Raw genomic sequence first — 115,343 nt, forward strand, 5'->3', positions numbered from 1 at the left:
AAATATAGTGACGTTTCATAAGCTTCTTGCATTAACCCATCATCAAGTAATGTATTTAATACCTTTAAACCTAAAGCTGTTCCCATTGATGAATGAGCAAACGTTGTCCCGTGATCTCCTGGTGAAAATACATCACATAACTTTTCACCTACAATAATTCCTCCTAGCGGTATCCCGCCTCCTGCTCCTTTACCAATTTGAATAATGTCCGGTGTGATATTAAAATTTTGATAAGCAAATAGTTTTCCCGTTCGACCCATACCACTTTGAACTTCATCAACGACAAGAAGTACATTATATTTTTCACATAAATTTTGAACACCATGCAAATATTTACTTGATAAAGGATAAATTCCCCCACTTCCTAAAACAGGCTCTAGCATAATCGCAATTGGTTTTTCTTTAATAATGGTCTCCTCTAATTGGTCTATATTCTCACGCTCTACTTCGTATACAGGAATAGATGTTTTAGGGAAATTTTGATATACCTTTTCTTGTCTCGTAAAATGTAGTGCCCCTAACGTCCTCCCGTGAAAACTATCTTTTAACACAACTACTCCGTCACGCTCTTCATTCGCAATAGATCTATATTTATCAATTAATTTTAATGTCGTTTCTGTCGCTTCCGTACCAGAGTTTGTAAAAAAGACTTTTCCGCTTTTTAAAGTACACTCTACTAATTTCTTTGCATACTCAATTGCAACTGGGTTTAAGAAATGAAACGGTAAATGCAACGATTTCACAACTTGCTCCATTGTCGTTTGTACAATTTTAGGATGATTGTATCCTAGTACATTTACTCCTACGCCAGAAAATAAATCTAAATACTCTTTACCATCTACATCATATAGTTTACATCCTTCTCCTCTTTCCATTGCAACCTCTGTCCGACAATATGTAGACATCATATATTCTTTATCTAATTGAAACCAATCCGACATGTTAAATTCCTCCTAGTTATTTTTCCTTTTTTAACGTTTATTCTCTATATAATCGTTTATAAATTAAGTTTTAAGATTGAAATTTTAATAGTGGTTTTCTTCCACATTTTTTATTAAAACGTGTGCTTTCTCTTCCCGATATTCATTTTTCCATAATTTCTTCTATTTCAACAGGTCCACTACATATGTGTTTTTTTCATCTAGCGGTATGTTACTGCTTTGAACTTTGTATGTCATACATAATCGAGACTATAAAATCATATTTAGTAACAATCGACGAAAAAATTTGGAGGCTATATCGATGAATGAAAAATATGATAAACATAGGAAAGAATTATTAGAAGAAGACTTTAATAAACATCGAGAACTTACTGAACCAGCTAAATTTCACTCTCAAACAGTTGGTTCACGTGGACCTGTACTAGAGCAAGATAGTGTACTGCATGAGTCATTACAACAATTTATTCATGAAAAAATTTTAGAAAGACCTGTTCATGTAAAAGGATTTGGTGCGTTCGGTTATTTTCAAACGATATATTCGATGTCTGAACATACTAAATTAAGTTTTTTACAAAATTCTAATGAGAAAGTTCCTGTTATGGTTCGATTTTCGTTAGCTGTTAGTACGAAAGGAACACCGGATACTGCTAGAAATGTACGCGGTTTTTCCACAAAATTTTATTCAAAAGAAGGCATTTTTGACCTTTTATGTAATCACATTCCTGTTTTTTCTGTCCGTGATCCAATGCGTTTCCCTGAAACGATTCAAGCATTATTGCCTTCACCTAAAAATAACTTAATAGACCCTAATAGATTTTGGAGTTTTGTCGCTAAAGCACCTGAATCTATTCATTTTGTTGTCCGTTTATACTCTAATAATGGTACGGCCAAAAGTCTTCGCCACATTCCAGGACATAGTGTTAATACATATGTATGGAGAAATGCGGAAGGTAATCGAAAGTATGTAAAGTATCATTGGTACCCATTTGAAGGTGTACAGTACATTACTAGTAAAGAAGCAATTAAATTAGCTGCTGAAAATCCTGATTATAGCGGGAAAGATTTATATGATGCTATTGAAAATGGTAAACCAGTGGAGTATGGTTTATACGTCCAGCTCATGGATCCGAAAGATGAAGCGCACCTTTCTTATGATCCTTTAGATGACACAAAAGTATGGGATGAACAGACGTATCCTCTCATACCAGTCGGGAAAATGGTATTAAATAAAAATCCTGAAAATTTTATGGAACAAGTAGAAAAGGTCGCATTCTCTCCTTCTAATTTACTGGATGGTGCAGAACTATCAGATGATAAAATGCTGCAAGGGCGCGCTAACATTTACAGTGATTCACAAAGAAGAAGAATTGGTCCAGAATTTCGCAAATTAACGATTAACCAGCAGCAAGATTGGACACCTGCTAATCAAATTACAACCGGTGAAGGAAGGTACGTTGAAGGTAAACTTGAAAGAACTTCTATAATGAAACAGGATGACTTTACGCAGGCTGGTGAATTTTATACGAAGTTACAGCCAATAGAAAAAGAACATCTCGCTGAAAACTTAGCTAGTGATTTGAAAGTTATATCCGATGATATTAGGGAGATCGTTTTGGGGTATTTCAATCAAGTATCAACTGATTTGAAAACAAGCATTGAGACAAAAATGAAAGAGCATTAAGAAGATTAAAACATGCTTTACGAATGAGAATTCAAATCTATATTAATTATTTTCTTGTCAAAATCCAATGAGGTTATTTAATTTGAAAATATAAAGCCAACATATCCCTGTTCTATAATTAGAACAGGGATATGTTGGCTTAGTTTAATGTTTAACATTACATACTTTATTTCGCTATAAAATGCGATAAGTAGCCTTTCAAAACAAACTATAGTAAACTATTTTACTTGTACCGTATAATTCCCTGTTCCACCACCATACTTATATACACTTAAGTAATATTTCCCTGGCTTTGCATTATAATTTCCAAGCAATTTGTTTCCATCACGTTTTGTTGCATAAGCTACATAATTATTTAAATCTGATTCAGAATATAATACCCAGTTCAGTCCAAGATTTTGTTCGTTCGTAACAGAAATTTGTAAATCTTTTTGATCCTTTACATCAATAACAAATTTATCCCCCTGATCTTGATCGCTCAAGGTTCCTCTTAACAAAATATTCAAAGATAGTGGGTTTGCTGTTTCAAATGAATTATTTGGTTCTTTTTCTACAGCCGTACCTTCTTCCGTATTCACTCCGCTAAACACAACATCATATTCAAATTGCCCAGCATTATTTACACGGTAATTTACAAAATAAGCAGTCAATGTTTTATATCCAGTCCACTCTTTTCCTGAAAGACGTTTCAACATATCATTTGTTGCTTCATTCATCACTTTCCAGTCCTCAACTTCTCCTTTAGCCACACTTCCTGTATATGTTCCCTGTAGTGTAAATGTATTAAAGAATTGTGATTTATTCTTTGTTACTTTCACATCTTTTAATTTCGCTTCATTCGTAATATCTGAAGTAACGTCCGAAAGCGATTTTGGATCATGTTGAGTTAAATATTCATCTGATACTTGTGGAATCGTATACTTATCGCGATTATCAATAAGCATTTGCATATAAGATTGATATTCTTCATTTAACTTATTATCTTTGCTTAATGTAGCACGGTATGCATCGTAACTTGAAACATCATTTGCGCGAATTAAATCATGTACTTTATCGAACATTTCTGGGCGCTTATTATACATATATGATTGCAGCGCAAACGAATAATTATAAAAATCCCACGTTCCATATTTCGCATTTAACGTTTGTGATGCTGTATAACGTTTTGCAGGATCATTAGATAACCCGCCAATTATACTTTTTCGCGGTACTACACTATCTAATCGAGTTGCACCTGCAAAGAACTCTGCATTCCCTTCTTCAAACCATGTTAAACGTTCATTTTGATACATTTCCCCTTGGCCCCATAATTCCTGAACTTCGTACCTTCCCTGTAAGTAGTGCGTAAATTCATGGCGGAACAATTCTTCCAGACTATAAATACTTTGCTCTGGTGTACGTTCATATGTAAAGAAAGTTCCTGTCCCTTCAATATAAATCCCACCATTATTCGTTTCATATCCGTACAGTTGACGATTAAATTGATACTCATCTGGGCTATTATAAATAACCATCGTTAACACATCATCAGCATGTCCACTTTCAAGTGGTTTATCGCTACCAACTGTACGATAAAATTGAGAACGCACCTCTTTTGCCGCCCAGTATAGACGTTTAATTTTCTCTTCGCTAACTTTATCCCCAGCTTTAAAGACAATTGCTCCATCATCAAACGTATACGTTTTCGGTAAATATTTCTTTTTACCTTCTTCTCGAATTTGATCTAAATTTACAGTTTTTCCATTCGCATCTATTCCTCCATAATTTGTAGTAATTTGTTCTGCCGCAACAAAGTATTGCTCTCCTAAATATGGGTAAATTCGCATTGCATCTGTAACAACTTGTTGTCCTTTTGTCGGCGTGCTATGAAGCTTGCCCAATCGGCCAGCATAATAAATTCCATTATTAATTAACCATCCGTTTTTATTTGTTACTGTACCAAGTAGTGCAAAACGATTTACTTCATTAATAAAGTTATCGATATTCCGAAACCACATCGTATCTTTTGGCTCTTTTCCAGTCGTGTACATATCCGTCTGAATATCAAAGTCAATTCCCTTCATCAACTCATATATAGCGTCTCCTTTTGTTCGGTCTTCAATGAAAGTTGCAAGATTATCGTTATATTGTTTAAAAATTTCACCTGCATATAAAACCGTTTCAACATCTGCTGATGCATTTCCAATTAATTTTCCATATGATGCAATTATTTTATTTTGTTCTGATGTACCAAGTTTGAAATTTGGATTTTTTGCAATTGTTTTTAAAGCTGGTAAACACTTATCATGGTAGCTACGCTCATTTAGTTTGCTTAATTCATCATGGTAAAAACCTAAATAAAATGCTGCACGTAGAGCTTCTACTAATGTTTCAATCCCTTTTGAATCATCTTTCGTATAAGCTTGTCCTTGTTCTGCTAGTTTATTAATAATTGCTTGCATTCGGCTATCATCTTGATAGAATTTAAGACTATCACTATTAAACTGAAATAATTCCGGAATTTGATACCATTTAATTGTCACAAGAAGATCAGTTAATTGTTTATTATTTAATTGATTTAACTCAGCCATTGAATACTTTTTTTCTTCAGCTAACGGTTTAATATTATCGGTTGGTGCTAGTGGGCGCTGTGATAAATCCGCTAATTTTAACCGTTTTGTAAAAGATGCATTTTCTTGTACTTTTGAAGGGTGCGCCAATTCATCAACAGATTTCTGTATTCCTACCGGCTCCATTTGTAATACGTTCTTCACATTTTGCTCTTTTGTCTCTGCTTGAATTTGCAAACCATTACATGTTATTGTCACTAATCCAACACCAAGAATCCACTTAGAAATTTTCGAATATTTAACCATCCCATTGCCCCCTAATAACTTAAAAGAAAATTCAGAATTTTAAATCCAAAAAAACCACTTATTTGTATGTATTTACAGTTCCGCTATAAATACAACTATGATTAATAATGCAATAGTAGCTTGTTTTATACTATTACGAGTACAGATTCCTTACATACAATCTCCCTTCCTTACATGTAATACAAGCAAAAACCGTGCCAATCATATTTCTTATGAATAGCCAACATTCTTTTATAAATACTGTAGAATAAAATATACATAGGTGGTTCGGTAATGTATAAATCATTTGACACAAAATCTAATGTTTATGAAGAACAAATTCATTGAATATTATAAGTTCATTAGCCAGTAAATAATCCCCAATTATTAAATCTCTCAAAAAAAGGTAAACAAACATATTCCATAAAGCTAATATGTTCGTTTACCTTTTTCTATTTCACATCAACAGCAAAATATCGTTGAATAAAAACAGTATGAATAAGTATTTTGTTATTCATTTCTCTTTTTCATATAATCTTTTTCACATTGCAACAGCTTGAATTTCACTTTTTTCCCTTTCATCTTTTTCGTTTTTATAACGAGCCATTCCCCTTTTTCAACGTCTAGTTTTAGGCGTTTCATTACATTGATATTATCTTTTTCTTTATAAAGTAAAAATGCTTCTTGTGCCCTCACAAATAAGCTGGGCTGTTCGCTAAATCCACCACTATCATAAATTTTAGTTAGCGAATTATAATAAGAATCATTTTCCTTTCCACCATACATCAAATGAGCAGCCTCCAGATCTCTTTTACTTACTTCCCAAAAACTATGTTCATCAATATTTAAATTAAATGTGGATTTAATGTCCTGTATTATATTCTTCACATGCTTTTCATCTCTAACTTTTCTTTCTTCGAGACAATCCGAAGATAATTCTGGTGCATCTGATTGGGAATGTACAACGTGTTGTATCGATACACACAGAATAAATACGCTTAAAATGTAAAATATTTTTTTCATATTTACATATCACCTCAAATGATTTAGATACTATATCATTTGAGGCTTACAATATTCTTATGCTAATAATGAGAAAGATCCTATAAAATTTTTATAGGATCTTTCCTTTTAATATTGCTTTATCAAATTCACGGGCGGGGCAACTACCTTACTACTTTTCACATCATATAATCCTATAGGTGTTACTCGTATAAAAGGCAAGTGCGTCGCAGAAAAGAATAAAATTGTAAATGCTGGATCATCATGCGCGTAGCCACGCTCTTGTAGTAATTTCACCATCTGTTTCTCTTCCTGTATTAATTCTCTCATTTTTAAATTAGACATAATCCCGAGCAATGGTAATGCTATTTCGTGTAACACTTCATTGTTTTCTGCTATGACCATTCCACCACCGAGCTCTTTTACTCTACGAAAAGCTGTGAGCATATCTTCTTTTCTTTTTCCGATAAGAATGATGTCACCTGTACCAGAATAAGAGCTAGCAAGCCCACCTAGTTCTTTCGCAAAACCTTTCACAGCTATATTCACTTGCCAACTGCCATCACGAGCAATCATCATAAAGAAACATTCATCATGATCTGTGGACAATTCATCACAGTCTATATTAATTTCACTAGTGTATGGTTTTGTAATAACGTTGTTTAATAAGTGTATCCCCGTTTTATTAGAGAAAATCATATCCTCTTTTTCTATTGACCAATCTAATAATAATGGAGTTACTTTATGTTTACTCCAGTCTATATGTAATGCTTCATGTGTATTTACACCGTCACGCTTCACCCATTTCCCCTTTGCAAGGACACTGATTGGTACTGGGTTTTCTTTACTTTCTAAAATATTGATATTAGCAATTCTACCTGTCGCAATCGAACCATGTACATGTTCCATATTATAATAGCGAGCAATATTATAACTTGCCATATCGTATGCATCTATTACTGGCACGCCTTGTTTTATCGCGGTAGAAATCATAACGTTTGTCATTCCATTCTCATAAAACGAAGGATGTGAGCCGTCTGTTGTAAAAAAGAATCTATCAAACTGCTTTACGCCTAGTTCCAACAATTCTTTCAGTAAAACTTCTAAATCTGGGCGGATTGAAGAATTTCTTAGGGAAACAGTGTAACCTTGCATAAGACGAGTGAAAACTTCCTGCCCTGTCATCGCTTCATGATCACAATCTGTACCTAACAGTTTTAACTTCGCTAAAGTCGTTTCAGATGCACCCGGAAAATGTCCTTCTACTTTCTTTTGCAATCGCTTCGTTTCCTGCACCCAAGTTAACATTTCATCATCGCCATGTAATAGTTTTGGCCATGCTGTTAGCTCGCCGCCTTGAAGAACCGCTTCATGCTGCAGCCACTCTATTATTTCTTCACGATTAAACAAAGATTCTCCGTTTTGCAATTCAGTCTGTCCATCAAAACGGCACCACCAATACATACTTGCTGGAATCTTATTGAATTCATCTAATAAACGAAATGCTTCTTCACGCTTTAATGTGAAAAATAAAGTTAAATTATCATTAATAAAAGTTGTTGTCCCAAACTGCATCGCATGATTCGCTAGCGTCTCTGGGTTATACAACTGATACGGATGTGCATGTGGTTCTATGTAACCGGGTACGACATACTTTCCTTCGCAATCAACAACTTCACACTCCGTTAATTGCTCTGGCAGCTGCTCCCCTACGTATACAATTCGATCATTATATATCCAAATGTTCGCTGTCATCCACTCGCGCATATAAGAATTTAAATATGTTGCATTCTTTAATAATATGTGTGTGCTTCTCTTACCATCTAGTACTTCAACATGTTCTCGTAATTGTTTATTACTCCATTTATAATGATTTTTCCCCATTGTATTCAACTCCAAATCAACTCATAATTATTTTGATTAAAACGAGTAATATTTAACTAACTAAAGTATTTTCCATTCATAACTCCCCTATTGGTGCCCCTATATCCTTCATTATATGTAAAAATTTAAAAAATAACAATTTTCAGAACTGTATACATACCTCTTTTATCCAAAATAAAAAGAATGTCATGTAACTGACATCCTTTTTTATTTTGTCGTAAGCATTAAGATTGATTTTCACTTTGGAATACACTTGATGTCATATCATAAATGCAACTACTGTCCATAGTTGCGAACTTAAAAAAGCACCTCTTTTAAATACAACTATAACAAAATTCTATTCATTTTCTTTTCATCTATTTATTAAATTCAATTTGCATCATTTTATTTAACTGCGGAACAATATCGACCCCACCTATTGAGTTAAGACTGATAGCTAATGTATGTTTGCCTCCAATTACTCCCCCAGCAAAAGTTGCAAATCCAGGAATTCCTCCTCCATGCCCCCAAACTGAAACACCGTTTGGAAGTTTAGTCTCATAGATTCCAAGACCGTATGCGTCACCAACCCCTTTGCCTTCTATAGGAACTGTAGTAAGCATTTCTTTTAGCTCGCGTTCCTTCAGTAACTTACCACCAAGTAAAGATGAAAAGAACTTATTTAAGTCATCCGCATTAGAAATCATATCTCCAGCTGCATTAGCTAAACTCGGATTATAATACGTAATATCTTTGAACTCGCCTGTTCCTTCCATTTTCACATATCCACGAGCATGATTCTTTCCTGGGATGACGGGTGAATTTCCTGGTAAAAACGTATTTGATAGATCCAAAGGTTCAATAATTCGCTTTTCGATTTCTTCCGCATAACTATTTCCAGTTATTTTTTCAATAAGCATTCCTAGTATTACGTATCCTGTGTTTGAATACAACCAATCTTTACCCGGCGAGAAATCTGGAGGCAGCGAAAGGCCTATTTTCACTATTTCTTCTGCTGTATACGTTTTTTTCGAATTCATTATGTCCGCGTCTTTTGACTTTAAGTATTCAGCGATACCACTCGTATGATTCAAAAGTTGTCGTATCGTAATTTGATTACCATCATACCCATTTCCTTGCACGAGACCCGGTAGCCACTTTTCAATTGGATCGTCAAGTTGTAAGCGATTTTCTCCTACTAATTGAAGCACAGTCGTCGCAGTAAACGTCTTCGTCACACTACCAATCCGAAAGCGATAATCCGAATTCACCGGTTTCTTTGTACTTAAGTCCGCCACGCCAGCAGTAAAACTACTAGTTTTTCCGTTGTTAGACGCCTTAGCTAATATTCCTACAGCACCAAGCTGTACTGTTTCCTGCATTACTTGTTTCCAGCCATTACGATTCTTTTGATCATGTACTTGTGACGAACTAGAAATATTTTGAGTTGACTCTGCAGTCACAGTAAAACCAGGTGTGAATAGAACCGTACCCGCTAATAAAACTGCAAAACTTGCTAACTTAATTGAATTACATTTTTTCATAAGGCTTTCTCTCCTCCATTAATATCGGATTGATTCAAGCTATACTTTCATCCTATATGATAAATCTCTCTTTTTTCTTATCCATTCCTTACGAAATACTTACGTTTAAATTTAAATACGGTAAACTGAGGAAGAGTTATGCATGCAAATAAAAAGAGAACATGTTTTCATTTTTTATGTAAACATGTTCTCTTAAACATTTAAAATTCTATATCAACTTTTCATCCTATTCTTTACACAACTAATTTATATTCCTTTTTACCAGCCCGCACTAGCATTCATACCATTTCCAATAATAGAAAGTAATAGCGGCCATAATACTGGTCCTAGTGTAAGAAATATATTTAGAAGTATGAGCATTCTATATCCAACGGTGAAATTGTGATTTTTACGATTAACAAATACTAAACTGATTAATGATATTATAGTTGTTAAAAATAATACTAACATTAGCAACCAATACCACACCATTAAACTAAGACTCCACGGTGTTAATAGCTCATGTATGATACAAAATGAGATTCCTAATACAGCAAAACTAAAACTAGTCACCGATGTTTTTATAAGCCATTTATTTATTTTTTTATCGTATGTATTTTTACAATATAAATCTATTAAAGTATATAAAGATAAATATGCCATTAATACACCTATCCAAGACAATAACCAGTCTCCGTCTCCTTTGAATAATACGTACAGTAACCAACACATACCTACTGCTGAAAAAACAAAGGAAATAAGTATGCTTTTTAATACCGATTTCATTACATTTTCACACCCTTAAAAAATCAAAAATTAATTATAATTTATAAAAATTAAGTATAGGTTAACATGTAATGAAGTATAAGTAAATAAAGTTAATTTTGTTTACCTATTTGAAGACGGTTTCATATAAGAAAATAATTCATGTCAATCAAATTTCCGTATAAAAATAGAAAAGGTGGATATTTATGTATCCACCTTCCCGTCTCCCTCTACCCACTTCATTATTTCTTCCACATCTAAATCCGTATACGTCTTTTCACCATAACGAACAGACTCATATAACGAGATAATATCTCTTGTTCTACAAATTCTTTTTAACCATTGTTGCATCGTTTCATAGGACCTTCTCTGTTCATGAAATGGTAATGTTCTTTCCCATTCAACTAACGTTTTTCTTATCTTATCTGTCGGTAACGGCCGTTCTAACTGATGAATGACTTTTTCATTCTTTATGCTTCTTACCGCAGTTTGCTTTGTGATCGATTCTTTCTCCTGTACTATTTCTGTTCTCGTCAATTTGTTCCTAATATACTTGTAGATGGCATATATAATTAATATTGCGATTATCACATAAAAAACTATAGTAATCCATACATTTGAAAGAACAGAAAGCACGTCACTCCATAGACTTTCTCTTTCGAAAGGTTGAAATTTTCTACCCGTTTTCGTTCTTATACCTGTATCTTTTACTTCTTCATATTCATCTTCATCTATTTTGGAATCATCAAAATTTTCACCTATACTAGTAAAGTCATAATTTCTTTCTGATATTGTCTTAGTCTTACTGAAAAAACGCTCTTTTACTATGTCTTGTACATACACAACACCTTGTGATAACGTTATCGCACTAATCGCAAAGAAAAGTATGATTAAAGTTCTTACACTCCATAACTTCACTTTCATATGCCGCTTTTTATTCCCCATGACATAAGCCCCTTCTTATTCTTTCATTACAATCCATTTATTCGTTCTACTGTATTTCTTTGGTGAAGTACCAATAATTAAAGGAACCGCATCCAGTTCCTTTCGACGAAAGCCTGCTGTGTAAAAGTAAGAAGAAGATATAGGCGTATCTTGGTCTGATATCGAGGCGAGTACCCTTAATACATTTTGCAAATGTTTCCGATTATCCCCATTTTTTATATGTAGCAAACCGTTATCTTTTACACTATTGATCCATACTTCAAACGAACAGTTTTGCATAAGAAGTTGTTTGCATATACCTGCTGTTAATTCAATTAGTTCCTCTATATCATTTCGCAAAAAAACACCACTTTTATTTTGCAAGTTAAGATAAATCGCGTATTTATCACATTGTGTTCGCTCATACTTTTTCGCAATTATCGTCCCTGTTTTCGCTGTTGCACTCCAGTGGATGGAACGAAAATCTTCATTTTCATAAGACTTTACTCCCATTACTTTCGTTTCATCATATAAGGGTGAAGACATCGCTTTTCGAAATCCTCGTGACCATTCTTGTAATTCAGGAACTTGTATTTCCGGAACAGCTGGTAAGACTAAATAAGAGGGCGTATCAACTTGTTTATATGTTATATGGTTCGTTATAAATCCAAAGAGATCAGTAATAACAATTTCAACTTCTTCCCATTTCGCGATGCCTCTTTTTAACGCTACAGCTTGCAAATCAAATGAAACTGACTCCCTTCCTTTTAAATTAAAATTCATATAATAATTTGAACCTGTACTATGATTTTTGTTTATTTCATCATGATTCCAAGTTAGCTTATTTTCACATTTAAATCTAAATACGATATTAAGAATAGGAAATATCGACTTGTTTGAAATTTTCATTTTGCACATATTCGTTTCACCTATAAAAACATTCGAATTCCCTTGACTGTATTCCCATTCAACACGAGATACTTTACGTATATATACATGCATAGCACCTATTAAAATTACATATAAAAATACGAGAGATAAAAACAGTAGATTACTTGAAAATACACTTAAAATAACGGCTACAACTGACATAACCCCCATTACGAAAGGCTCCGCTAAAGGTGTATACACAAGCTGTTGATTCATCGTACATTCTCCACTGGCACACTAATCGTATGAAGAATTTCTTTCATAATTTGTTCTTTCGTCGTTTTCATCTCTCCCTCAATCGTTAACGTTAAACGATGAGCACAAACTGATGCAGCGAGCGTCTTAATATCATCTGGCGTACAGTAATCTCTTTCATTTAATATTGCCCGTGCTTGAATTGCTCTCATAAATGCCAACGTTCCCCGAGGGCTTACACCAATTTCAATTAACTCATGGTTACGAGTTGCTTCAATAATTTCAAGGAGATAATCTTGCACATCATTCCCTACTAACACTTCTCTTGCACGCTTTTGCATCGTAATAATTTCTTTACTTGAAATAATAGAATGTAACGTTTCTAATGGATCATTCATTTGAAGCCGATTCATCATTTCCTTTTCAGCTTCTCTCTTAGGATAACCTTGGCGTATTGTGAGTAAAAACCGGTCTAACTGAGCATCTGGTAACGGAAATGTGCCAGCAGATTCGAGTGGATTTTGCGTTGCTATAACTAAAAAAGGTTCTGATAATGAATGTGTCTGTTTCGCAATTGTAACAGTACGCTCTTCCATAACCTCAAGTAACGAAGATTGTGTTCTCGGTACAGCTCGATTAATTTCATCCACTAATACGATATTTGCAAAAATAGGACCTAACCTCGTTTTAAAATCCGATTCCTTCACATCAAAATATTCAAGACCAATAACATCTCCAGGCAAAGTATCCGCTGTAAATTGTATTCTTTGAAATTTAGCGTCCACACTTTTAGCCAAACTTTTCGCTAATGTTGTTTTTCCTGTCCCAGGTACATCTTCTAATAAAATATGTCCCCTTGCTATTAGAGCAATGGCTGCTAGTTCTATCGATTCGTCTTTTCCTATAATAACCTTCGAAATATTATTAGTAATTTTCTTTAATGTACTCATATAGTAATCTACCACCTTTTAATTATCTAAAAATTAAGAATATAATTTTCCAAATTATAACATGTAATTCGAAGATGAAATAGAGTGAAAATAAATCTTTTATTTTTTCTTCATTGCACGCACAAAAGCACCTATTGTCGTATATTGACAATGAGGTGCTTAACTCAATCCAACAGCCTTCTTTCCCTCTAATTTTTAGTAACAATACATCCTTTTTTCTGCCACGCGTGCATTGTTTTGAATTAACTAGTAAAATGCATTCTAATATTACATATAATAAAAACCATTTCGATTTGTTCGTTATAGAACTTCCTCTACATCGACACTCTCAATCTTCACTTCATACATATTTGGGATGCTTGCTTCTTTTGGTACCCATGCATAATAATTTTGATCATTCTCTAACATAAATTGAACTAACTTTGTCTCTGATCCATTCCAGAAATTTTTAAGATTATCAATGTAGTCTTCTAAATCTTCTTTATAGTCCAATTGTAATATATAATCTCTTACCGTCAGGGCAAACACAATTAAACTTCCTAATAGATTTTTTTGCTCATTTTCTTCTTCATACTCTTGTGGTAAGAACCACACTTGACCTATTCCTATCGTTTTTTTGTATTTTTCATAAAAACTACAATCATTCATATTCTCATAATCATGTATTAATTCATTGACCAATGAATGCCATTTTGGCGGAATAATATTTTCCAATGCAGGATTATGTTCAATTCCTTCTACTATATCCTCGATTTCTTCTGTCTCATCTTCATAGTGATATTCACTTAGGTCTTTATGCTTAAATTTCATTTCATTTTTATAATGTGCCAAATCATATGGATAATGATTATTATCTTTTAAACTTGTATCATCAAGTCCGAGTATCTTTACTATTGCAGCTGTCTCAAAGCTCCAGTACCCCACATATCCAGGTTCTTTGTGCGCATTTTTCCATTCATAATCATAATGGCCTTTAAACCATTCTTTCTCCATGTACGTTTGTAATCTTTTAGATGCTTCTTTTTTATCTGTTTGTGCAAGTTCTATAATCTCTCTCGTTTTTGCATATGGATTTTCTTTATAATATCTGTTCGTCATGTTTGTGTATCCGATATCACTAGCGCATAAGAGGAAATCAATTACTGCGTCGTTCATATTTTCCTTCTCAACTAGTTTAGCTAAACTTACAAGATTCTTTTTCTCCGTCTCTAATAAAATCCCTAGAGATATCATCCAAATTAGATTTAAATATCCAACTTCTCTTTCCCCTATATGCCCCAAATCAATAAGAGCTTTGTCAAAATCTCCTTCTATTGTATGGATAGCTTCTCCTAGGGAATATTTTGCGTTAATATCCTCTAACTCATAATTAAAATTTAATAGATACCTTCCTTCTATAAGACTTTTATTATCTTTAGCCTTTCTTTGAATACCATTCCTTTCATCTTCTTCAAAACTTTTAATCTCCTCTCTATTTTCCTCAATAAACTCTTTATTATATTCTATTCCTTCTCTACATTTTTCTTCTATACATAAAGGATCTCTCATACTATTCAATTCCTCCTAGTTCCTTAAATTATGGCCATTCTCCAATTATGTCTCCCTTTGCATCTATTCTAAATGTTTTCACATTTCCACTACTATCAACCTTTGATAACACTCTCTCAACTTCCTGATCTTGTAATGCTTTCGTAATCTTTGATGCTAATTTTGCATCTCCATCAACTGCCTTCAATATTCTACTTTTTCGGGTCTTCGCACCATTCAACCAATCATTTGACATTTGTCGTCCATCTTTAGTTTTCCCCAATTGTGAACTACCAAACTTAGCTTCATCAATAACATATTTGATCTTTGATTCTGCATTTGCATTTTCGTATAATCCATCAATTCCTTTTACTATTTTATCATTTATGCCTGATGGTGCACTTTTTCCGACTGGCTTTAAATCAAATCCAGCTTCTTTTAAACTTTGATTATTCAATAAATTGTCACTAGATTTTATTTCACCATAATTCCCTTTTTGCTTATTTGTAGCTGTTTTTGCATCAAAATTATCTACATTTGTGTTTTTGTTACTGCTAGGTTTACCGTTAGCCGCACCCCCACCAGAAGACTGGATTTCTTGAATAGTATCCTTAGTATTTTGAATCGATTTATTCCAAACAAATCTACCATGTACAAAAAGACTTGCCCCAGTAGCTGTTGCTGCTATATCTAATGGAATAACAATTGGTGATGCTAACCCACCAGTTCCTACTTCTGCCACGATAGTTAAGAAATTAGATCCGCCTATGAGCGAGATACCTTCAAACATTTCTAGAATGGACCCGGCTATTTAATAATATTGCCCTGTTTTTTTTAATGTTTTTTGACATTGAAAAACAAACTATATACCTGCAATTGAAGCCTATGTGCATATTCTGTTAGCTTTAATTCATAAAAATAATTTCGATAAATTTATAGCTTACCTTTCAATTAAAAAAGCACTTATTGTCTCAAATAGACAACCAAGTGCTTTAAGTTCATATGTTTTTAAGTAGCATAAATTTGTAAATTTTTGCCCATTCCAAGTCTTTAATATTCGTCGTACAGTAAAATGTCATCTCGCCTAAGCTCGTAATTCTTTTTCTATTCTCTCATTGCACACAGTACTCCACGATGGTACAACCATCATGATCTATGAATTTCAAGAAAGTATCATTATATCCCATGGTTCTATACTTAAGCACACCAACTATTCCTTTAATTTAAGGATTTTCTATATAACTTTCTGCAATATCAATATCATTTGTCATTTCTAATTCTGGAAATTTTCCATCTAATTTTCTTAAGCAATTAATTAGTTCTTTACTTTGTATAATTTCTACTATATCTTCCAAAACTTCACTTATCCAATATAACTCTTCTTTACTACAGTTCTCTAAATATCTTATAGTATTTTCCTCATTTTCTGAGAGAACTTCTATTATTTCATTCCAACTTTTTTGTATCCCATAGTCATCATTCAAATTTAATTTTTTTCTTTCATTTAATATAACTTCCATTTTATTTGCTATATCCATATTAATCCTCCAAACTCTATCTACGGTTGTTTAGTCGCATCTGGAAAAATAGTCCCTATCTCTCCATTTGTTTTTATAACTCCAACCCTAACCCCATTATACTCTCTAAAAATAGCCACACCATTTTCTGTATTCGCAAATCCGGGCAATTCAGCAATCTTAGCACCTGCTGCTGTAATATCAGACTCTGTCCAGCTTTCTGGAAACCATGATTGATTGGAACCTGTTCTTTTTGCTTTCACCTTGTGTCCAGGCACATTACCTACCCTAACACCGTTTTCGTATACTTTATTTATATTATAATCTACATTATTTTTTTCCAAAAATTCAATATTACTTTGTCCATGTCCTCCACCCTTCATTTTTGAAATATCTCCTGTTTTAGGATGTGTTGTAAAGTCACCTACATTTGAATGTTTAATGCTACTTTCGGGTATATTAACCTTGTTAGCCCGACTAGTTCCATTACTGAATCCACCCGTACCCTTACTACCATCTTTAGACTTCGCAAACTTATAATAAGCTTCTATTAATTCGCCTTGAGGTATTTTGGTTACGATAGTTCCACCAATACTAGAGAATGCATAGGAAGCCTCTCTCTTAAATGATTGTAACATTTCAAGCGTAGGCTTCAATTCTTTTGCTAGTTTTACTGCATTAGCAAATGTACTTACTCCACTTGATGCTTTTGCTCCTTTTGTGATATGGCCTACTTTATTTAGTGCCCTATCGCCTAATATTGTGGTAGCTATTTGTGTTAATCCATAGGTAGTCAATTCTGTACGACTCTCTGCATCTCCCTCTATCATATCTCGTTTTATTTTATTTGAAAATGCATGCCACATATTTTTTGCAGTTTCATCCAAATGGAAAAGTGCATAGGTTACATTAATAAAAGTTCCTATGTCCATATTACTTAAAGCTATTGCGGACTCGATTTCATCACCAATAGCTTTCCCCGATCCTCTTTGAATAGCTTCCCACATCTTTTTCGCTGTTTCAAACGTGCCAACTATACTGTCTGTCGCATCGTCCCAAGCATTTCTAACCGGAGATTTCTTCTCAATTATGTTATTTGTTTCTATATCTTTAATTGACTGATCATTTTTTCGAGCTATTTCTTCTATAATCCCCTGAATCGAACTCACCCAATCCATATTCAACCCTTGTGTACTAAACGTACCACTCACAGGACTAAATCCTTTCCCACTTTGCACTTCAGCGAGTCCGGCTGTGATGCTAGCTGCTAATTGGAGAGCGGTGCTGTAGTTGTTGCTGGATGAATGATTGAATTCATATAAATGCTCTAGTTTTTCTTCCAGTTTTTTTCTCATTGCACCTAATACCGTTACAATTGCACCTACTCCGGGCATTGGTGTAAGTACTTCTATTGCTTCTATACTTGTAATCGATTGATTAATTCCCCTTATTTGTTCTCTTATTTCTTGTTCAATCACATCTGTCGAAGCAACTTTCGCTTGGAACTCATTTGGAAATGCTTCATTTTGGCGAATTAATTCTTCACATAAGCATATGATTCCTTGCGCTAATGGCCGAAATGTTTGGACAAGGTAGGCTTTTGCACTACTGTATGTTTGTCCTTGTAATACTGTGTCTATCGCAAATGCATCAATAGATTGAATGGCTTGTTCCATACTTTGAATCGTAGCATTACATATAGCGTTCATACTTTGAGTTTGACTTTGTACTTCTCCCAAATACATGTTTAAACTCATGTATTGGCCTCCCTTTGTAGTTGCTGCTGTTCATAGGAAAGGTCGTTTTCTTTCTCACTGAGATGCCGTTTTTCTTTAAGCAACGTCTCTTTTTCAATTTCTAATTCGAATGTAAGTTTTCTTTCATACTGTCCGATTTCTTGCCGCATATTCGTAAAAAGGTGAAACACTTCTTTGTCGCCGTGCCAAGTTTCTATTATTCGGTTAAATAAACGATTACTTCTATTTTTCCATTCATGAAAACTAGCCTCAGCTCGTTCTTGATTTTGCAGCGCGATTCGGTTTTCATTTTGTTCTTCAAATATAATTCGTAATTTTTGATTACATTGATTGATTCTCGTTTCAATTTCTTGACTCATCTTTTCTCCCTACCTTTTCCCCTTTACGTAGGTTGTTACATTATTGAAAAGTCTTTTGAAGTCCTGTATCCATTTTCTCAAATTCATTTGCTACGGAATGGATATTATCAATTGTTTGTTGAAAAGCAGTACAAAATTGTTTCGTGATCTGTAAATTTTGTTGATTTGCTTCTTGTGCTTTAAAGTTCACAGATAGTGTAGTACGCGTTGCTTTATTTATAGAACGACTAGTAGCACTTTGCATTCTATCTGAAGCAGTTCTCATTTTCGTTGCAAGTTGTGTTGCCGTATGCAAATTACTTTGAAATTCTCCCATTACTTACTCCCCTCTACCTTTTATTTACAAGAAAATTATACCACGGAAAAATATCCCAATAAACCGAATGTTCGAATTTAACATACAATTCACCACAGTTACTGAGGATACGAGCAACACTTATCAATCAACATAACTGAGTCCAAAATGGATTCTACTTATACAAAAAAGATGACTTCAGCCATATGATATGATCCCCTTATAGTAGACAGTTGAAAGAAAGTTACTTTACTGTTTATTATGGAGGGGATTTTTTATGGGGAAAATTAGAAGAACTTTTTCAATTGATTTTAAAATGAAAGCTATTGAATTGTACTCACATAGAGGAATTGGAAGCAAATTAATTGGAAAGGAATTAGGAGTTACATATTCAGTTATAGATAGATGGATTAAAAAATATGAAAATGAGGGGATTCTGGGCCTACAAGAAAAACGTGGAAGATCTAAACAAACAAATGAAGTCAGTCAAGACGCTAGAATACAACGATTAGAAGCGGAAAACGCATACTTAAAAAAGCTATTAGCTACGAAAAAGGAGATGAGGTCAACAAAAGTAAATCAGTAGAATACGAAGTCATTCATACCTTAAAACAGAACTTTTCAATTGTATTGCTTTGTGAAATTGCAGGTGTTTCAAGAAGTGGATATTATAAGTGGGAAAAAAGAATCAACGATCCCTCTGAAAAGATGAAAGAGGATCAATTTATCATGTCTAAAATAGTAGAATGCGAACGAGATCCAGATATAAATGGAAGCTATGGTTACCGAAGAATTTGTATATGGCTCAAAAAGTATTATGGTTTACAGATAAATCACAAAAGAGTATATCGTTTAATGAGGAAAATGGGGATACAAGCTAAGATTCGAAAGAAAAAGTGGAAGCATTTTGGTTTAAAAGAACAATGCGTCGTGTCGGAAAATCTGTTAAACAGAGAGTTTTCAACTACAAGACCAAATGAAAAATGGGTTACAGATATAACCTATCTTACCTTTAACAATAAGCGCATATATCTTTCCGTGATACTAGACCTTTACAATAACGAAGTTGTGGCCTACCAAATGAGCGAATACAACAATTTAAAATTAGTTACAGACACAGTCAATAAAGCCTTAAGAAAAAGAAAAGTCCACGAAACAGTATTACATAGCGACCGAGGTTATCAGTATACGTCAAAAAAATATAACCAATTACTTAAAAAGCACAAAATAACTGTGAGTATGTCTAGGAAGGGAAATTGTTACGATAATGCATGTATAGAGAGTTTTTTTAGTCATTTTAAGGCAGAATGCTTTTATAGACATACGTTTCATGAAAAAGCAGAAGTTTTTAAGGCTACTAAAAGATATATGGGCTATTACAATAACAAAAGATTTCAAAAAAGATTAAACAACCTTAGTCCTATTGAATTTGGAACTAAGGCTGCTTAATGAAAAGACACCTAATCTATTACTGTCTACTTGACAGGGGTAAGACCAATATGCTAAAGTCATCTTTTTCTACCTTATTATTTTACTAACTCTCCATTATAAGCTTTTATATCAAGAGGAGCAGTTAAAAATTGTGCTGCTTTACTAACGAAAGATGTGAAGTGTTCACTCGTATTATGGCTCGCAACTGCTGCTTCATCTTTCCATACTTCTACCATCGTATAAACATTTTCTTTTTCTGTATCTTTATATAAGTCATAAGATACATTTCCACTTTCTTCTCTTGAACCATGAAGTAATGGTTGAACTTCTTCTAAAAATGTTTGTTGTTTCGCTGGATCTACTTGAAATGTTGCGTGAATAATAATCATGGTGTTTCCCCTCTCATATTTCACTTATTTCTTTTGAAATTACTTCCACTCAGCAACTTTTTCAACTGGAAGACGTACTGATTGGTAACCACTGTCTGCAGCTTTTCCGATTGAAATTAACATAACTGGCACATAGCGTTCTTCATCTAATCCGAACGCTTCAGCGATTTGGTCTTTTTCAAAACCACCAATTGGACAAGTATCATAACCGTGAGCACGAGCTGCTAGCATAAATTGCATTGCTACAAGACCACCGTCAATTAATACTGTATCTTTCATTACTTCTGGTGTAACCATTGAGAAGTAAGCTGAAAGTTTTTTCATCTGGTCTTCTTTTACTTCTGCTGGCATGAAACCGCGCTCTACTGCTGTACCGTAAATTTCTTCTGCGTTATCAAAGTTGTTTAAATCACCAAATAAAGCGATCATTGCTGAAGATGTTTCTACTTGAGATTGATTGAATTTCGCAAGTGGCGCAAGTGTTGCTTTCGCTTCGTCACTTTCAATCACTACGAATCTCCATGGTTGCATATTTACTGAAGATGGTGCAAGTGTTGCTTCTGTAAGAATTTCTGTCATTTCTTCTTTGCTAATTTTCACTGAAGGGTCGTACTTACGAATTGAACGACGTCCTGTTAAAATTTCGTTAAAATCATTTATTTTTACTGAGTTAGTCATAGTTGTATTCTCCCTTTTTTATAATTCTTTTATATTTTCTTGAATGTGATTTAACATATTTAAAAGATTATCGCGTTCTTCCTCACTTAATCCTTTAAATGCAGATGCTGCAAAACGTTCTTTTTCCTCTTGAAACGCCTGAATTTTATTTCGTCCCTCTTCAGTAAGAGAAACTAACGTAATTCTGTTATCGTCTGGATTTTTACGTCTTACAATCATTCCGTTTGCTTCTAGTTGTTTTAAATGCCTCGTTATCGCAGCATTATCAATGTTCACTTCTTGCTGAAGTGCTTTTTGACTAATTTCACCTACTTCAAATAATTGAAGTATAAGCTCTAATCGAGACTGGCTCATACCCGTACACCCTTCAAATTTCGAACTTACTTCTTTATTTAGAAAGTGTAATTTATATAAAATAATCGCTTCTTTTGAGCATGAACTTGTCAAATTACCCCTCCTTTACAATCAAAATAAAAACATTTGATGTATCAATAGTTGATATGTCAATTAATATAATCTATATCGATTTAGAATGCAAGCATTTTGTTTTTATTTTATTTTTTCCAAATTAAGGCGCTTTGTCTCGTTACAAATAATGTTAATTGCACTATAATAGTAATAATTTAAATGACTGGAGAGTGATTGTAATGCGGCAATACACAAATAGAAATGAGGAAATGAAAATGGAAAATGAAATGAGGATATTCATAAATGACAACAATAAATATAGGGATTGTTGCGCACGTAGACGCTGGCAAGACGAGTTTGACTGAACGTATTCTTTATGAAACAAATGTGATTAAAGAAATTGGCCGAGTAGATAGTGGTAATACACAAACTGACTCAATGGAATTAGAAAGACAACGCGGAATTACGATTAAAGCATCTGTCGTTTCTTTCTTTATTGATGATGTAAAAGTAAATGTCATTGATACACCTGGACACGCTGATTTTATCGCTGAAGTGGAGCGATCATTCCGCGTTCTAGACGGTGCGATTTTAGTTATCTCTGCTGTTGAAGGTGTGCAAGCACAAACAAAAATTTTAATGCGAACATTACAGAAACTAAACATACCGACTATTTTATTCGTTAATAAAATTGATCGTAGTGGCGCAAACACTGAAAAAGTTATGAAACAAATAAAAGAGGTTCTTTCAAATGAAGCATTCCCCTTCTACTCTGTTCTAAACGAAGGAACGAAAGAAGCCCGGATCATTGAATACAAATCATATGACGATTGTATGGAACTGTTAGCACCATTTAATGAATCGTTACTTGAATCATATGTAAATAACGAAATAATACCGGACGCACTATTAAGAGAAAAAATAGAACAGCAAATACAGCAAGCAAATGTGTATCCAATCTTTTTCGGTTCAGCAATGACAGGTATAGGAGTAACTGAAATACTTGAAAAACTTCCGGCCCTAATGCCAGCTCTTACATCGGCACAAGAGGAACCATTATCCGGTGTTGTTTTTAAAATTGAACGTGAACCTTCTGGAGAAAAGGTTGCTTATATAAGAGTTTTTTCAGGTAGCTTACATGTTAGAAAATATGTTGATATACAACGCGATGAGTCTCTACCACATAAAGAAAAGATTAAAAAAATGTGTATGTTTCATAGCGGAAATGCTGTTCAATCTACTATCGTTCCTAGCGGAGAATTTTGCAAAGTGTGGGGACTGAATGATATAAAAATTGGTGATATTATCGGTGAACGTACGGATTATATAAAAGATATTCACTTTGCCGAACCACAAATGGAAGCAGCGATTGATGCGGTACCTAAAGAGCGAATTCATGATTTATACGCTGCACTTATGGAACTCTGTGAAGAAGATCCACTCATTAAAGTGTGGAAAGATGATGTTCATAATGAACTTTATATTCGCCTTTTCGGTGAAGTACAAAAAGAGGTTATCGAAACAACACTTTATGATAAATATAACTTACAGGTTACTTTCTCAAATACGCGAGTTGTATGTATTGAAAAGCCAATTGGCATTGGGAATTCCGTTGAAGTCATGGGTGAAAAAGCGAATCCATTTTACGCAACAATTGGTTTTAAAATTGAACGTGGTGAACTTAACTCTGGCATAACGTATAAATTAGGTGTTGAGCTTGGTTCATTGCCTTTAGCATTTCATAAAGCAATTGAAGATACAGTATTTCAAACGTTAAAACAAGGTTTATATGGTTGGGAAGTTACGGATGTTATGGTCACGTTAACACATACTGGTTATGCTAGTCCTGTTACAACAGCGAGTGACTTTAGAAATTTGACACCGATCGTATTAATGGATGCTTTAAAGCAAGCTGAAACATATGTATATGAACCAGTAAATAAGTTTGAATTAACTGTACCGGAGCAGGCAATTAGTACCGCAATGTATAAGCTCGCTGCCGTTCCAGCAACTTTTGCAGAGCCTATATTATATAATGATTCTTACCAATTAACAGGATCATTACCTGTTGCGAAAACAGAGAATTTTAAACGCATGCTTCATTCATTTACAGAAGGAGAAGGCATATTTACAACGAAGCCAGCTGGTTTCACAAAGCTTATGGCTCCCTTCCCTACTCGAAAACGTGTTGATTATAATCCGCTGAATCGTAAGGATTATTTACTTCATGTTTTGAAGGCTTATTAAAGTAAAAGAGGTGCAATTCGCACCTCTTTTGCATGTATTAATAGGTTAGTTTGTCCTAACAACTTCTTTAAGTTTTCCTATTATTTTCGCTATAGCCTCAATTGAATTCTCTGTTTCATATTCCCCAACATTTACAGAATGATTTGCATTTTTGACAACATCAATCGTTAAATTCGTTTTATATAACTGATCAATTTGATTTGCATTGTATTGGTGATCTTTATCCCCAATTACTAAAAGCCCTTCGTGACTACTATGTAAAATAGAATCAAAAATGGAATCAAAAGTTAGTAAAGGTGTAAGTACTATCATTTTTGACTGTAAAAAATCGTCTCTCCTCATTAAATCATTTGCAATCGGAATTGTTCCAAGTGACTTCCCTAAAAACATCGTCTCGTTGTACTGCTCATCTTTTAATACTTCATTTATTACCGGATTAATATCATCCATCATTACTTTCGTTACTTCTTCTATTGGTTTACTCATTACCTGTTCGTCGTAAGAATAATGAATATGTACAACATCAATTTTATGTTCAAGCATAAGCATCGTTGCGTAATAAAATAACGGCTTATCATAATTGTATCCTGAACCTGAAAACATAAAGCAAACCGTACTAGAACCTTTTTCGATATGTGTGTAACGAATTACTTTGTCATTTATATGTACCTCTTTTTTAGTCCCCTTCACCGTTTTCTCCTCCGAATACGTTTACTTTTGTAATACGATATGTTCTGTGTGAACTGATACATCCTTTACTTTCTCTTTTATAAATGCAGGCTGTAAGTTATATGTATGCAGTTCTTCTACTGGCACCCATCTAAACAAATACGTTCTACCCTCTTCTTCCAAAATATATTGATCCGCTCCATTCGCAGGTAACTCATGTAGCTCTACTTCATAATAAAAACTAATCTCATGAAACTTTCGCTCAGAAAGTGTAAAGAAATTTTCTACTGACCATATTAATCTTTTCCCTTTAATAGGAACGCCTAGTTCTTCTGCAAGTTCTCGTTTTAACGCATCTTCACTATTTTCTAGCATTTTCACTCTTCCGCCTGGTACATACCAATAGTCTTCCCCTTTGTTTTGAAGAATAAGTATTTTATTATCATGTTTACAAATTGCTCCAACGCGGTAATTAAAACATGTTTCCTCAACTTTAAACGTAAGATCCATCCGTAACGCCCCCTTATATAAATATCGAATTATTACAAAACAATTATGTAATTACTGTACAAATAAGGTTACTAAATTTATCCACTCCATTCAATGGTTTTTGAATTTTCTAAACTATTATTTTTCATCATTACAAGTGTATATACATATGTTACAATCATATTGCACACTAGAAAACATTATGGGGGTACGGATGGAAACGTTATTAATCCAGCAAACTGAGAAATCAAATAAGTTTTGGAAAATCGTTGTGAAAGAAAAAGACTATGTTGTGTTTTACGGAAAAATTGGCACAGCTGGCAGTGTGAAAGCGAAAGAGTTTGAAACAGAAGAAGAATGTATGAATGAAGCTAATAAACTAGTTGCTTCCAAACGTAAAAAAGGATATACAGACCCGTTACCTGGGGAAGATTACATAAAAGAAAAAACGATAACCGAAGAAGAATTTTGGGAGCTACTTCATCGTGCAAAAACGAAAGATGAGGACCAAGAAGAACAAATAGAATGGCTTACTTCTCACCTTGCTAAACGTACAGTACATGAAATTGTAGCTTTTGATACGCATATGCATCGCCTTTTGAAAGACTCCTATACCTCCCGTTTATGGGCAGCAGCCTATATTATTATGGGTGGCTGTTCAGATGATACTTTCGATTACTTCCGCGGATGGTTATTATATCAAGGAAAAGAGACATACGAAGCTTGTATTGAAGATCCAGAACGATTAATTCCTGTATTAGAAAATTTGAGTGAGTATGACGTCCCAGAAATAGAAGAACTTTCTTTATATTTCGGTTTCACTGTATATGCAGAAAAAACTGGTGACGAAGATGATACTTACTTTACACTTTACCATGTCTTATCTAATGAAGAATTCGACGATGTAGATTTTGAATTTGACTGGAATGAAGACGATGAAGAAGGTTTAAAAAAGATGTTTCCTAAGCTATGGGAACTGTATGGAGAAGAACCGTTTGAGTGGTAGATTAATTATTCGTGAAAAAATGCCTTGTTTCTTTAGTAACAAGGCATTTTTTTTGATACTATATTTAAATTATCATCTTTCCACTCTCCCACCACTCCATAAAAGTCTTTAAAGAAGGAGCAATCCACGATCTACTACCATTTTCATGGTTCCATACGTATATATCATCGCTTTGCACTATCCCATTCAAAATGGAATAGCCAAACAAATCACAATTTCCGTCATCAGCAAAAAAATAATAAACAGTCAAAAGGCATATATAAATCCTTAAAATCAACTATATTCAAAGAGCTCCTCTAAATTTATTGATACCATTTTTCTAACAATTCCTTTTCCCTTTCCCTTGAAATACCTGCTTTTAATTCCCATTCGTCCACACTCTTCATCCACTCATACACATCTGTAACTGTATGTTCTAACCTTCTAAAAGTAAGTCCTTCTTTAACAGCACTTTCAATACTAATTGAAAATCCACCTTTCCACGGCTTCGTTTCACCTTCTAATGAAAAAGTTTCTGGAAGCCATAAAGGCATCTCTGTCCAAGGCTGCACATTATGTTCACTCATAAATGATTCGTCTACCCAAACAAATTCAGCATCGCTATTCGTAACCTTTTTACACGTATTTAATAGCTCTTCCATCGTCAATTCATCATTCGGACCTGTTATATTAAATGTTCCTGCTTTATTATGTTCTGCCATATTTAGCCCCCATCTCGCGACATCTTTTATATCAACTAATTGCACGGGACGAATTTTTCTTCCTGGTACTAATACTTTCCCACCCTTTGCTACACGCCCGATCCAGTATGGAAGTCGATCTGTATAATCGAACATTCCTGAAAGAAGTCCTGCTCTTACGTGTAAAACACGCCCCGGCCAATACTTCTCTGCTTCTTTTTCGCATAATACTTTCAGCGCACCATAATGCTCATAAGGAGATATTTCACCATTCTCTACAGCCTTTATTTGCTCTTCCGTCGGTTCAGGTTGTAATATATAGTCTTCTTTTATGTCATGCGGAATCCAATCTTTATATACGGAAAGGCTTGAGATGAATATATAGTGTTCAATATTATCTTTAAGTACTTCTCCAACATTTCTAATGTGATGCGGAGAAAACCCACATGTATCCACAACAACATCCCATTTTCGATTTTCTAAACTTGATACATCACCATTTCTGTCACCGATCAGCTGCTCCACTTCAGGAAAAACTTCTTTGTTTGTTCCGCGGTTAAATAACGTAACTTCATGCCCTCTCTGTAAAGCCTCATCTACAAATGCTCTTCCTAAAAATCGTGTACCGCCTAGAATTAATATCTTCATAGTTCTCCCCCATTCGTGATTAATAACCCTTCCTAATGTTTAACGATTTTTTATTGAGGAAAGTTACGGGGAGCGTTTAAATTTTTCTACAAGCTCACCATTACTCTGTTAAAAGTATATACTCTTTGATTAATCTCCATCTATCATTTGCTTCTGGCACAACTTCAGAAGCCATCACCACCACCAATTCCTTCTCTGGAATACAACAAATCATATTCCCCCCATCACCCATTGCACAGTATGAAAAGATTCCATCTTCTTCTCGTAACCACCATAAGTAACCATATTGATTTGGGTTCATTTCTGTCGATTCTTTTATCCATGATTTTGATAGTATTTGTTTTCCATTATGAATACCTTCATTCAAATACATCTGTGCAAACTTCGCCATATCTCTAACCGTTAACGTTAGTCCCCAGCCGCCCGTCGAAATACCATTTGGATCGTGAACCCATCCTTTCACATCTTTTCCGAATAAGTCATCAAATCCAAATGCTTTCATATTGTAGTTTGGAATTTCTCTCATGCCGAGTGGCTGAAATAAGTATTCATTCGCAAATTCACGCGCATTTTTTCCTGTTGCGTTCGTTATGATCGCTGATAGTATATGAGCTCCTGCAGATGAATATTTAAAAGATCCAATTTCTCCGCCCTTTCCTATCCTATTTAACGTATATTGTATCCAATCTTGTTGTGTACATAGTTCTTCTAACGGTTCCTGCCAGTCTACGAATGGATGTGGAGCTGTCATCGTTAGAAGATGGCTTACTGTTACTTCAGATGAATTAACGTTATATTCCAGGAAAAATTCTATTACTCTTTGATCAACGCTTTTTATATAGCCCTTATCTATACATCTCCCAATTAGCGCAGAGATTATCGTTTTTGTGACTGACGCTATGTGAAATGCATCATCTGGACCGTAACCGTTATAATATTTTTCAAAAATAACATTACCTTTCTGCACTACTAACATACCATTCATATTTTCATATTCTTCTTTTATAATCTGATCTAACTTTTCAGCAGTTTTCATTATTCCTTCCCCTTTAACCTATAATTAAAAAGGTTCGATAGGTACATATATATCAACTATATGTTTATGCTTTGGATGCTGCTTTGGATCATTTTTATATACTTCAAAAGGATACGAATCTCTCGGTTTATATCCGCTATTTGGAAGCCACTCACCGTATATAAAGTCCCATGCTCCTTTATATTCATCTTGGCATATTTCAAAATGTCCTACTGCATACTTTCCAGAAGGTATTACCATTATTCCAACGTCGTTCGTTTCTACTGTGGATTCATCTGAAATTGTTACACATAGACTTGTTCTTAAATCATAGTCCTCAGTAAATTCATGATGATCGTGGTAAATGGTTAATACTTTCGTATCCTCAAATACATGATAGTTTTGCTTAGCTGCGTAATGAAATAATTTCTCTATCATTTTCGGAAAAGCTATAGTTAACTCTTCATATGTACCGATATGTCTTATGTATGCGACGTTTATATTGTCTGCTGTTACAATTTCAACATTTCCTCGAACCTTCTTACATTCATTGTATTGAGGAATTCCCCTTACGTCTTTGCAATTCTTGCTATTGTCGTTTCGATATTGAGACGGACTTACACCGTAATAATTTTTAAATGTTCGGGAGAAAACTGCTGAATCTGTGAATCCGAAGTGATACGCAATATCTGTAATCGTCATATCTGTCCGATATGTAAGTAGATGTGTTGCCCTTTCTAACTTCAATCGGTTTACATACCGTGATAATGACTCGTTTACTATCCCCTTAAAAATCCGATGAAAATGATACTTTGAAAATCCTGCTACATCCGCTAACTCTTCAATTGAAAGTGAATCATTTATGTTTGATTCTATATAATCTTGCACTTTATAAATGCGTCGTAAGTATTCATTTCTACTTTGTTTACTCTCCATACTTTTAGCTCCTCACAACAAAAAGAACCATCCTAGAATACTTTTAGGACGGCTTTCTATTCGTAATAGATTCTTCCATATTTTATTGTTAAATCGATATAATTTCACTATATTTTTTAAGCTGATGGTAATGTGGCGTTATCCTAATTTAATTTAAAGAAATAACTATTTTTTTATAGCCCTACGCAAGTTAATAATATTATTGGGATTTAGCTCCCATTGTCTCATAAGTTCTCTTTGTCTTGTTTTTAAGTCTTCAAATGGTTCTTCCACCATGTCGATTTTATTAAATTTCCCTTCGAAAACTAAAGCATTTTTTATCTTTTTATATCCACCAAAACCTAAGTCATCATTTAGTAACCAGACTACTCTCTGTATTTTTGCAAATAAAATACCACCTGTACACATTGGACACGGTTCCAACGTGCTATAAATAGTAAACCTCTCATTTTTTATTTTTGCATCAAACATTGCTTCCCCTGCATTGCGAATAGCGTCTAACTCTGCGTGAGCTGTTATGTCTTTTTCTGGATGCACTCTATTCCTTCCTCTTGCAATGACATTATTATTTCCATCAACAATAACTGCTCCTACTGGATATGTGTTTTCTTTTAATGCCTTTTCTGCTTCTTCCAATGCCATCTGTAAAAAATATCTATCCCTCTCAAAATTCATATAGATCCCTCTTTTTTAGATGAAATTATGTTATGGAAATTCCTTTCGACTATCATACTAGCTTCTATCAAGCTAACAAAGTCAGCTATTCTTTATGCAACGGATAACATTTTCATATACATTTAACTCAGTGGGTTTTGGTAAAGCTTATTTTTCTACACATTTTTCAAAAATAAAACTCTACTACCGCCATTCCCATCATAATTTGTATGTACCGATACACCTTCTATCTCATCATCTCCAGCTTCAATTTGAAAGCCAATCTCCCTATGAAACTGTATCGATTTTTTATTAACCGGTGACGTGATTGCTTTTATAACTTTACGATTGTTTGCACGAGCTACATCGAAGAAATAAGAATACAATGTCGATGCGATTCCTCTTCTTCTATACTTCGGATTTACTCCAATAAAATGAACGTACGCTTCCTCTTTATGCGTTTGTGAGAAGAATCCGCATAAGAAACCTAACGTTCCTCCCTCTTCTTCAATGATAAAACTCGTTTCCTGAAAATGGACGAAGAACAATTTTGGCAACATACTAGCCATATCTCTCCCGCCCCACCATTCATTTAATACGGAATGAATCTTTTCATAATCTTCCCCTTGGATGTTTCTTACTCGCATATGTTTCTCCCTCTCACTCACTTCATTTTTTCATAAATTTTAATGACTGTTTCTACTAAAAGGATGAATACCCATATCCCGCAAAATACAAGAATAGACTGGAATAAAGAACCTAGCATAACAATACTTATTAAACCTAATTCTGGGCCTGAAATGGACATTTCATCAAATCCTATATTATGTATAAATGGACCGGTTGAAAAAGCCATTAAAATAGATGCTATTAAATAAATCACACTCATTATTTTTAATATTTTTATAGAAAGATACGAAGTTTGTTCTTGCTCCACTTGTGATAATTCGATTTCACCGCTCGCAATACCTTTTTGTAAACAGTCCTCACATAGAAATTCTTCCTTAATTTTTTTACCACCGTGCAATGTACCTGTAATTTCTTTACAGCGCGAACACTTTCGATTTATCATTTTGTTATCACTCCAATCTCGTAAGATTATACTTATACAATTCTATTTTTACCTTATTATTCCTTTTGTGTATTTTATAGAGAGGTGACTTGTTTTATGATATCTAAACTTATTTTTGGTTATAAAAAGCCTACTGAGCAATATGTATTACGGCCTAGTTGTTATGCAATTATTTTTAACTCAACTTCTTCAAACATTGCTATTATCCAAAAAGGAGACCGTTATTTTTTACCTGGTGGCGGTATGGAAGGTACCGAAACAAAAGATGAATGCTTACATCGTGAACTACTAGAGGAATTAGGATGGGCAATTGAAATTCATCAATATATCGGTAATGCAATGCGATATTTTTATGCGGAAAAAGAAGATACTTATTATTTAAACGATGGGTTCTTTTATACTGCGAACATGGTGCAGACACAAACTGAAAACTGTGAGGAAGATCATGTTTTGCGGTGAATGTCTCCTTTACTTGCTGTAGAGCTTCTCATTCATGATCATCAAAAATGGGCTGTTGAACAAGCGCTTTTATTACAAAAACAAAAAGGATCTCCTTCTATATGAAAGAGATCCTTTTTATTGTTAACTTACTTTTTTCAAATTGAGAGCTGGCTTTTTGATTCCGCCTTTTTTTACAACATATAAACCGATGAAGATAATAAGCCCGCCAACTAGTTGCATCAAGTTAATTTGCTCTCCAATGGTTACTGCCGCAAAGATCACTGCAAACAATGGCACAAGATACATATAAACCATTACTTTCGTTGAACCTATTTGACTAATGCCAACATACCACATTGCAAGTCCGAAGATTGTCGCAAAGACGATTGAATATGCTAGTGAGCCCCAGCTTGGCGTATCTACTGGCCACGTTAATGTGTTTACGTTGAATAAACAGTATATAACGAGAGGTACAATTCCAATTAAAGTAGACCATGATGTGACCCTCATTGCGGAATATTTTGTAATAAGAGGTTGTGCTAAAATTGGGTACCATCCCCACGCAATTGCTGCGACTAATCCAATTATATTTCCGAGCCATGCATACTCGTAAGTAGCTCCTCCCGTATGCCCTGTTAACAACACGAATGCTGCACCAACAAAGGCCACTATTGAACCAATTTGTACTTTCATCGAAAAACGTTCTTGTTTGTGCAATACTGCTAATATTCCTGTAAAAATAGGTGACATCGCAATTAATAATGAGGCGTTCGTTGCTGAAGTATATTTCACGGATAGCATAAACATCGTTTGATACATTGTCGTACCAACGATACCGACTGCTACTATTCGTAGCCAATCTTTTCTTTCAATACGTAATGAGCGTTCCATCATAAAAGTAATAAGCAATAATACCGGTGATGCTACTAAAAATCGTAAGCTATTAAATTGAATGGATGACATAAATGCCACGCCATACTTTCCTATTGTATAATTTGCTCCCCATACTAATGCAACTGATACTAGGAGCCATTCCATTTGCCATCGTTTCATCCGAATCTCCCCTTCCCTATTTAGCATAGTAAAATTGGCTGGATATAACACCGTCCAATTGGCTGTTTTTTTCCCCAGCCAATTTGCTATACTTGATGTATATAAGAGATACGGAGGCGTTTTTTATGGAATGGAAACTAGATAGTGACAGTAAAATCCCTATTTATCAGCAAGTTGTTGACTTTATTGAAAAACGTATTACATATGGAGAACTTCCTCCAGGAAGCTTCCTCCCTTCAGAACGGAAATTAGCTACGCAGTTAAATGTAAACAGAAGTACAGTAACGACTGCTTATAATGAACTACGTGCTATGGGAATTGTAGAGAGTACGACTGGTAAAGGAACACGCGTGAGTACACATATGTGGGGTGTTTCTCCAACATTAACGCCGAACTGGAGAAATTTCGTAGAAGGTGGTACTTTTTTACCAAACTTACCACTACTTCGCCATATTCGGGCAGAAGTACAACAAAATGAAAATATTATTGATTTTGCAAACGGAGAGCTCGGTTGTAATCTTTATCCCCACGATCAACTACAAGCGATTTTACGTGAACAACCGTTAACGCATTCATTAAGTTACGATCATCCGCAAGGCTATCTCCCGCTAAGACAAGCGGTCGTAAAATATATGAAGGAATATTTAAAAGTTGAGGCGACTGAACAATCCATTATGATTACATCCGGCGCCCAGCAAGCACTTCACCTTATCGTACAATGCTTATTAAATCCCGGTGATGCAGTCGCTTTTGAAAGTCCTTCACACTGTTATTCCCTGCCTCTATTCCAATCAGCAGGTATTCGTATTTTCCCGTTACCTGTCGATGAACATGGGATTAACCCAGATGATGTACAGGAGTTATATAGAAAACACCGTATTAAAATGATCTTTTTAAATCCAAATTTCCAAAACCCTACGGGAACAATGCTTCATCCAAACCGTAGAAAAAAACTATTATCACTTTGCGCAGATTTACGAATTGCAATCGTTGAAGATGATCCATCTAGTTTGCTGACGCTAGAAAAGAAACAACCTTGTCCTACTTTAAAATCAATAGATGAAAATGGGACAGTCATTTATGTACATTCCTTATCTAAAATGATTGCACCAGGTTTACGAGTCGGCTGGCTTGTCGCCCCGCAGTCTGTAGTAGAAAGGTTATCCGACGCAAGACACCAAATGGAATTAGGTATGAGTATTTTCCCGCAGTGGCTTATGCAGCAATTTTTCGAAACTGTGCCATTTCAGTCGCATATCGTACCGTTACGAAAACAACTAGCAGAAAAAAGAGACGTTATCGTCCACGCTCTAAACGAGCAACTTCACGATAAAATCTCTTTTTCAAACCCGACCGGTGGAATATACATATGGGGAAAATTAAAAGAACCGATAAACGAAAAACAACTTATTATGCAAAGTTTAAAACAAGAAATTGCTTTTATGCCAGGTAGTATTTTCGGCGCAAAAGATGGTTATATACGTTTATCTTATGGAAAAGTGAATATTAATCAAATTGAGGAAGGTATTTCTCGTTTGCGGGAGGCTATTTTGGTTTGTGAAAAATAACGTGAGATAAAGCTTTCTCGTTTGACAAAAGAAAAATCTACCATTATTATCAACACGAACCTAGTTATAGGAGTGATAAAAATGAAAATTTACGTTGATGCAGATGCTTGTCCTGTAAAAGATGTAATTATTTTTGAAGCTACGAATGCAGAAATCCCTGTAACCCTCGTTACTAGCTTTTCTCATTATTCTAATGCTCAGCAACCAAAAGGTGTGGAAACAATATATGTTGATTCCGGAGCAGATGCTGCTGATTACCGAATTATGCAGTTAGCAAAAAAAGAAGATTTAATCGTAACACAAGATTACGGTCTTGCTTCGCTCGCTTTAGCAAAAGGCTGTATCGTACTACACCATAAAGGCTATAAGTATACGAATGATAACATTGAACAATTGTTACAAACACGATATTTAAGTGCAATGGTTCGAAAAAGTGGTAAACGTACAAAGGGACCGAAACCATTTACAGCAGAAGATAAAGAGAAATTTAGAGCGCTCTTTAAAAGTATGATCGCACTTTAAAAATGAATCGTCTATTTGCTAGGAAAACTTCGCAAAACAAAGAAAAGAATATCGTAATGAACATTCTCTTCTTGAGGTTTACCCGTTTAAAATGAAGGTAAATTATCTAAGTTATTTTCTTTTATTCCATCCGGTTCACTACGTATAATATCTCTGCCATACTTATGAAATACGTCCACATGAGCTAACTTCCCTGATTTCGCTTCATTAAGAGCAGTCATATAATCTAACTCTCTCCCGCTACTTGTTTTAAAAGCAATCAAATCACCTTCATCATTTTTACGAACAGCAACAATTTGTTCTGCTCCTGAAGTAACTTCCTGAGCTATTTCAAATTTAGCTTGCTCTTCTCCTTGATGTAAATAATCATTATACACTTTTTCAAAATCTTTTTTGTTCATTAAACTCACCTCCAACACATTTTATTATTATGGTTGGGAGGTGTTGGTTTTATGTAATTTGCTCTTAGAAAAACGTATTTTTAATACCTACGCAAACCCTTCAAAGTCTCCAATATATCATCTGTAAAGGCTGTGCTACCCTCTGTCTCTAAAACTCTAAAATATAAACTTCTTAAGAAAGCTCTAATATTTTGTACTAAAATATCATATTGAGGATGCGGGATGTCTTCAACAATTGCTATACTATGTAACCAGTTGCCCCACTCTTCTTCAGTTAAAAGATTTTGGTTACGTAACGACATAATTGGTGCTACTAATCTCTCATCCTCAAAGTGAATGTATACGTAGTCATGTAAGCGAACCTTCTGACGAACGGCAGCTAGTATTGCATATGAGAACTCACGATTTTGGATTGTACGTGCTAAAGCATCGAGTGCATCTGCTGCATGTGCAGTAGAGTGTGCCCATCCTTTTCCTTCTACGTAACCTCTTACATCTTCTTCTAAATATACATATTCCAGCACTTGTTCTGCCACACTGTACAGTTGTTCTTCGGATAACAACGGTTCTCTTTCATGAACAGATAAAATAAGTGGTGGAATTAATACAGAGAATGCACGTTTAAAGACAGAATCTGTTCCCTTTTCACCAATTTTATAAAATAAATAATCAGGACTAATTGCTTGTAGCATTAACCCTCGTAATTCTTTTTGTCTAAACACATCATTTGTAATCCATGTATGAAGCGTACTATAAATTAAATCATCACGTAATTCAGCATCTGGTGATCCGATATAATCCAGCATCCACTGCGCATATGGATATGCATCTACGTCTTCTGGTACAGCATAATTATTATTTTTAATTTGTAGTAGTTCTTCTTTTAGTTCTAGTACTTCATTCATTATATTTCTTGTCCCCTTTTTGCGTTTTTTATTGTCTTATCCCCTTTTATTTGCTTCATAAAATTAATTTAATTATAACAATAAACAAAAGGCTATACATATATTTCTGATTATGTATTACTCTCTTTCATGGAATATAACTTCTGGATTTCCTAAATCACTATTCTGAAATATAACATCCGCACACTCTTTCGGATTATGCTCATCTATATACATCTTACAGGCCGCATGATATCTGTTCAAAAACATCTTCTCTGCTTCTTCATAACTTCCAAAAGCTTCTGTCTCCCGCTTAGCACCACGTTTTCTCGCAATCTCAAAATCTGTATCTACAAAGATTTTGTAATCAAATAAATGTGCAACGTCTTTTTTCAATAGAAACGTTCCATCTACTATGAATATCATATTTTGTGTGGCCAATAGCGGCTCATTATGTACAGGCATATCCGTTATTAAGTTATGAGAAATCATTTCATATTGTAAATTCCTGTTAGGTCCTAAAGGTATTAATAATCTTTCTTTGAAAGCTGTATAATCGTGTGCATCTTCATAATACCCTCTTGCAGATTCTTTTCCTTTTGCATAGCGAATCACTCTTGGATTATGAAAATCATCAATGCTGGCGCGTGTTACTGTTAATCCACGTTTTTTTATTTCTTCCGCTAGTTCGTTTGCAAATGTTGTTTTTCCTGATGCTGTAATACCACTTACTCCAACTCTTGTTGGATAGGTTAAGTTTAGCTGTACAATATGATCTGCAATTTCTTTGATTCGTTGTTTTCGGTTCATGATATCTCCCTTTATAATTAGTTTACATAACATAATTATAAGTAACAATTCATGTCACTATTTGTCGGTAAATGGATATCCTTTGTCGAATCGTTGATATATCGAAAAAATCGTTGATATATTTTAAGTTATGATAGATATATTTGAAAAATCGTTGATATATTATTAGCTTACTTCCCCTTAAACCCTCGATATAAAGCAGTCCGTAATTCTTGTTTGTATTCTTCAATTTCTGGCATTTCGAGTTCTTCTGCTAGTCTGATAGCTAATTCAATATCATACGGTACTCGTACGAGTTGAATAGAAAAGCTTGCTGCTTCTTTTTCTTTGTAAGTTCCTTCAAATATTAAATAGGAAGCTTGTGTGATTTCAAGTGGGTTTCCTACGCTACCGGCGTTACATAATGTTTTCCCTCTGAAATTTTGAATGAACGCTTGGTGAACGTCACCGTAACAAACGACATCTGGTTTTCTTTCCCCTTCTATATTTTCCGTCAGATCACTATTTTCGAACATACTAATACGTTCTTCTCTTGAAGCGTGTGGTTGAATTCTTTCATACAAACTTCTCGGTGAAGCGTGAAACATACGAATGAGTTTGCCGCTCATAAAAAACTCGATTGAAAATGGTAAGCTTCTTAAATAGTCATTTTGTTCTTCCGATAATTGTTTTTGATGCCATTTTAATGCTTCAAATTCAGTTGGCTTTGTAATAAAATCATCCCAGTTTCCCATTACGACTACTTCACATTCTTTACGAATGATTTCAATTGCTTCACTGGAATGAGGTCCTTTTCCTACTAAATCTCCAAGACAAATAATGCGCTCGATTCCTCTTAATTTAATATCATTCAACACGGATTCTAATGCTTGAATATTACCGTGAATATCTGAAATTACTGCTATTTTATCCATATAGATTACTCCTTTATTTATTAAATTCGCTTGATTGATACCATTTTGGAATATAAGATGAAAAATGATTATGATCTTCTAAAATTCCATTTAATCTCTCCTTCATATCATCTACTAAATATGGTGTGCTTCGGTTTGTCCATACGATATCAGCCGGGAATATCATCGCTGCATATAATGAGTACAGTTTCCAAAAATGTAGATCAGGTTCTCCTCCGCAATAACCGTGAACTTGTCCAACCGCAAATGGTTTGCTTATTCTTGTAGTAAAAATCGCTACATTATAAAAATCGTGTATTGGATCGCCAAAATCATATCCACCAAAATCGATAACGATGAACTCCTTATTATGAATCAAACTATTTGCTGGATGGAAGTCATCATGTAAAAATCTTATTGGACGATTTTTCAATAAATCTTTATGATTTTCTACAAAGTTTAATACTGGCTTCAAATCCAGAAAATTCACCTCGTAATCTGTTAGTGCCTCTATGTATCTTTCGTATTTATTCCATCTAGATGTTTCCCATTTATTACTTGCACTTTCTCTTTCAATTGAGTGAATCCTCTTTAATACTTCCCCTGCTTTTCTTCCTGCATTATACTGTTCTTCCACCGATAACTTCGTTAAACCTTCTTCACCATTTATACCTTGGGTCCATTCAAATACTTGAACACATTTATTTAATTTCTCAAGTATTATGAAATGAATTAACTTGGGTGTTGGAATATGTAATGACTCTAATTGTTTCATATACGTATATTCTTCTTGTTTACGTTCAAAATGAACAGTATCACATACTTTTACAAAATAAGTTTCTTGATTCTTTAATTCAATTTTATACTTCTCTTCATGTGAAAAACCTTTTGAAATAGCTGTACACTTTGCAATACAAGGCCATTCTAGTATTCTCTCTATCTCTCTAAGCATTTCTTCCAAAGCATTCACCTCTATCAATATATGTACAAACTACCTAGCACTTCATGCTCTCGTTTATTTCCACCTTTAAACTCTACTGCAAATGGATATTCGCCATGATTCTTTATGTATTCTTGCACTAGGCCTTCTCCAACCGGTTCACAAAACTGTACTTGAATATCTCCAAACGATACACTTTGACAATCAGCATTCCATTTTTCATTTTTTACGACCGAACTTACAGTTAGCCCCATTACTTCTTCCCATTTCCGCACTGTTTCTCGAACGTTTTTCACTGCGTAATGAATCGTATCCAGTTGTTGTACTTTGTTTTTATGTTCAGTGATTGTTCCTATTTTCCGTAAATCATTTCTTCTTTCTTCGTCCGTTTCATTCCACTGTATAAAGAATGGTAATTTCGGTCCGCTCTCTTCTTGCTTAACGAATAACATTTTCCATTCTAAAAGTCGGCCATCTTTTCTCATGCGTTTCCCTTCAAATGGCCCTATCGTATGTAAGCCGTACTTATTAAAGTTAACTACTAGCTCCTCAATTGCATCTGTTCGGATTGCGATTTGTAGCATTCCTTCTCCATTTTGTAGTTTCACCACTGTTTCTTGTACTAATGGATTTTCTGCTTCTTTCGCTTTTTCTTCATGTTGAACTGCTAAAAATTCTATATATGATAAATCAAAATAACTTAAACTATTCCAAGTACCCCAAGTAATATGCTCTCCGCCTAGTGCAGTATGAAATCCCAGTTCCTGCATTTTTTTTGCCGCTTCCTCCGGTGTACTATGAACTGCGTGAACGAGATGATCAAATCGTAACATGTCTTTCTCCCCTTTCTCTCCATCCTTTTATTGTATATTTTATTTTTCTTTCATTCAATTCAAAAAACTCAAAAACCCAGTTGATTTATATGATTAATATGTATTATAATGAAACAAATTTCAATATTGCTGATTGGAAAAACCAAAGGCACTTTTCTCACACGGGAAAAGTGCCTTTTTCATTTATTATTACAGGGGGATTTTTTATGCAGAAATTAATTGTCTTTGCTATTATCGGATTTTTCGCTCAATTGATCGATGGAGCACTTGGAATGGCGTATGGGGTAACGTCTTCCTCTTTATTATTAATGTTTGGTATTGCACCAGCTGTTGCATCTGCATCAGTTCATTTAGCTGAAGTCGTCACAACTGCAGCTTCCGGCGCATCTCATATCAAATTTGGAAACGTTGATAAATATACAGTTTCCAGGCTTACATTACCTGGGGCAATCGGTGCATTTGTTGGGGCATGTTTTTTAAGTAATTTGCCTGGAGATGTAATTAAACCGTACATTTCCGTGTTTTTATTTACTTTAGGGGTTTATATTTTATTACGATTCATCATTCAAAAACAAATTGTCGCTTCAAATAAGCGTATGTCTGCAAAACAACTTGTGCCGCTTGGTTTATTCGCTGGATTCGTTGATTCAACTGGTGGCGGTGGTTGGGGGCCGATTACGACACCCATTCTTCTAGCAAGAGGAAATGAAGCTAGAAAAGTTATTGGATCTGTAGATACGAGTGAATTTCCTGTTTCACTCGCTGCAACAATCGGATTTTTCATTTCACTTGGCTGGGAACAAGTAAGCTGGGTTTGGGTATTTGCGTTAATGCTTGGCGGTATTGTCGCTGCACCAATTGCTGCATGGTTAGTTCGCATCGTTCCAGCACATTTACTTGGCGTATTAGTTGGCGGTCTTATTATCTTCACAAATATTCGTACACTGCTTACTACACTTAAAGTGGATCCAACTATTATTTCACTTTCTTACGTTGCAGTTGGTCTTGTCGTTATTATTTCTATTTTCATTGCTGTTCGAAATCATTCCAATCGGCCTAACGCATCAACGGCTGAGTATCCGAATGATCAGAAGCAAATGCTACCATAACTATAAAAATACCGCCCAATTTAGAGCGGTATTTTTTATTTTTTTATTTTTCTATTTTCCAATTAATCATCGTTTCTGTAGCATTTACTCTCTTCATATGTAACTTTTCTAAAACACGCATCGAACTATAATTATCTAGGAGTGTCTCTGCAATTATTGTTTCTACCTCTCCTGTTTTGAAAGCCCAATCGATTAGTCCTCTTACAGCTTCTGTTGCATAGCCCTGATTCCAATATTTCTCAATAAATCCATAACCGATTTCTACTGTTTGATTCTCATTTGGTTTCCCCTTAAACCCAATATCACCTAAAACGATATCATCTTCTTTCCGAAGAACATACCACGCCCCCCATGATAATAAAGCCGCATCTTGTTTTATATTCTCTACATGCCCCACAATATGCGGACCGCTATTATATCCTTGCTCGTTAGCGACTTGAATCCTCTCTTCTGTGCACGGCACTAGATAGAGCCTTTCTGTTTCTAATTTCATTTTGATTTCCCCTTTTTGCTTAAACGTTACTTTAATTATAACAAATAATATGACCTTATCATGAATGTCGAATTATATTTTTCTGAATTTTCTTTTAATTTAAAGGATTTTTCAATATTTTTTGCGAAACATTTGTATAACAATTTTTTCTTTGCTTATTGCTACATAATAGTTGGTTCGGGTGGAGTTTTGCAAGCGTTTCCTATACAATAACCGATATTTTTTGATTTTTTCCTACAAAATATCTTGCAATATATTCAGAAAGTCATTACAATTGCCATATATTAAAAATCTTAGCAATATAAATCCTCATCAATCCGATGAGGTAGAGGTTGCGACTTTTAATAGTAAAACGGACGAGACACAGAGAATGTCAGCTGACTCCGTTTGAAAGGAAAAGTTGCCGAAGTTTATATTTCTTCTCTGGAAATATGAGCTGGGGCTGTCTCCGAAAGGAACAGAACTGTCACGTTTACAAAATTACCGTGTAAATGTGGGGTGCTATCTTAACGGAAGGGTATGATGGGGTGGTTATTTGTGAAACGTTCCGCCAAATTCCTTTGGCGGTTTTTTGTATTTTTCTCCCCCGCTCCTTCCTAACCTACAAGAAAAGGAGTGTTGAACATGAATAGCGCAACAAATCAATCTACCTCTAAAACGCAAACTACACAAGGAAAAGGTGAATTAAGACGCGGTCTAAAATCAAGGCACCTTACGATGATTTCTCTCGGTGGTACAATTGGTACCGGACTATTTCTTGCCAGCGGTGGTGTCATCCATACAGCTGGACCTGGTGGCGCATTAATTGCATACGCCGCAATTGGAATTATGGTTTATTTTTTAATGACAAGCTTAGCTGAACTTGCAGCTTACATGCCTGTTACTGGATCTTTTAGCACGTATGCAACAAAATTTGTTGATCCATCACTTGGCTTTGCACTTGGATGGAACTATTGGTATAACTGGGCAATTACGATTGCTGCTGAACTAGCTGCTGTAACATTAATTATGAAATTTTGGTTCCCAGATACCCCTTCTCTTATTTGGAGCGGATTATGTTTAGCTATTATTTTCCTTTTAAACTACTTATCTGTTAAAGGGTTTGGTGAATCTGAATATTGGTTCGCACTTATTAAAGTAGTTACGATTATTATCTTTTTAATTGTTGGTTTCATGATGATTTTTGGAATTATGGGCGGCGAAACGGTTGGATTTAAAAACTTCACTGTTGCAGATGCACCATTTAACGGCGGTATCATGGCAATTATCGGTGTGTTTATGGCAGCTGGTTTCTCCTTCCAAGGTACTGAACTATTAGGAGTAGCTGCTGGTGAAACGTCTGATCCAGAACGTAATATTCCGAAAGCAATTCGTTCAATCTTTTGGCGTATTCTTTTATTCTATATCCTTGCGATTCTCGTTATCGGTTTATTAATTCCTTATACAACTGAAAGCCTTGCAGCAAGTGATGTTACAGTAAGTCCGTTTACACTTATTTTTGAAAAAGCGGGCGTTGCCTTTGCTGCTTCTGTTATGAACGCTGTTATTTTAACTGCTGTACTATCTGCTGGTAACTCTGGTATGTATGCATCAACTCGTATGCTTTGGGATTTAGCTCGCCAAGGAAAAGCACCAAAGTTTCTTGGTAAATTAGATAGCCGCGGTGTACCTGTTAACGCGTTAATTGTAACGTCAATTGTTGGTAGTATTGCTTTCATTGCTTCTTTATTCGGTGACGGTGTTGTATACATTTGGTTATTAAACGCATCTGGAATGTCTGGTTTTATCGCATGGGTCGGAATTGCAATTAGTCATTACCGTTTCCGTAAAGCATATATCGCACAAGGAAAAGATTTAAATGACTTACCATATAGAGCAAAATGGTTCCCATTTGGTCCAATCTTCGCATTTACACTTTGTATCATCGTAATTTTAGGACAAAACTACGGCGCATTTATGGGTGAATCAATCGATTGGAATGGCGTACTCGTTTCTTACATCGGTTTACCACTCTTCTTAGTACTATGGTTAGGATATAAATTTACGAAAAAAACAAAAGTGATTCCACTTGATAAATGTGAACTAAAATAAAGTGAAACGAGCAAACAAATTTGTTTGCTCGTTTTTTTGTTGCAAACCTCTTTGCTTCCCTATTGCTCCTGTTTTTGCAATAATAAAGGAAATATAAATAAAGGTTGGGATACTATGAACATTCGTATTACTGATGAAGCAAAAGCAGCTATACATAGATTAGAACGTGAAGACAAAAAGATCATTCGCATTAGAGGGACAATGACAAACTCTTGTAGTATTTTCGTTGATGTCGATTTAATTTTGGATACATATAACGCAGATGATGTTGTATATGAAGATGCAGAGCTTATCGTACAAATGGATTCATTCACGAAAGACTACACTGGTGATACAGTGAAGCTTGATTATAAGACGACTGGTTTTAGTATTACGACTCCGAGTGAGACGTTAGTTTATGGATTGTCGATTAAAAAATAAAAATTGCTTTTAACTGGCCACCGAGGTGAAAAAATGGGTAAATATGTTCCGTTAAAATTTTTATTTAATGAAGAATTAGCAGAAAAAATAGCTGATTCTATTTGTAAACACGATCCTTGTTTCTCTAAAAGCATCTTTGTAGATTCTGTAGCTTGTAAAGTTGAAAATTTAGAGTTAAAACAGCGTATTGAAGTAATTGCAAATGAATTACACAATGCTTTACAAAAAGATTTTAATGCCGCAATACATATATTACTGAAAACATTAGGACCAGAAAATACAACAGAAGTAGGCACATTTACAAATGGATATATGTACATGCCTGTTGCAAAATACGTTGAAAAATATGGACTTAACGATTTTAAAATCTCGTTTAATGCAATGTATGAAATAACGAAAAGGAATACTGCTGAATATGCCATTCGGCCCTTTCTTGAAACATACCATGAAGATACACTAAACATATTACAACAGTGGATTCATGACGAAAACAGCCACATTAGGAGATTAGTTTCTGAAGGTACAAGACCAAGGCTTCCTTGGGCTAAAAAAATAGGAGCTCTAAAAGGTGATTTTCAGTACAATTTACAACTTCTTGAACCATTAATAAATGACCCTTCTAAATATGTTCAAAAATCTGTAGCCAATCATATTAACGATATTACGAAAGAAGATAAAGAACTCGTTTTTCAGTGGTTACAGCAATTACGTGATAAACAGCATCCTATTAATCCTTGGATTATAAAACATGGGTTAAGAACGGTAATAAAAAGTGGTACTTTACCAAAAGATTTTTCTTTTTAATTATTTTAAACAAAACCGCTTATGCTTCAAAAATGAAGCATAAGCGGTTTTCCTTTTGAATACAGAAATAACAAACGTAAAAAGCACTTTAAATTTCTTCTTTATATCATTATTTTACTAGCTCTTCTATGTTATTACTTTCCTTAATTTTTTCGGATGATAGCCAGAGTGAATAACTTGTTCCATCCTTGTTCCTTAAAAATATGTTAAATTCCTTATTATATAGTTCTTCTTTAAGAATAGTGACTACCTTTCTCAAATCCTCTATTACATATGGATCATTTCTATATTTTATCTCACTGTCATTGAAAACTAATGTCAATTCATACTCTAGACAATTGCCGTCTTTCGGGTGTGGACAAGTAATATCCTCAATTACAAAACGATCATTTTGAATTTCATTTAACCTTACGCCTACTTTTGTTTCAGTTTGAATCAAATATGTCCAATAACCGCTTACTGTGTTTTTCATTGTTAAAAGAAGTTCTTCTTTCGTTATAGCTTTTTGCACATTTTGAAAAGGGAAACCTATAGATTTACCATTATGATCTTCAATTTCAATTTTTGTTATCTTTCTATTACTCTTCTGAATGAATTGGATTAGAGCATATAAACGATCTAATTCTTTTGATTCAAATTGACTGTAATCAATCTTGTCACTCGTTTTTAAAGTTAATAATAACGTATCCGTTGGTTTCTCCTCTATATCATCATCCACTATATATTGAAAAACATTTTTATTTTCAGGTTCCACGTAACCTAATTTTTTAATTTCTTCTAGCATTGGTTTAAATTTCTTATATTCCTCATATGTTTTTTTTCCGTATTGATATTCATCACCTTTTATTCTTGAGTATACTAAGCCATCAACCTCTACTCTAAATTGAATATTTTTATTGTTTTTCGCTTGAACAGTATGGTATGTATGCCCCATATTCCCTTCGTGTATAGCACCCCAATCTGTTACAATCACATCAATTCCGTGCTTTTTTTTCACATATTTTTTCACCTGATCTTCATCTTCATAATTACAACCACTTAAACATAAGAAACATAACAATAGTAACATTACATTTTTTATTCTTTTCATATAGCACCTTGCCCTCTTTTCACATAAACAAAATATTCCATATATAAAGAATACTAAATCGCTGAATGTTTTCAAAGAATTAAAATATTTTTACACTCAGTTTATATATTTTTTTCTTTTATTAATGGCTCTATTAAATTTTAATATTGATAATCGAATATAATAAAAGGAAACCTAAATTTAAGGTTTCCCCTTTTTACCAACAATTTAAATTTTAATAAATATTTTTTATCCAAGTAATAATTCGTAGTACCTGAACCGACTCAAACCAAGTAATGAAAAACAGGACAACAAAGAAAGAGATAAGTGATATGAATTTTAAGCTTCCATCTTCACGTCTAGCGATCGCTATAATACTCAGAACCACTCCAATTAAAAAAGTAATATACCCTAATAGGATAATAGGCTCAGAATAGCTATCTATTATCCTATTTAATCCAAATAATAATAGTCCAAAAGTCATCAAGGTTATTGAAAATACACTAAATTTTTTCATAATTCAACCTCCAATATAATTTTACTATTTTATGGAGAGAATAGTTTTTTATGCGTATGAATGAACAATTACACTATAAAAATAGATAACTCAATTTATTTTTTCATTAAACAACTGCCTTCTTCTATTCCTTCAAAGGATTTCCACTCAATTATCCCGAATATATAAATAACCATTCTCACAAGGAGCGAATTTATATGAATCTATTCGAACACGAAACGTAAAACCGCTTCTCTTTCATAAGAGGTCCTCCCTTTTTCTTTTCTCATCATATCATTTACTTACAAAATAGGAGGATACAATTATGAACCGTGATCCATTATTTTTAACTTTATTAGAAAGTGCTAATACAAATTTTAGCGGTTGGGATTTTCCTTTTATTTCAGAAACCGGTCGAATGAAGAGTGAGCCTTTATCGTGGTCATATGGCAGTACAGCTTTCCAGCTTATGCAGCATGCAGAATCAATGCTCGATATGGGGACTGGCGGCGGAGAGTTTTTATCTATGTTACAACCGTTCCCGTCAACTATTTATGCTACTGAGGGCTACGCTCCAAACGTGCCAATTGCTCGAAACAAATTAGAGCCTTTAGGAATTACTGTTTTAGAAGTAACTGATGATACTGCATTACCATTTCAAGATGGGCAGTTTGATTTAATTATAAATCAACATGAATCGTATGCTGCTTCTGAGGTAAACAGAATCCTTTCTCCAAGTGGCGTTTTTCTTACACAACAAGTTGGCGGTCTTGATTGCGCGGAACTTAATCAGCAGTTTGGCTCAACACTAAATAGTGAATTTGCAAGTTGGTCACTTGAAGCAGCATGTAGTGAGTTAGAGGAAAATGGATTTACTATTTTAGAAGCAAAGGAAGAATTCCCTTTCCAACGCTTTTATGATATTGGCGCTATCGTCTACTATTTAAAAGCGATTCCGTGGCAAATTCCTGATTTTACTGTCGAAAGGTATTATGAGGAGTTATATCGTATACATGAAATTATCTTACAAAAAAGATATTTTGATGTGAAGCAACATCGATTTATGATTAAGGCGATTCACAGCTAACAAAAAGGAGGCGGCAAAGCCACCTCCTTTTTGCTCCGTTTACGTATGTTCTCTACGCTTTCACCATAAGAAAAGTTATATCATACATATTACAATTCTGACCAATGAATTGTATTTCTGAAACATATAATAACTTCGCATATATAATGAGAACAAAAACGTGATTTTTCACAATCCTCTTCTATTGAGAAATGAGTTGTTTTTCATATCGCTTGTTCGCATCATCTTCTGTCAAAAATGCAGTTGTGTAATTAATAATATTCCGGTTATCGTACGTGAATATATGTTTTAACTTATTTTCTTCTGTTAATACTGTCGGTAAGTATTTTGGTAAATTGCTAACTACACCTCTATTATCACCATCTAATATCCAATCAATTTCTTTCCATTCTAATAATCCTTCAGCCGTACGAAATGGTGTATTCATCTGCATGCCATCTGGCAGATCAGCAACGAACACATACATTCCTTCACTAGCCTGGGGCTCATCTTTACCTTTAAAACCAACAGTCCCTTTATACGTTACACTTGAAAGTTCTATACCCGTTTCCTCAAATGTTTCTCTAATTATTCCTTCGTATGGCGTTTCATTCTCTTCTATTTTTCCTCCAACACCATTCCACATCCCCATATTCGGCTTTTTATTTCTATTTAATAGCAATATTTTATCACTTTTTCTAATAAAGCAAATTGTGTATTTGTACATACGATTATTTCCTTTCATTTTCCACATGAGTTATTTGGCTTATTTTCAAGTAAAAACACTCGCCTTACAATTCCTTACTACATAATATATAGTACAACTTTCATGCGTAAACACTTTACGTCAAACGAGAGAAGCCTTTTTAGAAAGGAGAATTTAAAATCGATACTATAAGCAATGAATTTCTAAAACAATATTACGATAGCCTTGTGTGGTTAAAAGATACACATTGGTTTGGAGTTCCAATCTGTAAACTTCCCTCTGATCTCTTTTTGTATCAAGAAATCATTTATGAATTAAAGCCCGATTTAATTATTGAATGCGGGACTTTTCACGGTGGTAGTGCACTGTATTTAGCTTCTATGTTAGATTTAATTGGAAAAGGTCACGTACTTACTATCGATATAACTCCGCAGCCAAATCGGCCATCACATAATCGGATTACGTATTTAACAGCATCTTCTGTTTCTGTGCAGGCCATCCAAACAATAGTAAGCATGCGCAAACCTGATGATGTGATTTTAGTTATTTTAGATTCTGATCATAGTAAAGAGCATGTATCCAAAGAACTCTTACTATATAAATCTATCGTCACTACTGGCAGTTATATAATTGTAGAAGATACCTCCATTAATGGAAATCCGCTTCTTCCCGATTGGGGTCCTGGCCCGATGGAAGCTGTGGATGAGTTTTTAACTAAAAATAATAACTTCATAATCGACGAGTCTAAACATAAATTTTTCATATCATTTAATCCAAAAGGTTTTTTAAAGAAAATAAAGTGAAACTTTAATAAGTGGGGTTTTGCTCATCCCCCCACTTATTCTATCATTTTCATTTTTGAAAATGGATAATATACAAATTCCACCTTGCCAATTATGTTATCTTCTTCAATATATCCTAAGCCATTGCGACTATCTCTACTTACTTCGCGGTTATCTCCCATTACAAATAACTTATTTGGCGGAATTTTTGTCTTTTGAAAGTTATAAAACACTTGTGTGTTGTTAAATAAATCTTTGTTCGTATATGGTTCTTCTTGTTTTTTATCGTTCACATATACCTTTCCGTTCGTTATGTTAATTACATCACCCGGAAGCCCTATTACACGTTTCACATAATATTTCGATTCATCCGCTTCCTTTATAATGACAATTTCTCCGTGTTGTAAATTAGAAAGACGTACTACCGCTTTATTTACAAATACGTAATCTTCTTCATATAAAGTCGGCTGCATCGATTCCCCTTCCACTTTACATAAAGTAAAAGAATGGTAGCCTATTACCATCACCAATATAAATAGTATGTACTTTCCCCAGCCTCTCTTAATTTCCTTTTTCATATCCATTCCCACCTTATAAAGCGCTTTTTAACTCAAAAAATATATCACTGCACAATATGTTTCCATGCAGTGATACTATTTTTATTGTGCTTTGTTCGGTTGTTCTACTGGAATTGAATTTGCATTTGATCTATTTGTTTTTAATTCAAAATACGCATCCAAAATCTCTTTACCAATGGCAGAATTAATTCCTGATTTATCATCATTCACCCACGGCACAACAACTGAAAAAGCTACTTCCGGATCAGCATCATATGGCGCATAACCGGCAAGAGTTAAATTATAACATTTTTTTCGGTTGTTGTTCTCATCTCTTCCAATATCACTTTCTCCACCATATACTGTCTCAGCTGTTCCTGTTTTTCCCGCTGGTTTATATGGTAAACCTTTAAACGTTCCGGTACCTGTTCCGTCAGCCTCTTGAAAAACTCTTCTAAATCCTTCTTTTACATGATTAATGTACGAAGTATCCATATCCACTCTATTTAATACAACTGGTTCAATCGACCGAACGACTTTTCCTACATCCTCTGGTCTATTCGGTTGCTCTCTAACTTCTTGTACAATTTGTGGTTTCATTCGGTAACCGCCATTTGCAATGGTTGAAATATATTGCGCAAGCTGAAGCGGCGTATATGTATCATACTGTCCAATCGCGTAATCAAGTAAAAATCCGGGTATGTTATCAGTTCTACCTATTTGACCGATTGATTCATTTGGCAGGTCAATACCAGTCGACACACCTAGGCCAAATTGTCTAAAATAGTAGCGCATTTTATTAAATGTTTCTTGTTTAATGTCCAATGGATTGTTTGGGACATAATTAATGCCTGCCATTTTTAAAGCTGTATTAAACATATAAACGTTCGATGACACTTGCAAAGCTCTTAAATCATCAATATCTCCAAATTCTTTCCACGATTTCTTCGGCTTAGAACTTCCTTTAAAATACATTGGCGCATCAAAGAAATGTGTATACGGCTTAATCGCTTCTGTTTGATATCCAGTTAATAAAGTAGCCCCTTTTACAGTTGACCCTAACTCATAAGAACTTGTCATCGTTCCTAATGCATAATCTTCTATTTGCATCCCGCCATCTTTATTTACAATTTTCTTTCCTGCCATTGATAAAATTTGACCGTTTTTCGGATTCATCATTACTACGAACGCACGATCCATCATCGGCTCTGCAGCATGAAAGGCTCGTAAATTCTTTTCAAGGCTTCCCTCTACTCTTTTCTGTAAATCCATATCGACTGTTAACATCAAGTTATTTCCACTTTTTCCTTCAGTCACTTTTTCTGTTCGAACAATCTTCCCTGTTTTATCCATAATATTTTTAGACTGTTCTTTCGTTCCATGTAGTGCATCTTCGTATTGTTTTTCGATGTAACTTTTACCAATACGGTCGTTTCGATTATAATCACGAACTAAATAATAATCTAATTGTTCTCTTGGCAACCCCTCATTTTCATTAGAAACGCTACCTAGTATAGAGCGCAGTATTTTATCATTTGGGTATTCACGTTCCCAATCTACTGTTGTATCTACCCCTGGTAAACTTGCCAACCTTTCACTAACGACAGCATATTCATTTTGACTTACATCTTTTTTAACGATTTGCGGCGTCATTTTATATCCCGCATTCATTTTGCTTTTAATTACTAATACTTCTATATCTTCCTTTGAAAGCTCATTTAATTCTTCTTGCGTAATTCTTTCCCGGCGCAGTTCTTCTACTTTTTTATCTAACTCTTTTCCTTCTATTTCTTGCTTTCTAAATTTACTCTCATCTTCTTTTGTTACTTTCGCCGCTGCCCGCTTTTCATTTAACTGCATCCAAAAATCTTTCTTATCTGTCTCTGTTAACTTATCCATGTCCTCTTGCGACATTTCAATTAGCTTAGCTAAATCTCTTGCTACTTGTAAAACTTCTTTCGAGTCTACTCCTCTCATTTTCGTATATGTAACGGTTCGTAATGGTTTATTATTTACAATAACGTGACCTTGCCGATCAAACATTTTCCCTCTAGGAACGGGAGTGCTTACCGTTACATCTTCCTTTTTATTTACTTCATTTCTATACGTTTCTCCATCAATGATTTGTACTTTACCTAATTGAATTATAATAGCTGAAAATAAAAGAAAGACAATAAAAAATAGTACATTTAACCGAAATGGAATATGAGTCTTTTTCTTTTTCGATTGTTTTTTCTGCTCCTTTTTCTGTCTCATTTCGCTCCCTCGCTTCATTCTATTAACATTTCTACGCAAAATCATTATGTATCAAATTTATTTATATGATATATATAGAATTTTATATTAATTATAAAAGAAATAAAAGATTTAATTTTCAGTTTTTTTCTTTTACATCCTATTTATTACCATTCCCTTAATGCAAAATAACATGAATATTATTCTAAAAGAAAAATGGGGCAAATTGATTTTTATAAATTATAGAGATGTTGTTACTACATTATCAAAATGTTTTCATATGGCTTAAAACAGCGATAACTCAAATAAAAAACTGAGGCAGATACCTCAGTTTTTTCGATAACTTATTTCATTGAAGATAACCCTTCAACAAACTCACCAATCTTATTTTGAAAAACAAAATCAAAGTTATATTCCTGCCCTGTTAACTCTTCATTTACTAAAATAGTTGTTGCTCCTACTTCCCTCTTTGCGATTTCCGGGAATGAAGCGACAGGTTGTACTTTTAATGACGTTCCCATAACGAGAAGTACACCTGTTTCATATAAACGTTTCATCGCATTTTGATATTGCGGCAGTGTATCTCCGTATAAAACAACATCTGGATTTAAAATAAAATTACACTTCTCACAGCGCGGTACTTCATGATTAATCATATACTGTAAATCATAGCCTGATTTACATTTTGGACAATGTGTTGTTTGAAGTGTTCCATGTAAATCAATGACATGCTTACTGCCACCTAATTGATGTAAACCGTCAATATTTTGCGTTAAAATCGTAATATCTTTCCCTTGTTCTTCTAGCTCAGCTAAAAAGCGATGGCCACGATTTGGTTTATATTGATGGAACGTATTAATTTGAAAGATTTCTTTATAATGCTTCCAAAATTCTTTCGGACTTCGGTTATAGTACCCTCTTGATAAGTACATCTCCACATTCGCATCAGCATACAATCCATTTGCTGAACGAAAATCTGGAATACCACTTTCCGTACTTGCACCAGCGCCTGTTAATACTGTAATTTTCTTCGCTTTTTCTAAAATTGAACGTACTTCTTCAAATTGTTGCACAAAAATCACCTCTATGTATTTTCCTATTCTTATTATACCAGTTGTTTACAGGAGGTGTTGTACAATTCATTTTACTTAATGCGTTGCGCCCCCAACCTCTACAATATCTACTTCAACTGTCGTCGTTACTTCGATTGCCAATTCTATCCCCTTACTAATAGTAGAAAGTGACATACTTGGTTGCCCTGGATAATTACTCGCTTGTTCTGGTAAAAACGGAATATGAATGAATCCGCCTTTTATTTTCTTATCATGTTTCTCTAATTCATGCATAAGTCCATAGAATAAGTGATTACAAACGAATGTGCCTGCCGTCTGTGAAACAGATGACGGTATGCCCTCTCCGCGAAGTTTTTTAACAATGGCTTTCATCGGAAGTGTAGACCAATACGCAATCGCTCCTTCTTCTACAACCGGTATATCTACCGGCTGATTCCCTTCATTGTCAGCGATTCTTGCATCATCAATATTAATTGCAACACGTTCTATCGTAATGTCTGGTCTGCCCCCAGCTTGTCCAATGCATATAATAATTTCCGGCGCTAGTTCTTCTATATACTCTTTTAATACGCTTATTGATTTATGAAATACAGTTGGTACTTGTTTGCTTATTATCTTGTATTCTCCAATTGTTTTTTCATGCAAACCTTTTGCGACTTCCCAAGCTGGATTAATGCTTTCTCCGCCGAACGGATCAAATCCTGTTAATAATACTATTTTCATAGCTTTCTCCTCCTAATTAGAAACGATATACGAGACCGTACATTATAAACATATTTATGATGAATATTGAAAGAGCAATTGGTACTTGTGCTTTAATAACTGCATTTTTATCCTTTAGTTCTAAAAGCATTGCTGGTACGATATTAAAATTTGCTGCCATTGGTGTAAGCAGCGTTCCGCAATATCCAGCAAACATACCGAGTGCTGCCATAATTGCTGGGTTTCCGCCGTGCATTTGAACTATTAAAGGTAAGCCAATTCCGCCAGTAATAACAGCAAACGCTGCGAATGCATTTCCCATTACGACTGTAAATAGCATCATGCCTAAACAGTACGCCATAACAGCAACGAACGGATACTCTGTCGGTAACACTTGTCCGACTAAGTCTGAAACAACTTGTCCAACGCCAGACTTCGCGAATATACCGCCAAGTGCTGCTAACATTTGTGGTAAAATTACAGCCCAGCCAACAGCTTGTAATAGTCTGCTTCCTTCTTGTACAGGCGTTGTTATTTTTGATTTGGTAATACGCATCGCCGCGACGAATGCGAGTAATGCACCAAGCGCTAATGCAACTAATGTTACTTTATCTGGATCAACAAGAGAGACATTTCCCCATTTAATTTTCCCTAACGTTAACGTACCGATAATTGTAAAAATAGGAATTAATAGTGCAGGCATAAAAATTTTATTTTTTAATTTCTCAGCATGTTTCACACGTTCTTGTACTGGTACTTCTTTTTCCTCTGATTTTGTCACTTTATTTAGCGAGGCTAAAACGACCATAGTGAGCACTATACAACCAACGTAAAACGAAGGAATTATATTTCCGAATAAAAATGTAACTGCAAACAATGCCCAAAATAAACTAGAACCGAATCTGTTTGGATGTTCACGATCGAATGCGATACGAACAGCGATAAAGGCAACGATTATCCCTAATACATAATAGATTGTATCCATTGTGATGATGTTCATATTAGATTACCTCCTTCTCCTCTTTTTCTTCTGCCTTCATTGTTTTCTCTATATATTTATCAAACCTTCTAAATCTAATCCAGCTTACAATAAGTGCAGATATTGCTGTCGGAATGCCCCAAAGTGCCATATCCCATACACCGACATGCATACCTACTGAATCGAAGAATCCTTTCATTAATAAAATAGCACCAGTTGCGATGAAAATATCTTCTCCGAAAAACCAAGCTGTATTTTCCGCAGCAGCTGCGTTTGCTTTAATCTTTTCTCTTAATTTTCCAGGAAGTTTACCGTATTTACCTTGCGCGGCCCCTTCTGCCATCGGTGCAACGAGCGGCCTTACTGTTTGCGCATGCCCACCAATATTAAGCCCTAGTGCTGCTGACGATTCTCTTATCGTAAAATATGACATTAATACTCTTCCAGTTGTTGCTCCTTTTGATTTCGTTATAAGTGCTTCGGCTCTTTCTTTTAAACCGTAACGCTCTAAAATTCCGATTACCGGTAAAGTTAATATAATTGGCATAGACATATATCTATTTTCTATGAAAAATTTACCGAACATGCTGATCACATCATAAAAACTTAATCCTGAAACCATACCAGTAACAATACCTGCAACCATAACTACTAAAAGTGTATTTAATCTAAATAAAAATCCCACTGCAACAAGTAGTATTCCGATTAATTTAATCATTTTTAGCACTTCCCCCTATTTTTTATTTCGGTGCACAAATAGAAACACCATTAAGTTTGAATGTTCTGTATATTTTCTCTGCAAATTGCACTGCTTTCTCCCCATCACCGTGTAAACAAATTGTTTGCGCCTGAACTGCTACTTTCTCTCCATTGACCGCATTTACATGGCCTTCTTTCACCATTTGAAGTACTTGCTTTATCGCTTCGTCTTCATCTTTTATAAGCGCATTTTCTTCTATACGACTCGTTAATGTACCATCTTGCTTATATGTACGATCCGCAAAAGCCTCTTGTACGAGAGTTACTTTGTATTTTTCTGCAGCCTGTATAAACGCCTCGCTATTTGCTAATCCGTAAAGCGATAGACTTGGATTTATATGATAAATTGCCTTTGCAATTGCATCTGCAATTTCCGGATTAGACGCCGCCATATTATATAAGGCACCGTGCGGCTTTACATGCTGCATTTTTCCGCCTGCCGCTTTTACAAATGCGTCTAATGCGCCTGTTTGATATAAAACATAATCGTATACTTCACTTGCTGAAACATTCATGTTTCTTCTACCAAATCCAATTAAATCAGGAAATCCAGGATGCGCCCCTATTGCTACGTTATGCTCCAAACCTTTTTCAACAGTTTGACGCATAACAGACGGATCACCTGCATGAAAACCGCAAGCAACGTTTATAGAGGAAACGAACGGAAGAATTTCATCATCATTCCCCATTTTATAAGCGCCAAAACTTTCTCCTAAATCACAATTCAAATCAATTGTAGTCATGATATTTCCCTCCTGCTCTCAGCTTCGTAAAGCGATGAATTTCTTTAATAGATTCCTATTTACTTCTTGTTCTATGTACAATTGTTCCGCTTCTTCAAGCGTAATTTTCTCAAAAGAAACATAGTCCCCCGGCTTTAGCTGGGCAAGAAGAGGTAAATCTACTGAAATGATATTTCCCATTCTCGGATAGCCACCTGTCGTTTGCCTATCTGCCATTAATATAATCGGCTGTCCACCATTAGGAACTTGAATGGTTCCAAATGTAACAGGACTCGATAAAATCTCTTTTTCTTCAATCCTATTTAAAACTTCTCCCTCAACCCTATAGCCCATACGGTCAGCATAATTAGATACCTTATACTCTTTCGTAAAAAATGCCTTTCTACTTTCTTCTGTAAATTGATCGTATTCAAAGTCAGCTATGACACGAAGCTTAGGATGTTTCTTATACTTTGGTAGTACACTGTTGCTAATTGCCCATTTCGTTTTTATACGCTCATCTTTTTGTAAGTCTTGAATGAAACGATTCGCCATTTCTGGTTGTGCACCAATTTGGAAGTAGTCACCCTTTTTCAGCATTCTTCCTTCTATACCACCAATCGCAGCACGTATGTACGTACTTTTGCTTCCCATTGTACGCTCAATATGTATTCCACCCGCAAAGGTCACATACGCTCTGCAACCACTTTTCACTTTTCCAAAACAAAGCATACTACCTTCTTCCGCTAAAATTGGACGCCATAACGGGATACGCTCTCCATTCAATAACGGTTCCATATCTGCTCCGCCAATCGCAAGTAAAGTCGTTTTCTTTATTAACAATTTAGGTCCCATAATCGTCATTTCGAGTCCCGCTTCATTCTCTTCATTACCAACTAACATATTGATCATCCGAAGCGCACTTTGATCCATTGCACCGCCAACGGGTACACCGTATTGTTGATAATGAGATCGCCCTAAATCTTGGACTGTTGTAAACATTCCCGCATGCAAAACTTCTACATCCATTCTTTAACCCCCTCAAGTGATACGTACTCTTCCTTCGTTATTGGAATAAATCGTAAATACATACCACTTTGAATATATGTTGGTATTTCTTCTTCCGGATTAAATAATGAAATAGGAGTTCGGCCGATAATATTCCATCCTCCTGGTGTTTCAAGCGGATATATACCTGTTTGATTTCCGCCAATACCTACTGAACCAGGAGAGATTTGTAACCGTGGTGTTTCTTTTCTAGGTGTTTCTAATTCTTTTGAAAGTCCTCCTAAATACGGAAATCCTGGTGTAAAACCTAGCATATATACAAAATATGTAGTTTCACTATGTATTCGAATCACATCTTCTACTTGTAAACCGTGATAATGCGCGACCTCTTCTAAATCAGGTCCATATTCTCCCCCGTAGCACACTGGTATAGAAATATGTTTCACATTCTGTTTTACTTCTTCTTTATAAGAATCACACAGTTCCTTTATATACTGGCGAACGTAATCATGTGACCTTTCACTTCTCTCATTTCCCTTCCATACTTCGTATACATTGTAGTAAACAGCTAATGAAGTAAACGACGGAACGCACTCTATCATTCCTGCAAACGGATGTTGCTGCAGTGCTTGAAATAACCGCTGTACTTTCTCATATATATCCATCTTAATTTCTTCACCAAATGTAACAATAATTGCTTGATCCCCTAACGCAGAAAATTTCATCCTACTCCCTCTTTCTATGCCAAAAAGCCGAGTTCTTTCGAAATACGATGCGCTGTTTCTTTCACCTTCGCAATAAAATATGAAATGTTACTTTCGCTGTACTCAATTGCTAATCCCGAAATACTAATGCCTGCTACAACCATTCCACCGCTCGCAAAAATAGGCGCTGCTATAGCTGCTGTATGATTTTCTAACTCAGAGTAGCTAATTGTGTAGCCTTCCTTTTTTGCCATTTGCAACACTTCTAACAATTGTTCCTTATCCACGATTGTTCCATCTGCAAACTGTTTTAAATTCACTTCCTCTATGTATCTCCGTTTCTCTTCCTCAGAGAAATACGATAGTAAAATTCTTGGACATGCACCAGCATAAAGCGGTGCTCTTCTTCCAACCGCCGTATACACGCGTACTGGCTGAACACCTTCCATCTTTTCAACATAAATTGCGTCATTACCATCTTGAATTATTAAATTAACTGCCTGTCCTAAACTATCTCTAAGTTCTTTCATATAAGGAATTGCTATATTTCTTACTGATAATCGTTGTGAAACAAGTTGACCGAACCGTAAAAATACGACCCCTAAACGATATTTCCCCTTTTCGTTTTTTTGTAAAAACTCCATCTCTTCCAACGAGCCAATTAAACGATAAACAGATGTTTTCGGCATATTTGTAAGCTGAACCATCTCAGTTAAACTTAGCTCTTCATGCTCATAAAACAACTCTAAAATATCCATTGTCTTAACTGCCGTTTTATTTATACTCATTCTATCTCCCTTTCGTTCCGAATTATGGAACTTAAATTCCGTTTTTCGAAACAAACATATAATTTAAAATTATAAAATATTCTTTCAATTCAATCAATAGATTTTAAGCAAATAAAAAAGTATGGAAGAATGCCTCTCCCATACTTCACCACACTTTATAACGCTCTTACTTGTTCCAACGGCCAGAAAACAGCTTGTCCTTTTCCGACGATTTCATCTTCTGAAATAAAGCCAAACATGCGACCATCCTTAGAAACTTCACGATTATCCCCTAAAACAAATACTTGGCCTTCTGGCACTTTCGTTTTCCCAGTGATTTGTTCTAACGTAAAGTCTGGAGTTAATACACGGCCTACTGCTTTTTCTTTAAACTGTTTTAAATATGGTTCTTCCATCGCTTTGCCGTTTACATATAAAACATCATTTTTATACTCAACTGTATCGCCTGGCAAACCAATTACTCGTTTTACTAAATCATATCCTTCTTTTCCGTGGAAGACGATAATATCAAAGCGATCTAATCCACTTATACTATAACCAATCTTATTCACGAGAACTCGTTCGTTATTTTTTAAAGTGGGCATCATTGATTCACCTTGCACTAAAGAAGGTGTAAATAAAACACCGCGAATAATAGCAATTAATACAAGGGTAAAACCTATCGTTTTAGCCCAAGAGAATAATTCTTTCTTCGTATTTTCCTTCATCGTTTCTCCTCTTTCTTAAGCACTTATTTTATTATTTCAACTAATTCTTGTACTAAATTAGGATCTATTTCAGAAAAACATGATTTCCCTTCTCTTACCGCTGTACCGACATGCGCCTGCTTGATTCCAGTTTCATCTAGCAATCGCTTTATATTTTCTTTCGTCACGCCAGCTCCAGCTACAAGCTGAATTTGACCATCACTTACCTTTTGCATTTCAGTAAGCACCGGAATATTCTCTACTATATTTCCTTGTCCACCTGAAGTTAGAACGTGAGTCACTTTATGAAACTTCTTTAAAGTGTTCATTGCTTCTACTGGATTTTCTATATCATCTATCGCACGGTGGTACGTTACATTTATTCCATCTACAACAGATAGTAAATCCGCTAATTTCTCTTCATCCACTTCATTTCGTTCGTTTAATACGCCTAACACTACACCAGCTGCTCCTAACTTCTGTGCAACTATAATATCTTCTTTCATCATTTCAATTTCTTCTTCCGTATATGTAAAAGACTTCGCATGCGGACGAATCATAACATGAATTGGTATACTTACCGCTTCTACCGCTTTTTTTATAAAAGCATAACTCGGTGTTAAACCACCTTCTGTATAAGATGAAATTAATTCAATCCGCTTGCCGCCAGCGCTTTCAATTCGTTTTACATCTTCTAAACATGTTGCAATAACCTCTAGCATGAGATGACCTCTTTTCGTGCTTTTTTCTTATTATAACATTAGTAAAAATAAGAAGCCTAGCTTTCTCCTTTAAAACTTAAAAAAGAAGAATGAAAAGAAAGATTTTTTTATTGGCAACAATTATTGGTAACATCCTATTATTCATGTACACTCCTACCATAATGAAAAAACCCGTCATTTTGACGGACTTTTCTAATTTCAAGCTTTTCTTTCCTCAGTTTTCATATCAATGCCTAATTGATCTTCCAATAACTTTACACCTTTCTTTGTAAGATGGACAGCTCGGTTCTTATCCGTTTTCGTAATCCATCCCTGTTCAAAAAGCAGTTTTGCAATTGCAGACCCTAACCAACCAGAAATATGGTAACGCCGTTCACTCCAATCAAGGCAAGGTTTTGCAAATACCCTCCTTTTTGTATCTGCCTCATCAACATTTATTCCAAAATTCAGAAACCATTCCTTACCTTGTTCCGTTACAATGTATTCTCCACCCTCTAAAATTATAAATTGCCTATCTAGTAATTTTTCAGTTATCTCTACACCGAGTTTACCTGCAAGATGATCATAACAAGTTCGAGCATAACGAATTTGTTTTAGTTGGCTTGATTGTTTTAAAGAGCGAACTTGAACTGTTGGTGCAATTGTCCCTAACTTTTCAAGCACTTCTGCAACTTCTTGATTAGCAAGTCGATAGTAACGATGTCTACCATGTTGTTCAACTGTAAGTAAATTCCCTTCTACTAATTTAGAAAGATGCGAACTAATTGTTGGATGTGACACTTTTGCCATATAAGCCAATTCACTAGCAGGTAGTGCCTGATTATTCATTAGACAATCTAAGATGATTGCTCTTGTAGGTTCAGCAATTAGTTTAGCTATATATGAGATATTCGGATATACATTCATATTTCGATGATACCCTAACTATTAAATTGATACAATTATTTTAAGTTTAATAGTAAAGGAGAATGTATTATGAATGCAATTGATCTTAGTATATTAAATTTAAAAGAAACGAGAAGGCGCTCAGAAAAATTATGGAATTCTCTTCCCGATAATTTTCTTAATTGGAAGCCTGATCCTGAGGCTATGTCCTTTGGTGAAATGATTCGTCACGTATGGAGCTCAACTTTTTACTATCATATGATTATAAAAAACAACGGTTCAATAAACGACATACGTACCCCGTATGATGACGAGCCAATTACTTGTGTAAAAAAAGAAATTGAATTGGCACAATCACACTTTACTGACTTCATAGAATATGTTCAATCAATAAGCATAGCCGAGCTAGATTCAAGACTTATTGATAGAAGTGATGTTGGCTATCAACGATATTTAGGTGATATGCTATTACGAATTGCCTATCATGATGCGGTCCATGCGGGTCAATTTTTACAATATTTGCGAATGGTTAACTTGGAAAGACCTTTAATTTGGGATTAAATACGAAAAATGTTTATACAGCCTCCAAACTGGCATTACAATAAGAATTTTTCAACAAGAAACAATCACAACACCATGATAATCATTTATATTAAAAACCTACATCTCCATTAAGTACTTCATACACATAAAAAGCACGGGTTTGATTACTAATCAAACCCGTGCTTTCAAAACAACTATAATATCCATAAACAATAAAATGTAAACTTCAAAAATCACGACCGAAACGCCGCATCCGCCAGCATAGACAGTGTTGCATCATCCATCGGTGGATTATGCAGTCCTGCTCTGACGTTTAAATAGTAACGGTGAAGCGGATTTTTTTCTGATAAACTTTTTGCTCCTACGATGCGCATTGATTTATCCACTATAGATATCGCCGCATTTGTTACGGAGTATTTCACTGCCGCTAATTCTGCTTGCAGTGACAGTTTATCTTCTGCCTCATCGTATTTTTTCGCAATTTGATATAAAAAGACGCGAGCTTGCATAAGCTCGAGTTCTAATTCTCCAACTAATCTTCTAACATTCGGTAATAAACTAATAGAATGGTTTAAACTATTTGGTTTGTATGATCCCGCAAACTGAACTGCATAATTTCTTGCTGATTGTGCAATTCCTAAATAACATGCTGGTATATGTAGCAACCAGCCAATACCCTTTTGTTTCACATTCCCGCCCTTTATATCTGTAAAAAAGCGACTTTCTATCTCTACATTTTGTAAGACAAGGTCGTGGCTAGCAGTCCCTCGCATTGCAACGCTATCCCACGTTTCTTCAATAGATACACCGAGTGTATTTCTTGGAATAACAAACTCACCAACTTCTTCACGGCCTTCCATACTTGCTGAAATAATAAAATAATCAAGTACTGGCGCCATCGTTGTAAAAGTTTTTCTTCCATTTATAACCCACTTCTCGCCTTGTTGAACCGCTATTGTTTCTGGTTTGCCACCACGCGTTGGACTCCCTGTTTTCGGTTCTGTTGCTGCCCTGTTAAAGAGCGCACCATTACGTACTTCTTCGCAAAACCATTTGAACATCTCATCATTCCAAGAGCGATTTTCCGCTAACTCTTTCACAATGCCAAGATGCCAGCCAATCGATAATGCAGTAGCTCCGCAGCCTTCCGCGATTTTCTCTTGAAATAAAACGAAGTCATATAAAGAAATCGCACTACCACCAAATTCCTTCGGTAACGTTAATTTCGTATATCCGATATCTTTCAAATCATTTATATTTTCATACGGAAATGATCCTAATTCACTTAGCTGATGCTCCCTTTCCATGAACTTCGGGATCAATTTATTTATTTTCTCAATAATTAAAGACTGTTCTTCTGTTTCAACAAATGAGAGTGCCATACTATAATCTCCTTTATGCTCGATTCATAAACCGTTCATTTTGTCATTATGATTATATGAAGCTACCTCTCTATTGTTTCACTATTCCGATAAAAATACAATGTTTTTGACTAATAAGAAAAGTTCCTATTTAAGGATAGATCCTTTTCTTATATTAGTCCCCCTTCAATGCTTTTAACGGCAAAGAGGTTACATATCCAATATACGAGAATAATTCTTTAAAGAAGAATGGTATTTCTGTATCTAACGTTTTATATGCTGATGTCGGCGTTGGTGAAGCATATGCTTCAATATTAATATGTTTTGCGATTCTCATTGCGCGTTTCATATGAAGTGGATCACTTACAATCGTGTATGTTTGTATGCCGTTCTCTATTCCAACTTGCTTCGCATTCTTTAAATTTTCTTCAGTGAAAAGGGATTTTGTTTCAATTAAAATATCTTCCTCTTTTACACCTTGTTTCATTGCATATACTCTTGCAGTACGTGCTTCCTCAAGTTCTGCCTCGAACTTTGTACCACCTGTAAAAATAATCTTTTTAATATTTCCGTTCTTATATAAAGAAATCGCATGATTAATTCTTTCTTTAAATACAGGAGATGGTTTTCCGTTCCATGAAGCTGCGCCTAGTACGATACCAGCATCCGTTTTCACGTCATCATTTGCTTTAAAACGATAACTCCAAATATCGTAAGCTGCATAACTTACATATAAAATAGCAGAACAAATCATTAGTAAAAATACTTGAAAGATTCGTCTTTTCTTACTCTTCTTATTTTCTTTCATTTGTAATTGCCTCCGTACATCATCCATACTTCTATAAAAAACATTTATATCAAATCGTTTTGTTTGAGTTTATTTAAAAGAAGGAACTTTACTTGTTATTTATGTATAAAAGGGTTTTCATTTAAAATTGAGGATTATCAATTCATTTTCATTTGCGGTTTTCATTACATTTTTTAAATTCATAAGTTTATTACCATACAACTACATTGTAACGAATTTTTTCTCAGAAGGGAACGATGAAACAAAAGGAATTAAAATAAAGTAGCATTTTGTAAGAAAAAAGGTATATTTTTCATGTCTCACGAACAATATACCTTTCAAAACACGAATTATAACTTTTCTTTATACAACTCTAATTTTTCTAACAATTGTTCTTTTATGCCTGGCCATTCACTCGAGATAATACTGTACACCACCGCATCTCTCACATAACCATTCGGTAATTTTCTTTCATTTCTAAGCACACCCTCTTTTACTGCGCCTAATCTTTCAATTGCTCGTTGGGCTTTTTCATTTCTTGCATCCGTCTTAATTTGTACCCTAAGCATATGCAGTTTTTCAAAAGCATACTGAAGAAGCATATACTTACACTCTGTATTTATACTCGTACGTTGCACACTCGGATGATACCACGTTTGCCCTAACTCAACTGTCTTATCTTCTACTGAAATATTATATAACCGTGTACTTCCTACAATCTTATTCGACTGTTGATCTACGACTATGAAAGGTATTTGAGTACCTCTTCCGTAACCCTTTATTGCTTTTTGAACGTATTGTTGCATATCTTGCACACTATCCATTTTAGAGATTAAATACGCCCAAATATCCCGATTTCCTTCTACAATCGAAAACAAAGTTTCGACATCAATATTATCCATTAACCGCAACTTTGCTCTTTCGTGAATAATTTCCATTTTTAAGCCCCCTTTGTTGTTACTATAACATATCATTAACATAGTTTTATTAATATATATTAATAAATTAGCGACATAAACATATAGTACATCTAAAAATAAAAAATACGATGCCTTTATTCAAGCATCGCACTTATAATTTCACACTACCTACGCTTTTACGATAAATATTCATTTACACAATTTAGTAAACGCCATATATTCAGAACTTACATTATAGTTCAAAGCAACAAATAAGCAATCGGCGTAATAATAAGCAACGTTAAAATCGTTCTCTGCACATATAAAATAATAAGTTCAGATACTTTTAACGGAATATCTGTTGATAATATACAAGGAATGGAAGCGGAGAAAAACAAAATAGATGATACGGAAACAACTGCAATAACAAACTTTGTCACAAGTGGTGCATTAACTACTAATAATGACGGTAAAAACATTTCTGCAATACCAACTGATGCGGCTTTAGCAGCTAAGTCTGCTTCTGGTAATTGTAATAGCCATGTAAACGGATAGAAAATATAACTGATCCAATCAAATATTGGCGTGAACTTCGCTAAGACGATACCAATTAATCCTACTGACATAATGGATGGTAAAATTCCCATTGTCATAATAAATCCGTCTTTTAAATTCACTGCAATATTTTTCATAATGCTCGGTGCAGACTTTGATACTTCTAACGCATCTTCCCAAGCACGTTCTAACATTTTCTCTTTATAAACAGGCTCTGGGAACCCTTCTTCTGTTACATATGTATCTGGTTTTCTACTAAGGGGCGGGATTCTTACGGTGATAGCAGTCACGATGAATGTTACAACAAGTGTAGTCCAAAAATAAACATTCCATAAATGCATAATATCTAATGTTTTTGCGATGATGATCATAAATGTAGCGGATACTGTAGAAAATCCTGTAGCGATAATCGCCGCTTCTTTTGTCGTATACTTTCCTTCTTTATACACGCGGTTCGTAATAAGGAGGGCAAGCGAATAACTTCCAACGAAGGATGCAACTGCATCGATTGCCGATCTCCCCGGCGTATTCCATAATGGCCTCATAATCGGACGACAAAATGTACCGATAAATTCAAGCAATCCATATCCGACTAATAACGCTAAAAACGCCGAGCCAATTGGAACGAGCAAACTTACTGATATGACTAGCTTCTCATACAAAAACGGCCCAATATCTGGCGCAAAGAACCAAGCTGGTCCTACTTTTAAACAATATAATATGCCAAAAACAACGCCAACTACTTTTAAAATAGAAAAACAAATGTCTACGATAGATGCATTCCATTTCTTCGTATAAAATGGATAAATCGCACCAATCGCCATAACAAATAATGCATAATAAAGTACTACGCCAGGAACCGAAGCCCTAATCCACGATACGATATGATCAATCATAATAGACGATGCACCGTTTATCGTAACAGGAACGAAAAACATAAACACCCCAACGAGACTAGCAAGTATAAACCGAAGAATAATCCCCTTCTCTCGCCCTGTCTTAATTACATTACTCTTTAATTCAATTTCACTCAAAATTCGACACCTCCCATTATCTAAATATTCCGTATAATTATATTATATTCCTTCTTTCCATTTCTACTATTTAATCATATGAAAAAGCCTATTTTAAAATAGGCTTTTCTATTACCTCTCATAATCATCCACAATCACTTGAATGAAACGATACGATTCTTCTGCTACTTTTTCATTACTATCCCTATTCGCATCATATGTAATTAACGCCTTCCAAAGTGCCCATCCTCTCGCTCTATTCCACGTTTCTTCATCCATGCGTAATACTTCTTTAAATACATTTCTACTATTTTCATCAAAAAACGTCCACGCCATCGCTGCATCACAAGCAGGATCTCCTACACCTAAAATACCAAAATCAATTACAGCACAAAGCTTTCCATCTTTAACGAGTAAATTCCCTGGCGCTACATCTCCATGAACCCAAACTGGCTTACAATCCCATGTTGAACTAAGTGCTACATTCCAAAGGTGCTTTAATAATGCCTCGTCAAAAACATCCTTATTATTTTCAATAGCAACTCTCGCCTCTTCATCATATACAGATATAAGTCCACCTCGGTAAAAATTATGTGTTCCAGCTAAAGGTCCGTTACTCGCATTAATAGATTGCAATTCTACTAAAAATGATCCTAAATCCGCTGCAAATACATTTAAATCACGAATGTTTTGTTTCGTAACTGTTTCCCCCTCTATCCACTTATTAATAGACCAAGGCAATGGATACGCTTCAGAAGGATTTCCTTTCGCAAGTGGGGTAGAAATCGGTAAAGAAAGCCCCTTACTTAATAGTGGTAACCACTTATTTTCTTTCTCTACTTGCGGTGCATATGCCACATCACTTGGCAATCTTACACTCATCTCATCCCCTAAGTGAAACGTCCTATTATCATGCCCACTAAACTTTACAGGTTTCACTTCTAAATGAGCCCATTCAGGAAACTGTTCCTGTATTAACTTTTCAACTAAACTTACGTTAATTGGATGCATTCACATTCTCCTTTTCTTTTGAAACTTACTAAGCCCATCCGTACTTCCAACATATTCAAAACCATTTTTCTTATAAAAATCATTTAACGTACGATTATGTCCAACGCAATCTAACTTCAAATACTCTTTGTCATGTTGCACATTCTCTTCTATCCACTGTAAAATCCATTCGCCTATTCCATTTCCCTTGTACTTCCGTTTCACCGCAAATCTATGAATATATAATGAATTAGAAACTTCCTCTTTACCAAAAATATATTCATCCCATTCATTTTGTTTAGGAGATACTGTAACTGTACCGATAATTTCGTCTTCTTTCGTAACCACATATGTATATTTCTCTCTTATACATTCTAGTATTTCAGCTGTAGCCTCTCCGCCTAAGAGATACTGCCACTGATCCACTTCTTTATGTTGTAGCCACTGTGCTACTTCTTTTAATAAAATGATAATACTATCACTTTCATTTTCAGTAGCAATTCGAATTGCATATTCTTTACTTATATTTCTCTCCATATTGCCGTTCCCCTTTCAAATTGCTACCATACTGACAAACGCGTTCTACCGTCGTTTTCGTCTGTAACATATTTCACATAAAATCCTTGTTTCCGTGCGTTTTCATACATTAATTCAATCGCTTTTTGATCTTTCGCATAAATTTGTATGTATTGAGCATCCACTGCTAATACGATTAGCTCACACTTACTTTCCTTAAACTCTTCATATGTTTCAATATCTATCGCTTTTTCTCCTTTAGGATATGCTTTTAAATCTGCAAAAATAAGATAATATATGTTGTCTTTAACTAACTTTTTCAATGCTAACCCTTCCACTACACTTGGTTCTTCTGGAAATAATGCCTCATCCAATTCACCACGTGCTATTAAGTAGGACTGCTCATCCCTCACTCGCCAATCAAATACAGTAATATCAATTGGCTTTAATACTTTCCAAAGTAAATTATCATATTCATCTAGAATATCTACTGTAATCCCTCTTTTCATATGCTTGCTCCTAACTTATTCATTTTCGTTTCATACATTATATATCAAATGTAATTACTATATTTTGTCGATACATATGTACATCATAAAAAACCGCTCTACTACTAGCGAAACGGTTTCCTTCTGCTTACATTTAAATATTTCATTCAATTGTTGCACTACGTTTTAAAATATTTTTTAATATATGCGCCACATCAGTCGTTCATTCTTAATGCTCACTTCGACTTCACGAAGTAATATAAAAACCATACTGCATGATTTTGTTCATCCGCAGCTATTCTCCGTAACAACTCTTTCAAATGTGCATCCGATGTCTCATCTGAAATTTCCAAATAAAAATCTACTGTTTTTTGTTCATCTTGTATAGCGAACTCTAATCCTTGTAAATACGTATTTGGGCAGTCTTCAGTAATTTGTGGTTTTGGCTGCCTACCAGTTAAGTTCGTATAAATTTGTACAAAGTGGTGGAAATGCTTTATTTCATCATTACGAATTTCAAGAATTTGTTTTTGTTCTACTTGATTTGGAGCCATATTCGCTAATTTTGCATAGCAGCTTATAGCGCTATACTCTCCATTTATAGCTTTTTCAATATCACTAATTAACTTATCATTCTGCCTATACCAATCATAATAATTCGAATTATACATCATATCCCCCCATACTTTCGCTTAACATTTTATGCATTTAGAAATAGTAGGAGCCTGTGTATATAACGGGACGGCTTTAGATTGAAAGAAAAGTTTGAGAAAAGGGTCTATTTTGTAAAGGAATTGATTATGCATAAAATAATACTATTATATACTGTGGCTATAAACTCTCGTGGGAGTTGGAAAATAAATTCGCGAATTAACGAGAGGTTCAACATGATGCGGTGCGAAGCTATTATGAGTTCAGTGACATAACTAGGAGGTTCCACTATGCCATCTTTATTTAAAACTATGAAGTTCCAGCTAAAAACCGAACGACTTGACCTGAGTATGTGGAAGAAATCCGATTCAGTTTGGATGAGAAAATTAATTGGCGAACGTGGTGTGGACATGCCGACCCTTGAATCCGTTCGTAACCGGCTTATTGAGATGCGCAAGAAGGCAGACGAAAATGGTATTTCCCTTCTCACTATTCGAAGGAGAGACGAAGGTGATTTCATCGGATACTGTGGCTTAATTATCGGTCGTTCCACACTTGAAGAGCCGGAGATTGCATACGAGTTGTTCCGCAGCGCTCATGGTAAAGGTTATGCGACTGAGGCGGCATCTGTTGTACTGAACGCGGCGATTGCTACTGGGCGCCAAAGACTTTGGTCGACTGTAGGTGCTTGGAATATCGCTTCCCTCCGGGTACTAGAAAAGATAGGATTTAAGCGTCATCACAGTACGTGGGATGATGAACGTGGTGAGATTGTTTGGAATGTACGCGACCTCTAGAAATCTCGACTTAATTCTAAACTCTACACTTTTCAACAATCCGGCATTTACATTGAGAAAAAATCAAAAACAAGCCGTTTCACTAATTAGTGAAACGGCTTGTTTTTAAGCGTTCAATTCTGTTTTATGCCCTTTTATTGCACTATGTTTGAATGCAGTTGCTAATATAGTAACCATACTTACTATACCAATCCAAACGAGTACAGTAACAGGTGTATTCCAGCTTAACCCTTTTCCGAAGAAGAAGATTTCTCTTAGGCCTTCAATCATAAATTTCATTGGTAACCATGGATAAACCCAGTCTTGATAAAACGGAGACAACATCTCAGGTGCTAATGATAATAACGGCGCCCCGAAGAATAGTAATAAAGCGAATAAACCGATTCCTTTTAGCCCAACTAATGAAAGTACCGCGGATATCATTAAGAAGAAACTAAAAGAAGTAATGGATAAGAATAGAGCTGTATCCGTGAAGTTCGAAATATTTAACTCTACCATCCCATCTGCAATCCATGTAAGACCAAACCCAATTACAAGTGTCGCAATGGCTCCTGTTACGATGTGTTTTACTTTTAACAGAAAGTTTTCTTTTCTTGAGCTTACTGGCATTTTACTAATCGCAATAAAAATAATCGCTGCGCTAGCTAAACTTGCAATCCATAACGGCTGGAATAATGATATTGGTGAATTACCGTTCGCACTATTTTTGCCGACCTCATTCACATTTTTCACGTTCTTTACAATAGGTGTTACTAATTTCTCAGCTTGATCTGTTGTTACAGTAGCTCCTTTTGCTTTCAACCCTTCTAATATTTGTGTACGAACAGTATTGTTCATATTATCAACAGTCGCCTGTAATATTTGCCCTGCCATAGTTGATGCAGCCGTATTCATTCCTTGATTAATATATATTTCTATCTCGGGTGAAGATGGTTGCGGTGTTCGTAATGACGCTTGTTTTGCGCTAAATTCTTTCGGAATGACTAACGCTGCATAGTACTCTTTATTATTTAACCCTTTTTGAACTGCTTCCTTATTTTTCACTTCTACCCACTTTACCGCAGGTTCTCCTCCATCTGATTTCGATGATTTTTTCACCGTATCAACAATTGTTTGCTCTATATTCATTTTAGCTTGATTTGGAATTTCTACACCTTGATCCTCATTTACAATTGCAATTGGCAAGTTTTTCGGCTGAGGTTGAACGGTTGGAAATAATGTTAATGAAAAAATAAAAACTACAAGTAAGGCAATAACTGGTGATAACCATAAAAGTTTATTTTTAAACATTTTCTTTTCTCCTCCTATCATTTGATTTATAATAACCAACAACGTGTTGTTTATTTATATTTTGAATTATATGTTCGAGTTGAACCTTATACAATAATCAAAAATCGTGAATGTGTCGGTTATCATACACATTCTTGAAATGTGTTGGCTAAAATTAAGGAGGGATATGCTTTGCGCGATAATAATTTAGATTTGCGTGTTGTTCGTACAAAAACTGCCATACGAAATGCATTGGTGGAGCTAATTGAAGAAAAAGGTTTTGACGCCATTACAGTGAAAGATATTACAACGAAAGCAAACATTAATCGCGGTACTTTCTATGCGCACTATCAAGATAAATTTGATTTAATGACAAAATGCCAAGAAGACATTATGTACGAGTTTTCTAACATTGCTAAACAGAAATTCCCGGAAGTTATTGCTGATCTTGGATCAAATCCTTCTCCAACAATGCCATTTATACTTATCACTTCTATTCTTGAATTTCTAAATGAAAATAGTGATTTTATGAGAGCTGTACTAAGTCCGAAAGGAGATTTATCTTTCCAAACAAAACTGAAAGACTTTATGTGGAAAACATTATTTGAAGATACGAATGGGGCTCTCATTAATAAGGAGAATTTACTTGTTCCAAGCAAATACTTAACTTCTTATATGGCATCTGCACATATAGGTGTCATCCAGCAATGGTTAAATAATGGACAAAAAGAAACACCTGAGGAGATTGCTCGTATTTTATCAACAATCGCCGTTCATGGACCTTTTTATGCGGCTGGTTTAAAGAAATGAGTTGTTGCAAAATAAAAGATCATCCACTATTTATAGCGGATGATCTTTTATTTCATTACAACACTTCAATATACCCTTCTGTTCCATGTACTCGTATTCGTTGCCCATCTTTTATTAATTTCGTAGCATTCTCTACCCCGACAACTGCTGGTAATCCATATTCACGTGCGATAACCGCTCCATGGGTCATCAGCCCGCCGACTTCAGTGACTAATCCTTTTATAGATACAAATAATGGTGTCCAGCCAGGGTCAGTAAACGCAGTAACTAATATATCTCCTTCTTCTAAATTCGCTTCTTCCATGTTTAAAATAACGCGAGCTCTTCCCTCAATCACTCCTGAAGAAACAGGCAGGCCTACAATCGCGTCAGCTGGAAGGTTTTCACGTTTATATTTACCTGTAATGATTTCTCCATCAGACGTCATTACACGCGGAGGCGTTAGTTTTTCATATAATTTATAATCATTTTTTTGTTTATGAATAATTTCGTAATCTAGTTTCTTCGTGCGAACAACTTCGTGAAGCTCTTCAAAAGTTAAATAGTAAATATCATCAACTTCATGAATAACACCGCTCTGCACAAGTTGCTCAGCTTCTTTCAATAACGCCTGCTTATATATGAAATAACGATTAATCATACCGTATTTTGGATATTCACGATAGCCAATAAAATTACGGATATTACGAATCATTCGCTTCGTTTCTTCTACTTTTTGTTTACTATCCGGCAAGTGCTGCAATCGGTCTAATAATTCTTCTTCTTTTTTTAAAGCTTCTTGCAGTCCTTCTTCAAACTTCCGCTTACTCGCACCATATTCAAAGTCTCTTATATTATTTAATATCATTGGGATAATGGTTGTTGGCTTCTCACTCCAGCGCGTTTTCGTAATGTCGATTTCTCCGCTACATCTCATTCCATATTTATTTAGGAAAGCAATGATTGTATCTCGAGCTTTTTCTCCGCCGTTATACTGAACAAGTTCATCTAAAAAGTTATCCTCTTCTACATGTTGTAAATACGCAATAACTTCTGGATACGGCCGAATCACATCAGCAACATCCATTAATGCTAGCCCCATTTCTGACGTAATATTATTTTGTACCGATTGAGAAAGCGCGTCTGCTACATTCTTTTCGCCTAGCCATTGCTCCATTTTTTCATTGATCCAAGCCGAAGCATTCATACCTGCCATAATGACCGCTATACTTTGCGGGTTAAATAATACTTTCTTTAATTGTTGAATGTCTTCTAAAATAAAATCAAGTACATCCACCCCTGATTTCGTTTGCATGTTTCGTTTTAACTCTTCGATTGATGCTTCACTATTCTTTATTAAATCTGTAACGATTGCTGGATCAATTTCGATTTCTGGTTGCGAACTTACTGGTGGCTTACTTTTACTAGCACTCTTTTCTTGTTCTTCATTCGGTAATAATTTAATAAAATGATCTCGCTCGATTATAGTCGTTAATGCATCTCTTACGAGTGGATCCGACTTCCCTAAAGTGTTTACTAAATAAGCTCTGCTAGCAGGTAAAGCTAATTGTTGCGTAGCATCTACAAACAGCCTTCCCCCCGCTTTGCGCATAGGAGCATTAGTCGTTAACAAGAAAAAGGATAACCCTAATGGTTTCATCGCATCGGTCATCATTTGTTGATGACCAACTGATATATACACATGGTTTCCCTCATCATTTTCTTCCGGAATTGGATATAAAGTCGTTATCGGACGACTTTGGACAATATAAAATGCATTATCAACTAAACACCATTCAATATCTTGCGGACAGCCAAAATAAGCTTCAATCTGCCTTCCAATCTGTGCGAGTTGTAATATTTGTTGGTCAGATAGTGTTTGAATTTTTTGCTGAACCGGATCATTCTGTTTCGTCTCAGTTCCGCCCTCTTTTAAAGCATAAATAGCTAATTTTTTAGTTGCAATCATCTTATCGATGATTTCGCCTTCTTTTACTTTATAATTATCGGCAGTGACGAGTCCCGATACTAATGCCTCGCCAAGTCCAAAACTGGCATCGATTGATAACACCTTCCGGTTAGAAGTAATCGGATCAGCGGTAAATAAAATTCCTGAAGCCTGCGGGAAAACCATTTTTTGAACAACAACACATATAGAAACTTGATTATGTTCAAAACCATTTTGCATACGGTACATGACTGCTCGCTCTGTAAATAAAGAAGCCCAGCACTTTTTTACATGCTGTAAAATTGCGTTTTCTCCGATAATATTTAAATACGTATCTTGTTGACCAGCAAACGAGGCATACGGTAAATCTTCAGCCGTCGCACTAGAGCGTACGGCATACGCATGTTCATTTCCAAAGCGTGAGAGATAATGAGCTACTGATTCCACTACATCAGAAGGGATTTGTACCGCCATAATGGCTTCTCTAATCTTCTTGCTGATTTCACCAATTCGAACTCGCTCTTCACGTTTCAACTTTGTTAGCTGTTGCAACAAAGTTTGAAGACCTTCATTTTGCTCGATGGCCTTTTCATATCCTGCCGTTGTAACACAAAAACCTTCTGGCACTTGTATCCCTTGCATGTTAGATAACGCCCCTAAATTCAAACCTTTTCCACCAACAAGTGAAAGCTGCATTTTTTCTATTTCTTGAAAATCGAGAACGAAAGAACTCATGTAACATCTCTCCTTACTATGCATATGTTCTTGATTGTAGCAGGAGTAAATACGAATAAACAGTCTATTTCGAACTTGATTTACATGATATAATTAAGTTAGGAAGAGATAATTATTTTTATTTCTCCCCCCTCTCATTCACTTCAATTACCAAAGCAATATTATTAAATAAAATTTGGTTCCTCCAACATTATATAAAAGTACAGAATAAGCATATTTATTGTATAAGTGAATATCTTATTGCAGGGGCAATCTTTATTTAGATGGAGGAGTCTGCATGGGATACTTTATTACTGTAGAGCCAGGTGTAAGAATAAATGTAGAAGATGTAAACCCCAAGGGAAATAAAACAATTGTATTTATACATGGATGGCCTTTAAACCATAAGCAGTTTGAATATCAATTTAATATTCTTCCTGCGATGGGATATCGATGTATAGGCATTGACTGGAGAGGCTACGGTGATTCCGATAAACCATTCAGTGGTTACAATTTCGATAGATTGGCAGATGATATACGTGTAGTAATTGAGACGTTACAGTTAAGAGATTTCACACTTGCAGGCCACTCCACAGGGGGAGCAATTTCCATTCGATATATGGCTCGACATCAAAGTTTTGGCGTATCCAAACTAGTCCTTATAGACGCTGCATCTCCTACCAGTGTTGAAAAAGAAGTGGCCAATAAGTTTATTACAGAAACACTTAATGATCGTCCTAAAATGCTGCAAGGTGTAACAGACCTCTTTTTCTTCCAGAAAATCACTGAACCATTCTCAGACTGGTTCTTTCAACTAGGATTACAGGCCGCTAGTTGGGCGACAGCCGCGATCATGACCTCATTAAGAGATGAAAATGTATACAATGACCTTAACAAAATATTTGTACCTACGTTAATTATTCATGGTATCCATGATAAAATCGTTCCCTTTACCAAAGGTCAAGAAACAAAAAAACTAATAGCAAACTCACAACTTGTACCATTTCAATACAGTGGTCATGGCCCATTTTGGGAAGAGCGTGATAAGTTTAACCAGCTATTAATACAATTTATTGGATAATAGAACACTCTAGATAACAGTACTTGAATTGAATAATGCATTTAAAAAGAACGTACATTTTAGACATATCTATTATATACGTTCTTTTAATTTTTCTATTTTTATTTACATGTGAAACACTTTTCAACGACTTCCCTAGCGTTCAACATGATACGAAGTAAAATAATTGAAATTATGGTAAATAAGAATCTTTCTTTTTTATCAAATATAATTTAGTATACTTATATTTAAAGAAATTATTAATGATAGATAAAGAAAGGAATATAGAGAGTGAAAAAATTATTTCAGACAAAAAAATTGTTAATATCAGTTCTAACATTAACCATAGTAGTCAGTCTTTATTTTGTTCTGCAATCCACTACTTCACTTGCAAAAGATATAGAAAATCAAGACAATCCAATTCAACTTGTAAGTGAACAACCAAATGTGGAGTTAAGAAAAACAGTTCCAAATCAGTTTAATGGTCAAGTAAGAAAAGTGGCATATCTTACATTTGATGACGGACCAGGAAAGTATACAGCCGAGCTTTTAGACATATTGAAACAACATAACGTTAAAGCAACATTTTTCTTAACTGGTAATCCTGTAAAAAAATATCCTGATTTAGTAAAACGGGAAAAAATCGAAGGACATTACGTTGGTATGCACAGCATGACACATGATTTCAAAAAATTATATACAAATGGTGACTATGTAAATGAAATGAAAGCAAACCAAAGTTTAATAGCTGACCTTATTGGTGAAAAACCACAATTAACAAGACCTCCATATGGTTCCATGCCTGGATTAAACGAAAAACTTCGTAATAAAGTTGTAGAAAATGACTTTAAAGTATGGGATTGGACAATTGACTCTTTAGATTGGAATTATAATAACGTGCCAGTAGACATTGCTTCCAAAAACATTGCTCAAAATGTACTTACTAATGCAAATAAGTCCCAAGAAGTTATATTAATGCACGACATTCATCCTCAAGCTATTGCAGCCGTATCAGCCATTATAATAGGATTGAAGGAAAAAGGGTATGAATTTGAGGCGTATCACGAAAGCAATCACTTCCCTTTAAATTTTTGGCAAGATCCACGCATTTAACTTTTAACGAAAATTATGTTGTATTTAAAAATGTTATAAAGACTCACTAGTACTCTAAGAAACTCTAAAAGCCTCTGACTTATTCATTCATACATTGCCAGGAGCTTTGTAATTTTTCTGGAGTTTTTTAATAGAACTAGTTTTCTAAATTTTAAGTATCATCCAACCACATTCACCTATTTTTTTAGCAATAGGTGAAATCTTCAAAATCTACTTTTATGTTGTTCGCCAATAATAAGCAAATAAAATCATCACGGCACCTAAAATAGCACAAATCATATACATAAATGAATATGAAGAAAAATCAGCTATTGGTCCCATTATAACACTACCTAGCGAAACACCTAAATCAGCCATGGCAATAAATAAACCAATTAACACATTACGACTCTTTTCAGGCAAGACAAACGTTAAATACGTTGTTAATGTAGGATAGAGAAGCGCCTGAGGTATGCCCATTAATATTGCACCCATATAGAAAAAAAATGCTCCACCCGTTATTGAAAAGCTTACACACTGTGCAGCTATTGCTAATATAAGCATAGTCCCCATAACAAAGGACGCATGCCATTTACCATCTGAAGGAATCTTTTTTCTTAAATAAAAACGAACGAAGACAACAGTAGCTGCTTGAATCATTAGATAAATTCCAGCATTACCACTTTTTAATTGTGTAGCGTATAGTGGTATAAAGGTTGTTATAGCTCCAAATACAATTGAAGAAACTAACATTAACACACTGCATTTAAATAAAATTGGATTTTTTACTAACTGTTTAAAAGATTTAAAGATACTTACTTCTTGCTCAGTACTATCTGAAACAGGGTGACTCTTTATTTTTTTCATTTTATCACTATAGCCAAACATCGCTGTAGAGATAGCAATCATTATTAGTACCACTATAAAATAATCCATTCCCCCAGCCTCCCAGATACTGTATGCCACTACGGGCCCAATAATCCCTGGCATGTTAGCAAATAAAGAGTAAAGTGAAATTCCCTGAGAGCGATCCTTATCTGGCAGTGCATCAATTATACCCATCTGTAATGCCATTGAGAAAAAAGCTGTTGAAACTCCTTGTAAAATACGTGCAATAAAAAATCCACTTAACCCTGTAACAGTATACAGTATTAAAGCAAAACCATTGAGAATGAGAATAATACGTAACACCTTTAACGGACCGTGCTTTTGAATAATATGACCTGCCCACGGGCGAAAGAACATAGTTGTAAATAAATATCCGCCCATAATCAAACCAATTGTTGTATTGTTTGCCCCTAATATTCCACCTTGTAGAGGAATAATAACGTTTAATATAGCATTCGCACTAAAATAAAGAAAAACTAATATATACAAGCGTAAAAAAGGCCAAGACATAGCTCCATTCACAATTTCTCCTCCTAATTCTATAACTTTGAATATCACAAGGCATTAATTTTAAAGTGTAAATATATTAATTAAATGTTTCTATCGTTAATAACGTTAAAACGTTACTACCATCTCTAGTAATTTCCTTGCATATTCTGACCGAACACCTTTTAATTGTTCAATCTCAGCTATTTCTTCAATCTGGCCATCCTTAAAGATTATAATTCTATCGCATATGTAGGCTGCAGCCTGAATATCATGAGTTATAAATATATAACTCATGTTATAAATCCTTCTCAATTTGTTTAATAAATCAAGTACTTGTTTTTGAACAGATACATCTAAAGAGCTAATTGCTTCATCTAATAAAATGCATTTTGGCTCTGTTGAAATAGCTCTTGCAATACATACCCTCTGAATCTCTCCTCCTGATAACTCATGCGGATATTTCTTTCTATACAATGGATTTAATCCAACTTGAATTAATAAACTATCAATTTTGCTATTGTATTCTTTTCGATTCTTTTTTTGAGTTTTTAATGGCTCCATAATGGCTTCTTCAACAGTAAAAAACGGATTAATGGAAGAAGTATAATCTTGAAAGACAGCGCTCACATTACCTAGATTTACTTTTCTGCTCTCCGCACGCTTCCCCTCAAATAAAACTGTTCCACGATCAGGTTTTTCTATTCCTAATATCAAACGTCCTAACGTTGATTTTCCACTGCCGCTTTCTCCGATAATACCGAGACATTCACCATTCTTACATTCAAAACTAACTTCTTTTAAGATTTTCTGTTTTTCTTTAGAAAATAATCCGCCTTTATTATAGGATTTATCAACGCGATTAACTTTCAACAATTAGAACTCCTCCCCACTATTTTCTTAAAATTATTACTTAGTGCTAATCTAGTAGCTACTAAATATCTTGTATATTCATGTTGCGCTTCTGAAAAGATAGTTTGGGTATTTCCCTTTTCAATGACTCTCCCATCTTTCATTACTAAAACGTTATCAGCAATTTTTTTTACAATCCCTAAGTCGTGGGAAACAAAGATCATTGAACACCCCATTCTTTCTTTTAATTTAATAAATTGTTCAATGACCTCAAATTGCGAAATTGTATCTAGTGCTGTAGTCGGTTCATCGGCAATAATAACATCAGGTTCTAATACTAATGCCAACGCAATCATAATTCTCTGTAACATCCCACCGGATAGCTGATGTGGATACTTATTCATAATCTCTATTGGATCTTTTAACATGACGCTTTCCATGGCATGTTTCATTTCTTTCTCTATTTTGCTATTATTCCACCCAAAATGTTGAGCAAGTGTCTCTCTTAAATGGGTACCAATTACACATGAAGGATCAAATGCCCCCATGCCATTTTGTAGAATCATACAAAGTTGTTTTCCCCGTTTCTTTCTCATCTCTTTCTCAGAAAAGCTATTTAAATTTTCTCCTTTAAATACAATATCTCCTGATTGGTGAATCCAAGATTTATTCAATCTCATAATTGAACGACAAGTTACAGACTTGCCACTGCCACTTTCTCCTACGATTGCCAAACAGCTTCCGTATTTTAAATGAAACGAGACATTATCAATAATTACTCTACCGGTGTTGTTGTCCCAAGTTCTCAAGTTTTTAACTTCTAACAGGTTCATAAATTTATTTTGCCACCTCTTTTTCTTTGAACTTATTTTCAAAAGTATTCCCGTTTTCTTGAGCATGATGATTAGAAGCTCTTAATGTCGGATCTAAAGCAACCTGGAGTGCATCCGATAAAAAATTAAAAGCCGTTACGACAATAATAATAGCTAAACCAGGTGCTAACATTAACTCTGGTTTTGAAAACATAATCTTTCTTGCCTCATTTAACATCATTCCCCATTCAGCATTTGGAGCTTGAACTCCTAAACCTAAGAATGAAAAACCAGATATTTGTAAAATCATTGAGCCAATAGAACTACTTGAAATAACTACTATATTAGGCACTGTAACAGGAACAATATGCTTACATATAATTTGTATATCACTTATACCCAATGCTTTAGCAAACTTCACATAGTTTAACTCCGAATACTGCATAACAAATGTTCTGATTACTCGAGCAAACCATGCCCATTTAATTAAAAGAAACGCAATTAATATATTCTTAAAGCCCACACCTAGAATCCCCACAACTGCCAATGCCATAACGTACCCTGGAAAAGAAAGCATAATATCACAAACCCTCATAATAAAAGCATCTACTCGCCCTCTAGAGTAACCGGCTATAAACCCTAAAATAGTTCCAATTAAAACAATTATTAATAGCACAACTAAAACCCATAGAATGCTAGGACGAATTCCATAAATCAATCTAGATAAAACACATCTACCTAAGTGATCATTACCCAGTAGATATTCCCACGATGGGCTTGCATACCGAAGATTCATATTTACTCCTTCAGGATCATGTGGTGCAAGTAAAGGTGCAAAAATACCAGCAACAATTGTCATAACAATGACTACTAAAGAAATAATAGCTAACTTATCTTTACTTAAAGCTTTTAATATTTTCATTTAGAGATCATTCCTTAATTTAGGATTCATTACAGCATTTATAATGTCAGAAAGCATATTAAACATCACAAAAGCTACTGCCAGTATGAGAACATACGCTTGAATAACCGGTAAATCTCTACTTAAAATAGCTTTAACACTCAGACTTCCTAACCCTGGCCATGCAAACACATTTTCTATCACTACCGTGCTTCCTAATATTATAGGTATAGACATACAAAATATCGAAGTGACAACTTGCAAAGAATTTCTTAAAACATGTATAGTAATTTGTCTCTCTGTTAAGCCGCAAGCTTTCCCATACAGTACGTAATCTTCATTTAAATTACTTAACACTGAGCTTCTAACAATTCGAAAGTAAATGCCTGCATAACTTATTGTAATAACAAGAACCGGAAGAAAATAACTTTTATATGAATCCATCCCGCTTGTTGGTAGAAAATCTAATTTCACGGAAAAATACCAAATCATAATAGCAGCAAGCAGGTATGGCGGCATTGCTGTTAGAAAAAATAAAATCCCTCTTATTGATTTATCAATTCCCCTGCCTTCTTTCATTGCACAGATAACTCCTAATACTATTGAAAAAATAATAATAGAAACAGATGACACTACGGTTAGTTTTAATGTATTAAGAAAAGCAGGTCCTAATAATGACCAAACTGGTTTTCCTGTAACGTATGAGTTCCCAAACTCTAATTGCAAGCAAGGAATGGTCCAATGTAAATATTGTTCTATTAATGGTTTATCCATACCTAAATTCTCTTTCGTTTGCGCAATTAATTCATTTGTTATTTCTGGAGTATCTTGCGCACGTAATACCACTTCTGCTGGATCTAAAGGGGAAAGATGAATGAAAAAAAACGTTGCCAATGAAATAACTAAAAGTACAGGAATCGATATTAATAGCCTTTTAATGATATAGCTTCCCATAGAAACTCTCCTTTGAATAAAAAATTAACCAATAAAAAGGGGGAATCCCCCTTTTTACTCCTATTTAAAGTTCATTCTTTCAAATGGTAACTCATATTGTGTTTGCTTAAATGAGATGCCTTTTAAGTTTTTAGGAGCAACTACAGTAACACGTCCATATGATATTGGAATAAAGACTGCTTCATCATGAACAGTTTTTAAAATATCCGCATACAATGATTTCTGTGCTTCCTCATTCGTAGATACCATAACCTCAGCAATTTTATTGTAAAGCTGGTCTGCCTCTGCAATACCACTTGTAGTGTGCAAATAAGAAGCATTGGAAGTAAAAGCAGCTATTGTACTTTGCGGATCATACGCCAGTCCCCATGTTTGATTAAATAATAAGTCATAGTCCCCAGTTGACCTTCTATTAGCGATTGAAGTTGATTCTTCACCAATAATTTTTAATTGCATACCTATACTTTTTAACGAACTTTGGATAAACTCAGCCTCTGCTTTTTGAGAAGGTGAATTACTATCATAATAAAGGTTCATTTCTAGTTTTTTACCGTCTTTCGTTCTAACGACAGCATCACCTTCCAATTTCCATCCAGCTTCTTTTAAAATTCCCTTTGCTCTTTCTAAGTCATAGCCACGCTTCTTCAATGGAACATTTGCGTAATTAACATTAGAAGAAAATAGCGTATGAGCTACCGTTTCCGTATTATTTAAAATATCCTTAGTAATTGTTTCTCTATCAATAGAGTACCAAATGGCCTCACGAATGGCCTTTTCACTTACTAGATTATCAGTTTTACTACTATTAGCCACAATCATCTTCGTATTCATTGCTTCACTTCTGGTAATTTGATATTTACCAGAATCAATCAATTGATTCATTGCCTCGATATCGATACTATCTGCACCTCTATCATCTGTGAAAGCAAAATTAACTTCTCCTTTTTGTAATGCTAAAAATGTTGTTTCCCCTGCTGGCAGAACTTTTGAAGTAATCTTCTTAATTTTAGGTGAGCCACCCCAATAGTTTTCATTCGCTTTAAAAGTTGCAGATTCATCAGTTTTATGTTGATCGAGAATATATGGACCTGTACCGTTATAGCCATTTACGCCACTTTTTGTGCCGCCATTAATAAAATTTTTAGGCGATATAAATACATAAGGTCTAGTCATAGATAATTCAACTAGCGTTGGATAATATGCTTCTGATAGTACTAATTCAATTGTATATTCATCTATCACATTACAAGCTACTATTTTTGTTGATAGTTTAATCCAAGAATGCTTTTGTGCATTATCTTGTACAGCATCAATATTTTTCTTCACTGCTTCTGCATTAAATGGTTCACCATCATGAAATTTCACATCTTTTCTTAGATGAAAAGTATATATTTTTCCATCTTTTGATATCTCCCATGATTTAGCAAGTAGAGGCTTAATGCCTTCTTTAGTATTTTCAACTAATGATTCATATAGCATGCCTTGAGCAGACATGGAACCTGTATATAAATGCGGATTCATATCATTAATATCTTTAGATACTGCATAAGTTAATGTGTTTTTGTCACTTGTTGAAATATCACTTTTCTTCCTGCTATCTGAGCTTTTTAACATTGCAAAGCAGGCAGCTAGAACGCATAAGAAAAGAAAAACTAGAGTCATGATTTTAAATCTTTTAGTCAACAAATTTTTTCCTCCTTTTGTTCTTCTTCATTTTGATATAATTTACTTCTGTTGTTTAATGATGTTAGCTGTTTCAAATATATTAAAGCATTAATTGAAAACAGTAATCATTACGATTTATACATTATAGTAAGATGAAGTTTATTCCGCTATTTTCTCTCTACTATCTTTTTCTTTTTCTATTTCACTACATATCATATTTATATCCTCATCGAAACTTTGAACATAATATGCATTCGATAATAATTTCCCTTTACAAGATTGAGCAATTTTTTCAATTTTATTCTCATAAATTTTAATAAATTTATCAATCGTTGGACAATGTACACCTAAATAATTTGCAATTCCTTGTATTATTTTAATACGATAATAGTCTTCCTTTGGCATTCTAGGAATATCCCAATACCCTAAACTGTTGACGAATATTTTTCCAAACGGAACAGCAGAAAAATCAAAATATCCCCCTTCCTTATCCGGCTCAGAAAAAGGATCAATTAATAGTGAAGTATAACGAATATATAATAAATATTCTTGATGGATGTTTTCTAAATGATTAAAGTTTTCAATATCTTGCCGAGATAGACTTTCCAGTCTTACTGGATAATTATCATCTGTCATAAATTGCAACAAATTAAGTCTTTTAATCTTCAGTTTTTCTAAAACATTCATTATTTCCTTCCATTGAGCCAACATATCACGTATTAAATATTGTGTAATTGGACCCTCAGGATAAATTTTATACACAAATTTTTGTACATCTAATTCTCCAAATATCGCACTTAAAGAAAAGTCATTCATAAATAATGGTGGATGAACATATAAAGAAATATTTCTCGTTTCCGCCTCAAATGGAGATTTCATGACTTCAAGAGTAATTTCTAATTGTTTATACACCTTACAGAGTATATCTATATTTTCAGATGGATACTCCGTCGATCCTATATAAATTTTTTTCTTAACTGCTGTTGTCAAAACATGATTAGAAGGGCTGCCTTGTATCCATCGTGTATCCCCATAATATGTAGAAAAACTAATAACTTCTGCTTCTGGATTAATACTGTTCATATAATTACTTATTAGGCTGTTTGAACCAAAAGTCGGAGAAATTAAAACAATACACCTTACTTGTTTCAAAAAAACTTGATCAATCTTCTTTATTACTTCAATATACGCATCCGCTGTTACAGAGAAAATTATGGTATCCCAATTACCTTTAATCGTTTCATATCCTTTAAAAACTTGATCGACGAAGCAAACACCTTCCATATTTCGATGTTTTTCATTTTGAATACTTACACGAACTAGATGATTACTTTGCTTAATAGTTGAAAAAACCTCCTCTGAACGAGCAGATTCTCTTCCAGCAATCCCCACATCACTATTCAATTGTTTTTTTAAAGTTACAGCAAGCTGAATCGCAGTAGGGCCAGTTCCTAATACTAAAACACGCTTAAAAGTATTCATAAAACCCTCCCTTTCTCGTAAGTACGTAAGTTATACCTTTCTATACAACTCAATATCAAACACATCATCCGGACGCAATATATCATCAATTTTATTCCATTTTTGTTTATCAACTTCCTTCGAAGGATAATTAAATAGAGACTTTAACTGATCACCATATCGTATAGCTACCACTACATTATCATTTGTTAACGTATGTAATTGCTCTAGTATGTTATATTTCTCTTTAACGGTTGAACTACAAATGATATGCGTCGCGTCTTTTGTAAAATCAAGATTTTCTACTGATACTTTTTCCAATCTAATATTTAATCCTGTACCTAGTCTTTCTACAACGCCTAATCCAAGTTCAATAGCTTCATCATCAATATCTATGCCAACAACCTCCGCTCCAGTCCTCTTAGCAATTAATAATGGTGTCATTGGAAATGAACCTGATCCTACTAGTAATACTTTTGAATTAGAAGTGATTTGAAAACTACCAAATTCCTTTGCAATACATGATTCAATATTCTTAAAATAATCTGTCATTTCAACAACCCCACTTAGCAGTTTCAATGCACGATATTTTTCCATAATAGCTACACAACGTGATGATTTTTCTCTTAAAGATACTATAAGTTGGTTCAAATCACAGTTTTCTTGTTGCTGCAATTTCTCCCACATTTCTTGATTCCTTGTGTTTACAATGAAGTTTGAGTACTCATCTATCAAGCTCTCTAACTCCAAATAATTATTGATGGTGTGATCATATTTCTCTGACAAAGTTTTAAACTTCTCTAAATAATCATTCAAAAACATCAAAAAGACATCCAAATCATTCATTCCTTTTTCTCTCCAATACAATGTAATAGTTAAACCGTTATAAAAGCTTTTCCTTGTGCTACTATCCCGACACCCCCTTCAATTTTAAGACTTGTTACCTCTTCTTTATGACATTTGGAAAAAACAGTAATAGTTCCACCAGGCTGTTTTACATGTGCAACCACCTCCTCTTGATTTTTCCAAGCTAAATAAGCTCCTAAAGTGGCAGTACCTGAACCGCATCCTCGTTCCCACACCATACTATTAAGGTGTGGAACATAGATTAGTGGTTCTAATTCATTAGAGTTTGATTTATACAATAGGATACCTATCAATTTAGTATCTAAAGTTAATGCCATTGATTTGGCTAATGTTTGGGCTTTCTTTCTCATCCCTCCACTTATTGCCTCTACTTCTATTACAACATGGATAGAATCATGATAATTTACCATAACAATGTCCAAATCATTTCCTTCATGCTTTATAGTTTTCTGTTCTATCTCTTTAGGAATAGGCATTGTAATTTGGCAATAATATTCCTCTAACTCTCTTCTCACCTGACACACTATGAGTTCGTCTGTTCCTGAAACTTCTAATAATACTTCTGTTAAATTGCTATGTTGCGGTACTTTTTTAGATGTTATAAAAGCCGCTAATGCCATACAGGCGTTCCCGCAAAACTCTCCCCCAGCCATTTGTAAGTGTGCATCTGCCTCATACCTTGTAGATTCCTCTATGAATCCTACTTGTTCTGCATACACGTTGTCATAAGACATAATTTTTGTTGCAATCATCTTATGTTCTGTAACTGGATGATTAGTATTTACAAGAATCGTCATATTTTGAGTTGGATTACATTTTATAAACTCTATCTCCTGAATCATCACAACTATCCTTTACAATGTTTTTTTATTTTCTTCGCCTGATGTAAAACGTAATTATTACGATTTACATTACATGAGATAGATTATATCATAACGTTTGATGGCGTCAATACAAATTTTATTCTTTTTAAACTATTTCTTTTTGGATTTAAAAGCAATACTTTATACGTATTCGTATTTTAGATTCAACTACATTTCAACTCCCATATAAATGTAACTGAAAAAATGTAATAACTCTATCCTTAAAAATCTATGCAAAATCACAAATACGATGCAAAAGCTAAATATGAAATAGCGCATACATGCAGTTGTAGTGTTAATACGTATGGGAGAACTTAAATGATAGATGTAAGGTATGGATATTTTCCCTACTTTTTTCTTTACTCTTTGTAAATGAAGTATAGTATATAAAATTTAACTATATAAACATCACATACACACGTTTATATAGGTACGATATATACCAATTAATCTGTATACGTACAATTCTCTTTTTTGGATATGGTGACCCGAATTAGTTTTTCGACATCTCCACTTGTTAATTTTTTATTTATCTTCTTTTAACTCATATCTTCATTGTTCATTAGGTTCAGGGGTTGCTTTTTTCATCTTTACTTTTCGAAAATCCTCTGTTTCCACGATTTCATTTCTAATTGATCTACTGTTAATCATAATTTTTTAAGTTAGAAACAAAACTCATCCCGTTATCCTTTTTGAAAATATTAATTTTAAATCCCTTTTAGATTTGAGATAATACTTTATGATTTAAGGATTTCTTTACGTACCTGAGAATGAGTACAAATAAACTGCTCAATCATTTGATTTAACTCTGTAGCCGCTTTAGTCGGTATTTGATGTTTTGCACCCGTAATAAATCTTAATTCATTACATGGTAATTCTTCATGTAGTAAGTTTGCATGACTATAAAAAGTTTTGTCATTTTGGCCATAAACCAATAACATAGGTAGATGAATGTTTTTAAGGCGATTCGTACAATTATAGTGCAAACTATAGCGATAATATTGTTCAATATTTTTTGCATTACCTTTCCGAGCTTCTCGAAACATTTTTTTAAATAATTTTTTTGTATTAGAATTCCCCCACGAAATAGCAAATGCTAAAAATGAAATTGCCCTTACTTTCGCCAATTGAACACCAAGAGAAATCTTGTTTTTCAAATACCCTTTACGCACTTCTGACATTCCACCTATTAGAATCCCTCCTAAACAAGTTTCAGGATATGTTAATAAAAATTCCAGGGCAACTGAGCTTCCTGTTGAATACCCACAAACAAAAGACTTTTTTATTTCCAAGTAATCCAGTAGACTCTTCATATCTTTAGCAATTAGTGAATATGTAATTGGCTGACTTGAACTCTGACTGTTGCCATGTCCTCTAACATCAAAAGTGATTACTTTAAAATTTCTAGATAATTCTTCTATCTGATATTCAAAATTTTCACAGGTAAGTGTAGGTGGGTGAATAAAAATAATGGGAGTCCCTTCTCCTTTTACTATGTAGTAAAGGCTACATCCCTCTACCTCTAACTTTGGCATGTATTGAATCACCTCAACAATGTATAATCTGTTAATTAAAGCTACTGATTTTATAAATATTCCACCCTTAATAATTTGTATAAAAAGAAAGAAATATACTCACTTCCTATTGTGTTAAAGGATTCAATATTCATTTCTCTCTTCGTAAAACATAAAATGTTCAAAAAAATTCATTTTAATTAGCGAAACATTTTAGACAGATATATACTCGTTTCACTAGCCACTTTTGGAATAAAGCTTTTAATACTTTTTATTCCTGCATAGCTCCCCTTAACTCGCTCATACTATAACTGTAACTTAAAATCACAAATTATTACTCAGTGCGCGTTAGCTTCCTTTTTACTACACGTAGTTAGTTGAACTTTGTTGCATAAATTGAAGCTTATTAAACACTCTACACTTCTAATAAATATTGAGTAATAGAATATTATGGGATTACGTAAGTAATATGAAAAAGGTGAGTAATATGAAAAAACTTCTAACTTTGTGTGCCTTATTTTTAATTTTAGCGGGATGTTCAGAAAAAACACCTTCTTTTAAAAAGGATGAATTACAAGTTAAACACAAAGAGAACAAATGGACTCAAAATACAACACATTCATTACCAGAAAATAAACCTTTACAACCATCCCCCACTTCAGTCACTAAAAAAACCATTTTAAATGTGCCGCTTATATCGCAAAAGCCAGAACTAAAATATGGATGCGAAGTTACAAGCTTAGCGATGGTACTACAGCATGCAGGCATTAAGGTTGATAAAATGGATTTAGCTAACGAGATAAAAAAAGATACTACCCCACTGTCTACAAATAAAAGTGGAGACATCATTCAATGGGGAGATCCTAAAGAAGGTTTCGTTGGAGATATAACTGGAAAAAATAAGGGATACGCCGTCCACGTTCAACCGTTACAAGAATTAATGGAACGTTACCTACCAAATCGTACAGTAAACTTAACAGGAAAACCTTTTAATACTGTGTTAACTCAAATTAGGCTCGGTAAACCTGTGGTAGTATGGACTACAGGAGATTATCGCCTTCCAGATAGATGGGAATCTTGGAAACATGATACAAAAAAAATTACAGCTCCCTTAGACTTACACGCTGTTGTTATTGTGGGATTGGAGGACAAATACATTTATATCAATGACCCATTAACTGTGAAAAAAGCACATAAAGTAAGTCAAGATACCTTCATTCAATCGTGGGAAGCTTTAGGGAAACAAGCTTTATCCTATCGCTAATGCAAATTTGCTAAATATATAATACTTCTACTAGATTCCTGTTTGTATACAACAAATATAAATTGATTTGATGATAAATACATTTCATCTATAGAAGTACAAAATATAAAACACTCGTTAAACCGCTTTCATTTTGTATCTAAGCCTTTTTAGAATACGGACGACTCTTTTCTATCAACGATTTGTTATATTATTTTTCTGTATTCCGTTTTGATAATGTTGCACGAGATAGTTGTTAAGACGGTTATTAGTATAACAAGCGTCAAAGGCTGTTCCCGTGATGAACATTCCATCTTCACGATACCCTTTATGGTCTAAACAAGGAACTACATCGGCATCTACTTTATACAAATTTGAATAAAGATTAAATGCTTTCCTCTATTAACATTTTTAAACCAAAATTTGTATGCAAGGTCCTTTCAATTGCATCTCGAATTATTTTGAGTAATATGACCATTAGATTATAAAAAAATCAATACCATTTAAGAAATGAATATTCATTTCTTGAATCATTTTTTCATCACACTAAATTAAGTGTTACGTTCTTTTTTGAAACGCAGAAACACCATTTTCCATATAATATTTTATTAAAAATAACTAGACACTATAATTATGGTTTGAAGTATAACATTTCCATAAATCTTTTATTAACCTATAAACTTACACCCCAAAATAGTAGCAACTACTACTTTAAAAATTAATAAACTTTTGTGACACCCTACAAATCCCTTTTACCGAATTCCCCAAAATGGATTTTCAAAATTAGGGAACTATAATGTGTATTAAAATAACTTAAGGGGGATAAAAAGTGGACAAGGAAATGAATTATGGAAGTGATTACAAGTTTATTCCGGCAACTTCAATTGAAAGTGGTCACGGCCTCGAAGTATTACCTGATTTATTTTGCTACACGATTCAAATCGTCAACATATGTTTTGTTGGGAATCCGCATACCGATGATTTTGTTTTAGTGGATGCTGGAATGCCTAAGTGTGCAAATGAAATTATCTCTGTTACTGAGAAGCGATTTGGTACAAATAGCCGTCCAAAAGCAATTATTTTAACTCACGGGCATTTTGATCATGTTGGAGGAATAATCGAACTCATTAAGTATTGGAATGTTCCAGTCTATGCCCATCAAATGGAGATACCGTTCTTGACTGGACAACAAAGCTATCCTGAACCAGATCCAACAGTTGAAGGTGGTATGGTAGCGAAAATGTCTCCCCTGTTCCCTAATGAACCGATTGATTTAGGAAGTAGCGTAAAAGCACTACCTACCGATGGAACTGTTCCTCATATGCCAGAGTTTAGATGGATTCATACACCAGGGCATACTCCTGGGCATATTTCATTATTTCGAGAAAAAGACCGAACTTTAATTGCTGGGGACGCTTTTGTTACAGTGAAACAGGAATATCTATATAAAGTATTTACTCAGGAACAGGAAATAAGCGGTCCCCCTCGTTATTTAACAACAGACTGGAAAACCGCTAAAGAATCAGTCATTAAATTAGAAGAAGTAAAGCCTCTAGTCGCTATTACTGGACATGGGATACCAATGTCCGGTGAATTGCTATCAACAAGCCTCAGAACACTCGTTCAAGAATTTGATAAAATCGCTGTACCCGATTATGGAAAATATGTAGACAAAAAGATACATTAAGCATGAAATTACTTTGTTTATCTTTTCAGATTAATGAATCAAAATATAATACAAAATTATCATTCAAAAGGTTTTAAACTTAATCTGTTAAAAAATTGAATGTTGGCAATCTCTATATCCTAAGAATAGAACTACTCTTTTGGAATAAAAAGCAAGCTTTCGCACACACTATCTTTAATAAAGTCTGCTTCTTACCCAGGCTTTATTTCTTACCATTAAAGAGCAGTCATATAAATAACTGCTCTTTTTAATTTTTTGTATAAGCTTAAAATTTTTTCATACTATACTTAACCCATGAAATAGTTATACTCCTTACATTCATGGATGTAACTTTCTCGCTGCAGTTAGCTTTTGCTAGCTACTTTTTTATTGATAGTTTTTTAAACTCATACAAACTCTATATTTTTAACCATATCCCAAAATTCAAACCTTTTAACTTGGCTTCTAAAAAGGTTTTTATGAAAGTTATTAAGATGTTGTGACAGAAATAAAAAATTAGCGTAGATAGATTAATGACAAACTGGATTCCATTATCTCATCTTGTATATTTCATAGAAATGATGGAATTAATTCAATGTTAGAGTCTTTAGGATGAACATGGAGATATTTCAATATTGAATAGTTATAACGTAAATTTTAAAAAATGAAAATATAATACTTATTTTTATCAAAGTTTCTTTTAAGTACAGTATGATTAAATTTTATTTCAAAGTTTTTAGTTTCAAAAAATCCGATAAACTTACTATATTATTGACTTTCGTTCTCGGTTTGCTACTCCTGAACCATTGTAAACAAAGTATAAAAATTAGAACAATATCAATAAGATCCCCACCATAATACATAAGCACGCTCCCAATTTCAGCTTGTGCAGTGACTACACCAGCAGGCGGATGAGTATATATGTATTTTGATAATATCCCATGACCAGCTGATGCAACTATTAAAATAATTGATCGGTATATATAACTATACCTATGGGATATTGGATCAATATAAATCATTGATGTGGTAAACAGGTATCCTGCAATAAAAACATGGAAATGTATGAACAAATGAAGAAGTATACTTTTGTGCATCATCGAGTATAAGTTAGTCGTATAGAGAATCCATAATCCTCCTAGATTAAGCAAGGTTGCGATAATTGGATGAGTAAGGATTTTTAAAGGCTTACTCTTTAGTACACTTGAAACACGTCGCGCTGCTTTCACATTGAGCGTTCGTAAAAAAAGAGTCATCGGAGCTGCTAATGCTATAAAAATTGGAGCAAACATCCCAAGGAGCAAATGCACAAGCATATGTATTTTGAAGTCATTATGAGCACGATGAGCTAAAGGTCCAATAACTGCTATTGCTACACAAATAAGCCCTAAAACCCAGAAGACACTTCGATATAACGGCCATCGTTTGTAATGACAATTTGATAATACCGTCGATACAATATAAATTATTAATATAATTAAAATGAATACGAATAACAAAAAATCCAATAAACTCCATATTTCGTGATGAAGATGGTTATTGTTCATCTAAACTTTTCCCTCTCAATAATCTTTCATCGGTTCTTGTCTGAAAAACTAGTAGAATTCCAATTAAGAGCATTACAGCCGCAATTATATTCCATATTACGTCGTAGATAAGAACATTATCTACGTATCGAATCTGATGTATTTTCATTAGTTTATGTTGAATTATACCGTCATATAATTGAAATCCACCACTACCAAGCATTAACCCGCTCCACCATCTTTTCAACCAAAATGCATTTCTACGGCGAAGATCAGCAACCATAAACAAGGAACCAATCGTTGCAAACCAACTAAAAGCATGAAAAAGACCATCTGAAATCAATCCAATATCTGTTGTAGATTTATCATAGAAATGGTGCCAATGTAGCAGTTGATGAAAAATAGTTTCATCTATAAAAGCTACTAACCCTAGGCCAAACAAGATACCTGACCATAGATTACGGGTCAAATAAACAGAAGAGGTTAAATAGCTTGTATTATCGGTTTTAGTAACCATTAAATCCTACCCTTTCCACTAATGTATATTCTTATTTTTCCCAAAAGAAAAACGTGCTAAACATACTTAGCGCCAAAGGAAACTAATGTTCAGTTAGAAATATCGTATAGATACTTATTCTCTAGCATATTTAATATTTGTTTAAAACTCCCTAAAAAACTTTAAGAAGTTCACCATTCTAAAATAGCGTTAGTATAATTTCTTTAGTATTTTCGAATGAATCTATATTTTTATCCTTTAATCAATTTATTAACAATGGAAATTACCATTTAGTCTTAACTATTTGATCCTGTATAAATAAACTATAGTTTTTCTCTAAAGGTAATTTCCATATCTTCATTTTAATATTGCATTTGTATTGCCTTTTGCACATTTTGAACATCATTTTTAATAGTTGCTTTAAATCGTAATCTGGATAGTAACCACGTTCGTACATACAGTTAAAAACCTGCACATGTAATTGTATAGCGCCATTTATTTGACGGGTTAAAACTTCTCTAAGTCGGGGTGTTGCAGTTTCAGTAATTGCTATTGCATAGTTTCGAACAGATGTCTTTGCTAATCCAAGTAAATCTCCAGCGTAAAATCCAGTGTCATCACGATACTGCTGCGATTGAAATCCAGGAGCATACGGATAAAACTGTACTAACTCTTGTAGATTGTTTTAGATGGCATTTATAGCTTTAATATATAACGATTGAAGTGCTTGATCAGGTACATTTCTAACTGACTTTTTTTATTTGATTAAACCGTTCGCTTGGAATGCTACTAATTCATGTAGATCCAATGTTTCATGCCAAGCTAACTGATTAGGATAAGACATATATGTTCCCCCTTAATATTCATTCATGCTACATTATGCAAAAAAATGTAAAAGGGGCCTATACTACATAAATTCATTTCAACCTAATTTATCATTACTTTCCATTTTCTATGTTAATCACCATAAAATAAACTTAATTCCTCTTCCCTACTTTTTTATATCCTTAATTTTAATTTTCAAAATGACTTCTTCGCCTTTACAATCTATAAATTTAATTTTTTCTTCCTTAAAAATCCCCACCATAATACATCCTTTCTCGTTTCGTTATAAACCATACTAGTTAGAAAATATAAATGTGAACATTGTACCTACATATTTTTTAAATTTTATAGTTACTTAATTTTATATATAATTAAAAATTAAGTAACTACATTGAAGGGGATTCTCCATTAAATCAATTTATTTTTATAGATTAAAAAATAATTATTTTAGCCGCGTTAGTCACCCATTCCTAAATAATTAATAGGCTATATATTATGACTTAGGAGGGATAAAAAGATGACTATACTTTATGATAAAGACTCTTTACAAAAAAATATTATTACCCTTCCACATTGGCAACGAGAAGCTTTCCGTTCTTTTAAATTAAAAATGACAGATAAAGATAAATTGTTTCCTTGTATACCAGCTCAACACGGCTTTACAGCAAATCACCTCAGGTACGGGTTCATTGGTGATCCTAGAGATACGAATACTAGCGAGGGTTTTGCTGCATTACTTAAAGAATATACTGAATGTTCTAGAGACACAGGTCAATACGCCTCACTTATTGTTTTTATTCATACACCAATAGATTTACTGCGAGAAACTACAGTTGAAGATTTTGAACATATTTATTGGTCTCTACTTAATACAACCAGTTGTTTGGACGAGATGGAATGGCCTACGCACATTCCAAATGACCCTATGGAGAATACTTGGGAATTTTGCTTTCATAATGAATCATATTTCGTTTACTGCGCTACACCCGCCCATGTCAATAGACAAAGTAGACATTTTTCATGTATGATGCTCGCTTTAACACCTAGATGGGTTTTACAGGGAGTTATGAATTCTGAGAAACGCAGTCGAAAACTAAAAGACGTAATACGCCAACGTCTAGCCGCTTATGACAAAGCTCCTATTCATCCCTCTCTTAAAGATTATGGTGAAAAAGATAATTATGAATGGCAGCAATATTTTTTACGTGATGATGAAACCGTCCCATCCAAGTGTCCATTTTCTCGAATCATAAAATACTTTCATAAAAATAAGTAATTCACTCCGTTTTTTATTATTTAGTTGTACAAACTTTAACCACTGAATAGATTTAATATAGATCAAATTTAGTGGGAGGAGCATATTATACGTGGGCATATTTTTAAGCTATGTTTTCTTAGGTTTATCATTATCTGCTCCAATGGGACCTATAAATGCTGCGCAGCTAGAAAAAGGTATTAGGAGTGGGTTTTTTCACGCTTGGATTCTTGGCATAGGAGCCTTACTTGCAGATGTTATCTACATGGCACTTATTTATTTAGGTGTAATTCATTTCCTCGAAAAAGATATTATAAAACTTTTCTTATGGTCTTTCGGAGCTTTTGTTTTAATCTATACAGGCATTGAAAGTTTAAAAAATGCGAATCAAATTAGTATTAGTAATACTAGAAATGATGATTCAATTATTAAAAGCTTTTTTTCTGGTTTTTTTATGTCTTTATCGAATCCATTGACAATTCTATTTTGGCTTGGAATTTTCGGCTCTATATTAGCAAAAGCCGCTTCTTCCTATAATAAAGAGCAGCTTTTGTTATATAGCTTTGGTACTATTTTAGGTATTTTTATTTGGGATATTACAATGGCAAGTACTTCTAGTATATTTCGTAAAATTTTAAATACGCGTATATTGTCTCTTATAACAGTAATATCTGGAATATCACTTATTATTTATGGATTATATTTTGGTTTTCAAACTTACCAAATCATTTTTCAATAGCTTCTATTATTTAGTTGTTATATACTACTCATATTGTGTAAAAATAGATTCTTCATATAGCTGTATTCCTTTTCCTTGAGACAAAATGAACAATTATAGTAACAATAATAACTATTCCTAAAAACAACAAACTCACTAGGAAACCAAAACGCGTTGTTTTTTGCAATAATGTCCCACTAACAGCTAGTGCAATCATTATAAGACCAATAATGCTTTTTATCTGCATCCAACCTTTTGGATTCATTAATCTCCAAAATGAAAGAAGAATGAGACTCCATGTATATAACAACATTAATCCAGCTGCAGTTGTTACATATTCATATATATTTTTCGGTAGTAATAAAGCACTAAGGATAGAGGCACCAAGTCCAATTATAATAAGAATTAGGGCTGGGAATGAGATGTTTTTTTTGTTTTTTTTAGCAAACATTGCAGGTGCATCACCTTCTTCAGCTAAGTTCATGAGTACACTTGTCACTGCAAATAATGAACCAACTAATGTTGAAAAACCCGCTAAAATTAATACTACATTTAAAATAAATGGCACATACGGCAAATTATAGTCTTGTAATGCTACTACAAAAGGGCTTTCTTTCGTATTAAACTGGTTTAATGGAACCATCATAATTGCCAACCCTAAAGAGACTACGTAAATAATCGTTAAAATCATTAACATTACTCTTCCTGATTTTTGTGCATCTTTAGGGTCTTTCAGTCTTATTGTCATTAACCCCATAATTTCGATTCCTCCAAATGCATAAAATGCATAAATTAGAGAGGACCAAGTGCCTTTTAATCCATTTGGGAACCAGTCTTTAAAATTCCGCGGAATTTGTGCTTTATATAAACCACCTTTTATAAATCCTAAAATAACTAAAATAGCAATTACAATAAACCCTATAATAGCAGCGATTTTTATAATAGCCATCCATTTCTCTAAACGTTCGAATATCTTTACCCCTATAAAGATAATTAATATAGCCGCTACTCCATATATAGCAGCAAATATCCATAACGGTATTTTAGGAAACCAGTAGCGTGAAAAGATTCCTAACGCACTTAACTGGCTGCCCATAATAAGTAGTTCAGAACACCAATAGGTCCATCCATGACTAAAACCCGCCCAATTTCCAAAAGCTTTTTTTGAATAAATGCGAAAAGATCCTTTTTGCGGATCTTCTACAGCCATTTTTGCCAATGCTTCAAATACAATATAAGTAGTAAATCCAGTTAAAATAAGAATAAGAATAATTGACGAACCACCTATTTTAATTCCTATACTGGATCCTAAAAAGAAACCGGTCCCTATTGTACAGCCAATCCCAATAAGTGAGAGTTGCCACCATTTTAAATCTTTTTTTTCTTTCGTTTCGTTCTCAACATCATGACAGGTCATATCACTATTCTCCTTTATTCATTTTGAGAATGCCCCTCATGATCACTTAAGTACTTCTCAGCAAGCTTTTCAACAACATCAACGACATCATGAGCCTTTATTTTATGGTTTGCTACTCTTTCACTTCCTACAGAAATCTCAACTGTAAATAACGCTTCATATTTCATTTTTTCTGCCCCTTTCGCATCAAATATAACCTCTTATCTTTCATTTCACAGAAATTAATTATGTATTTAAAACCTCGAGAGTATAAAAATTAAACAAATAAAGTTAAAAAAATTGTAACGCTACTAAGCTTATTTATTAAAAAAATGTATGAGGAAGGAGAGACGGCATGCCTCTCCTCTATATCCATTTCATATATAAAATTAGCGAGTAACGCCACCGCCAAGTTGTTGCTCAGCTAATGATACAAGACGTTTCGTAATTTCACCACCAACAGATCCGTTTGCACGAGCTGTTGCATCTGCACCAAGTTGTACACCAAATTCTTGAGCGATTTCATATTTCATTTGATCAAGAGCTTGTTCAGCGCCACGTACTAATAATTGATTGCTGTTTCCACTGTTATTGTTTGACATGTTCATTCACCTCCTTCTTTCTTTAATATGTTAAATTACATGCTAAAATATATAGCTAATTAATTGGTAATTACGACCGTGAATTCAAAGGTATAGTTGATCCTCTTTAAACCAAAAATAATAATGTATAGGAGAACGAAATAAACCTTATGTGCCATGGGATATCATAAATAGGCCTCCAGTACAACATAAAACGGGTTAAGCTATTTAACAGCATAACCCGTTTTTAATGAAATATTGTATTCCATATACTTTTACACAATGGAGGAAAATGATGAAACATTTTGTTGCTTTATTAATTAAATACACAGCGATAACTGCAGTATTACTAATCATACTTAGTATCTTTAAAGGCATTTCAATTCCTAGAGTATTACTAATTTCTCTTTTCCTTACAGGAGCTGCCTATTTAATCGGTGATCTCTTCATTTTACCTAAATACGGAAATATGATTGCTACAATAGCAGATTTAGGCTTAAGCTTCTTTGGAATTTGGTTACTAACATCCTTGTTTACTGATTTAGATGTTACTCGTAATATTGGACTTTCTTCATTTATAGCCGCTTTAATTATTGGTGGAACAGAAATTTTCTTCCACATTTATATGAAGAGGCTAGTACTGCGTAACGACAATGAATTAAGAAATCACAATCATATTCATCATGATAAATATGCTATGGAAATGTCAGATGAATATATAGATTCTTCCACCATAAATAAATCCAAGCTTGAGGATACATCTAAAAAATAAAAAAGTGGCCAACGCCACTTTTTTATTTTTGTTTATTAAGCTTGATCTGAATTTCTTACATGTAATGGAGGTGGAACTACCCACCCTTTTTTCTTACTTAAACGTAGCAAAGTTACACCTGCTTGTGCTTTTTTCATATGAAATTGTCCGAATAGCATCCCTACATCTTCTCGAAGACATTTTCCCATTACTTGACTACATGTCACAAGTCCAGCTGCTAACCCTGTAGAAACCGCTGCTGCAATTTCTGCATCATTAATACGTGCTCCAGGAGGAATGTCTTCAATAGATGCAACTGGTCGTTCTGGCGGAGCAGGTGGTAAAGCTATTCCATTAACCTTTAAAAGAGTTTTTAACTCTTCTATTTCCGAATTCATATCATTTTCAATTAAGCTTTCTAAAAACTTCTTTAAATCTTCGTCACCTGTGTGATTCATAAATACTTGATGGCTTGCGATTGCACCTTGTGCAGCAAGAAGATAACTCCAAATATCAAATACTTCTCCGTAATGTAACGGTTCATTTTGAGGATTTCCACTTAATATACCCATTTTTAAATTCCTCCCTTTCGAAAATATGATAATAAATATTGATTTTAATATTGAAATCAAATTTTTAAGTATGCTTTTTCCTGCAAAAGCTTTTCTACTATGCATGGAAAACACCTTTCCAACACTGCGTGTTTATTGTTTAGGAAAGTAGTTTACAAATTAAATACCCAAAGATTATGAAAGAAGATTATCAATAATCTTTGAGTGAGAATCCATTTACTATAAGGTTTTTTATTTTATACATATACAAAAGAAATTGATTTACATATTCGCTATATTTTATACGAATTCTCTTAGCGGTTAGCTCTACCACCAAGTTGTTGTTCAGCCATTGCTACTAAACGTTTTGTAATTTCACCACCAACAGATCCGTTTGAACGAGCTGTTGTATCTGCACCAAGTTGTACACCAAACTCTTGTGCAATTTCATATTTCATTTGATCAAGAGCTTGTTCAGCGCCTCGAACTAATACTTCATTACGACTTCCACTATTATTTTTTCCCATATTGTTTCACCTCCGATGTTTTTAATATGCTACAAATTATGAAATAATAATTATCCTTTTTATGGAAATTAGATTATGAATAAAAATTGATTTTTTTCTTAAAGTAGGGCAAAACATATAAGAAAGAATAACTGATATAACATACTTTCATAACAACACTATGTATACTTTCTAATTCCCTTCAGTAAATAAAAGAAAGATTTCTATTTCACCAAGAGATTAAATAAAATTATGTTTTGAGACATAATTCAAAAGGAGATATGAGATGAAAGCTGTAACCTATCAAGGACCAAACCAAGTACAGGTTAAACAAGTGGATGATGCAAAATTAGAGAAAAAAGATGATATTATTGTAAAAATTACTTCAACCGCTATTTGCGGTTCTGATTTACATCTATATCAAGGCAACATGCCCTTACCTCAAGGATACATTATCGGCCATGAACCAATGGGAATCGTTGAAGAAGTCGGGCCAGATGTCACTAAAGTGAAAAAAGGCGATCGTGTTGTCATCCCCTTCAACGTTTCTTGTGGACATTGTTTCTATTGCCAACATGAAATGGAAAGTCAATGTGATAACTCAAACCCTCATTACGATTCTGGTGGATACTTTGGTTATACAGAGAAATTTGGTAATCATCCAGGAGGACAAGCAGAATATTTAAAAGTTCCATTTGGTAATTTTACTCCATTTGTTATACCGGAATCATGCGAACTTGAAGATGAATCCCTACTATTTCTATCAGATGTTTTACCAACAGCCTATTGGAGTGTAATAAACGCAGGCGTTAAGCCAGGTGATACTGTTATCGTCCTTGGTTGTGGACCTGTTGGATTAATGACACAAAAATTCGCTTGGATGCAAGGTGCTAAACGTGTAATTGCAGTGGATTACTTAGATTATCGAATGAATTATGCAAAAAAGATTAACAATGTTGAGGTATTTGAGTTTACAAAATTTCCAGATATGGGAGAACATTTAAAGGAAATTACACATGGTGGTGCCGATGTAGTCATTGATTGCGTGGGAATGGATGGAAAAAAATCGCCTCTAGAATTTCTGGAACAAAAATTGAAACTACAAGGCGGAACTCTCGGCCCTATTCAAATCGCTACGAAAGCCGTAAGGAAATATGGAACGGTTCAAATGACTGGCGTTTATGGTGGCAATTATAATGCATTTCCACTCGGGGCATTTTGGGTTAGAAATATTAATCTTAAAATGGGACAAGCACCTGTCATTCATTTTATGCCGGAACTATTTGAAAAAATAACAAATAAAGAATTTGATCCAAAAGAGATTATTACACACAAAATCCCCCTTGAAGAAGCGAGCTACGGTTATCAAATTTTTAATAATCGTGAAGACGACTGTATAAAAGTCATTCTGAAGCCTTGAAGCTACAATTCATTATTCTTAATGAAAAGATAAGATTACATTTCGTAATCTTATCTTTTTTTATTAAATGCTAAGTATCTATCCCCTATTTTCATCTCACATCTAAAATAGTTATTTTCAAAAACTTTGCATTTTGAGGTAATAAATAATTGGTAAAAACATGAATTAAAGTATTAAGTAACCAAATAGCGGAAACGATAACAATGTTAACTAACTTAAAAGAGGTGTACTTCATGTTTTATTATAAAGAAGAACTGATTAATATTATCAAGCCGGACAAGCCAGATCCAGCTGCCGCAAAAGTTTTACAAGAAATATTAGGTGGGCATTATGGCGAAATGCGTACAATGATGCAATACTTCTTCCAAAGCTCAAATTTTAGAGGGAAAGAGAAGCAATATCGTGATTTACTTCGAGGTGTTTTTTTAGAAGAAATAAGCCATGTAGAACTTGTACAACATACAATTAATCAACTATTAACTGGATCTGGTGAACCTACACCAGGAAATGCAGGTGTTGACACAGCACCACTTGATGAAGCGGTTAAACATGCCAATCCTCATCACTTTATTGTAGGTGCTCAAAGTTCATTGCCCGTTGATGCAGCTGGCAACCCATGGAATGGATCTTGGGTATATAGCCATGGGAATTTAATTAGCGATTTATTAGATAACGTAGTACTTGAATCTACAGGTGTACTTCAAAAAACTAGAATTTATGAAATGAGTTCCAATCAAACTTTTAGAGAAACACTTGCATTTTTAATTGTACGTGATAATGCACATCAAAATGCTTTCGCAAAGGCTTTAGAGACATTGGGTGTTGAATGGGGGAAACTCTTCCCTGTGCCGAACTATGATATTAATAAATACCCAGAGTGCAGAAAGTATGTAGACATGGGATTCCATAACGCACAATTTAATTTTAGCTTAGATCCAACAAGAATGGGAGAAATATTCCAAGGTGAATCACCAAGTAGAAACAAAGGAACATTAGCAGTAACGGACCCGCCAAAAGGTTTTCCTGTACCAGAACTTCCTGAAATGCCAAATGAGCATAGTCCCGGATTAAAAGATATGGATCTTTAAGATCATTATGGCCAACTATTGATTCATGGTTGGTCATAGTTATTTATAAAGATTCATGTAAACTTGTTGTTAACATGATAGGATGTTTTAATAAATCCTCTTTATTTAAAAGTGATGTTGATTATATTGCTGCTCCTCTTAATTTTGTTTCTATGAACTATTAAACGCCACTGTTACTTACTTATAATCTCCCTACCTCTATTCACGTATAAAATCCCTATATTGTAAACAAAGAGGAGGGACTTGTCCCCCCTCTTCTTTTAATTTTTCTTTAAAAGAGTTGCTCCTGCAATCCCTGGGTGTGTCATTTCGAATGGATCTAGAATTAATTCTAAGTCCTCTTGTGACAATACACCATTTTTCACACAAAGTTCTCGAACAGATTGCCCTGTCGCGATTGCTTCTTTCGCAACGCGAGCTGCTGCTTCATAACCGATATGAGGGTTCACGGCTGTAATAATTCCTACACTCTTCTCAACATACTCTTTTAAGCGATCTTCATTCGCTTCAATTCCTTTTAAGCAATTATCTGTAAAGGCACGGAAACCGTTATTCATAATGCTAATCGATTGAAGTAAGTTGAAAACAAGTACTGGTTCCATAACGTTTAATTCTAATTGTCCTGCTTCTGAAGCAAGGCAAATTGTATGATCATTACCTATTACTTGGAACGCAATTTGATTAATAACTTCTGGCATAACAGGGTTTACTTTCCCTGGCATAATAGAAGAACCTGGTTGACGAGCTGGTAACATAATTTCCGCTAAACCAACACGTGGACCTGATGCCATTAAGCGAAGGTCATTTGCAATTTTAGACATATTCATCATACATACTTTAAGCGCTGCAGATACTTCAGTATAAGCATCCGTATTTTGCGTCGCATCTACTAAATCTTCTGCACCAACAAGCGGTAATTCACTAATTGCAGCTAAATGTTTTACAACTGCTTCAATATATTCTGGATCTGCATTTAAGCCTGTACCAACTGCAGTTGCCCCCATATTTACTTCATATAAATGTTGACGCGATTGTTGAATTCGTTTCATATCACGTTCAAGTACGCGAGAGTATGCTTTAAATTCTTGTCCAAGACGGATTGGCACAGCATCTTGTAAATGTGTACGACCCATTTTAATAACATGGTCAAACTGTTCTGCTTTTAATTCAAATACATCATGCATATAACCCATCGTTTGTAATAAGCCTTCTAATGCATTTAATGTTGCGATATGAATCGCCGTTGGGAATGCATCGTTTGTTGATTGCGCCATGTTTACATGACTATTTGGACTAATATAATGATAGTTTCCCTTTTCCATCCCTAATAATTCAAGCGCACGATTGGCAATGACTTCATTTGCATTCATGTTCATTGAAGTACCCGCTCCGCCTTGGATTGGATCTACGATGAAATGATCATGCCATTTTCCATCAAGAATTTCTTGAGCAGCCTCTGCGATCGCACCGCCCTTGTTCAATTCCAATCTTCCTACATCTGTATTCGCAAGCGCTGCTGCTTTTTTTACAATTGCGAACGCTCTAATTAAACTTTCATGAATTTTATACCCTGTAATCGGGAAATTTTCAACAGCGCGTAAAGTCTGAATTCCGTAATATGCCTCAATAGGTAATTCCTTTCCTCCCAAAAAATCATTCTCCACTCGCACGTTCTTGTTTGTCATTGCCATTTTAATTTCTCCCCCATATTAAATGTAAAACCTAAATAAATCATATGAAGTCATTACCAATCCTTATCAGATTTTATTGTTAAATCGTAGGCTAAAGGCTCTTCAATAATTTTTTTAATCTCTTCTAATTTATTAGTTTTCCCAAGCGCCCACATCAATTTTGCTATGATGGCTTCCGTATTCATATCTCCAGACAATATTACTTGATGTTGCGCCACTTTCCGTCCTACTTCATAGAGAAGTATGTCTTCTCCTTCTTCCAGGCATTGAGTAGTAATCACTACAGCAATCCCCATTTCAGTCAACTCTTGAATTTTCGACAGCAAGTTCCTTCCTTCAAAAGGTAATCCACCGTTTCCAAAACTTTCAATAATAATCCCTTTATACAAATCTTTTAAACAATCAAATACCTCAGGCTTTGTACCTGGATACAATTTCATAAGAAAAACATCCGTACATAAATTAGTATTTATTGAAAGTTCACTATGTGAGGAAGTTGGCTTCCAATGATATTTCACTTCATCTTCATTTACCTCAGCAACATATGGATAATTCACACTTTCAAATGCATCATAACTTTTTGTTCGCATTTTAACTGCTCTCGTCCCAATAATCACCCTACTATCAAAAACAATAAACACACCGCCAACATCCTCACAGGCAAACCTAAGAGCATCAGCTACATTTTTCTTTGCGTCTGTCTTTTTAAAACTAATAGGTACTTGTGAACCTGTTAAAACAACTGGTTTTCTTAAACCTTGCAGCATATAAGATAACGCAGAAGATGTATAAGCTAACGTATCCGTTCCATGTGTAATCACAAACCCGTCATAGTCATCATAGTGATTAAAAACAGCATTAGCTATTTCTTTCCAGTGCTCAGGTTGCATATTGGTACTATCAATATTCATTAAGATTTTGCAATCTATTTCTAAGTTTCGAGAAGACTTCGAAAAATAATTCAATAATTCCTCAGCGGACAATCCTGGAACAAGCCCCTCATTCCCCTCCACAGATGCAATTGTCCCACCAGTTGCAAGTAATAAAATTTTCTTCATACACAACCCCTCCATAAAATAAACAACGATATATCGTTCGCGTAATGCGTATTTATATTTATCATTATAGAACTTAATTTGAATTAATCAAGATTTTGTATTCAATACGCGTACTTTTTTTCTATTCTTGATTCTTTTTCTATGTTATAATTAATTTAATAAAATTAGATGGGGTATGAGACGAATGCTGGAACGTTTATCTAAATTAAGAAAAAATCAAAAATGGTCCTTACAAGAGACAGCAGATCGACTTGGGATTGCGAAAAGCACCTATGCCGGGTATGAAAATGGTTATAGATTACCTTCATTACAATCTTTATCAAAAATAGCCGATTTATTTGATACATCTGTAGATTATATATTAGGCCGAATTGAACATTCACATCAAAACAAAGATGTAATTGATATTACAAGACTCCTAAACGAGCCAGATCCAACACTTTTAATAGATGGAGAAGCACTGTCAACAGAAGAGATAATAGATTTTATTGCTTTTGTGAGAAGTAAACGAGAACTAAGTTCCAAGAGAATAGAAAATATTGAACCAACATGTAAAAGTTGATTCAATAAAAAACGAAGACACTGTACTCTTTAAACTTAGAAATACTTAGACAATTAATTTGCAAACGGTTTATATAATGAATTCTTAGCAGCTGGCCTCATTCGGGGACTTATACTTGGAAACAATCCCATTGGTTATATGATTCAATTATTTTTCATCATTTGTATAGTGGTAGCAGCTATTTTCGGAGGTTTCACATCCAATAAATCAATTATCATGAAACAAGGATTTCTCGCTATTTTAGCGTTGCTTGCCCTTTTATCTGTCATATAGAACTAAAACTTTTCAATAAAGGAACTCACTTTTGAAGAATACGCCATTCTTTCTGTAGATTTATAAGAAAGAATGGCGTTTTTGTATGTCTATTTCTGTATCGAAAGAATTTGAAAGTATAACAGAATTTAAACAAGAATTAGCAAAGTATATAAAATACTATAATCATGAAAGAATCAAGGAAAAATAAAAGGAAATGAATCCAGTATTGTACTAGGCTCATTCCCTAGAGGCTACTTAATAAACCGACCTTTCTAACTTTCGGGGGCACAGTCTAGTTGAAGTGCTACAAGCAACGAATTTACTACTTTAAAGTTAAGTGTTTAACCTTGAAGTACTGAAATTCTTTTTTTCCAGACAAAGCATACATTATATCTTGATGCTTTATTGTCCTCTTATAATTATGTGGTATCGGGAATTTGTTTCGTTGTTCTTTTATTATAATTATGATTACTATAAGTGATAAAGCTACAGGTATAAAAACGATTAACAAAGCATCTTACTATTTATGAAATCCTTTGTTAATCGTTTCTCTTCTCCCTAATCTCCTGCGAGACTATATTTTTTTATTAAAATTTTCCATATCTTATTTGATTTATTCTGTAACACCAGATTGGGTTACTTTTACATCAGCTGTTACACGAAAACGTAAATGTTTATAGGATTCTTCCCATTCTTGACTGTTCCATTTTCTTACGTGAGTTCTACCAAGCTTTCTAAGTCCTATAGGATCTGTGTCTTTTTTAATAAATCTCTTTATCAATGTAGTTGCTTTTTTTTCTATTTCTTTTTCCATAATTTTTTCTAATTTTTTTATTTCTTTAGGATTATCTAGATTTTTTGTTTTTGTAAATTCTTGAATTTCAGCTTTAACTTGAATATGAGCATTTACGAATGGATGCTTACTATTCCCCTCCATCTTATATTTTGTTCTAGCTTTTATATTCTCTATCGTGGCGTAAGTATTTGAGGAACCAGGTAGTTTGAATTGGTATGTACCTTGTTTAAAATTATCTGTCAACAATTTAAATACAAATAAATCTTTAGGGTTTACTTTATCAACCATTTTACATCTTTTAAAAAGTGCTATTCCATCTAACTCCAACACATTACCTTTTTTAGATATTATCGGTAAATATGAATCTCTCGCATCATCATTAAGTTGGTTTAAAAACATAAAAAAATTTGTTTTTGGCTGCGTTCCATTATCCATATTTTGCTCCAGTAAAGAGGATAGATAGGAAGCAATTTCTTTTTCTTCAGAATAATTCCCCTTTAATAGTGATTCCCCTTTTACATTTGTAATTGCTAAATAAATTGCATTTCCTACACTAGGATTTCGGTTCAAAGTCTCTAAAATTTCCTGCATTCCCTTATCAATTATTTTTTCATTAAATATAATAACACGCAATTGCCCCAACTCTAGAGGTCCAGAAGATTTTTCGGATGCTCTTGCAAGAACTTCTCTACCAGTCTGGCCTGATGCTGAATAGATTTTCGTTTCACCTTCCCCGCCTCCTTTATAAGCTGAAATCGCAAAGGTTCCTTTTAGCTTACCTTTTGCTTCGGTATCATATGCCGCAACTTGAACTAAGTCAATGTCATCCACAATTTTCGTTTTAGCACAACCTATTAAGAAGACACTTACTATAAGGAAAAGTATCCATCGCTTCATGTTTATCTCCTTAACTTTATTTTGGCGGTTTGAATTAGCCATAATATAGGTAGGTATACATATATATATACAAAGCCAATTTGACCTGTCCAAGTATTTAATAAGTTAATTTTATTACGGTTATTCAAGAAAAATGATAAAACAAAGATGAAGAGGATGATAACTGGCAAAACATATTTTTGCTTTATTCCCAGTGCCTCTTTTATACCACGACTTACTCCCCATAATGTAAAGGAAACATTGGGTAATATAAAAAAAGCCCAAACAGAAACAATAATGTATTCAAACCGCTCTATAAAGGGAAATTGTATAATTTTAATCATGCTTAAATATGCCCATATCGCGCTCGCTAGTTGTTTTTCACTAAAAAACGCAAGAGTTAAAATCATAAGGTATGTGTAGACAATAGTCGTTACTAAATTTGCATAGTGCGCATATTTTTGAGACGTTCTTGCCTTTTTAATAAATGGGTAGTATAACAATAACATTTCAAATCCAAAAAAACTAAACATATTTCCTTTCATTCCTTTCATAATTTCTAGGAATGAATGCTGTGCAATTGGAAATAAATTTTGGAAATCTGCATACTGCAAAGGATAAAAAAATGTGAAGATTAGAATGCTTGGGATAACGATTCCAAAGAAGCCGATTCCAGCAACTACACGAAATCCTCCAGTCACAATGTAATAACATAGACCCAAAAAAGCCCCTGCTATAATCCAAGATGAAATGGAAGGAAACATCCAAACATGTACTACTTCGATATAGGTATGTAGTGTTGTTGCACCTAACAATACAATATAAGATAAAAAAATGAAGTTGAACAATCCACCAATCCATTTTCCAAGTACGTCTTGATTGATTGCAATGATATCTCCATTACCCTGATTTAAAATCTGATATATAATCCAAATCATAAGATTAACAGATATTCCAAAAAGCAGCGTGCTAATCCACGCATCATTTCCAACTAATTTTGCACTAATCCTTTCAAAACCAAGCATACCAACCCCCATCTGTATAGTAATAATTAAAAAAAACACCATATATGGAGAGACTTGATACTCAATTGGGATCTGTTTCATAATGCTCCTCCCTGTTAATTTCAATCATCAAAATCATTTCGTGATTTGATTTTATTTTTCTCTACCTCTTCTGGATTAAAACGAAAACGCTGTTTAGATCTTGAAAAAATAGGACGTCGAAACATCGCTGAGATCGGCAAACGGATAATGCTGTCTTTCCAATCTGTAGGGCGTGTAGGATAAAAAGGAAACAAATAAGGACGTCTTAATGATTCTGTACGTAATAAACGTGCTAAAAGCAAAGAGCTTGTTAAAACAATTCCTAATAAACCCAACAGGTGTGCAGATATTATAAAAGGAAAACGAATTACTCGAATTGTATTACCAATTCGATATATTGGTGCTGTAAATGAGCTAAGCGCTGAAAGTGCAACAATAATAATAAGTACATTACTTGTAAGACTTGCCTCTACAGATGCCTGTCCAATTACAATACCACCTACTATACCGACAGTTAGACCCACTTTAGTTGGTAAACGTGCCCCCGCTTCTCTCAGTAATTCAATCGTTATTTCTAAAAAAAGCGCTTCAATTAATGGAGGAAAAGGTACTTTACTTCTCGATATGATTAACGTTTCAAGAAGTTCTTTTGGAATAAGCTCGTAATGATATGTTAAGATTGCAACATATAATGGAGTCGTTAAGACAGAAAACATAAAAGCAAAAAGCCTTAATAGACGAAAAAAAGAGGCAATAATCCAAGGCATGGTGTAATCTTCTGTCGTAGAAAAAAAGTCAATTAATGTTGTTGGAAGAGTGATCGCATAAGGTGAGCCATCTACAAAAAGTGCAATTTTCCCTTCTGCCAATACAGCTGCTACACGGTCTGGTCGTTCTGTATTCAAAAATTGAGGAAATATAGAATTCGGGTTGTCTGCAATTAACTGCATCAAATACGTGCTATCCAAAACGTGGTCTGTTTTTATTAGACTCACCCTTTTTATAATTTCTTGTAGATTTTGATCATTTACAATTCCCTCAATATATACAATCGCAACGGTTGTGTTAGATAGAGAGCCTACTTTCAATTCCTTCATTTGTAAATAAGGTGTTGGAAGCTTTCTACGTACTAAATTTAAGTTTACATCTAAATCTTCAACAAACGCGATTTGTGGACCCACGATATTGTATTCAATTTCAGCTTTTGTAATATCTCTTTTTTCTTTCTTTGCCACATTGATTAACAAGCCATTTAATTTATCTGTATCGAACTGAATAAGTATATAGCCGTTTAAAATACTATCCTGAATATCTTCCATTTGATTTGTTATTTTTGAATTTTCAAAGGGTAAGACAGACCGAATATCTTGTAATGAATCGAAGCTCTTCTCTTTTATATAAGTTAAAACCTCTTCATGAAATATATTTACATCGATTAAGGTTCTAAAATATGAAATGACTATAGAGGATTTGTTTGAAGCGATCTCCAACGTTATAAAATCTTTAGATTTTTTTAGTAATTGCATTAATTCCTGCAAAGATTTTATAGAGTGAACAGGTACTTTTTCATGTGGTTTCAATTGATAATACCCTTCCTTTCAAAAAGAACCTATATATAGTTTTTAGAAATTTCTATTTTAAAAATGAGGGATATTTATATGTGAATATGCTCCTTAAAAATAATGCCTTTTTAACTAACTTAACCAAAATTAGTTAAAAAATGTATTACAAGTAAAAATTTGAAATGCCCCCAAGAAAAATTACAATATTAAAAACATCCTTTCTTTTGGTTCTAAAGAAAGGATGTTTTTATAACAGGCTTTTTCAAGTGTCTATTCTATAGGGTACATTTACCAGTGTTCTTCTCTTTATTATTTCATTAAGTAACATTGGCATTACATTCTGTATGGTTTCTTAAAAAATTTCAGTAAGAGAATATCTTAATTTTGAAGTGTACAAATAGGGAGAGTGACTTCAACTGTAGTCCCCTTATTCATTTCACTCTTAATAAATATCTTTCCCTGATGTGTTTCAATGATTTTATAACAGATCATTAATCCTAAGCCAATCCCCTCTTCTTTAATACTATAAAAAGGTTCTCCGAGGTATGGTATACGTTCTTTTGGAATCCCACACCCTTGATCGATAAAACGAATGCTTACTTGATTATTATCAAGTATATTTATTTGAATCAGAATTTCCCCTCCCATCGGCATAGATTCAATTGCATTTTTTAATATATTAACAAATACTTGTTTTAATTGATTTCCTTCACATGAAATCAATGGAATACCAGGGTTAAGATCGATTCTAAATTTTATATTATGCATCATTGCTTGAGGTTGTAGTAGCATTAAAACTTGATCCATTAGCACACTAATGTTATTAGGTTGCATTTTTACTACCTGTGGTTTGGCTACCGCCATAAATTCAGTTGTTATGCTCTCTATACGCTCAATCTCTGATGATACTATATTAATATAACCCTGATTATTCTCATTTTCCGTTGATTTTAGTAATTGCATGAACCCTTTCATTGCAGTTAATGGATTATTAATCTCATGAGCCATTACAGTCGCTAATTGTCCTACAACAGCAAGTTTTTCAGATTTTCGTAATAATTCTTCTGTTTTTAGCCGTTCAGTGATATCACGAGAAATACTTAGGAAAACCTTTTTACCATTTAAGTTAAAAACACGAACACTAAACTCAGTTGTTATTACTTTTCCTGTTGGAAAAACATATTCATCTTGCAAAGTGAAGGAAGTTTCTCCCTTTTTAATTTTTTCTAATAGCCTTACGATCATTTGAGAATCTTGTGGTACTATATTTGAAAATGATAATGAGAGCAACTCTTCTCTACTATATCCAAATCTTCTACACCCAACAGGGTTTACCTCAATAAATCGACTTGGAGCATTATCTTCATTTAGCTCTACTACATATACCGCATCAGTTGCTTGTTCAATTAGTGCACGGTACTTCATTTCACTATCTCTTAATTGCTGGTGTAATCGATGTCGTTCTCTTTCTGCTTGTTTTCTTTCAGAGATGTCTCTACATATTGCTGATAAAGCTATCACATTTCCCCTTACATCTAGTATAGGAGAAACTGTCAGACTGACATCAAGAAGACTCCCATCGCTCCTTTGTCTAACAGTTTCTAATCTAGTAACTACAGATTCACCCGTTAGAATTTTCTGAATATTTTTAAGCGATTCTTCCATTAAAAAATCTGGTACACAAGGTAATCTCTTACCTATGATTTCTTGTGATGACCACCCAAATATCTTTTCATAAGCTTTATTGGCTTGTAAAATATGCCCTTCTCGATCAGAAATGGTAATAGCATCTAGATTGTGCTTTATAAATGATTCTAATAATTCTTTGGTAGCTCTTAATTCTGATTCTACCTTTTTCCTTTCGGTTATATCAACTGTAGAACCAACAACTTCAATAACTTGTCCATTTCGTTTAATTGGCCTAAGCGCAATAAGAATAATAGTTTTATCATTTGGCCAAGGTAATTCAAATATAATTTCTTTTCCTTCCCATGCCTGGAGATAGTACTTCATCAATTGTGGAACTAAATGTGGAGGAATAATAGAAGCATCAATAGTACGTAAGCTTTTTCCTACCACCTGTTCAGAATAAAATCCGTTTTGATAATAAAACTGTCCATCACATAAAGTGTGTATAAAGTGCTTATCCACTTTTTTAAATTTAAAAATTCCTCCTTGAAGCTCATGTACGGTATCTGTAAGTTCTTGCTTCGATTTTTTTAATTCTCGATTCATTTTAGATAAGTCCTGTGTTAAATAATACAATCTCTGGTAGGCTTCCATAAGAAATAGCCCAATTAAAAGTCCTAACGCTATATATAATAAGCCTCCTGTGTAAAGTAATGTAGTGTTAAATAATACCCCAACTAACCACTTTATTCCAATAAAAACAGAAAAATATAAAGATGCACTTTTAAAAGGATGTAGTTTTTTTACATAAATTTTAAAAGTAGAAAATAGAATCCCCATACATAAATAAGCAATCACAGGAGGTTCCCAATACTCTCCAATGTAAAAAATACGCATTAATATTATGCTAATTAGCGTAATCCAACCAGCAATACGACCAAAGTAAATAAAAGATAGAATAAGAGGAACAACTCGAAGATCGTAGGAAAATCCCATGTATGGAAAAGAAAAGAACATTAACGTAACTGCAATAATCCCTCCATAGAGCTTTTCGAAATATCGACTAGAATTAATTGTAAACACTTGAATAAATATTGCTGCGCTAACTAATAAAGAAAAAATAGAAAGGTTGATGAAATAATCTTTAATAATCATGTAATGTCCCTCCTTGCATTAAGTGTATTCGACAAAAAAGCTAAAAATCCTACAAATTGTATAAACAGTTCAAATGCATAAATTTTAAACTAGGATAAAATCTGGAAAAGTAAATAAGGAGCACAGCAGATGAGATATTTTAATGAAAAATAGTTCAAAAAAGATAATAGTAACCGTTGACTACTATTATCTTTTTTCTTTAAGTTATCGTAGTATGTCTGAAACTTTAAGGGACGTGGTATGTCATTTCATCAAACAATAATTATATACTGAGTCATGAATATAGGAACTTCAACAGTAATTTTTGAAAAATAACATAAAAAAACAAAACTATCTTTGAAAATAGAAAAAATCTATATGAATGTCAACTAATCTATGTACAAAAACGTTCACTTAATTTTGCATAAAGTCACTCCACTTAGGAAGCTAAGTAGTTCCTCAAGGTCGATAAGAACACCTGTAGATGCTTCAGGATAACTACATAATTGTATGAGTAATGTATTTGAAACCTTTCGGTAAAGCCATCCACATAATGCAAGTAACGCCTTGGGTCAATATTTACTTTTTCTTGAGCTAAGTATTCTAGGACATAAGGAGAAATATGCCATTACAATTTTTCAATTAACTTGTTGTCTAGTTTATTGTCCAGCTCCAATTACTTCGTTACTTTCAGATTCAGTTCATTATATTTTGTACTTTGTCTTTATACACAACATATTCTTTACCATCCACTACTGCTACTACCGCAAATTCATCATTTGGATTGAATGAAAGCCAATCAGCCCACATGTTAGTATTAGCCCCTCCACTCCACATATTATGAACAGTGTTTTTCGTTAAATTCATAACTTTATAAGACGCATTTGGCGCATTTGTTCCAGTCTTTATTTCAAAAGTGTATGCGTTATGAATCTTTTTATAAAAGTAGAAAACGTTTGATGGACGAAGCTGATTCAAAAAATCTTGTTCTTTTTTCTCTGCAATTTTTATCCCTTCTTGCAAAGTGACAACATCTGTTTTTAATGTTTTCCAACTGTTTTTCGCTGCATTCAAGCTAGGGGTTAAGAATTTATATTTATTTTGATCAGCTTTTTGATTAGCTTTCTCAATATGTCCCAGTACACCCGAATATTGAGAATCTAAATCCTCCCATTGCGTAGACATATAAGTAAGAGCAGTGATAGCACTATCAAGCATACTATGCATATCACTAATATTATGAAATGCAACTCCAACTACACGATTCAATGTTATTTTATAATCTACAGTCTGACGCAATTTTGCTAATTCAGGTTCTAGCCAACCTAACTTACCTCTTGCATCACCTATCATGATGCCACCAGCAATCAAGGTTGGAATAAAGGGGATTTTCACCATGTCTAATCCCTTAGATTCTATGTCTTTCTGATATTTTACTTGTCCTAAAAGGTCCTCTAGACGCTTTTGGTCAGCCTCCACATCAGCACCTTGGTTTTTTAAAATCGATTGCAATGTCTCTTTATGACTTCCAAATGTTCTAACATCTTCTCCAATAGCATTTTTTAATTGAATTAATTCTTCTATTAATGCTTTTGCAGACTTTTGATTTTGTTGAATTCCTCCCTGTAAATCTGTAATCCCTTTTTTTAAAGTATCTCCATTTCCAGTATTGATCGCCTCTACTAATGTTTCATAATAATTTTCAAATTTTGTATCGTATTCTATAATGCCTGTCAATGTATCAAAAAGCTGTTTTTTTACTTGTGTATTCCATGTAACAGCATGTGCTCTTGCATTCTTTTGATCTTGTACAATTTTACTAGGCAAATCTGCATTTCCATTAATAGTTATTCCTTCAAAACTCACATCTGGATTATTAATTAGCAAATAAGAATATTCATTCATAGCTTTTGCAAATAAACCAGCATCTTGCAAAGCTTTTTTCATCTGTTCTTCATTTGCTGAAAGAGATATATTTTCAATGTTCGTTTGTTCAATTTCAATTGCAAAAGTTTCTATTGGTATGACTGCATAAGTAGTTGTTATAGTTATAAACGCTGATACAGCGAGTAGTTTATTAGGGATTTTTTTCATCATTTCGTATTCCTCCTATATAAGGTATGGTTTCAAGTTCTAATCTTATTAAAAAGCGATGTCTTTCAAAATGAGTTCTACACCTTTTATCAGTATCGTTTGAACTTTCTTTAGCAGCCTTCAAATCATTAAGTATTAAAGAAAATGTATATAATCTACTTCAAATTAACCGATTCTGTTGCAAATTTTAAAAAAGCAATTAAACTACAAGGTTATTTTTTATTCGAATCATACTTATATATAATTGAAAGGCGAAGTCTTTAATGAGACTCCGCCTTTCTGTTATATAAGGATTTATTAATTATTACTTTTCTGTTTAACATTGTAATCATAGACTTTCCATGTTTTAGTTCACTTTACAACAGAATTAATATTTCCCTATTTTTGTGGAGTAACAGTTTCCACTTTTAATTCCTTTATTCCTTCTTTTAATGTAACAGCATCTGTTCGTAATGTTTTCCAACTGTCTTTCGCTGCATTTAAATTAGGTTTTAAGAATTTAAATTTATTTTGATCGGCTTTTTGAGCTGCATTCTCAATATGCCCTAGAACGCCCGAATATTGAGAATCTAAATCATGCCACTGCGTGGACATATAAGTAAGAGCGTTAATGGCATCATCAAGCGCCTTGTGCATTTCATTAATATTACTGTAAGCAACTCCAACTACACGATTTAAGGTTACTTTATAATCCACGGTCTGACGTAATTCTGCTAATAAAGGCTCTAACTTACCTAAATTATCCCTTGCTACTCCCACTATAATACCGCCAATTATTGGTAGACCCAAAATAGCACCCTTCATTACATTAAACCCATCAGATTCTAATTGTTTATAATAGTTTACTGATCCTAATACTTCTTCTAGACGCTTTTGATCGGCATCAACATCTGCACCTTGATTTTTTAAAATTGACTGCAAGAGCTCTTTATTACTTCCAAATGCTCTAACATCGTGTCCAATAGAGTCTCTTAATTTAGTTAATTCTTCTATTAGTTGTTGTGCATACTTTTGATTTTGTTGAATTTCACCTCGCAAATCTGTAATCCCTTCTTTTAAAGTTTCTCCATCCCCTGTATTAATCGCCTCTATCATTGTTTCATAATAATTGTCAAATGTTGTATCGTATTCAACAATACCATTCAATGTATCTAAAAGCTGTTTTTTTACTTTCGTATCCCAAGTAACAGCATGTGCCCTTGCATTCTTTTGATCTTGTACGATTCTACCAGGTAAATCTACATATCCATTAATGGTAATTCCCTCAAAATTCACATCAGGATTCTTAATTAACATA

Annotated in this window: 110 protein-coding genes, 7 pseudogenes and 1 riboswitch (2 of these 118 cut by a window edge); of the genes and pseudogenes, 29 read left to right on the forward strand and 88 right to left on the reverse strand. The window is 34.2% G+C overall.

The window, feature by feature from the left end; translation table 11 throughout:
* Positions 1-941 carry the 5' portion of an aspartate aminotransferase family protein gene (locus tag ACUN13_RS17175; RefSeq protein WP_001286472.1) on the reverse strand. Its footprint begins 277 nt before the window's first position, so 941 of the gene's 1,218 nt are visible here — the first part of the coding sequence; the start codon lies at positions 939-941; its stop codon lies beyond the left edge, outside the window.
* A 301-nt stretch (positions 942-1,242) separates the two neighbouring features.
* Between ACUN13_RS17175 and ACUN13_RS17180 the strand changes: the two genes are divergently transcribed.
* Positions 1,243-2,622, forward strand: coding sequence for a catalase (locus tag ACUN13_RS17180; protein ID WP_001003610.1), 1,380 nt, complete (start codon positions 1,243-1,245; stop codon positions 2,620-2,622).
* A gap of 218 nt (positions 2,623-2,840) precedes the next feature.
* On the opposite strand, the gene colA is transcribed toward ACUN13_RS17180, so the two are convergent.
* The 14 genes and pseudogenes from colA to ACUN13_RS17250 form a co-directional block, all read right to left on the reverse strand.
* Positions 2,841-5,477 carry a collagenase ColA gene (gene colA, locus ACUN13_RS17185; RefSeq protein WP_000241890.1) on the reverse strand — a complete coding sequence of 879 codons (2,637 nt, stop codon included), beginning with the start codon at positions 5,475-5,477 and terminating at the stop codon, positions 2,841-2,843.
* 489 nt (positions 5,478-5,966) lie between these two features.
* Positions 5,967-6,479: a hypothetical protein gene (locus tag ACUN13_RS17190; protein ID WP_000719374.1), complete on the reverse strand. Its 513-nt coding sequence runs from the start codon at positions 6,477-6,479 to the stop codon at positions 5,967-5,969.
* 108 nt (positions 6,480-6,587) lie between these two features.
* Entirely contained in the window at positions 6,588-8,342 is a 1,755-nt protein-coding gene (locus tag ACUN13_RS17195) for an adenine deaminase (protein WP_000517625.1), read from the reverse strand.
* A 356-nt stretch (positions 8,343-8,698) separates the two neighbouring features.
* Entirely contained in the window at positions 8,699-9,865 is a 1,167-nt protein-coding gene (locus ACUN13_RS17200) for a serine hydrolase domain-containing protein (protein WP_000710640.1), read from the reverse strand.
* Positions 9,866-10,123: 258 nt separating this feature from the next.
* Entirely contained in the window at positions 10,124-10,630 is a 507-nt protein-coding gene (locus ACUN13_RS17205; RefSeq protein ID WP_000843838.1) for a DUF3902 family protein, read from the reverse strand.
* A gap of 183 nt (positions 10,631-10,813) precedes the next feature.
* Positions 10,814-11,554: a signal peptidase II gene (locus tag ACUN13_RS17210; protein WP_444877151.1), complete on the reverse strand. Its 741-nt coding sequence runs from the start codon at positions 11,552-11,554 to the stop codon at positions 10,814-10,816.
* Positions 11,555-11,569: 15 nt separating this feature from the next.
* A complete protein-coding gene (locus ACUN13_RS17215; protein WP_444877152.1) occupies positions 11,570-12,679 on the reverse strand; it encodes a DUF58 domain-containing protein in 1,110 nt (369 codons plus the stop codon).
* The gene (locus ACUN13_RS17220) at positions 12,676-13,608 is read right to left on the reverse strand and encodes an AAA family ATPase (protein WP_445423887.1); all 933 of its coding nucleotides are present in this window, start codon (positions 13,606-13,608) and stop codon (positions 12,676-12,678) included. Before ACUN13_RS17220 ends, ACUN13_RS17215 begins: the two co-directional genes overlap by 4 nt.
* Before the next feature lie 300 nt (positions 13,609-13,908).
* Positions 13,909-15,156 carry a PoNi-like cognate immunity protein gene (locus ACUN13_RS17225; RefSeq protein ID WP_444877154.1) on the reverse strand — a complete coding sequence of 416 codons (1,248 nt, stop codon included), beginning with the start codon at positions 15,154-15,156 and terminating at the stop codon, positions 13,909-13,911.
* Between the two features lie 28 nt (positions 15,157-15,184).
* A pseudogene (locus ACUN13_RS17230) lies at positions 15,185-15,946 on the reverse strand (hypothetical protein); the annotation flags it as partial.
* Between the two features lie 412 nt (positions 15,947-16,358).
* Positions 16,359-16,673, reverse strand: coding sequence for a hypothetical protein (locus ACUN13_RS17235; protein ID WP_000350220.1), 315 nt, complete (start codon positions 16,671-16,673; stop codon positions 16,359-16,361).
* Between the two features lie 20 nt (positions 16,674-16,693).
* Entirely contained in the window at positions 16,694-18,409 is a 1,716-nt protein-coding gene (locus ACUN13_RS17240) for an EndoU domain-containing protein (protein ID WP_444877155.1), read from the reverse strand.
* The gene (locus tag ACUN13_RS17245; protein ID WP_444877156.1) at positions 18,406-18,768 is read right to left on the reverse strand and encodes a DUF3958 family protein; all 363 of its coding nucleotides are present in this window, start codon (positions 18,766-18,768) and stop codon (positions 18,406-18,408) included. The genes ACUN13_RS17240 and ACUN13_RS17245 overlap by 4 nt, the downstream gene beginning before the upstream one ends.
* A gap of 40 nt (positions 18,769-18,808) precedes the next feature.
* Complete coding sequence (locus ACUN13_RS17250) at positions 18,809-19,084, reverse strand: TIGR04197 family type VII secretion effector (RefSeq protein ID WP_017763328.1); 276 nt, start codon at positions 19,082-19,084, stop codon at positions 18,809-18,811.
* A 256-nt stretch (positions 19,085-19,340) separates the two neighbouring features.
* Between ACUN13_RS17250 and ACUN13_RS17255 the strand changes: the two genes are divergently transcribed.
* Both ACUN13_RS17255 and ACUN13_RS17260 read left to right on the forward strand, forming a co-directional pair.
* The gene (locus ACUN13_RS17255) at positions 19,341-19,649 is read left to right on the forward strand and encodes a helix-turn-helix domain-containing protein (RefSeq protein WP_000516502.1); all 309 of its coding nucleotides are present in this window, start codon (positions 19,341-19,343) and stop codon (positions 19,647-19,649) included.
* A complete protein-coding gene (locus tag ACUN13_RS17260; protein ID WP_445423914.1) occupies positions 19,604-20,512 on the forward strand; it encodes an IS3 family transposase in 909 nt (302 codons plus the stop codon). Before ACUN13_RS17255 ends, ACUN13_RS17260 begins: the two co-directional genes overlap by 46 nt.
* A gap of 77 nt (positions 20,513-20,589) precedes the next feature.
* Here the strand turns inward: ACUN13_RS17260 and ACUN13_RS17265 are convergent, their stop codons facing one another.
* The 3 genes from ACUN13_RS17265 to ACUN13_RS17275 are packed head-to-tail and all read right to left on the reverse strand — an operon-like array spanning position 20,590 to position 22,008.
* The gene (locus ACUN13_RS17265) at positions 20,590-20,883 is read right to left on the reverse strand and encodes a putative quinol monooxygenase (protein WP_257115433.1); all 294 of its coding nucleotides are present in this window, start codon (positions 20,881-20,883) and stop codon (positions 20,590-20,592) included.
* Between the two features lie 39 nt (positions 20,884-20,922).
* Positions 20,923-21,561: a nitroreductase family protein gene (locus ACUN13_RS17270; protein ID WP_445423888.1), complete on the reverse strand. Its 639-nt coding sequence runs from the start codon at positions 21,559-21,561 to the stop codon at positions 20,923-20,925.
* Between the two features lie 18 nt (positions 21,562-21,579).
* Positions 21,580-22,008: a MarR family winged helix-turn-helix transcriptional regulator gene (locus tag ACUN13_RS17275; RefSeq protein ID WP_000204166.1), complete on the reverse strand. Its 429-nt coding sequence runs from the start codon at positions 22,006-22,008 to the stop codon at positions 21,580-21,582.
* 264 nt (positions 22,009-22,272) lie between these two features.
* Between ACUN13_RS17275 and ACUN13_RS17280 the strand changes: the two genes are divergently transcribed.
* The gene (locus ACUN13_RS17280) at positions 22,273-24,216 is read left to right on the forward strand and encodes an elongation factor G (RefSeq protein ID WP_257115435.1); all 1,944 of its coding nucleotides are present in this window, start codon (positions 22,273-22,275) and stop codon (positions 24,214-24,216) included.
* A gap of 45 nt (positions 24,217-24,261) precedes the next feature.
* Here the strand turns inward: ACUN13_RS17280 and ACUN13_RS17285 are convergent, their stop codons facing one another.
* Both ACUN13_RS17285 and ACUN13_RS17290 read right to left on the reverse strand, forming a co-directional pair.
* Entirely contained in the window at positions 24,262-24,906 is a 645-nt protein-coding gene (locus ACUN13_RS17285) for an alpha/beta hydrolase (RefSeq protein ID WP_257115436.1), read from the reverse strand.
* 21 nt (positions 24,907-24,927) lie between these two features.
* Positions 24,928-25,395, reverse strand: a complete 468-nt coding sequence (locus tag ACUN13_RS17290; RefSeq protein WP_257115437.1) for an NUDIX hydrolase — start codon at positions 25,393-25,395, stop codon at positions 24,928-24,930.
* A 193-nt stretch (positions 25,396-25,588) separates the two neighbouring features.
* Here ACUN13_RS17290 and ACUN13_RS17295 point away from each other — a divergent pair, with 193 nt between their 5' ends.
* The gene (locus ACUN13_RS17295) at positions 25,589-26,380 is read left to right on the forward strand and encodes a DUF4240 domain-containing protein (RefSeq protein WP_257115438.1); all 792 of its coding nucleotides are present in this window, start codon (positions 25,589-25,591) and stop codon (positions 26,378-26,380) included.
* A 64-nt stretch (positions 26,381-26,444) separates the two neighbouring features.
* Here the strand turns inward: ACUN13_RS17295 and ACUN13_RS17300 are convergent.
* The 7 genes and pseudogenes from ACUN13_RS17300 to ACUN13_RS17330 form a co-directional block, all read right to left on the reverse strand.
* Positions 26,445-26,664: pseudogene (locus ACUN13_RS17300) on the reverse strand (SMI1/KNR4 family protein); the annotation flags it as partial.
* 18 nt (positions 26,665-26,682) lie between these two features.
* Positions 26,683-27,708: an SDR family oxidoreductase gene (locus tag ACUN13_RS17305; RefSeq protein WP_257115439.1), complete on the reverse strand. Its 1,026-nt coding sequence runs from the start codon at positions 27,706-27,708 to the stop codon at positions 26,683-26,685.
* 100 nt (positions 27,709-27,808) lie between these two features.
* Complete coding sequence (locus ACUN13_RS17310) at positions 27,809-28,744, reverse strand: serine hydrolase domain-containing protein (RefSeq protein ID WP_257115440.1); 936 nt, start codon at positions 28,742-28,744, stop codon at positions 27,809-27,811.
* Between the two features lie 24 nt (positions 28,745-28,768).
* Entirely contained in the window at positions 28,769-29,659 is an 891-nt protein-coding gene (locus ACUN13_RS17315) for an AraC family transcriptional regulator (RefSeq protein ID WP_257115441.1), read from the reverse strand.
* A 165-nt stretch (positions 29,660-29,824) separates the two neighbouring features.
* Positions 29,825-30,334: a nucleoside deaminase gene (locus ACUN13_RS17320; RefSeq protein ID WP_001008618.1), complete on the reverse strand. Its 510-nt coding sequence runs from the start codon at positions 30,332-30,334 to the stop codon at positions 29,825-29,827.
* A gap of 155 nt (positions 30,335-30,489) precedes the next feature.
* Positions 30,490-30,960, reverse strand: coding sequence for a GNAT family N-acetyltransferase (locus ACUN13_RS17325; RefSeq protein ID WP_006927581.1), 471 nt, complete (start codon positions 30,958-30,960; stop codon positions 30,490-30,492).
* A 17-nt stretch (positions 30,961-30,977) separates the two neighbouring features.
* Entirely contained in the window at positions 30,978-31,385 is a 408-nt protein-coding gene (locus tag ACUN13_RS17330; RefSeq protein ID WP_063536728.1) for a DUF3980 domain-containing protein, read from the reverse strand.
* Between the two features lie 96 nt (positions 31,386-31,481).
* On the opposite strand from ACUN13_RS17330, the pseudogene ACUN13_RS17335 reads away from it, so the two are divergent.
* Positions 31,482-31,949, forward strand: a pseudogene (locus ACUN13_RS17335) (NUDIX hydrolase).
* Positions 31,950-31,967: 18 nt separating this feature from the next.
* Here the strand turns inward: ACUN13_RS17335 and ACUN13_RS17340 are convergent.
* Entirely contained in the window at positions 31,968-32,879 is a 912-nt protein-coding gene (locus ACUN13_RS17340) for a DMT family transporter (RefSeq protein WP_257115442.1), read from the reverse strand.
* A 125-nt stretch (positions 32,880-33,004) separates the two neighbouring features.
* On the opposite strand from ACUN13_RS17340, the gene pdxR reads away from it, so the two are divergent.
* The gene (gene pdxR / locus ACUN13_RS17345) at positions 33,005-34,447 is read left to right on the forward strand and encodes a MocR-like pyridoxine biosynthesis transcription factor PdxR (RefSeq protein ID WP_000454914.1); all 1,443 of its coding nucleotides are present in this window, start codon (positions 33,005-33,007) and stop codon (positions 34,445-34,447) included.
* Positions 34,448-34,528: 81 nt separating this feature from the next.
* Positions 34,529-34,969, forward strand: coding sequence for a YaiI/YqxD family protein (locus ACUN13_RS17350; RefSeq protein WP_000708768.1), 441 nt, complete (start codon positions 34,529-34,531; stop codon positions 34,967-34,969).
* Between the two features lie 86 nt (positions 34,970-35,055).
* Here the strand turns inward: ACUN13_RS17350 and ACUN13_RS17355 are convergent, their stop codons facing one another.
* From ACUN13_RS17355 to ACUN13_RS17380, 6 genes are all read right to left on the reverse strand, one after another.
* On the reverse strand, positions 35,056-35,370 hold the full coding sequence (locus ACUN13_RS17355) for a DUF3892 domain-containing protein (protein WP_063536731.1): 315 nt from the start codon (positions 35,368-35,370) through the stop codon (positions 35,056-35,058).
* Between the two features lie 80 nt (positions 35,371-35,450).
* A complete protein-coding gene (locus ACUN13_RS17360; RefSeq protein WP_063536732.1) occupies positions 35,451-36,275 on the reverse strand; it encodes a DUF2785 domain-containing protein in 825 nt (274 codons plus the stop codon).
* 117 nt (positions 36,276-36,392) lie between these two features.
* Positions 36,393-37,064, reverse strand: coding sequence for a hypothetical protein (locus tag ACUN13_RS17365; RefSeq protein ID WP_257115443.1), 672 nt, complete (start codon positions 37,062-37,064; stop codon positions 36,393-36,395).
* Positions 37,065-37,234: 170 nt separating this feature from the next.
* Positions 37,235-37,978, reverse strand: coding sequence for a metallophosphoesterase family protein (locus ACUN13_RS17370; RefSeq protein WP_000357654.1), 744 nt, complete (start codon positions 37,976-37,978; stop codon positions 37,235-37,237).
* Between the two features lie 13 nt (positions 37,979-37,991).
* A complete protein-coding gene (locus ACUN13_RS17375; protein WP_257115444.1) occupies positions 37,992-38,918 on the reverse strand; it encodes an aminoglycoside phosphotransferase family protein in 927 nt (308 codons plus the stop codon).
* 14 nt (positions 38,919-38,932) lie between these two features.
* On the reverse strand, positions 38,933-39,730 hold the full coding sequence (locus ACUN13_RS17380) for a VOC family protein (protein ID WP_000943361.1): 798 nt from the start codon (positions 39,728-39,730) through the stop codon (positions 38,933-38,935).
* Between the two features lie 98 nt (positions 39,731-39,828).
* Between ACUN13_RS17380 and ACUN13_RS17385 the strand changes: the two genes are divergently transcribed.
* Complete coding sequence (locus tag ACUN13_RS17385) at positions 39,829-40,839, forward strand: sulfite exporter TauE/SafE family protein (protein ID WP_257116088.1); 1,011 nt, start codon at positions 39,829-39,831, stop codon at positions 40,837-40,839.
* 43 nt (positions 40,840-40,882) lie between these two features.
* On the opposite strand, the gene ACUN13_RS17390 is transcribed toward ACUN13_RS17385, so the two are convergent.
* Positions 40,883-41,332, reverse strand: coding sequence for a GNAT family N-acetyltransferase (locus ACUN13_RS17390; RefSeq protein ID WP_063536735.1), 450 nt, complete (start codon positions 41,330-41,332; stop codon positions 40,883-40,885).
* A 318-nt stretch (positions 41,333-41,650) separates the two neighbouring features.
* A riboswitch (Lysine riboswitch) is annotated at positions 41,651-41,844 on the forward strand.
* 112 nt (positions 41,845-41,956) lie between these two features.
* Here ACUN13_RS17390 and ACUN13_RS17395 point away from each other — a divergent pair.
* The 3 genes from ACUN13_RS17395 (at position 41,957) to ACUN13_RS17405 (ending at position 44,647) form a co-directional block, all read left to right on the forward strand.
* The gene (locus ACUN13_RS17395) at positions 41,957-43,423 is read left to right on the forward strand and encodes an amino acid permease (protein WP_001083381.1); all 1,467 of its coding nucleotides are present in this window, start codon (positions 41,957-41,959) and stop codon (positions 43,421-43,423) included.
* 114 nt (positions 43,424-43,537) lie between these two features.
* Positions 43,538-43,843: an iron-sulfur cluster biosynthesis family protein gene (locus tag ACUN13_RS17400; protein WP_063536736.1), complete on the forward strand. Its 306-nt coding sequence runs from the start codon at positions 43,538-43,540 to the stop codon at positions 43,841-43,843.
* Positions 43,844-43,876: 33 nt separating this feature from the next.
* Positions 43,877-44,647: a DNA alkylation repair protein gene (locus tag ACUN13_RS17405; protein WP_445423889.1), complete on the forward strand. Its 771-nt coding sequence runs from the start codon at positions 43,877-43,879 to the stop codon at positions 44,645-44,647.
* A gap of 109 nt (positions 44,648-44,756) precedes the next feature.
* Here the strand turns inward: ACUN13_RS17405 and ACUN13_RS17410 are convergent, their stop codons facing one another.
* Positions 44,757-45,737 (reverse strand): hypothetical protein, encoded by a 981-nt coding sequence (locus ACUN13_RS17410; RefSeq protein WP_257115446.1) that lies wholly within the window; start codon positions 45,735-45,737, stop codon positions 44,757-44,759.
* Positions 45,738-45,951: 214 nt separating this feature from the next.
* Complete coding sequence (locus ACUN13_RS17415; protein WP_078421501.1) at positions 45,952-46,233, reverse strand: hypothetical protein; 282 nt, start codon at positions 46,231-46,233, stop codon at positions 45,952-45,954.
* A 304-nt stretch (positions 46,234-46,537) separates the two neighbouring features.
* Here ACUN13_RS17415 and ACUN13_RS17420 point away from each other — a divergent pair, with 304 nt between their 5' ends.
* A complete protein-coding gene (locus ACUN13_RS17420; protein WP_257115447.1) occupies positions 46,538-47,299 on the forward strand; it encodes a class I SAM-dependent methyltransferase in 762 nt (253 codons plus the stop codon).
* Between the two features lie 181 nt (positions 47,300-47,480).
* Here the strand turns inward: ACUN13_RS17420 and ACUN13_RS17425 are convergent, their stop codons facing one another.
* The gene (locus ACUN13_RS17425; protein ID WP_075677270.1) at positions 47,481-48,005 is read right to left on the reverse strand and encodes an NUDIX hydrolase; all 525 of its coding nucleotides are present in this window, start codon (positions 48,003-48,005) and stop codon (positions 47,481-47,483) included.
* 158 nt (positions 48,006-48,163) lie between these two features.
* On the opposite strand from ACUN13_RS17425, the gene ACUN13_RS17430 reads away from it, so the two are divergent.
* The gene (locus tag ACUN13_RS17430; RefSeq protein WP_268258618.1) at positions 48,164-48,787 is read left to right on the forward strand and encodes a cephalosporin hydroxylase family protein; all 624 of its coding nucleotides are present in this window, start codon (positions 48,164-48,166) and stop codon (positions 48,785-48,787) included.
* A 35-nt stretch (positions 48,788-48,822) separates the two neighbouring features.
* Here the strand turns inward: ACUN13_RS17430 and lepB (ACUN13_RS17435) are convergent, their stop codons facing one another.
* From lepB (ACUN13_RS17435) to ACUN13_RS17495, 13 genes are all read right to left on the reverse strand, one after another.
* Entirely contained in the window at positions 48,823-49,344 is a 522-nt protein-coding gene (gene lepB, locus ACUN13_RS17435; RefSeq protein ID WP_016122761.1) for a signal peptidase I, read from the reverse strand.
* A gap of 81 nt (positions 49,345-49,425) precedes the next feature.
* Positions 49,426-51,579, reverse strand: coding sequence for a peptidoglycan D,D-transpeptidase FtsI family protein (locus ACUN13_RS17440; protein WP_001249192.1), 2,154 nt, complete (start codon positions 51,577-51,579; stop codon positions 49,426-49,428).
* Between the two features lie 323 nt (positions 51,580-51,902).
* Positions 51,903-52,640 (reverse strand): NAD-dependent protein deacylase, encoded by a 738-nt coding sequence (locus ACUN13_RS17445; RefSeq protein ID WP_257115448.1) that lies wholly within the window; start codon positions 52,638-52,640, stop codon positions 51,903-51,905.
* A gap of 66 nt (positions 52,641-52,706) precedes the next feature.
* Positions 52,707-53,354, reverse strand: coding sequence for a pyroglutamyl-peptidase I (gene pcp / locus ACUN13_RS17450; protein WP_088351302.1), 648 nt, complete (start codon positions 53,352-53,354; stop codon positions 52,707-52,709).
* A gap of 16 nt (positions 53,355-53,370) precedes the next feature.
* Positions 53,371-54,333 carry a DUF979 domain-containing protein gene (locus tag ACUN13_RS17455; protein ID WP_001021647.1) on the reverse strand — a complete coding sequence of 321 codons (963 nt, stop codon included), beginning with the start codon at positions 54,331-54,333 and terminating at the stop codon, positions 53,371-53,373.
* A 1-nt stretch (position 54,334) separates the two neighbouring features.
* Entirely contained in the window at positions 54,335-55,030 is a 696-nt protein-coding gene (locus ACUN13_RS17460; RefSeq protein WP_257115449.1) for a DUF969 domain-containing protein, read from the reverse strand.
* A 22-nt stretch (positions 55,031-55,052) separates the two neighbouring features.
* On the reverse strand, positions 55,053-55,814 hold the full coding sequence (gene pxpA / locus ACUN13_RS17465; protein WP_063536742.1) for a 5-oxoprolinase subunit PxpA: 762 nt from the start codon (positions 55,812-55,814) through the stop codon (positions 55,053-55,055).
* Between the two features lie 18 nt (positions 55,815-55,832).
* Positions 55,833-56,822, reverse strand: a complete 990-nt coding sequence (locus tag ACUN13_RS17470) for a 5-oxoprolinase subunit C family protein (RefSeq protein ID WP_078421496.1) — start codon at positions 56,820-56,822, stop codon at positions 55,833-55,835.
* Positions 56,813-57,526, reverse strand: coding sequence for a 5-oxoprolinase subunit PxpB (gene pxpB / locus ACUN13_RS17475; RefSeq protein ID WP_098582845.1), 714 nt, complete (start codon positions 57,524-57,526; stop codon positions 56,813-56,815). Before pxpB ends, ACUN13_RS17470 begins: the two co-directional genes overlap by 10 nt.
* A gap of 14 nt (positions 57,527-57,540) precedes the next feature.
* Positions 57,541-58,293 carry an IclR family transcriptional regulator gene (locus ACUN13_RS17480; RefSeq protein ID WP_063536745.1) on the reverse strand — a complete coding sequence of 251 codons (753 nt, stop codon included), beginning with the start codon at positions 58,291-58,293 and terminating at the stop codon, positions 57,541-57,543.
* Between the two features lie 155 nt (positions 58,294-58,448).
* Positions 58,449-59,000, reverse strand: coding sequence for a signal peptidase I (lepB, locus tag ACUN13_RS17485; protein WP_000662501.1), 552 nt, complete (start codon positions 58,998-59,000; stop codon positions 58,449-58,451).
* Positions 59,001-59,023: 23 nt separating this feature from the next.
* On the reverse strand, positions 59,024-59,701 hold the full coding sequence (locus ACUN13_RS17490; protein WP_078421494.1) for a copper homeostasis protein CutC: 678 nt from the start codon (positions 59,699-59,701) through the stop codon (positions 59,024-59,026).
* A 198-nt stretch (positions 59,702-59,899) separates the two neighbouring features.
* Positions 59,900-60,607 carry an ArsR/SmtB family transcription factor gene (locus ACUN13_RS17495; RefSeq protein WP_257115450.1) on the reverse strand — a complete coding sequence of 236 codons (708 nt, stop codon included), beginning with the start codon at positions 60,605-60,607 and terminating at the stop codon, positions 59,900-59,902.
* A 69-nt stretch (positions 60,608-60,676) separates the two neighbouring features.
* Here ACUN13_RS17495 and ACUN13_RS17500 point away from each other — a divergent pair, with 69 nt between their 5' ends.
* Positions 60,677-61,147: a DinB family protein gene (locus tag ACUN13_RS17500; protein WP_000991272.1), complete on the forward strand. Its 471-nt coding sequence runs from the start codon at positions 60,677-60,679 to the stop codon at positions 61,145-61,147.
* A 215-nt stretch (positions 61,148-61,362) separates the two neighbouring features.
* Here ACUN13_RS17500 and ACUN13_RS17505 read toward each other — a convergent pair whose 3' ends face one another.
* The 8 genes from ACUN13_RS17505 to ACUN13_RS17540 form a co-directional block, all read right to left on the reverse strand.
* The gene (locus ACUN13_RS17505; RefSeq protein WP_257115451.1) at positions 61,363-62,511 is read right to left on the reverse strand and encodes an acyl-CoA dehydrogenase family protein; all 1,149 of its coding nucleotides are present in this window, start codon (positions 62,509-62,511) and stop codon (positions 61,363-61,365) included.
* 154 nt (positions 62,512-62,665) lie between these two features.
* Entirely contained in the window at positions 62,666-63,298 is a 633-nt protein-coding gene (locus ACUN13_RS17510; protein WP_000662215.1) for a YdcF family protein, read from the reverse strand.
* Positions 63,299-63,627: 329 nt separating this feature from the next.
* Positions 63,628-64,215 carry a GNAT family N-acetyltransferase gene (locus ACUN13_RS17515; protein WP_000402578.1) on the reverse strand — a complete coding sequence of 196 codons (588 nt, stop codon included), beginning with the start codon at positions 64,213-64,215 and terminating at the stop codon, positions 63,628-63,630.
* A gap of 221 nt (positions 64,216-64,436) precedes the next feature.
* Positions 64,437-65,765 carry a YjiH family protein gene (locus tag ACUN13_RS17520; protein WP_257115452.1) on the reverse strand — a complete coding sequence of 443 codons (1,329 nt, stop codon included), beginning with the start codon at positions 65,763-65,765 and terminating at the stop codon, positions 64,437-64,439.
* A 111-nt stretch (positions 65,766-65,876) separates the two neighbouring features.
* Entirely contained in the window at positions 65,877-66,755 is an 879-nt protein-coding gene (locus ACUN13_RS17525; protein ID WP_257115453.1) for an aminoglycoside phosphotransferase family protein, read from the reverse strand.
* Positions 66,756-67,271 carry a GNAT family N-acetyltransferase gene (locus ACUN13_RS17530; protein WP_257115454.1) on the reverse strand — a complete coding sequence of 172 codons (516 nt, stop codon included), beginning with the start codon at positions 67,269-67,271 and terminating at the stop codon, positions 66,756-66,758.
* A 23-nt stretch (positions 67,272-67,294) separates the two neighbouring features.
* Positions 67,295-67,759 carry a DUF2691 family protein gene (locus ACUN13_RS17535; protein ID WP_257115455.1) on the reverse strand — a complete coding sequence of 155 codons (465 nt, stop codon included), beginning with the start codon at positions 67,757-67,759 and terminating at the stop codon, positions 67,295-67,297.
* Positions 67,760-67,974: 215 nt separating this feature from the next.
* Positions 67,975-68,409, reverse strand: coding sequence for a ferritin-like domain-containing protein (locus ACUN13_RS17540; RefSeq protein WP_000282827.1), 435 nt, complete (start codon positions 68,407-68,409; stop codon positions 67,975-67,977).
* Positions 68,410-68,679: 270 nt separating this feature from the next.
* Between ACUN13_RS17540 and ACUN13_RS17545 the strand changes: the two genes are divergently transcribed.
* Positions 68,680-69,186 carry a GNAT family N-acetyltransferase gene (locus ACUN13_RS17545; RefSeq protein WP_257115456.1) on the forward strand — a complete coding sequence of 169 codons (507 nt, stop codon included), beginning with the start codon at positions 68,680-68,682 and terminating at the stop codon, positions 69,184-69,186.
* Between the two features lie 105 nt (positions 69,187-69,291).
* On the opposite strand, the gene ACUN13_RS17550 is transcribed toward ACUN13_RS17545, so the two are convergent.
* Positions 69,292-70,476 carry a YhgE/Pip domain-containing protein gene (locus ACUN13_RS17550; protein ID WP_257115457.1) on the reverse strand — a complete coding sequence of 395 codons (1,185 nt, stop codon included), beginning with the start codon at positions 70,474-70,476 and terminating at the stop codon, positions 69,292-69,294.
* Positions 70,477-70,647: 171 nt separating this feature from the next.
* Between ACUN13_RS17550 and ACUN13_RS17555 the strand changes: the two genes are divergently transcribed.
* Positions 70,648-71,265, forward strand: a complete 618-nt coding sequence (locus tag ACUN13_RS17555) for a TetR/AcrR family transcriptional regulator (protein WP_282613100.1) — start codon at positions 70,648-70,650, stop codon at positions 71,263-71,265.
* 55 nt (positions 71,266-71,320) lie between these two features.
* On the opposite strand, the gene ppsA is transcribed toward ACUN13_RS17555, so the two are convergent.
* Positions 71,321-73,927, reverse strand: a complete 2,607-nt coding sequence (ppsA, locus tag ACUN13_RS17560) for a phosphoenolpyruvate synthase (RefSeq protein WP_257115459.1) — start codon at positions 73,925-73,927, stop codon at positions 71,321-71,323.
* 277 nt (positions 73,928-74,204) lie between these two features.
* Between ppsA and ACUN13_RS17565 the strand changes: the two genes are divergently transcribed.
* Both ACUN13_RS17565 and ACUN13_RS17570 read left to right on the forward strand, forming a co-directional pair.
* Positions 74,205-74,987 (forward strand): alpha/beta fold hydrolase, encoded by a 783-nt coding sequence (locus ACUN13_RS17565; protein WP_444877164.1) that lies wholly within the window; start codon positions 74,205-74,207, stop codon positions 74,985-74,987.
* Positions 74,988-75,257: 270 nt separating this feature from the next.
* Entirely contained in the window at positions 75,258-76,079 is an 822-nt protein-coding gene (locus ACUN13_RS17570; RefSeq protein WP_257115461.1) for a peptidoglycan-N-acetylglucosamine deacetylase, read from the forward strand.
* A gap of 216 nt (positions 76,080-76,295) precedes the next feature.
* On the opposite strand, the gene cntE is transcribed toward ACUN13_RS17570, so the two are convergent.
* The 10 genes from cntE to ACUN13_RS17620 all read right to left on the reverse strand — a co-directional run bounded on the left by cntE (position 76,296) and on the right by ACUN13_RS17620 (position 87,342).
* Positions 76,296-77,468, reverse strand: a complete 1,173-nt coding sequence (gene cntE, locus ACUN13_RS17575; protein WP_444877165.1) for a staphylopine family metallophore export MFS transporter CntE — start codon at positions 77,466-77,468, stop codon at positions 76,296-76,298.
* 93 nt (positions 77,469-77,561) lie between these two features.
* Positions 77,562-78,308 (reverse strand): ABC transporter ATP-binding protein, encoded by a 747-nt coding sequence (locus ACUN13_RS17580; RefSeq protein ID WP_257115462.1) that lies wholly within the window; start codon positions 78,306-78,308, stop codon positions 77,562-77,564.
* Positions 78,302-79,117 (reverse strand): staphylopine uptake ABC transporter ATP-binding protein CntD, encoded by an 816-nt coding sequence (gene cntD, locus ACUN13_RS17585; RefSeq protein WP_257115463.1) that lies wholly within the window; start codon positions 79,115-79,117, stop codon positions 78,302-78,304. The genes ACUN13_RS17580 and cntD overlap by 7 nt, the downstream gene beginning before the upstream one ends.
* A gap of 4 nt (positions 79,118-79,121) precedes the next feature.
* The gene (gene cntC / locus ACUN13_RS17590) at positions 79,122-80,018 is read right to left on the reverse strand and encodes a staphylopine uptake ABC transporter permease subunit CntC (protein ID WP_257115464.1); all 897 of its coding nucleotides are present in this window, start codon (positions 80,016-80,018) and stop codon (positions 79,122-79,124) included.
* Positions 80,019-80,951 carry a nickel/cobalt ABC transporter permease gene (gene opp1B / locus ACUN13_RS17595; protein ID WP_063536762.1) on the reverse strand — a complete coding sequence of 311 codons (933 nt, stop codon included), beginning with the start codon at positions 80,949-80,951 and terminating at the stop codon, positions 80,019-80,021. It abuts the gene before it with no gap.
* Between the two features lie 60 nt (positions 80,952-81,011).
* Positions 81,012-82,613 (reverse strand): staphylopine-dependent metal ABC transporter substrate-binding lipoprotein, encoded by a 1,602-nt coding sequence (cntA, locus tag ACUN13_RS17600; protein WP_428004119.1) that lies wholly within the window; start codon positions 82,611-82,613, stop codon positions 81,012-81,014.
* 162 nt (positions 82,614-82,775) lie between these two features.
* Positions 82,776-84,098: an opine metallophore biosynthesis dehydrogenase gene (locus ACUN13_RS17605; RefSeq protein ID WP_257115465.1), complete on the reverse strand. Its 1,323-nt coding sequence runs from the start codon at positions 84,096-84,098 to the stop codon at positions 82,776-82,778.
* A gap of 30 nt (positions 84,099-84,128) precedes the next feature.
* Positions 84,129-84,923 (reverse strand): class I SAM-dependent methyltransferase, encoded by a 795-nt coding sequence (locus ACUN13_RS17610; RefSeq protein ID WP_063536764.1) that lies wholly within the window; start codon positions 84,921-84,923, stop codon positions 84,129-84,131.
* A 29-nt stretch (positions 84,924-84,952) separates the two neighbouring features.
* Positions 84,953-85,786, reverse strand: coding sequence for a diaminopimelate epimerase (locus ACUN13_RS17615; protein ID WP_257115466.1), 834 nt, complete (start codon positions 85,784-85,786; stop codon positions 84,953-84,955).
* 758 nt (positions 85,787-86,544) lie between these two features.
* Positions 86,545-87,342, reverse strand: coding sequence for an alpha/beta fold hydrolase (locus tag ACUN13_RS17620; protein WP_063536766.1), 798 nt, complete (start codon positions 87,340-87,342; stop codon positions 86,545-86,547).
* 466 nt (positions 87,343-87,808) lie between these two features.
* Here ACUN13_RS17620 and ACUN13_RS17625 point away from each other — a divergent pair, with 466 nt between their 5' ends.
* Together ACUN13_RS17625 and ACUN13_RS17630 are read left to right on the forward strand one after the other, a co-directional pair.
* Positions 87,809-88,585 carry a C39 family peptidase gene (locus tag ACUN13_RS17625; RefSeq protein WP_063536767.1) on the forward strand — a complete coding sequence of 259 codons (777 nt, stop codon included), beginning with the start codon at positions 87,809-87,811 and terminating at the stop codon, positions 88,583-88,585.
* A gap of 808 nt (positions 88,586-89,393) precedes the next feature.
* Positions 89,394-90,251: an MBL fold metallo-hydrolase gene (locus tag ACUN13_RS17630; RefSeq protein WP_063536768.1), complete on the forward strand. Its 858-nt coding sequence runs from the start codon at positions 89,394-89,396 to the stop codon at positions 90,249-90,251.
* Positions 90,252-90,952: 701 nt separating this feature from the next.
* Here ACUN13_RS17630 and ACUN13_RS17635 read toward each other — a convergent pair.
* From ACUN13_RS17635 to ACUN13_RS17645, 3 genes and pseudogenes are all read right to left on the reverse strand, one after another.
* Complete coding sequence (locus ACUN13_RS17635; protein ID WP_257115467.1) at positions 90,953-91,777, reverse strand: cytochrome c oxidase assembly protein; 825 nt, start codon at positions 91,775-91,777, stop codon at positions 90,953-90,955.
* Positions 91,767-92,273, reverse strand: a complete 507-nt coding sequence (locus ACUN13_RS17640; protein ID WP_257115468.1) for a DUF2243 domain-containing protein — start codon at positions 92,271-92,273, stop codon at positions 91,767-91,769. The genes ACUN13_RS17635 and ACUN13_RS17640 overlap by 11 nt, the downstream gene beginning before the upstream one ends.
* 341 nt (positions 92,274-92,614) lie before the next feature.
* A pseudogene (locus ACUN13_RS17645) lies at positions 92,615-93,096 on the reverse strand (spore coat protein).
* 498 nt (positions 93,097-93,594) lie between these two features.
* On the opposite strand from ACUN13_RS17645, the gene ACUN13_RS17650 reads away from it, so the two are divergent.
* Together ACUN13_RS17650 and ACUN13_RS17655 are read left to right on the forward strand one after the other, a co-directional pair.
* Positions 93,595-94,353 (forward strand): YqcI/YcgG family protein, encoded by a 759-nt coding sequence (locus ACUN13_RS17650; RefSeq protein WP_257115469.1) that lies wholly within the window; start codon positions 93,595-93,597, stop codon positions 94,351-94,353.
* Between the two features lie 91 nt (positions 94,354-94,444).
* Positions 94,445-95,071 (forward strand): LysE family transporter, encoded by a 627-nt coding sequence (locus ACUN13_RS17655; RefSeq protein WP_000510848.1) that lies wholly within the window; start codon positions 94,445-94,447, stop codon positions 95,069-95,071.
* Positions 95,072-95,123: 52 nt separating this feature from the next.
* On the opposite strand, the gene ACUN13_RS17660 is transcribed toward ACUN13_RS17655, so the two are convergent.
* The 3 genes from ACUN13_RS17660 to ACUN13_RS17670 all read right to left on the reverse strand — a co-directional run bounded on the left by ACUN13_RS17660 (position 95,124) and on the right by ACUN13_RS17670 (position 97,048).
* Positions 95,124-96,467, reverse strand: a complete 1,344-nt coding sequence (locus ACUN13_RS17660) for an amino acid permease (RefSeq protein WP_000128218.1) — start codon at positions 96,465-96,467, stop codon at positions 95,124-95,126.
* Between the two features lie 14 nt (positions 96,468-96,481).
* A complete protein-coding gene (locus tag ACUN13_RS17665; protein ID WP_000872953.1) occupies positions 96,482-96,634 on the reverse strand; it encodes a hypothetical protein in 153 nt (50 codons plus the stop codon).
* A 201-nt stretch (positions 96,635-96,835) separates the two neighbouring features.
* On the reverse strand, positions 96,836-97,048 hold the full coding sequence (locus tag ACUN13_RS17670) for an alpha/beta-type small acid-soluble spore protein (protein WP_000069657.1): 213 nt from the start codon (positions 97,046-97,048) through the stop codon (positions 96,836-96,838).
* A gap of 274 nt (positions 97,049-97,322) precedes the next feature.
* On the opposite strand from ACUN13_RS17670, the gene ACUN13_RS17675 reads away from it, so the two are divergent.
* The gene (locus ACUN13_RS17675; RefSeq protein ID WP_088351321.1) at positions 97,323-97,799 is read left to right on the forward strand and encodes a YndM family protein; all 477 of its coding nucleotides are present in this window, start codon (positions 97,323-97,325) and stop codon (positions 97,797-97,799) included.
* Between the two features lie 35 nt (positions 97,800-97,834).
* Here the strand turns inward: ACUN13_RS17675 and ACUN13_RS17680 are convergent, their stop codons facing one another.
* Together ACUN13_RS17680 and sasP are read right to left on the reverse strand one after the other, a co-directional pair.
* Positions 97,835-98,350, reverse strand: a complete 516-nt coding sequence (locus ACUN13_RS17680) for a DUF3231 family protein (RefSeq protein ID WP_000512129.1) — start codon at positions 98,348-98,350, stop codon at positions 97,835-97,837.
* Between the two features lie 293 nt (positions 98,351-98,643).
* The gene (sasP, locus tag ACUN13_RS17685; protein WP_000517671.1) at positions 98,644-98,856 is read right to left on the reverse strand and encodes a small acid-soluble spore protein, SasP family; all 213 of its coding nucleotides are present in this window, start codon (positions 98,854-98,856) and stop codon (positions 98,644-98,646) included.
* A gap of 265 nt (positions 98,857-99,121) precedes the next feature.
* Here sasP and ACUN13_RS17690 point away from each other — a divergent pair, with 265 nt between their 5' ends.
* Both ACUN13_RS17690 and ACUN13_RS17695 read left to right on the forward strand, forming a co-directional pair.
* Positions 99,122-100,255: a zinc-dependent alcohol dehydrogenase gene (locus tag ACUN13_RS17690; protein ID WP_000649085.1), complete on the forward strand. Its 1,134-nt coding sequence runs from the start codon at positions 99,122-99,124 to the stop codon at positions 100,253-100,255.
* Between the two features lie 233 nt (positions 100,256-100,488).
* Positions 100,489-101,343, forward strand: a complete 855-nt coding sequence (locus ACUN13_RS17695; RefSeq protein ID WP_000500358.1) for a manganese catalase family protein — start codon at positions 100,489-100,491, stop codon at positions 101,341-101,343.
* Between the two features lie 260 nt (positions 101,344-101,603).
* Here ACUN13_RS17695 and aspA read toward each other — a convergent pair whose 3' ends face one another.
* Both aspA and ansA read right to left on the reverse strand, forming a co-directional pair.
* Positions 101,604-103,034 (reverse strand): aspartate ammonia-lyase, encoded by a 1,431-nt coding sequence (gene aspA / locus ACUN13_RS17700; protein ID WP_063536772.1) that lies wholly within the window; start codon positions 103,032-103,034, stop codon positions 101,604-101,606.
* Positions 103,035-103,087: 53 nt separating this feature from the next.
* The gene (ansA, locus tag ACUN13_RS17705) at positions 103,088-104,092 is read right to left on the reverse strand and encodes an asparaginase (RefSeq protein WP_000722302.1); all 1,005 of its coding nucleotides are present in this window, start codon (positions 104,090-104,092) and stop codon (positions 103,088-103,090) included.
* A 184-nt stretch (positions 104,093-104,276) separates the two neighbouring features.
* Here ansA and ansR point away from each other — a divergent pair, with 184 nt between their 5' ends.
* The 3 genes and pseudogenes from ansR to ACUN13_RS17720 all read left to right on the forward strand — a co-directional run.
* Positions 104,277-104,654, forward strand: coding sequence for an HTH-type transcriptional regulator AnsR (gene ansR, locus ACUN13_RS17710; protein ID WP_257115470.1), 378 nt, complete (start codon positions 104,277-104,279; stop codon positions 104,652-104,654).
* A 57-nt stretch (positions 104,655-104,711) separates the two neighbouring features.
* Positions 104,712-104,927, forward strand: a pseudogene (locus ACUN13_RS17715) (DUF1304 domain-containing protein); the annotation flags it as partial.
* Between the two features lie 103 nt (positions 104,928-105,030).
* Positions 105,031-105,117, forward strand: a pseudogene (locus ACUN13_RS17720) (IS3 family transposase); the annotation flags it as partial.
* Positions 105,118-105,242: 125 nt separating this feature from the next.
* Here ACUN13_RS17720 and ACUN13_RS17725 read toward each other — a convergent pair.
* The 7 genes and pseudogenes from ACUN13_RS17725 to hblA form a co-directional block, all read right to left on the reverse strand.
* Positions 105,243-105,375 (reverse strand): annotated as a pseudogene (locus ACUN13_RS17725) (excinuclease ABC subunit C); the annotation flags it as partial.
* A gap of 147 nt (positions 105,376-105,522) precedes the next feature.
* Positions 105,523-106,602, reverse strand: coding sequence for a Ger(x)C family spore germination protein (locus ACUN13_RS17730; RefSeq protein WP_000832874.1), 1,080 nt, complete (start codon positions 106,600-106,602; stop codon positions 105,523-105,525).
* Positions 106,603-106,604: 2 nt separating this feature from the next.
* A complete protein-coding gene (locus ACUN13_RS17735) occupies positions 106,605-107,687 on the reverse strand; it encodes a GerAB/ArcD/ProY family transporter (RefSeq protein WP_000809697.1) in 1,083 nt (360 codons plus the stop codon).
* Between the two features lie 20 nt (positions 107,688-107,707).
* Entirely contained in the window at positions 107,708-109,207 is a 1,500-nt protein-coding gene (locus ACUN13_RS17740) for a spore germination protein (protein WP_000802295.1), read from the reverse strand.
* A gap of 360 nt (positions 109,208-109,567) precedes the next feature.
* Positions 109,568-111,973 (reverse strand): PAS domain S-box protein, encoded by a 2,406-nt coding sequence (locus ACUN13_RS17745; protein ID WP_257115471.1) that lies wholly within the window; start codon positions 111,971-111,973, stop codon positions 109,568-109,570.
* Between the two features lie 675 nt (positions 111,974-112,648).
* Positions 112,649-114,049 carry a hemolysin BL regulatory component HblB gene (gene hblB, locus ACUN13_RS17750; protein ID WP_257115472.1) on the reverse strand — a complete coding sequence of 467 codons (1,401 nt, stop codon included), beginning with the start codon at positions 114,047-114,049 and terminating at the stop codon, positions 112,649-112,651.
* 375 nt (positions 114,050-114,424) lie between these two features.
* On the reverse strand, positions 114,425-115,343 hold the 3' portion of the coding sequence (gene hblA / locus ACUN13_RS17755; RefSeq protein WP_088351207.1) for a hemolysin BL binding component B. 209 nt of this gene lie beyond the right edge of the window; the window shows 919 of its 1,128 coding nt (coding positions 210-1,128); its start codon lies off the right edge, out of view; it ends in the stop codon at positions 114,425-114,427.

Source organism: Bacillus cereus group sp. Bce041 (assembly GCF_052646455.1).

Excerpts from the sequence above, each read along its gene's own strand:
- ACUN13_RS17180 (WP_001003610.1), top strand. The coding sequence starts at position 1,243 with ATGAATGAAAAATATGATAAACATAGGAAAGAATTATTAGAAGAAGAC.
- colA (WP_000241890.1), bottom strand. The coding sequence starts at position 5,477 with ATGGTTAAATATTCGAAAATTTCTAAGTGGATTCTTGGTGTTGGATTA.
- ACUN13_RS17190 (WP_000719374.1), bottom strand. The coding sequence starts at position 6,479 with ATGAAAAAAATATTTTACATTTTAAGCGTATTTATTCTGTGTGTATCG.
- ACUN13_RS17195 (WP_000517625.1), bottom strand. The coding sequence starts at position 8,342 with ATGGGGAAAAATCATTATAAATGGAGTAATAAACAATTACGAGAACAT.
- ACUN13_RS17200 (WP_000710640.1), bottom strand. The coding sequence starts at position 9,865 with ATGAAAAAATGTAATTCAATTAAGTTAGCAAGTTTTGCAGTTTTATTA.
- ACUN13_RS17205 (WP_000843838.1), bottom strand. The coding sequence starts at position 10,630 with ATGAAATCGGTATTAAAAAGCATACTTATTTCCTTTGTTTTTTCAGCA.
- ACUN13_RS17210 (WP_444877151.1), bottom strand. The coding sequence starts at position 11,554 with ATGGGGAATAAAAAGCGGCATATGAAAGTGAAGTTATGGAGTGTAAGA.
- ACUN13_RS17215 (WP_444877152.1), bottom strand. The coding sequence starts at position 12,679 with ATGAATCAACAGCTTGTGTATACACCTTTAGCGGAGCCTTTCGTAATG.
- ACUN13_RS17220 (WP_445423887.1), bottom strand. The coding sequence starts at position 13,608 with ATGAGTACATTAAAGAAAATTACTAATAATATTTCGAAGGTTATTATA.
- ACUN13_RS17225 (WP_444877154.1), bottom strand. The coding sequence starts at position 15,156 with ATGAGAGATCCTTTATGTATAGAAGAAAAATGTAGAGAAGGAATAGAA.
- ACUN13_RS17235 (WP_000350220.1), bottom strand. The coding sequence starts at position 16,673 with ATGGATATAGCAAATAAAATGGAAGTTATATTAAATGAAAGAAAAAAA.
- ACUN13_RS17240 (WP_444877155.1), bottom strand. The coding sequence starts at position 18,409 with ATGAGTTTAAACATGTATTTGGGAGAAGTACAAAGTCAAACTCAAAGT.
- ACUN13_RS17245 (WP_444877156.1), bottom strand. The coding sequence starts at position 18,768 with ATGAGTCAAGAAATTGAAACGAGAATCAATCAATGTAATCAAAAATTA.
- ACUN13_RS17250 (WP_017763328.1), bottom strand. The coding sequence starts at position 19,084 with ATGGGAGAATTTCAAAGTAATTTGCATACGGCAACACAACTTGCAACG.
- ACUN13_RS17255 (WP_000516502.1), top strand. The coding sequence starts at position 19,341 with ATGGGGAAAATTAGAAGAACTTTTTCAATTGATTTTAAAATGAAAGCT.
- ACUN13_RS17265 (WP_257115433.1), bottom strand. The coding sequence starts at position 20,883 with ATGATTATTATTCACGCAACATTTCAAGTAGATCCAGCGAAACAACAA.
- ACUN13_RS17270 (WP_445423888.1), bottom strand. The coding sequence starts at position 21,561 with ATGACTAACTCAGTAAAAATAAATGATTTTAACGAAATTTTAACAGGA.
- ACUN13_RS17280 (WP_257115435.1), top strand. The coding sequence starts at position 22,273 with ATGACAACAATAAATATAGGGATTGTTGCGCACGTAGACGCTGGCAAG.
- ACUN13_RS17290 (WP_257115437.1), bottom strand. The coding sequence starts at position 25,395 with ATGGATCTTACGTTTAAAGTTGAGGAAACATGTTTTAATTACCGCGTT.
- ACUN13_RS17295 (WP_257115438.1), top strand. The coding sequence starts at position 25,589 with ATGGAAACGTTATTAATCCAGCAAACTGAGAAATCAAATAAGTTTTGG.
- ACUN13_RS17305 (WP_257115439.1), bottom strand. The coding sequence starts at position 27,708 with ATGAAGATATTAATTCTAGGCGGTACACGATTTTTAGGAAGAGCATTT.
- ACUN13_RS17310 (WP_257115440.1), bottom strand. The coding sequence starts at position 28,744 with ATGAAAACTGCTGAAAAGTTAGATCAGATTATAAAAGAAGAATATGAA.
- ACUN13_RS17315 (WP_257115441.1), bottom strand. The coding sequence starts at position 29,659 with ATGGAGAGTAAACAAAGTAGAAATGAATACTTACGACGCATTTATAAA.
- ACUN13_RS17320 (WP_001008618.1), bottom strand. The coding sequence starts at position 30,334 with ATGAATTTTGAGAGGGATAGATATTTTTTACAGATGGCATTGGAAGAA.
- ACUN13_RS17325 (WP_006927581.1), bottom strand. The coding sequence starts at position 30,960 with ATGCGAGTAAGAAACATCCAAGGGGAAGATTATGAAAAGATTCATTCC.
- ACUN13_RS17330 (WP_063536728.1), bottom strand. The coding sequence starts at position 31,385 with ATGATAAATCGAAAGTGTTCGCGCTGTAAAGAAATTACAGGTACATTG.
- ACUN13_RS17340 (WP_257115442.1), bottom strand. The coding sequence starts at position 32,879 with ATGAAACGATGGCAAATGGAATGGCTCCTAGTATCAGTTGCATTAGTA.
- pdxR (WP_000454914.1), top strand. The coding sequence starts at position 33,005 with ATGGAATGGAAACTAGATAGTGACAGTAAAATCCCTATTTATCAGCAA.
- ACUN13_RS17350 (WP_000708768.1), top strand. The coding sequence starts at position 34,529 with ATGAAAATTTACGTTGATGCAGATGCTTGTCCTGTAAAAGATGTAATT.
- ACUN13_RS17355 (WP_063536731.1), bottom strand. The coding sequence starts at position 35,370 with ATGAACAAAAAAGATTTTGAAAAAGTGTATAATGATTATTTACATCAA.
- ACUN13_RS17360 (WP_063536732.1), bottom strand. The coding sequence starts at position 36,275 with ATGAATGAAGTACTAGAACTAAAAGAAGAACTACTACAAATTAAAAAT.
- ACUN13_RS17365 (WP_257115443.1), bottom strand. The coding sequence starts at position 37,064 with ATGAACCGAAAACAACGAATCAAAGAAATTGCAGATCATATTGTACAG.
- ACUN13_RS17370 (WP_000357654.1), bottom strand. The coding sequence starts at position 37,978 with ATGGATAAAATAGCAGTAATTTCAGATATTCACGGTAATATTCAAGCA.
- ACUN13_RS17380 (WP_000943361.1), bottom strand. The coding sequence starts at position 39,730 with ATGTTACGATTTGATCATCTCGTTCACGCAGTTCATAGTACACCGGAG.
- ACUN13_RS17385 (WP_257116088.1), top strand. The coding sequence starts at position 39,829 with ATGTATTATAATGAAACAAATTTCAATATTGCTGATTGGAAAAACCAA.
- ACUN13_RS17390 (WP_063536735.1), bottom strand. The coding sequence starts at position 41,332 with ATGAAATTAGAAACAGAAAGGCTCTATCTAGTGCCGTGCACAGAAGAG.
- ACUN13_RS17395 (WP_001083381.1), top strand. The coding sequence starts at position 41,957 with ATGAATAGCGCAACAAATCAATCTACCTCTAAAACGCAAACTACACAA.
- ACUN13_RS17400 (WP_063536736.1), top strand. The coding sequence starts at position 43,538 with ATGAACATTCGTATTACTGATGAAGCAAAAGCAGCTATACATAGATTA.
- ACUN13_RS17405 (WP_445423889.1), top strand. The coding sequence starts at position 43,877 with ATGGGTAAATATGTTCCGTTAAAATTTTTATTTAATGAAGAATTAGCA.
- ACUN13_RS17410 (WP_257115446.1), bottom strand. The coding sequence starts at position 45,737 with ATGAAAAGAATAAAAAATGTAATGTTACTATTGTTATGTTTCTTATGT.
- ACUN13_RS17415 (WP_078421501.1), bottom strand. The coding sequence starts at position 46,233 with ATGAAAAAATTTAGTGTATTTTCAATAACCTTGATGACTTTTGGACTA.
- ACUN13_RS17420 (WP_257115447.1), top strand. The coding sequence starts at position 46,538 with ATGAACCGTGATCCATTATTTTTAACTTTATTAGAAAGTGCTAATACA.
- ACUN13_RS17425 (WP_075677270.1), bottom strand. The coding sequence starts at position 48,005 with ATGTACAAATACACAATTTGCTTTATTAGAAAAAGTGATAAAATATTG.
- lepB (WP_016122761.1), bottom strand. The coding sequence starts at position 49,344 with ATGAAAAAGGAAATTAAGAGAGGCTGGGGAAAGTACATACTATTTATA.
- ACUN13_RS17440 (WP_001249192.1), bottom strand. The coding sequence starts at position 51,579 with ATGAGACAGAAAAAGGAGCAGAAAAAACAATCGAAAAAGAAAAAGACT.
- pcp (WP_088351302.1), bottom strand. The coding sequence starts at position 53,354 with ATGAAAATAGTATTATTAACAGGATTTGATCCGTTCGGCGGAGAAAGC.
- ACUN13_RS17455 (WP_001021647.1), bottom strand. The coding sequence starts at position 54,333 with ATGAACATCATCACAATGGATACAATCTATTATGTATTAGGGATAATC.
- ACUN13_RS17460 (WP_257115449.1), bottom strand. The coding sequence starts at position 55,030 with ATGATTAAATTAATCGGAATACTACTTGTTGCAGTGGGATTTTTATTT.
- pxpA (WP_063536742.1), bottom strand. The coding sequence starts at position 55,814 with ATGACTACAATTGATTTGAATTGTGATTTAGGAGAAAGTTTTGGCGCT.
- ACUN13_RS17470 (WP_078421496.1), bottom strand. The coding sequence starts at position 56,822 with ATGGATGTAGAAGTTTTGCATGCGGGAATGTTTACAACAGTCCAAGAT.
- pxpB (WP_098582845.1), bottom strand. The coding sequence starts at position 57,526 with ATGAAATTTTCTGCGTTAGGGGATCAAGCAATTATTGTTACATTTGGT.
- ACUN13_RS17480 (WP_063536745.1), bottom strand. The coding sequence starts at position 58,293 with ATGAGTATAAATAAAACGGCAGTTAAGACAATGGATATTTTAGAGTTG.
- lepB (WP_000662501.1), bottom strand. The coding sequence starts at position 59,000 with ATGAAGGAAAATACGAAGAAAGAATTATTCTCTTGGGCTAAAACGATA.
- ACUN13_RS17490 (WP_078421494.1), bottom strand. The coding sequence starts at position 59,701 with ATGCTAGAGGTTATTGCAACATGTTTAGAAGATGTAAAACGAATTGAA.
- ACUN13_RS17495 (WP_257115450.1), bottom strand. The coding sequence starts at position 60,607 with ATGAATGTATATCCGAATATCTCATATATAGCTAAACTAATTGCTGAA.
- ACUN13_RS17500 (WP_000991272.1), top strand. The coding sequence starts at position 60,677 with ATGAATGCAATTGATCTTAGTATATTAAATTTAAAAGAAACGAGAAGG.
- ACUN13_RS17505 (WP_257115451.1), bottom strand. The coding sequence starts at position 62,511 with ATGGCACTCTCATTTGTTGAAACAGAAGAACAGTCTTTAATTATTGAG.
- ACUN13_RS17510 (WP_000662215.1), bottom strand. The coding sequence starts at position 63,298 with ATGAAAGAAAATAAGAAGAGTAAGAAAAGACGAATCTTTCAAGTATTT.
- ACUN13_RS17515 (WP_000402578.1), bottom strand. The coding sequence starts at position 64,215 with ATGGAAATTATTCACGAAAGAGCAAAGTTGCGGTTAATGGATAATATT.
- ACUN13_RS17525 (WP_257115453.1), bottom strand. The coding sequence starts at position 66,755 with ATGCATCCAATTAACGTAAGTTTAGTTGAAAAGTTAATACAGGAACAG.
- ACUN13_RS17530 (WP_257115454.1), bottom strand. The coding sequence starts at position 67,271 with ATGGAGAGAAATATAAGTAAAGAATATGCAATTCGAATTGCTACTGAA.
- ACUN13_RS17535 (WP_257115455.1), bottom strand. The coding sequence starts at position 67,759 with ATGAAAAGAGGGATTACAGTAGATATTCTAGATGAATATGATAATTTA.
- ACUN13_RS17540 (WP_000282827.1), bottom strand. The coding sequence starts at position 68,409 with ATGTATAATTCGAATTATTATGATTGGTATAGGCAGAATGATAAGTTA.
- ACUN13_RS17545 (WP_257115456.1), top strand. The coding sequence starts at position 68,680 with ATGCCATCTTTATTTAAAACTATGAAGTTCCAGCTAAAAACCGAACGA.
- ACUN13_RS17550 (WP_257115457.1), bottom strand. The coding sequence starts at position 70,476 with ATGTTTAAAAATAAACTTTTATGGTTATCACCAGTTATTGCCTTACTT.
- ppsA (WP_257115459.1), bottom strand. The coding sequence starts at position 73,927 with ATGAGTTCTTTCGTTCTCGATTTTCAAGAAATAGAAAAAATGCAGCTT.
- ACUN13_RS17565 (WP_444877164.1), top strand. The coding sequence starts at position 74,205 with ATGGGATACTTTATTACTGTAGAGCCAGGTGTAAGAATAAATGTAGAA.
- cntD (WP_257115463.1), bottom strand. The coding sequence starts at position 79,117 with ATGAACCTGTTAGAAGTTAAAAACTTGAGAACTTGGGACAACAACACC.
- cntC (WP_257115464.1), bottom strand. The coding sequence starts at position 80,018 with ATGAAAATATTAAAAGCTTTAAGTAAAGATAAGTTAGCTATTATTTCT.
- opp1B (WP_063536762.1), bottom strand. The coding sequence starts at position 80,951 with ATGGGAAGCTATATCATTAAAAGGCTATTAATATCGATTCCTGTACTT.
- cntA (WP_428004119.1), bottom strand. The coding sequence starts at position 82,613 with ATGACTCTAGTTTTTCTTTTCTTATGCGTTCTAGCTGCCTGCTTTGCA.
- ACUN13_RS17605 (WP_257115465.1), bottom strand. The coding sequence starts at position 84,098 with ATGAATACTTTTAAGCGTGTTTTAGTATTAGGAACTGGCCCTACTGCG.
- ACUN13_RS17610 (WP_063536764.1), bottom strand. The coding sequence starts at position 84,923 with ATGAATGATTTGGATGTCTTTTTGATGTTTTTGAATGATTATTTAGAG.
- ACUN13_RS17615 (WP_257115466.1), bottom strand. The coding sequence starts at position 85,786 with ATGATTCAGGAGATAGAGTTTATAAAATGTAATCCAACTCAAAATATG.
- ACUN13_RS17620 (WP_063536766.1), bottom strand. The coding sequence starts at position 87,342 with ATGCCAAAGTTAGAGGTAGAGGGATGTAGCCTTTACTACATAGTAAAA.
- ACUN13_RS17625 (WP_063536767.1), top strand. The coding sequence starts at position 87,809 with ATGAAAAAACTTCTAACTTTGTGTGCCTTATTTTTAATTTTAGCGGGA.
- ACUN13_RS17635 (WP_257115467.1), bottom strand. The coding sequence starts at position 91,777 with ATGAACAATAACCATCTTCATCACGAAATATGGAGTTTATTGGATTTT.
- ACUN13_RS17640 (WP_257115468.1), bottom strand. The coding sequence starts at position 92,273 with ATGGTTACTAAAACCGATAATACAAGCTATTTAACCTCTTCTGTTTAT.
- ACUN13_RS17650 (WP_257115469.1), top strand. The coding sequence starts at position 93,595 with ATGACTATACTTTATGATAAAGACTCTTTACAAAAAAATATTATTACC.
- ACUN13_RS17660 (WP_000128218.1), bottom strand. The coding sequence starts at position 96,467 with ATGACCTGTCATGATGTTGAGAACGAAACGAAAGAAAAAAAAGATTTA.
- ACUN13_RS17665 (WP_000872953.1), bottom strand. The coding sequence starts at position 96,634 with ATGAAATATGAAGCGTTATTTACAGTTGAGATTTCTGTAGGAAGTGAA.
- ACUN13_RS17670 (WP_000069657.1), bottom strand. The coding sequence starts at position 97,048 with ATGTCAAACAATAACAGTGGAAACAGCAATCAATTATTAGTACGTGGC.
- ACUN13_RS17675 (WP_088351321.1), top strand. The coding sequence starts at position 97,323 with ATGAAACATTTTGTTGCTTTATTAATTAAATACACAGCGATAACTGCA.
- ACUN13_RS17680 (WP_000512129.1), bottom strand. The coding sequence starts at position 98,350 with ATGGGTATATTAAGTGGAAATCCTCAAAATGAACCGTTACATTACGGA.
- sasP (WP_000517671.1), bottom strand. The coding sequence starts at position 98,856 with ATGGGAAAAAATAATAGTGGAAGTCGTAATGAAGTATTAGTTCGAGGC.
- ACUN13_RS17690 (WP_000649085.1), top strand. The coding sequence starts at position 99,122 with ATGAAAGCTGTAACCTATCAAGGACCAAACCAAGTACAGGTTAAACAA.
- ACUN13_RS17695 (WP_000500358.1), top strand. The coding sequence starts at position 100,489 with ATGTTTTATTATAAAGAAGAACTGATTAATATTATCAAGCCGGACAAG.
- aspA (WP_063536772.1), bottom strand. The coding sequence starts at position 103,034 with ATGGCAATGACAAACAAGAACGTGCGAGTGGAGAATGATTTTTTGGGA.
- ansA (WP_000722302.1), bottom strand. The coding sequence starts at position 104,092 with ATGAAGAAAATTTTATTACTTGCAACTGGTGGGACAATTGCATCTGTG.
- ansR (WP_257115470.1), top strand. The coding sequence starts at position 104,277 with ATGCTGGAACGTTTATCTAAATTAAGAAAAAATCAAAAATGGTCCTTA.
- ACUN13_RS17730 (WP_000832874.1), bottom strand. The coding sequence starts at position 106,602 with ATGAAGCGATGGATACTTTTCCTTATAGTAAGTGTCTTCTTAATAGGT.
- ACUN13_RS17735 (WP_000809697.1), bottom strand. The coding sequence starts at position 107,687 with ATGAAACAGATCCCAATTGAGTATCAAGTCTCTCCATATATGGTGTTT.
- ACUN13_RS17745 (WP_257115471.1), bottom strand. The coding sequence starts at position 111,973 with ATGATTATTAAAGATTATTTCATCAACCTTTCTATTTTTTCTTTATTA.
- hblB (WP_257115472.1), bottom strand. The coding sequence starts at position 114,049 with ATGATGAAAAAAATCCCTAATAAACTACTCGCTGTATCAGCGTTTATA.